Source organism: Natronogracilivirga saccharolytica (genome assembly GCF_017921895.1).
In the GTDB taxonomy this organism is placed as follows: Bacteria; Bacteroidota; Rhodothermia; order Balneolales; family Natronogracilivirgulaceae; genus Natronogracilivirga; species Natronogracilivirga saccharolytica.
The window spans coordinates 1-115,343 of record NZ_JAFIDN010000005.1; the positions used below are offsets into that span (position 1 = coordinate 1).

Consider the following 115,343-nt stretch of genomic DNA (forward strand, 5'->3'; position numbering starts at 1 on the left):
GCAGGCCCAGTGCCATGGCAAACCAGGGCTCATCGCGGTATTCGGCGATGGCGTCAAAAAATGGTTTTCCAAGACAGATCAGCCCGATCATGGCTTTGACGTTGTCCATGTCACTAACCAGTCCGCCTGAAAGCTTCCCTTAACTAGCTACGGTTAAAACTAAGGATTTATAAGAAAGATTTTCGTCTTTTTGCAGGGTTGGAAAGTCGCCTGGGCCCAGGCGACTTTCCAAAAACCTGACCGGCGGCCGGTACCCCAGTGAACTGTGAGGACGCACGTTATTATAGATCCACATCCAGGCCAGAGTCAGCATGCGCGCTTGATCCAGAGTCTCAAAAGCAAAATTATCCAACACCTCGGTGCGATAGGTCCGGTTGAACCGCTCAATATAGCCATTTTGCGAGGGTTTACCCGCTTGAATATACACCAGCTCAATACCATGGTTCTCACCCCACTGCTGAAGTACGTCAGACAAAAATTCCGGACCATTGTCCACACGAAGTCTTTCCGGCGTGCCCCGCCAGCCGATCAGCTTGTCCAGTTCGCGCTTTACGCGTTTGCCGTTAATGCTCGTGTCCAAAGTGATATTCAGAGACTCCCGGTTGTAATCATCTATGATGTTGAAGGTTCGAAAACGGCGACCGCACTCAAGACCATCGCTCATGAAGTCCATGCTCCAGGTCATGTTTAGCTCTAACGGCTGCACCAAGGGCTCTTTGATGCGCGCCGGGAGGCGTTTCTTGTACTTGCGACGCAGATTCAATCCCATCTCGGTGTAGATTCGGTATACCCGCTTATGATTCCAGCGATGATGATTTTCCCGTAAATGGTAGTGCATCATCCAGAAACCCCACTGGCTGTGAAGCTCGGCCAATTCTGCGAGTTTGTCTCGTATTTCAGCGTCTTCAGGCTTGCGTTTGGCCTTGTAGTAATAAACCGAGGTGCTCAGGGCAAACAAAATGCACGCTTGCCGCAGGCTCATTTTGTGTTCGGTACGGGCGTAATCGACCAGCTCCCGTTTTTCAGCTGGTCTCAGAGCTTTTTTTCGATGACATACATCCTTGAGCACATGGTTCTGATGAGCCAGCTCGGCATACATCTTCTTGTACTGACTGAGCTCGTTTTCCATGTCTTTGAGCTTTTTGAGCTGATTGGGCTGCATGCCGCCATATTTGCTCTTCCAGTTGTAGAAGGCCGCCTGGCTGATCCCATGCTCACGGCACAAATCCGAGACCTTGCGGCCTTTCTCGTTCTCAGAGAGCATGTTGAGTATCTGAGTTTCGCTGTGTTTTGACTTTTTCATAGTACCCCAATGTACGGTTTTTTTCTATTTATGTGTGTTTCGATTATTGGGGAAGCTTTCACGCCGTTGCGTCGTTTTGGGCAGACGCTGGCCAGATGATTGGCCAGCTTTTTCTCGTCAAGTGCCTGTCCGACAAAAGCAAGGCCGACATGGGAAGTGATGGGCGTGGAGGTAAGTTCAAAATGGAATTTGGACATGGCAATAGCGATTCTAGTCCGTGTTTTCACCCGTTAGGTGAAGATACGAATATCGCTAAACACATGGTATAATTGATTTTATGAATATTTTAAACCAACAACTCACAGATTAAGGTATTATATATCATGGATATCTTATTGAATTCATAAGCTTAGCGGTCTTTTATATTTATATATAATTGGAATCAGTAGTGTCCGGTTAAACTAATTTTATGTTCTTGTAAATTACTGCAGTACAATGGAATACATGCTGTTGAGATTTTTTTGGACTTGAACTCGTAGTTTGCTCGAGTCAATAAGGTCCAAAACAGATAAATACAACATAATTTATGTATTCCGGTAAAACAATCTTTGCTCAACTTATGGATGTTGTTCCCAAATACGAATTCCAGAAAATTGTGAAACGTCACAAAGGAAATAACCGTGTTCGTAAACTCACGTGTCGGGAACAATTCATCTGTATGTGTTTCGGTCAACTTACTTTCCGTGATAGTCTTCGCGACATAACGACGACATTGAATGCCCTTGATGGCAAGCGCTATCACATGGGTCTGAGCCATAAGGTCCCGCTGAGCACTCTTTCCGATGCCAATAGCAATCGGCCTTGGCAGATGTATCAGGATTTGGCGTTGGTACTCATAGAACATGCCCGCAAGCTGTACGGCAAAGATCAGCCTGGACTGGAAAAAGCCAAACAGGTTTTTGCCCTGGACTCCACAACCATCGATCTGTGTTTGTCGCTGTTTCCCTGGGCACAGTTCCACCATGGCAAAGGAGCTATTAAAATGCATGCACTCATGGACTTGCAGGGATCTATACCCGTATTCATTCACATTACTGACGGGCGGGTGCATGATGTGAATATCCTGGATGACATAGCGATTCAGCCCGGGGCTATCTACATCATGGATCGGGGATACATAGACTTCACCCGCCTGTTCAAAATTCACCGGCAAGGTGGGAAGTTCGTCATCCGGGCTAAGAAAAATCTGAAATTTTACCGTAAGAATTCCATTCCCGTTAAGATCCAACAAGGTCTGAAATGCGACCAATCTATTCGCCTGATCTCGCCCAAAACCAGAACAGAATATCCGGAGATCTTGCGCAGGGTACACGTGATCGACAAAGAGAACAATCAGGATATCGTCATACTTACCAACATAGAATCTGCTACTGCCGAACAGGTTGCCGCGTATTACAAACAACGCTGGCAGATCGAATTGTTCTTTAAATGGATCAAGCAGAACCTTCGAATTAAAGCCTTCTATGGGAACAGTATCAACGCCGTAAAGACCCAGATCTGGACGGCCGTTTGTACCTATATGATCCTGATAATTATCCATAAAAGGTTTGAATTAAGCGTTACATTGCACACAATGATGCAAGTGCTGAGTGTTTCATTATTGGAGTATATGACGTTTAAAGAGCTGTTTTTGAACCCCAAACTCACGGAAAGCATGGCATCAAATGCTAACCAATTGGGGCTCTTTGACTTTTAACCGGACACTACTGAATTGGAATATAAGTTATATATGATTCTACAATTGTGACATGTTGTATTTATGATTTACATCATTAAATGAATGCATATATTCAGGTGGTCTAAATAAATCGCTTCCGTTACATTTAATATTTTTAATGATTTTCTTTAAGAGTATGCTGAAGCACTTTTCTTAATATTGTACTAGATGTGTTCTCTGTATATGGAAAATAAACAATTTCAACTCCTCGCTTAGCAAACTTATTTTCCAGATTATTCCATTTGTCAGTACCTTTCCAGTCACTACCAACAAACATTTTATGAAATTTTATTTCTTCCCACGCTTTAAGCTTATCCATATTAACTTGAGCCACTACTTGGTCAACATGAGAAATGTTTTTTACAATCTCAAGTCTCTCTTCAAAGGGTATAACTGGTTTTTTCCCTTTGCGCTCTTTTGCAAGTCTATCCGTTGTAACTCCAACTACTAAATAATCACACTGAGATTTTGATTTTTTTAGGATGTTTAGATGACCAATATGAAAAAGATCAAAAACTCCAGTGGTATACCCTATTATCATAATGATTTTCTTTCAAGTTCTCGTTAATATCCTATATGTGAATCTTTCCTAGGGGCCTTTGAAAAACCCATGATTATTTTTGGTTTAAACTTCATTTAAAAATGGTTATTTCGTATCTTGTAAGTATAATAACACCAATAAGATAACCATATAACAAGATGCAAAAACACAGCCAACTCAACCTTGCAGATCAGTTTTTTCACCCCGGTAAACAGAAAACCCGGACCGCTGAATTTTTGGATCGCATGAATCAGGTGATTGACTGGCAACGGCGATCTCAAGTTTCTAACGCAACAAGTTCGGTGAAAGCTTCTTTTGGTGATTGAAAGTCGATTATCTTTCTCGGGCGTTCATTGAGTTCATTTTCTACATGCTCAAATACCCAGTCGGGTACGTTGTTGAAATCGGTACCTTTCGGGAAATACTGACGCAGAAGTCCGTTGGTGTTTTCGTTGGTACCACGTTGCCAGGGACTGTGAGGATCACAGAAATAGACATTGGCCCTGGATAAAGCAGAGAACGATTCATGGTGGGTCAACTCTCTTCCCTGATCATAAGTCATCGATTTTCTGAGTCTCTCAGGCAAATTAGAAAGCCTGTTTGCAAAGCTCATGCATATATAATCGCTGCTATGGAAATCCAAAGGTACAAGAAGTGTTAATCGTGTTTTGCGTTCTACCAGGGTTCCCAAAGCACTTTGATTGTTTTTACCCATCATCAGATCTCCTTCCCAATGACCGGGAATCTGACGACCTTCAATGTCCTGTGGACGGTCATGTATACTGACCATATTGGGAATTTTGTTTTGCCCGCCAGGCTCTGTATTGCGACGTCCTCTTTTGCTTTTTTGCTGCCTGAGGCATTTAAGCAATGATTTTTTGAGTTCACCTCTCGGCAGGATAAAGATGAAATGATAAATCGATTCGTGTGAGATCTGCATATCCGGGCGGTGTGCGTAATTGCGGTTGAGGTACCCGCTTATTTGCTGAGGACTCCATTTCAATTTCAGCTTTTTCCGGACAACTTTCCATAGTTCAGGGTTCTTGCGAAGTTTATGTTGTTCTTTTCTTCTTCCAAGAGCTCGCTTCTGGCTGCTTCGCTGAGCATTATAGGCTGAATAACCGGTTTTCTTGCACTGATTGTTTCGAATCTCACGTGTGATTACGCTGCGATGACGACAAAGTTTTTTTGCAATTTGTGCCGGCTTGTAGTCCAGAAGAAGCAACGATGCGATTCGTTCACGATCATAGTGGGTGAGTCGTTTGTGTGTTTCCATAGCGCAAGATCTCCATTTGTTGGAAATGTTGCGTTAGAAACTTGAGACCGCCCTGCGATTAAATTTCCAGCAGAATTCATTCAGATAGTTCTGAAGAAACGGTGAATGTACACTATGATGAATTCCCATTATCACACGCTTGGCATTACTGATGGCCGTATGGACCCAGGGGAAGAGTTTACTGGTCCGTTTCGGATCATTGGATATGGTAACATGATGCCGGTCTACGTGTTGATCCAGTTTATTGTAACTCTTGTGGCCGTCAGTGTGTACCGTGGCCGCTGCATCTATTTTGGCAAGTGCCAGCGAGGCAACTTGTGCGGCGTTGATATTCGGAACTACATACATGGCCAGTTTACCGCATTTGCGGCCCTCCTTGCGATTTTTTCTGCGAAACTGGTTCTCGGTAGGCTCCGATTCTACAGCCACCAGAACCCCGGCCTTGCCGGTAGATCCGCGGCCGGCTTTATTGGGCTTTTGATGCGGATCACCGATCTCAAAAAAAGCGTCATCCAATTCAATATATCCGGCAAGCTGGTATTTTGCGTCGCGTTTGCCCATGACACTGCGGATTTTTTGAAGCATATACCAGACCGGTTCGTAACGGTTATGACCCAGTTGTCGTTGAAGTTCCAAAGCCGAAAAGCTTTTTTTGGTGGCCGTAACCAGATGGATGGTCATCAACCACATGCGGTAAGGCAGTTTGGACTGTTCCATGATCGTTCCGCTGCGCAGGCGCTGTCGCGCACCACATTGCTTGCATTGAAACGATACAATGGTTCGCTGCCAATAATGGTCGTCATGTCCGCATTTGCGGCAAATGACACCCTGTTTTTCCCGAAGCTGTTTAACAGCCATCATAGCGCTGTGCTCGTCGGGGAATCGTTCATTAAATTCCATCAAATTCATGATATGTGCCGATTTAATGTGAGTAATTGCAATAAATACACATATAACGCACATACATTCTGATTGTTATGGGTTACGGACAGTCATTTTTTGGAAAGTTTGGACAGCATTTTACTTTGCTTGCGTCGTGTATTGAGCAGTTGGTCGGCCAGACCGAGTTGTTGTGAGTTTTTCATTTTACCGGCGTTATATTGCAATTACATTGAACACCAATAAGTTACGAATTTTACTGCTCTTAATCACGAACGAGGTTTTGCAAAGCCTTCATATACGGATCATTATTATGCAATCTCCCCTTTTGTGAGGGCTGTTTTAATTTGTAATAAAGTTTCCCACGCAAAAAACCAGATCATTGAGACATACACCATTATGCCAATAGTAATAGATCCTACCAGCTGTATGGAACTACTCAGTACCATATTGCTTATAAGCTGAAAAACTAATACTACAATGACCATAACACATGAAGATGCAGCAGGAGTAGAAACTGCACTTATATAACTGAAAATACTATCAGTTAGCTGTTTATTAGCATAGATCTGGAAAATTACAGACTTATAAATTACATAACCTGAATAAGCTAGTAGTACTGCCAACATGCCTTCAGATGCGAACAAAAGCAATGTCAGAAAATAAATAGTATTTGTTGCTGCATCCAAATAGAATACTTGGTCGGGCTTGTTAACTGCATAGAGCAAGGATGTTGACACTGCTGTGGTAAGAATTAATAAAGATACAGCCACAGAAAAAACCTGAAATATGATAATACTGTCATTCCATTGCTCACCAAATAAAACGGGCACAAAAAGGTGCGCTGTTACAGCTATGCCAGCAAAAACCGGAAAAGCTCCAAATGCAATATATCTGCTAATTCTTTGGTAAGCAAAGCTCAGCTTTGGGGGTTGATTCTTTAGTTTAGTTAAAACTGGAAAAAGAACTTTTCCAAAAGACTGAGTCATTAAACTTCTAAACTTCTCCAACATATTCTTTCCAAAGTGGTAAATTCCTAATATTTCCGATGTTAGAAAATATCCTATCAGCACTTCATCCAGTCGTTTAGTTGCAAAACTCATAAGTTGCTTTGCCGAAACAAAAACTCCAAAACGCAAAAAGGGTATTAATTTTGAAGCTTTAAAATAAAAAGATATAGCAGCAGCTTTTAAGTAAATCGCTACGCCTGTAATAGCCAAGGTTGTCAGTGTTGCAGTCAAAATTTGAGCATAAATTACACCCAATACACCCCAATCTAAAACGAGGAAAAATGTGGTGAATCCCAAGTTCAACAGTGCTCTGGCAATTTCAATCAAAGACAAAAATTTGAAAAGCATCATTTTTTCCAAATAAGCACGAAACAATAAAGATGGCCCAGTTACTAAGACAATGATACATACTACTCTGAGATACTCTTCAAGAATAGGTAATGAAAAAAAACTAGCTATCAAAGGGGAAAAAAAGTACAACAATGCAGCCATGAAAATGCTAAGTAGCATGTTGAAATAAAAAAGAGTGGAGCTTTCCTGTATTGTAACTTCATCCCTTTGGATAATTGCCTGACTAATCCCAAAGCTTTCCATTAGTCTAAATAAACCGACAATGATGAGGATAACAGCAATGTAACCAAACTCCTCTGGAGAAAGAAAGCGAGCCTTGACTGTGAGTAAGGCCGGCCCGGTGATACCGACCAATACTGATTTCAAAGACGTCCATTTTACACTATTTATTACCTGTTTTTGTAATTGGGACAAATTCTAGTCGTTTACTCTTTTAAATGATGGTAATTGGTAACTATACTTATTGACTATTATAGAACAATATTATAAATCAATTCCCTCTCGCCCTATCGTAAAGCAAAATCGCATTCAGTAGTAGCGACACCGCTGGTGCAACGACCTGCACATAATCGCGAAATATTGGCCGGCGGCGGACCTGAAGTGATACCATGTCGTCGCCCTGTAGCTTGAATCCGCGCATGTCGGCAGGCACCGGTTCGTTATACCGGTACCGGAAATTGGTCACTTCCTCTTCGCCTGTTTCGGGATTGACACGTGAAATGGCTACTTCCAGACGGACTTCGGACCAGTCCAGAGTAGTTTCACCTGTCCGAAGACTGATCGGCCCGCGGGCATAGGAGATCAGCTCATGCACCGTGGTACCTCGCGGAACAATGTAGCGTCCCGGCGCACTGACATCCCCCCACAGACTCAGGGTGTCGGCAATCTCGCCCGGTTCGGCGATGCGAACCACCCCTTCGCCCAGACGGAACATCTGACTGGTGGGAGTTTCACGATCTGCACGAATCTGGGATTCGGCGATGCCCGGAAGGACAAGGACAAAGATGACAACGGTGGCAAGGATCTTGTTCATAAATGTATCGGATTGGGTATTTCGCTTTATCACTGTTTTTCGTCTTCCACGTAGGCGTTGTAGCTGGTGTACGCGTATTTGTAATAGGTGCTGGTGTAGTAATAGCCCGATGCTTTTTTCGGATCAAAGGCCATCATGACCGTGCCGATAATGTTGGCACGGATGCTCTGCAGGTTTTCAATGGTCTGATCGAAGTCGGCCAGGCGGGTCTGGTTGAACCGGGCCACCAGAATAATTCCGTCAACCTTGCTCATCAGCGGCGCTGCATCGGTAATGATGCCGTACGGCGGGGCATCTACCAGCACGTAGTCGTACCGGCTTTTCAGCGTGTCAATAAGGCCGGCAAGCTTGGCGCTGCGCGCCAGTCCGGACGGATTCGGCGTCTTCTTCCCGGCCGGCAGCACGTCGACCCCGTCTACCAAAGTCGGCTTGACAATCGTCTCCAACGGCTGCTCGTCGAACAGGTACTCCACCACACCCGGGCTGCCTTCCACCCCGTACTCACGGTGGATGCGCGGGCGACGGAAGTCGCAGTCGATCAGCACCACACTTTTGCCAGACTCGGCCAGGGTCACCGCCATGTTGGCCATCACCGTGGTCTTGCCTTCGGACTTGTTGGCGCTGGAAACACAGACCACCCGGTAGGGGTTGTCGGGCTGCGAATAGATCAGGTTACTTTGCAAACGGCGGTAGGCCTCGCTGGTGGGCGAAATGGAGTCCAGCAGCGTCACCAGGTCGGTCGACACCGTGTGCTCGCCCACTTTGGTCAGCGGCTTGCCGTTGTAGTGTTTCTTGATGAGCGGACGGATATCCGGGATGACCGCCAGCAGCGGAAAACCACGGTCCTTGAGCTTGTCTATGCTGTTGATTTCGGTAATACTCATTTCGCGCAGGAAGGTGTAGCCCACACCGGCAATACCGCCGAGCATGAAACCGATGATTATCAATATGGGAGTGCGTGGACTGACCGGATAAAGAGGCAGAACCGAATAGTCCACCACGCGGCCGAAGCCCATCTGGGTCTGCTCCCATACGCCAAGTTCGGCGGACTGCTGGGCGACGGTCAGAAAGAGCTGTTCGCTCACCTTCATGTCGCGCTCCAGCCGGGCCATCTCCACCATATTGTCAGGTATGCGATCGAAAAACTGTTCCTCCTGGGTAATGCGCTCATCCAGCACCATGGCCTGGGCGTCGAGCTGGTTCTGCTCGATCTGCAGGGTCATCAGCTCCTGGCGCAGGTCGGTCAGGCGGCTGGTCAGCCCTCCGCCCTGGCTGTCCAGAAACCCGAGAAAACGCTCGTCCTGGTCGACCAGTTCGGTGGTGAGTGCGCGGATCTCGTCCTGCAGCTCGCGGGCCTGATCCCGGAGCCGGACGAACGAAGGCTCGCTTTCGGGCTCGTCACGCAGTCCCGGATTCTTCGAGACCATCAGCATTTTTTCGGTTTCCAGTTCTGCCAGCTGGAACTGCAGGCGGCTGAGCCGCTGCGAACGTCCGGCAGCGAACTGATCGGCCAGTCCGGGCCGGATTGCATCCAGCTCTGCCTCGTAGTTGTCAATAGCCGAATTCACCGCTACGCGCTCGATTTCCACCGACTTGCGCTCGCCTTCCAGTTCGGTGAGTGTATGCACCAGTCTTTCGGACTGTGCATCAAGTTTGACCACCCCTTCCCGGTTCATGAAATCGCGCAGCTGATTTTCGCTTTCCTTCAGCCGCTCTCTGAGCTGGCGCTCCTCCTGATCAAGAAATTCAATCGCCGAGCGCGCCTGGCGGCGGTTCTGACGTGTGGAAAAATCGTAGTACTGATCCAGTATACTGTTGACCACATGCTTTGACTCCTCGCGCGAGGGGCTTTCAAAGGTGATCTGCACCACATCGGTGTCGCGGTCTTTAAGACCGGCTTCCATGCGCTCACGCATACGGTTGATCACGGTAAGGCGATCGGCGATGGTGTCGTCATCGGGGTACTCCTCCCAGAGCACGGGCCAGACGGTGCCGTCGGACTGGTGCGGCTCCTCGAGCAGTATGTCGGCAATCTCGCCGAGGAAGCGGCGCGAGCGGATCACTTCCAGCTCGTTGTGGACGCGGCTGCCCTGGCCGATGCCGAAGCTGGTGGAGAGCATTTCTCCCAGATCACCTCCTGCCGAGCCGATCCGTCCGCGGTCCTCGGAGATCATCATGCTGCCCTCGCCCCGGAAAATGGGGATCTGCGAGGCGGCGTAGAAATAACCTGCGGCGGTACCGGCGATCAGGCAGACCGCGATGATCCATTTGTAGCGCAGCAGGGTGACGAAAAGCTTTTTAAGATCAATTTCGTCGTCATCGGGAACCTGGCTGTGGTTATTTCCGTTCATGTTGGTGCCGGAAAACTCACCGCGGTAGTGTCCGTTGGAAAACGGGTTGTAATTGGGGTCGTTGTTGCTGCTCATGATGTCTTTGGTCGTATGTAACGGGTGCCGGAGAAAATCTCCGTGTTACGGGGTGCGCGTTCCGTCGGTCAGACCGATGGTGTCCGAACGGGTGCTGCCCCGGCTTCAGATGATAAAACGGGAAAATAGGAAAATTTGCTGCCTGAAAGAACCGGCAATTGCGGGAACCCGGGGGTATCCGACATTCCGGATGCCGGTGTTATCGGCCGGTATCCGAAAGAGTTAACCGGATTTGTATATGTCAGCGGTGCGGCGTGACCGCGCATTGCGCCTGTGATCATCCCTGCCATAATACCAGCGCGTTCTCTTTGGTGAACCGGGCGGCGTATTTTTCATACTCGCCGGGTGTGAAAAGCAGGGTGCGGATTTTGCGCTCGATGGTCGTCTCGGCCTTCTCCACCAGCCGGCGCAGATAGTGCTCGTCCACGTCGCCCACGATGACCACATCGATGATGCCGGAATCGCGTCCGGATGCATAATCGCCGGTGATCAGCGCCTGCTCCACGTTGCCGAGGCGGGTCATCATGGATTCGATCTGATTGAATCCCAGCGATTTGCGGGTCAGGCTCTTCAGTTCCGGATAGAGCACGTGTTCGCGGTTGGCCTGGTAGTAGCGCTTGTTGCCGTTGTCGCTGGCGGTGATGAGTCCGGCCTCCTGGAGCCGCTTGAGCTCGATGCGGATCGCGTTGGTCGACTCGCCGAATTCATCGGCCAGTGAGCGCAGATACGCTGTGGTGCTGCTGTTCGAAAAAAACTTGAGCAGCAGCCGTACGCGGGTCCGTGATGTGATTAGAGCAGATAGCAAGATGGCAAGCGGAATAATACAGCTTTTGACAGCTCCGCCTTGTCAGTCCCACACAGGTCAGGAAGTTGCGTCCTCCTGATAATATGGACAAGGGCAGTTGATGTCGGAAATCCACGGCCGGCCTCCTTCGTGGCCCTCCTGCGGGATTTCGTATGGTCTAACGTGATGAATGCGCACCATCCGGAACCTTCGGATACATCAACAATAATTGCTCGTTTTCGGTAGCGTTTTGCTGTTCATCACGAAATTTAAGTGTCAATGATAGGGCAGTTTATTTCGATATGCAAGTCCGTAAGCGTATAAATATTAACTTTTCATAATATTTCACCATTGCTTCCAGGGCCCTGGCAGAGCGTTTCCGATGTACTAATGCATTGATTTTTCCGGAAAAGCGTTTCCATACGCGGCATGATAACGGGGGTGCATCCCTGAGGGAAAATGAGCATAATTTTTAAACGACACGGTTTGGCGGAGAGATTGCCTTCCCTGTTCTGCTGCGGGAACAGTGTGCCGCACGCGGCATTACGGGTGCGGAACATCATGCCGTTATATTAAAATTTCTTAATGCTTCCGGGAACACCCGTCATGCATCCTCACACAATCGTGTTCAGGTTGTCCTGAATGACACTCACGGACTATTATTATCGGTATCCATATCCCTCCGGGCAGCCACCGGCAACCTTTCGGGTTCCGGAGCCTGCTTTTTTGTATCATTCCGCTGACAAACCTTGCCTACAACCATAACCGTGCTGTCTTCCTGCAGGCGGACCGCGTACTTTATGAACAAGGCCTTTACAGCCACAATTGAAAAATGGAGTGATCCCAAAACCCGCCGGCGGATCCTGTACAGCCTCTTTATCGTTCTGGTGATCGGTGCGGCAATCCACTATCTGTCCGGCGAAACCTTGCCCGAACGCGACGGCCATTACGGATTCTGGTCGGTACTGCCGCCTCTGGTTGCCATCCTGCTTGCCTTCTGGACCCGCGAGGTGGTCACCGCACTGTTTACCGGGATCCTTTTGGGCGGATTCATTTCCGGCAAACCCAACATCGTCCGGGAGTTCCTGATCCCGTCCATCGGAACCGAAAGTTTTGCCCTCATCCTGCTGGTATACCTCTGGGCGCTGGGCGGTCTGATCGGCATCTGGACCTGCACCGGCGGCGCGGTTGCCTTTGCAAAAACTGCCAGCCGGCTGATGGTCCGGGGTCCCCGCTCGGCCAAATTTTTCACCTGGATCATGGGACTGATCTTTCATCAGGGCGGAACCATCAGCACCGTACTTACCGGAGCCACGGTGCGTCCGGTTGCCGACCGCCACAAGGTTTCCCACGAAGAGCTGTCCTACATGGTCGACAGCACCGCCTCGCCCGCCGCCACCATCATCCCGTTCAATGTATGGCCGATTTACGTCAGCGGGCTGGTTCTGGGCACGGTAACAATCTTTGAGACCAGTCAGGACGGCATTGCTTTCTTCTTCAGCAGTCTGCCGTTCAATTTCTACGCCATTTTCGCCCTGCTGATCACGTTGCTGTTTGCCGTTGAGAAACTTCCCTGGATTCCCGGGAAAAGCATGCGCGAGGCCATACAACGTTCGCGGTCCACCGGCAAACTCGACCGGCGCGATGCCGTGCCGATGGCCTCCGGCGAGCTCGTTGATTCGAAAGTGCCGGAAGGCTACCGCTCCGGGCTGATCGATTTCTTCGGTCCGATTGCCGTGCTGCTGGGCTTGGCTGTTCTGCCCTACATCTACACGTTCTTCATACTGGGCTCGGATGATCCGACGCTGCTGATCGCCGAGGCTTTTGTGCTGGCCGTGCTTGTGGGCATGGGCATCGCCATCATGAAAGGAATGACTTTGAAGGATGTGATCGGGGGCTTTATCGATGGCTGCAAGGGGGTTACCATCGGCGCCATCATCCTTGCGCTGGCCGTCACGCTCAAGGAGGTAGCCGAAGCCGTGGGAACCGCGGAATACGTAGTGGCCCTGACGCGTGAACTGATCCTGCCGGCGCTGCTGCCCGGCCTGCTGATGGCCATGTGCATGCTGATTGCATTTTCGACGGGAACCTCCTGGGGGACCTATGCGGTGGTCTTTCCCATTGCCATGCCGCTGGCCTGGGCGGTGGTTCCGGATGTGTTTTTCCTGCAGCTCTGTTTTGCCGCGGTGGTTGGCGGCAGCGTCTTCGGCGATCAGTGCTCGCCCATATCCGACACGACCATACTGAGTTCGCTGGCTACCGGCTGCGACCTGATGGACCATGTCCGAACCCAGTTTCCCCTGGCCCTTTCGGCCGGATTGCTGGCGGCCATTGCATACGCCGCGATGGTTCTGGTTTTTGTGTGAGAAATTATCCGGGATCCGTATCCCCCGGGAGCGTCATCGACCACACTCCGCTCCCCGGTGACCGCCACGATGTTGCCGGATTCCTCCTTCGCCGACGGATCGCAGGGTTTATCGGGATCATCGTTCAACCCGCCGAATGTCTCCGATGCGATGCCACTGTTACTGAAGAAAATTTTCCCTTTGGCCACGGCATCACGAACCGCATCGATCTGTTCCGGCAGTTCGTCTTTGATATTCACTTGATTTGAGGTCCCGTCCTTCTACGGCCCGATGCCGATGTAGAGATGCCGGTCGGCCAGTCGAGTGCCCAGTCGGTGGATATCCAGGCGCTTCGGAATTCATGTTTCGGACTGTCCGGTGTCCGGGCCTGCAACTGTGCACCGAGGGAAAATATATGTGTCAGAGTGATCAGTAACGCAAGCGGCAATGATGGAAAACAGATTCTCCGGAACAGCCGGTTATTTCTCCGCAAGATAACTTCTTAAGCACTTTATGAGCTCATCCATCCCGATCTACATCACCTGTAACCTGATTAGAATTTGTTAATAACAAGCCTGTCCATTAGGAGTATTACTTCTGTTTACATACATTTTATGTGTAAGTAATCGTGCGTTGCATCAGTCATCCGGATATCCAAGAATGGCAAAGATTTTTTTGGGGTTTTGCGAGGATAACCGGAAACGCCGGACCGAATAATCGTATCCGTCTTTCACGTTCAAGACAACACTAACGGATAAGCAATTATGGTACAACTGACTTCATCAAAAATCTGCCCCTCATGCGGCACCCGCATGGAACGCATCCGCCGGAAACCATGGCACCGGCTGCTCAGCTATATCGTGCCGGTGATTCATGTCTCCTGCTGCAACAAAAATTACCTTGTTGTGTCCAGGCGCGGCAATGATGCCCGGGAAAACAATCAGGATTCGTTTGTACATATGGCCGGGGATCGCCGGTAATTAAGAGCATCCCCATACAAACACAATACCTTTCCGCATAACCCATTGCTATAATATTATTTACGGCTACTGCGCCTGCGGACAATATCTTGCCGTAATTTATCCATTAGAATTTATTAATATTTGTACGAAAACACATTGCCTCCCAAAACTTTCCGTCTGATTTAATTATAATGTTCACTGAAGTACAAGCAGAGTGTTTTTTTATTGGGTAGTCATCCGGTTTTAAAGAACAGCTTCATCCGTTTTTAATCATGTAAGAGGGTAACATAAACAGATGGATCAAAAACCGGATACATCATCAAGGTATTATCAAATCATTCCATATTCATGTCAAAATTTACTTCATCACCAATATGTCCGCAATGCGGCACCCGTATGGAACGAATCCGCCGAAAAACATGGCACAGACTTCTGAGCTTCTTCGTTCCGGTCAAACATGTATGGTGCTGCAACAAAAGCTATCTGCTGGTCTGCAGTTCGGATAAAAATTCAGAGGACCATCAGAATACCGATTCCTTTATTCATATCAGGGAAAACGGCTGATATACTATTTCCGCGCCGGAGTCCTGTAACATTATTGATTGCTTTTCCCGGGTTGCCGCACTTGCATTTCCTGTATATTCTGCGGATACCGTTCCGGAGTTGAACCGTGCGGGATGGCAGCAGCCCATGGGATATAGCCGTGTCCTGTTAATCAAATATTCAGTAACTTTGCCGGCTGACGTTGAAAGAAATACGTCCGCTCCCCGTTACATTGCACATAATCCGGAGCGGTTCCGGGCGGTTTCGGTCAGTTTCGGACCAGCACCGGATTTTTTGACATTATTATAACATCACCCATACCGGCAATAACCCATGCGCATCGCTGTTCTATCTGACATTCACGGAAATCTTCCTGCTCTTCAGGCTTGTCTGAAGAAACTGGAGACCTTGCCGCACGACCGGGTCATCAGCCTCGGGGATCATGTGGGCTACGGCCCCTTTCCGGATGAGGTGATCACGATGCTGCGGGAAAGGGAGATCCCTTCTGTGCTCGGAAACCATGACGCCGGAGCCGCAGAGCGCATCCCGCTGGATATGTTCCGCGAACCCAACCGGTCGCTGCTCACACGGACGCGCGAAATCCTTTCTCCGGAAAACCGCAAGTACCTGGACGATGCACCGCTTGTTCTGGAGGGTGAGAACTGGATAGCCGCCCACGCCTCGCCGGTCCGGCCCGACCGCTGGGACTATCTTAATTCCGCTCCGGCCTGCCGGAACGTGCTTTCGCAAATCAGCCAGACCTTCTGCCTGGTCGGACACACCCACGTGTCCGGCATCGTGTCCGAACAGATTGGCGTGCTGCGCGTCAAACCGGGCCACCGGTTTGTCATCAACCCCGGGAGTATCGGTCAGCCCCGCGACAGCACCCGCGATGCTTCCTTCGGCATCCTCGATACCGATGCGTTTACCTGGGAGCCGGTGCGTGTGTCATGGAAAATGAACGAGACCCTGGCGGGCTATGCACGGATCGGGATTGACGAGCAGACAGGCCGGATGCTGCTGGGGGTGTGAGTTCGATTTTCAGCTGGAAAGTGACTCCGGGAGAGTATCTTTTCAGCAACTTTTAGCGGTACTTTTGCCGGACCATGCGGCTTTCTTTGAGCTTGCTCCCAATTACGAAGTGTTCCGAAGCTGATGCCAGGCAAAGCTGCAAACTCTTGTTGGTTCATCTTGAATTTTTTATGATCTGAGCCACGTCAGGATCCTCAATGACGGTCCTTCCGGAGGCAGGTAACGGCCCTGCGTTTGTGCGGCGTGGCAATTACATAAGTGTAAAGGCAATAATATTTTACACGACCGCACGAATCGGGTGTTATGGGTGTATTACAAGCATTTTTATGATTCGCCTGCTTTTTGTAAAACACTTTGAATGATACTTGGTGAAATTCTGAAGTTAGTATGTTCGATTTTTTCGATAATTGCTTTTACTGATGATATATGGCCATTATTTTTCGCAATAATAACCACTCCAAGACTCCCGGTGACCGATAGACCCATTTTCTTTGCGACTTTTCTACCTTTAGATTCGTCGATAATTAAAAGTGCATCGTGGAGTTCAGTGGCCAGTGTTATGGCAGAAGCCTCACCAGCGTCCAGAATATTTAATAGTCCTTTTTGAAGAAATGAATCTGTTGGACGAACCTCTATCCATTCGGGAATGGGATGGCCAAATTCTTCGGCAACGATATTGGTAATAAGAATTTTACCAAAAACCTGGCGTAACAGATCGAGACGGCTAATTTTGTTGAGTAAAATCAGGCAACTTGCGTCAGAGACTATATTTTTCGGCATTTTTTATGTCGTCATCAAGCTCTTCAGGAGAATAGTTGATCACAGCAACGCCATATTCAGCAAGTAATTCCATGAATGTTTCTTTGGAATAACCGGCAAGTAAGGCTGCTTGTCCCAGAGATAGTTTACCTCTTTCATAGAGTTTGGAAGCAAGCGCCATTTTGACTTCTTTGTCATCCAGGTCAAATGTATCCGGTATGTCGATGCTTAGCGTTTTCATAAAGGCAATTTACACATTTTCAAGAATAACGAAAATTCAGAGCTGATAGTTTTGAACAGGGAAGAGTATAGCTCGAAGAATCGTGTGAAACTTCATAATAATTCAGTGTAAAAGTTTTTTTTATAAGGTAAGGTCGAAATCCTAAAGCCCATAACTACGTATTAAATAGAATATAATATCCTGATTACATCGGCATGACCAGAGCCCGCATTGGGCACGCGGATGGACCCGGGAGCAGCTTGCCAGAGCCACAGGATCCAGTCAATCCCGCATAGCAAAACCGGAAGCAGTAGATCCGGCCTGACAGGCTGTCAAACGCACATAATAGAGAACGCCGGTAGTGTAAGTCCGGGCAGTTTACCTGCTCTTCGATAGTACCGGGCAACCGGGACTTTCTGTCCGCACTGTCGTCCGCATTCCGGACGGATGCGGGACTTCACACCAAACCACGATCTCATTATGACTACTTCTTACCAGTTTTGCACCCGTGTCCGCGCTGCCGGACACAGTGCCGCTGCCCTTCCGGCACTCCTGAAAACGGCATTTCTGATCGTTGCCTTCTTTGTCCTGCCACCGCTTGTATTTCCGCACGGTGCCATTGCCGCAGTTACGATTTCTGAAACCGGCACAGCGGGCTATGAGGTGGGCGTGCCGGCAATGGAAGCTGATGAACCGGCACCATCCTCCTCGCTTTCATACGTCTGCGACGGCGCCTTCCTGCTTCCCGGCGTTGTATGCGAGCTGACCCTTTCGGTCACCGATGCCGCCAATCTTCAGTATGCCGGCCTGGAACTGGACTATGATCCCGAACGGTTCGATTTTGAGCAGATTCTGCCCGGCGATTTGTTCGGTGCCGATGCTGTTGTCTTCGCCCGGCCTCTGCCGGACGGCTCGCTCGGCGCCTCGGTCAGCAGCACATCCGGCGAGCAGAGCGGCTCCGGAAGCCTGCTGCATCTGCAGTTCCGTATTCGCGACGGCGCAGATGCAGGAACGGCCGGTTTTGCTGTAAATGATATTGAATTTACTGACAGGGATGCCGTTCCGCTGGAGATTGCCGCTCCCGATCCAGTGGATATCGACATTCCGCCCTATCTGGCCGATGCCGGGCTGACAGCCCCCGGTCCGGTCACCATTGCACGCGGATCCGAACAGCTGTTCCGGTTCCGGCTTGCGGCATCCGGTATCACAGAAGAGGATATTTCTGCCAGCGACCGGCTGGAGGCGGAGTTTGGGATCATCGCCAGCGACGCCTCGCTTCCGGATGCACCTGCCCCGGAGGCATGGGATGCGGCCGAATGGCTGCCGCTCACCCTTACCGAATTTTCGGACGGACATTTCCGCTTTGAAACCCTCTTCCCGATCGATCAGCCTGTCGGAAGCTGGCTGGTACTGGGGCGTTTTCAGCTGGATGATCAGCCGGAGTTGTACGCCGCTTACGGCAGTGACGGCGGCGGCATCTGGGACGGAGATCAGTTTACGGCCCCGGAGGTCACGGTCACAACGCCCCGCGTCACCATTGCCGAATGGACCTTTGACGGCGAGCACTGGTCAGCTGACACCGGTCTCTATGCCAACCTGGATCCCGACTCGCCTGCAGTTGCAGCCCTGCACGGAGCACGATTTTCCGGCTGGACCGGCGGCAACACCGGCCGGGCTCCAAACTCCAACCAGTGGCATGTGGAGCAGAACAACGGCAGCGACAATAACGGGGGTACCGGTGACAACGGTGATAACGGCGGGACCGAAGACAACGGTGGCTCCGATGGCGGCAGCGATTCCGATGCCAACGGTGATTCCGGTGATAACGGTGGCGGATCCGACAACGGTACGGTATCCGGAGACCATCACCACAAATACTGGTCGGCCAGCCTCACCACGCAGGGACACGACCAGCTTGCCCTTCGGTTCTACATGAGCGGATCCGGTACAGGTCCGCGCGATTTCCGGCTTTATTTCCAGACGGATAACTCTGAAGGTGAATCCGGCAACGGCAGCGGGTCCGGCTCGCCCACCGAATGGACTCCTGTACCCGGCGGCGATATCCAGGTCGGCACTTCGTGGTCTGCATTTGACATTCCGCTTCCTGCAGACGCCTCTGATGCCGGCCGGCTTAACCTGCGCTGGGTGCGCATCGACAGCACATCCATCAACGGGGATGTCATAGGCACTTCCGGCACCAACCGGATCGATGATATCCGGATAACAGGCGTCCCCCTTGAGCAGGAAGAAATGACCGTCTGGCCGGGCAATACCCGTGGTGAAGGCACCGTCTCCGAAGCCGACGTAATTAACCTTGCTCTGTACTGGATGGCGACCGGTCCGGCCCGGGTTCCGCAAAGCATTGAATGGGCACCGCAGCCGGTGACCCGATGGCTGCCCGCCCCCGTGGGACATGCCGACACCAATGGCGACGGCCGTATCGATTACCGCGATCTTCTGGCCATCGGACGCAATTTCGGAGAAACAGCAGAAACGGGTGTCCAGCCAAAAGCCCTCACCGACGCGGCAGAACAGCAAAAAACCGGTGATAATACCGCGCTTGCCGCATTCCATCTTCCCGGACTTTCCAAAAATGAAACCGTGCGTCTGGTTCTTTCGGCGCAAGATTTCAGCGAGCTGCTCGGACTCAGTGCCCGGTTTTCCATATCCGGAATAGATGCCGCGGACTGGGAGCTGCTCGATGTCCGGCCGGGTGACTGGGCCGAAAGCTGGTCGGATGCCTCCCGCCTGATCACCTTTCACCATGGCCGCTCACCGGCATCATTGTCAGCCAACCGGCACAAGCTTGCTCACTCGCCTGATGCGGATATCTCTGCCGGAACAGATTTGCATTCGTCACAATCCGGACGGGTGTATCTGACTGATGAAAGCCAAAGCAGCGTATCAGGTATTCCGGCCGGCTGGTCTTCGGCCTGGGCGCACAAGGGAATGGGCCGTCCGTCGTCACCATCAGAATCCGGGCTTGCCGTAATTGAGTTGCGGGCATTGTCCGACTGGAATCAGGCACCGGTTCTTTCACTTGACCGCGCTTCCTTCACTACGGGTTCGGACGGCTTGCAGCAGCCCGCCCGCGGTGACTGGAAATTCCGGAAAGACGGCCGCGGGGTATTTACTGATCCGGATCCCGGAATACAGCTTCCGCAGGAAACCCGGCTGCATGCCAACTACCCGAATCCGTTCAATCCGGTCACTGCCGTTCCCTTTGACCTGCATCAGCCGGGACATGTGGCGATCACCGTTTATGACGCGCTCGGGCGCCGGGTGGATACCCTTATGGATGCCCGTATGGAGCCGGGTCGTCATGAAATTTCATGGGATGCCGGCAGGCTGGCCAGCGGCGTGTACCTGATCCGCATGGAGACCGGAACGTTGCAGCAAGTCCGGACCATGATGCTCGTTAAATAGCCTGCTGAGCATGATTTGCTATAAGTTCGGAGTACGGTGCTCGTGAAGTAGCCTCTTGTTACAGAGCCGCTGAAAGACCGGAGCCTGCCCCGTTCAGAAAGCGGTGGTGAAGCAGGCGATCTGTCACACAGTTGCGGAGAGTATGCCGGACCATTGCGTGTCCGGCTGCTCTCTTTAAAACCGGATATTCACTGTCAGGCCACCGCCATTGCTTTCAAAACTGATATCTCCCCGCAATTGCTGAACCAGTCCGTGAATGATCGTAGTGCCGAAAGAAACCGGATTATAAAGTTGATCCACATTATCAACTCCAACACCATCATCACTGATCTCGATCTCGTTTTTACCGTTAGCCCGCGAAAGCCGGACAAATATGGTTCCTTCCCCGTGGTTCCTGAAAGCGTGCCTGGCAGCGTTTGTGATCAGCTCATTAATCAGCAGAGTGCAGGGCACCGAGTGATTGAAATCCAGAATGATTTCCTCCAGATCCGTTTCGACCCTGATCCCCCTGGATTCCAGTCCGAACGAATTGGAAAGCAAGTCAACTATTCTGCTGATCAGCTTGGCGGCATTGATTTCCACAAAATCCGTCTGCTCATAGACGATTTCATGAACCAGCGCCATGGACCGGATGCGGTTTTCCGTGTCGCGAAAGATCGAACGGGCCTCTTCATTTGCAATATATTCAGACTGAAGCGAAAGCAGGCTCGAGATGATAGCCATATTGTTCTTTACCCGGTGATGGATTTCACTGAGGAGCACATCCTTTTCTCTGAGCGACCGCGCCAGTTTTTTCTGGGTTTCTTTCAGTTCGGTGATATTTCGTCCGATTCCGACAATTCCGATGATCTCTCCTTCCCGGTTGCGTATCGGTGATACTTTGGACTGGTATTTCACCATGCCGTCCGGGGCGGGTGTTTCCCATTCATAGACCACCACCTCGCCGGAGAGCGCCTTGCGATAGCATGTTTCGTACCACTGTCCCTCCTTTTCACCAACGATGTCAGCGGCTCTTTTGCCAATAAAATCTTCCGGCTCCATGTTTATCCGTTTCATCCAGGTGCCATAGACACCCGTATGCCGCAAATCGGTGTCCATCGTAAAGATTACGTCATCCGAAGATTCGATGAGCAGCCGGAATTTCTCTTCACTCTGCTGCAGCTTGCCGACGTATTCCTTGCCGCGATGATGATCATTAAGGACTTTACCAATGATGATGGTAATAAGCGGATAAATTACCACAAAACTGATCGCCACATTCTGAAACACATCGTCAGCGATGTTTTCTGGCAGAGCATGGACATAGAACGCCATCATAAGGTGCACCATCATGCTGTATACAAACAGTTGCGGCAGGGTTATCTGACCGTTATCGTTATTCTGTTTCACAACATGGAACACCCAGCCCAGAACAAAAGCGGTCAGTGTTGTCATCATACCCATGATCACGCCGTCACCCCCGAGCCAGATGCGGAACAGGATCGTCATGATTACGCTGATGGCACCGGTCAGTGGACCAAAAAATATGGTGGCAATTCCCACCACAATGGTGCGTCCGTCAAATATCACCCCCTCGACGAAGGTGAAGGGATACGACATGCCCACTACGGCAATGGCCCCGAAAAGCACTCCCTGAGCCACCCGCCCTTTCCAAGATGCAGCATCAAACCGGTCGTTGAGCAGGTTGGAGACCAGCAGCAGGACACCAAGAAGTGAAAGATTGTAGATGATCTCCGGAACAATCATATCCGTCAATGCCAAAAAATTTTGCAATTAATAACCGTCTGTACCGGCACGCTGCCATATTCATACCACTAATACAGGTGGGACAGCTCCGTTGACCATGCCGGTCAGATCATATACATCTGCAGGCCAGCCATACCCTCCGCCTCAGATCATGCACAGCCTCAGATCATGCACAGCCGCCGGTCATCGCATGCTGTGCATTTTCCCCTCAATTGTACGTTTTTTAGCATTGGAATCCAAAGTTTTGTAAACTTGATTAATTCGATTTTACATGTCAATCCTAACCAACCGGAGTCACCATAAGTGAAAAAAGAACGCCCCGCATTCATCAAGGACAAGGTATCTCCCGTTTTTTACCGGATGTTCTACTGGTATTCACTTACCCTCTTCCGGCGCCGTTTCCGCAGGGTCTGGATTGACGATTCTGTGCATCCGCCGGGTGGTACATCCGTGCTGTTTGTGGGCACGCACAACTCCTGGTGGGACGGGATGATTCCGCTGCTCATGAACGAGGCCTCTTTCGGACTGGATGCGCGTGCCATCATGGATGAGCAGCAGCTGCGCCGGTATCCGTTCTTTCGTTATCTCGGTGTCTACTCCATCAACCGTGACTATCCGCTCAGAGCCATGAAAAGCCTTGAATATACCGTACGGCTGCTCAACAACAGCACAGAAGAGCATCCTGTCGGTATCTGGGCCTATCCGGAAGGAAAACTGGTCAACCCGCACAAGGCCGTCACCCTGGAAAGCGGCCTGGCTTGGCTGTCACGTCATATTGACCCGGAAAAATGCGAAATCATACCGTTCACCTCGCATATGCATACGATGAGAGGTGACAAGCCTGAACTTTTTATCAAGCTCGGCAACCCCATTGGTCCCAAAATTTACCGCTCGGGTCATGTACTTGCGCATGTCACCTATACTCTGGAGGAGCTGCGCAAATCATGCCGTGAAACAAGCGGAAACTTCGACGAGGACGGGTATCCGCAGGGCGGGTTCCGTCTGCTGCTCGGACGTGAGCCGAAAGCGCCCGAAGCACCGCTGCCGGATCCGGATGAGATGACCGGAGACGGGCAGGATGCCATAAAATCGGATGAAAGCGACAGTTCCGGGCAAAAAGAGACCACAACCGGCAGTGAAAGTGATGCCGCTACCGGCGAGAGCGGAGATAAGCGGCCGGAGCCGAAAGGAATGGACGATCCGTCACCAGCCGGCAGCGCTGCTGACAAGGCCGAGCCTTCCGGACTTGATGACAGCACCAAAGGTAATCAGGGTTCGCGGTAATTCGCCAGGTCCGCAGTGATTCACCAGGTTCAGCGGTATTTCACAAGATCCGCGGTGATTCACCAGGTCCAGCGGTACAGCCGCGGCGATTTCTGCACCCAGTGGGGCTTGCTGTCCACATACCGCAGCCTCATGTGCACCAGCGGCCAGAAAATCCGGCGGTGGATACGGCCCGGACGGATATATTCTCCGATGCCTGTTCCGCTGACTTTTTCACCAATGGACGGATGTGTCAGGTGCGCTTCGGTGACATAACGGCAGTAAAACGGCCCGGAATCGGATACCTTTTTGTGCCGAATGACCACACCGAGCTCCTTGTCCTGAAACCGAAGCTCGCGTCCCGGTCGCAGCAGAAATCCGTTGAAGCGCCGCCGTCTGATGTTTTTCAGGTCGAGCGTGTACAGCAGCCGCCGGTTGTCGGAGCTGATCAGCCAGGCCCGGTAATCGGCGCCTGATTTTTTGTTCATCACATAGTAGACCAGCGTCGCCTCCTCAAAATGGACCCGCCCCCAGTACCAGTCGCGGAAGCTCTGGCGCATTGGCTCGGTACCCAGATTGTGATCGTGATAACCGATGCCGTCAAAAATCATTTCGCGTGAGACAATGCCGTTTTTCAGCAGGTTCATCCGGCACTGCATCTTCGCCCTGGGAAAGACCAGGTTCCAGAGATGCGTTTCACCATCGGGTCCGGTACCGTCCCGGGCAATCTGATCTGCATCAGCCGCATTTGAGTTGCTCCTATTCGGTGATGACCGTCGTCCGCCGGATTTCTTCGCCGTTCCGAACATCCTCTCATTCGGGACCATCCCGGTGAACGTAATGATTCCCTTGAGCTCATCCCCCGAAGGCAGCCGTTCGTTGATGCGCAGGTCATAACCGGAAAAATCTTCGCTTCCGTGCTTTTCACGGACATCGCGGCGAAGGGAATTGCCGCCGATGGTCACCTCCGGCTTATCTTCGGAAAAGGAGCACTGATCCGGCGGATATTCACTCAGGCTGTAAAAGATGGGCTCCCCCTTGTGGTAAACCGAAATGCTGATGGCGGGATGCTGCCCGGCCAGCGCACCGGCCGCCTCAGCTGCTTTATTTTCCGGTGCGTTCTCTGCTGTGTCGGCCAGGGTATTTCCTGCTGCACCGGCGTCCGTATTGCCGCCAGTCCCACTGTCCGGTCCATCCCCCTTCATTCCGGATCCGTCTCCGGATTTATGACGAAACCGGTCCGCCTCCCGGACATACCTCGTGGAAAACGGGCAGCCGTCATAGTAAATAATCACAATCTGGTACTCCCCGTCATCGGAAATGCCGTCAAAATACCACCACTCATAGCTGCCAGGGCGGGTTTTCGGATGCCGCGCATCCCGGTTGCTGTCGGATATCAGCTGCATCGCCGGAAAATAATTTCTTTGGGGTTTTGAGTCACTTTTCAAAACCCCAAAGATAATGAATCAGCAAGTGGCAACCTACGGGAATCGCACACCTTCGTAGGCACTCACGTTAACGGGCGAGACGGTAGCGCCATAGGTTTCATTGATCTCTTCGATCACCATGTTGGTCACCATCGCGGCACCGCGCGGAGTCAGATGTATGCCGTCGAGTGAAAACACGCCGCCCTCGACAAATTCGGTGGTCAGCAGGATGGCATCGTACACAACCCCTTCCTGCGCCGCGGCTTCCAGTTCCGGATTGACATCCACAAAAACGAGACCGAGCTGCGATGCCGCGCCTTCAAGAATGTCATTGAAGGTGTCGGTCGCCAGCCGGACATTGCCGGCCTGCTCCGCGGTCAGTGTATACTGATCGGGAATGGGCGTGCTGCTGCCCCAACCGGCGCCTTCCGGCAGCGGCTGAAGGGAATCCTGAGGAACCGAAAGCAAAATATGCTCACCCTGCTCGGCCATCCGGAAACCGGCCGGAGCGTCGCCGTCCTCAATCACAAATCCGTTGGCTCCTTCCTGGAAATCAGGGATAAGCTGCTCGGGAACACCCTCGGCCTCATATCCGGCCCGGAGCATCTGCGCCTGCTCGGCGGTCAGCGCCAGTCCGTCCCAGGGAACCGTATTGAAAAACGGAATGGTGGTCACATCCGGGATGCTCAGCACCGCACCCAGCGCCCCTTCACCGGCCAGTGTGCCGGCCAGCGCTTCGATGCTGCCCTCAAACACATTCACCGGGGTAATGTCGTTGTCGCTCACCTGCGCAGGATCGCCCATCTCCTCAAGGCCCTGACCGGTACCGCCTGCCGTGGCATAGCCCAGCACATCGTTGTTGCCGGCCCAGAGTGTGAAGAACGTCGGCTCAGCCATCAGTGCATCGCCGAGAACCGTCGCCATGGGATCACTTTTAAAGCGGGCAAAAAATGGGTTGTAATTGCCTTCACCGGCTTCCGTGTTGCCGTATCCCTCCGCAACCAGATGGAAACTGCGCGCCCCGGGGACACCGACGTTGTGAAACGGTCCGGTCTGCTGCCGGCTGAAAATATCCTGTCCGCTTTCTGCGGCCGGAGCCGGAGACAGCGTCGGAGAGCCGTCCGGGCCGGTCGTAACCTGCAACACGAGCCGTGCTTCACCTTCGGCATTGGATCCGACACCGGGATTGACCAGCGGCTGGAGGAACTCCCCTCCGCCCGCCTGCTGCATCTGTCCGGCCAGAATGTTGGGAAAGGAGTTGATCTGCCCTTCCCGGTGCAGCGCATTATCGGAATAACCGGCCGTCAGCGAGTTGCCCACGGCCACATAGCTGGAAAAATCGGCCTGACCCGAGTCTGCCGTACGTTCACTGATGCTCGGGTCGCACTGGCTGAGCACCAGCATCGCCATCAGAAAAGAGAAAAGATGTGTTAACCGCTTCATAATGGAATTCATTTGAAAGTTTAAAATGGTGGCTTGATCCGGTCGGTTGCTGAACCGGCCGTCGTCCGGCACATTGCCGGGCCGCATCCGGAAAAACACCGGTTCCGGGACCGGTCAGAATTTGTGATACAGGGATATGCCCGGCAGCCAGGCCCGTGTCTTGAACTCGCCTACCGGCACGGTGCCGAAGGTGCCCGCATCGATTGTATCCTCCAGGGACTGCTCCCGGGGACTGGATGTAATAAACAGAAGCGAGGCATTGACGCCCAGATCGGGAGTAAAGGCGTAGCCCACTCCTGCCGACATTCCGATCCGGTCGAGATCCGGTGTCTCGGGAGTTATGAAGCCCTCATCCACCGGGGACGGGTCAAAGTATCCGCCGAGACGCAGCTGCAGCGCTTCGGTCGCATCAAATTCGCCGCCCAGACGGAAGATCCAGCGGTCATTGAAATTCCGGGGCTCGGTAATGTTCTGCAGCGCAGGTGTATTTTCCTCGAAAGCAAAATCCAGGCTCTCATAGGCACTCCAGAACGTCAGGTTGGCATCGATACCCACGCGCAGACGCTCGGTCGGGGTCAGCCCCACGCCGATGTTAAGCACGGCCGGCAGCGGCAGGGAAGCATCAAACCGGTTGCCTTCCGGAAAATTGCCCTGCAGCGACTGCGGAATGGTAAAATCGGCATCTCCGCCTTCCACTTCCATTTCAATCTCCGAGCGGTAGGAAACACCAAGCGAAACCAGGTCGGTCACATCCGCATAAATACCGGCGTTGAAGCCGATCGCGGTTGTCGATCCGTCAAGCTCGACAATTCCGGTATGTCCGTCCATGTCGCTGATGGGCAGATCGCGCTGCAGATTCACCATCCCGATGGCATAAATGAATCCGGCACCGACACCGATGTTGTCGGTAATCGCATAGCTGAGCGTGGGCTGCAGGTAAATGGATGTCAGGGAAATCTCGCGCAGCAGCGTGCGGTACTTCCACCCCTCTTCCCACTTCAGAGCGTTTCCGTAGGGAGTGTACACGGCAAAACCCGCCTTCAGGTTGTCCACCGGCGTGTCATAGCTGGCATAGATGCTGAACGGCGTTCGCACCCTGGAGTCGGTGTTGGCCTGATAGGTGGACGGCGCCGGCGCCCGGTAGGCGGTGCTGATGAACGTGGCGTTGGAACCCGCCATGACGGCATTTCCGTCCAGTGCGGAGAGTCCGCCCGGATTCATGGCTATGGTTGCAATGTCGAGCGGCATGCCGGTACCGACATGTCCCATCCCGATCTGTCTCTGTCCCAGCAGGTTGAGCTGATATCCGCCTGCCATTGCTGCACTTGCTGCAAGACATACGGCCAGCAGGCCTGCCGTCAAAACGGTAACAATATTTTTCATGAGTACTATCCGATTAGTGGCTTTTCGGTTGTCAATAATTCCTGATGAAAGCACGCATAACACTCCCGGATGCGCTGCACGAGGCATCGGGCAACAGGAGTATCAGCGCCGGCATAAACCCCATTTGTTCGTCAGTCCGCCCCATGCGGACCGTCCGGCTGCTTCAACAGACTGACCTAATTTAAAATTTTGAATCGGATATGCCAATTTTTGTTTCATGATGCTTCCGGATGTTTCCGGACGATCTGCAGCCCGTCGCGCACCGGCAGCAGCACATTTTCGACCCGCGCATCAACCGAAATGAGCCGGTTCATCCGGTCGACGGCCTTACCCTTGCGGTCGTCCGCCTCGCCGGCCGCATCGGCCCAGGCCTTGCCGCCCCAGAATGCATTGTCGATGACCATGACCCCGCCGGGCCGCAGCACCGGCATCAGAACATCGTAATAGACCGGATAGCTTTCCTTGTCGGCATCGAGGAAAATGAGATCGGGTTTCGGTCCGGACTCCAGGATTTTCTGTTCGCGGATGGCATCCAGCGCCATGCCGGTCAGCAGCTCAATGCGCGGCCCGGACGGCTGCTCTTTGTGAAACCGGTCGAAAAACCGCCGGGCGATGGCGGAATACTTGTCGTTGCCCTCGCAGGTGATGATGCGTCCGCCCGATGTCATTCCCGATGCGATCTGAAGCGTACCGTAGCCGGTGAAGGTGCCGATTTCCAGGACAAACCGGGCGGCTGTGAGCCCGGCCATCATCCGTAGCAGCGCGCCGACAAGCGGACCGCTGAGCATATCGTCATACCGGAGTTCGGCGGCCGTCGCCCGGCGCACATCCCGCAGCAGTGGTGATTCGGGCGATGAGTTTTTCACGGCATAGCTTTCTGCCTGTTGCAGGAAGGTTCGGGAGTCGTCTGGCATGATGGAATTTTTGTTATTTATATTGGCTTTTGAATGTGCTGCTGCTCAGGTGCCCTGCCGGGCAACCGGTGCTGTCCGGAAACAAAATCACTCCGGCAACGACCGGCGAAGAATGATTTCACTCAACGGTACAGGTTCGTCGAATGCAGCCGAAAAGGGTAACACAAGAGGCTGCATAGCTTCCGACCGCAGTGCATCCACCCTGCTGCCGGCCCCGGCCGGAACCTCCGCCAGCGGCCGGATATGCTGGCGCAGCGAATGCCTGATCACATAAATACCCGTCCGGATGCGCCTTGCCTCGAGCCCTTCCGGTTCCAGCAGCTCATCAAGTATATCGCGGAGCGGCTTCTCCCGGAAAACCGCCCGCACCATCACCCCGTCGGTCAGCTCCGATTCATAAAGAAAATCCGTTCCGGTTTTTTCGGATATGAGGTACAGCGCACGCTCGAGCGGCTCATCGTGAAATTCGAATGAGTAGACGGGATCACCGGATTGCATCACCGGCAGCATGGTCATAACAGCAATGAGAAGTGCGCACATGGCACGGCAAGGTAATGAATGGTTAACTGACACCGGCTGGACCGGCTGACCGGCTCACCGGCTTCAATATCACACTGTCAATATAACCGAATCCCGTCATCCGACCAACTGTAGCGGCAGTCGGTAACATGGCAGATGGAGGTGACAATCGACTCAAGATCGTCGGGTGACGGCAGATAAAGCGTCAGACGGCGCTCCGACAGCGCTTCGTCTTCTATCTCGATTTCCGTATTGTAGCGCCGCTCCAGTTCGCCGGCCACTTCGCTCAGGGACAGTCCGGAGAAGTAGAAACCCTTGTCACGCCAGGCCAGCGCACGGCTGGTGTCTGCCGGCTCGGGCTTGTGCGGCGCATCCGCCTCGCTGTCCACCACGCTCGAGTGTCCGGGCTCGAGCTGCACCGCCTCTGCAGGCTGCATCAGTGAAGCCAGGCTGACCTCACCGTCGATGAGCGTCAGTTCGGTGCGCATTTGCGGACCGGAATCCCATGCGCGGACATTGAACCGGGTGCCTGTGACGGCGATACTGGCGTTGTGCGTGGTGACGGTAAAACTTTTTTCATCCGGCTGAACCTCGAAATAGGCCTCTCCGTGCAGATTCAGCTCACGATGGCCGTTCCATGGCCTGCGATACCAGCTGATCGAAGATCCGCTGTTGAGTTCCACCTGCACTCCCTCTTCCCACTGCCAGCTTGTAAAGCTGCCGCGAGGCGCCTCGACGGTAACCGGCACAAAAAGGTACCAGTAGAAGAATCCTGCCAGCAGCAGTGCCGCCACTGCTGCGACGGCGGAGTAAAGCGATACGAGCGTCCCCGTCGGCCTTTTCTTGTCCGGCCTGCCGGCCCGTCCGACAGCTCCGGTTTTCTTTAGAGAAGCATCGGAGCGAATTCGTTTCTGCAGCCGGCGCCACTCTCTCTCTGCATCGGGGTATTCGGACGCATTGCCGGGACGTGTTACACGTTCGGGTCTGTTCCGGCCGGACACCTCCCAGATGCGCGCAACATGCTCACGATCCGCATCACGGAACTTCTCAAAAATACTTGTATCCGGCTTCTTCCTGCTCATATTATCTTTTTTCTGCGATTTCTGCTGTTTTCTGCTGCCTGACAGCCCGTTTTCCGGCCATCCGGCAATCCGGCTCAATCTCTGTGTTGTATCATTTTCTATCTGAAATACGGCCGGACAGCCGCATGTGACTACCCGAACCAGCCATGTTAAGCCATTTTAATCTTTCTTTTCCCACTCCTTCAGCCGGTCGCGCAGAGTACCCAGGGCGCTGACAATGTGATTGTTTACGGTTCGCGGGGCACAATCCATCACTTTTGCGATTTCATGGTGGTCAAGTCCTTCGAACCGGCTGAGCTCGAACGCTTCACGCTGCCGCACCGGCAGCGATTCAATCCATTCGGTGATTTTTTTCATGAGTTCGCCGGATTCACTGCCGGCGTCATCCTCACCGGCCGGGATCAGCTCCTCAGCCGGAACATCGGCCGGACCCAGTTCATCGAGCCGCACCGACCGATGCATGCGAAGATAGTTGATGCCACGGTTGCGGGTCATCCGGTAGAGCAGCGCCTTGAGCGAGCGGTTTTCATCGACCCGGTCACGGATTTCCCACAAATGGGCGTAAACATCCTGAAGAATATCGGCCGCTGCATCCGGATCCCTGACAATGCTGTCCGCATAACGGATCAGCTGGTCATAGGAATCTGTAAAAATCTCACGAAACGCCGATTCATCAGAATTGCGCAGTCTTAGGGCCCATTCGTGATACTGCGTAGATGCGGTCATCCGTGCCCCTTTGATTCCTTTTGTTGATTACCGGATATGCTGTTGATTTCCGTAAATATTGCTTTCCGTCGTAACCTATGCAATAGCTCCAAATTTTCAAAGCACGGGTATGCGAATGGATGCTATTTCATGTATCTTTTGCGTTTCATTTTACTGACGGGTTCCGGATGCTGCTGAAGATGCATTGCAACCTGAAGAATACCCTTTTACGGAAATCGTCCATGCAGCAATCGTCGGCCCGCAACCAAAATCGCAATCACCCCATTATATGCCGCACAAGATCATTCTGGCCTCCGCCAGTCCGCGCCGCAGTACCCTGCTCCGGCAAATCGGAATCCGTTTCGAGGTCATTCCTGCCGAAACGGACGAGCATATCCGGCCGGGTTACCACCCCTCCGAAACCGTTGAGCAGCTGGCCCTGGAAAAGGCCGGGGATGTTGCGCGCCGGCATTCCGGCGCCCTGGTCATCGGTGCGGATACTGTCGTGGTGCTGGACAATGAGATTCTGGGCAAACCCGCAAATCCGGAAGAGGCGGCATCCATGCTGCGCACGCTGAGCGGACGAACCCATCAGGTCTACACCGGTGTGGCGCTTGTGCTTGCCGGGCAGGATGCAAACGATGGTTCACCCGCAGCATCCGCCCCGGAACATCCGCATTCGGTCACATTCCATGAGCGGACCGATGTCACCTTCGGCGGGCTCTCCGATGACGAGATCCGGGCCTACATCAGCACCGGCAGTCCGATGGACAAAGCCGGTTCCTACGGCATCCAGGATGACCTCGGTGCCCTGTTTGTCCGCAAAATCGACGGCGATTATTACAATGTGGTCGGATTTCCGCTCTACCGTTTTCACCGCGAGGTCAATAAGCTGGCACCCGGCATCGTTAATCCTTTCGAACGGCACCAACGGAAAAATCTGTTACGAAACACATGAATACTTCGCGGATACGCCTGATAACCGGCATGATGCTTGCCCTGCTTGTACTGTTGCCCCCGTTGCTGCCTGACGAAACCGCTGCGGCCCAGTCGCGAAATGACTTCAATCTGGGCAACCAGCTGCTCCGCGACGGTGAATTCGAAGAAGCATACGAAGTGTTCCGGAAACTGATGGAGGAGAATCCCCGCTCCTTTGCCGTTTACGACCGCGCGGTTTCGGCCCTGATCAACCTCAAGCGCTACGAAGACGCCATCGCGATTACCGAAGATCGGCTCGAAAATTTTGCCACGGATGTCAACACCATGGTCCGGCTGGGAGAAATTTATCACATCCGGGGCGATAAAGATGAAGCCCGCGACATCTGGTACAATGTGCTTGACCGGCACTCCGACAACAACAATGCCTTCCGCAGGATTGCCGAAACGATGAACGACCACCGCCAGTACCGCGAGGCAATCGAGGTGTACAAAAAAGCCAGGGAGCAGTTCAACGACCCCGGCATGTTCGGTTTCGACATCGCGGACAACTACTTGGCGGTCAATGAATTTGAAAGCGCCATCGAAGAATATCTCGACATCCTCGCCGACGATGAGCGTCAGAAGAACCGAATCCAGCGCCAGCTGCTCAACTATGATGAACAGCAGCTCTACGATACGGCCATCATGCTTGTTGAGGAGCGGCTTGACCAGCTTCAGGCCGGCAGCAGCCGCGACCTTGCCTACCGCGATTTTCTGGTCTGGCTGAACATGGAGCGCGGGTTTTACCGCCGTGCCCTGGCCGCGGCGCGCACGCTTGAGCGATACAGCGACAACGAGCGCCATGCCGTGTTCCGGGTTGGCCGGCAGCTTCGCAGTCATGACGAGTTTGAGCTGGCCGCAGATGCATTTTCCTACTATCAGGACCTTGAACGCCATCCGCTTAAAGCGCGCAGTCTCGAAGAACTGTCGCGGGCCTATCAGGACTGGGCTGCCCATCTGATAGACAACAATCTGGATTTCGGCGGCGGAGCCGATTCCCTGTACCGGAAAGCATTCCAGTCCGTCGAACGGCTCACCGAGCAGTTTCCGCAATATGACCGCCGGATGCAGACCCTGGTGATTCAGTCCGAGCTGGCCCTGGACCATCTCAAGGAGCCCGAACTCGCACGCTCCTACTTCGACAAGATGGAAAACGCGGTCAACGACACATCCGATGAGGCTCAAATGCACTACATCGAAGGCCGCCTGCTGCTCTATGAAGGTGATTTCCAGATGGCACGCGTCTCGCTGACCCGAAGCAACCGCATCTCGGGCAGCGGCGATACTGCCGAGAAAAGCCGCTACTATCTGGGCCTGGGCGACTTTTACAACGGCGAATTTTCCTATTCGCGGATGCAGCTTCGATCCCTGGAGCGCGAGAACCACTCCTACTTTGCCAACAATGCGCTGCAGCTGCGTTATCTGATCCAGAATGCGCACGATGAGGACGGAGAAAACCGAAGCCTGAAGCGCTATGCCAAAGCGCGTTACCTGTACGACACCGGGCGGTACAACGAATCAGCCGAACTGCTGGCTCCCATGCTGGAAGAGGCCGCCGAACATCCGTTGCAAAACGAGTCATCACTGCTTCTTGCCCGCTCGCTGCGCCAGATCCATCCCGAAATTGCCTTCCGGGTGATCGACCGGCACATGCGTCGTCCATCGGTTGCGCGGAATGCGGGTGAGCGGATGCTCTGGGAGCGCGCCCGGCTGGCCGAACTGGTGTTCGTGATGCAGCAGCGCGCAACTGGGGATGAATCGGGCTTCGAATGGCAGGCACCGGCCGGCTTGCTCGACACCTCCATGTTTTCCGGCGAACAGCTCAGCGGGGCGCTTTCCGGTGAAACATCCCTGCTCACCCTTGCCGGGGTTGTCGATTACTACGAAGAGCTGCTGATCAGATATCCGGACGGATATTACTCCGACCTCACCCGTGACCGGATCAGAAAACTGGAACGTCGTGAACATCGTGAACTTTAATAAGCAATACCCATGACTCCCAAAAAAATTACCGGAATGATTCCCTTTGTGTTGCTGCTGGCCATGGCACTGACCGCAGCGGTACCGGCGCTGTCGCCTCAGGCAGAATCGCGAGCGCAGTCCGGCTATGTGCTGATTCCCATGGATGACGGCCAGCGCAATCACCTCAAGGCATACGGGATCATGTTTCAGCACCTCGAAGACGGTCACACCGGCAAATGGCTGCTCAACTACCGCGGCGGGAGTTTCCTTACACCCCGGACCGAGGAAATTGTGCGCCGCAGCCGGGTTCGCGGGGTTTCGGTCGAAGAAATTTCATCAGCACGTGCAGAGCAGATCATTGAGGAAGTGGAACGTCCGAATGTGAACATGGCGGTCATGGAGCTTGAAAAAGCCCCGAAAATCGCGGTTTACACGCCCGATCATGCCCTGCCGTGGGACGATGCGGTGACCCTGGCGCTGACCTACGCCGAAGTTCCCTACGAGACCATTTACAACGAAGAAGTACTTGCCGGCGAACTGGATGAGTACGACTGGCTGCACCTGCATCACGAGGATTTCACCGGTCAGCACGGCAAATTCTGGGCCGCTTACCGCAACGAACCGTGGTACATCCGCCAGGTCCGCGATCTGGAAGAGATGGCAGCCGACCTGGGCTACGACAAGGTCCCGGACATGAAAAAGTCGGTGGTATGGACCATCCGTGAATACATCGAGCAGGGCGGATTTCTCTTTGCGATGTGCTCGGGAACCGATACCTTCGACATCGCCCTGGCAGCAATGGAGGTGGATATCGTACCGACCGAGCTGGACGGCGACCCTGCCGATCCGGATGCCAACGAGCGCCTCGATTTTTCGAACACACTTGCGTTCAAGGATTTCGAAGTCACCCTGGACCCCGCCGAATACCGCCACGGCAACATCGACATTCTGGATGTGCAGCAGCGCATGGCCGAGGTGGATGAAGAGATGGACTACTTTACGCTTTTCAATTTTTCAGCCAAGTGGGACCCCGTTCCTTCGATGCTCACGCAGAACCATGTCAGCAGCATCAGGGGTTTTTACGGGCAGACGACGGCTTTCCGCAAGGAGACCGTCAAAAACAACGTGGTGGTCATGGCTGAAACCCCGGGAAGGGATGAAGCCAAGTATATCCATGGAAACCTGGGCGAGGGCTTTTTCACCTTTTACGGCGGACACGATCCCGAAGACTACACCCATCGCGTCGGTGACCCGCCGACTGAACTGGACCTGTTCCCGAACAGCCCCGGTTACCGTCTGATTCTCAACAACATATTGTTCCCGGCAGCTCAGCAGAAAGAGATGCAGACCATGCGGCTGATGGAGCATTTCGACGGATTTGTGCAGCGCTGAGCTCGTGCAGCACTGAGACGATACCAGCCTCACTTTCGGGACTTGCCGCTAATTGCCGCTATTTTCCGCTGCCTTTTTTGCTTTTTGACTTGCCCTTGGCGGCATCCCAGATCCGGTCCATCTCTTCCAGGGAGGTATCCCTCATATTTTTACCCTCCCCGTTGATCACTTTCTCGATATGCTGAAACCGGTATTTGAACTTTCGGTTGGTCATCCGAAGCGCATCCTCGGCGTTGATACCCATCAGGCGTCCCACATTTACCATTGAAAAAAGCAGATCGCCGAATTCTTCGTTCCGCTCCTCTTCGCTGCCCTTTTCGGCCGCCTGACGGAACTCTTCAATCTCCTCCTGCAGCTTGGGCCAGGCGAGCTTCCAGCTTTTCCAGTCAAATCCGACCCCGGCGGCCTTATCCTGCATGCGGTAAGCCTTGATTAGCGCGGGAAGGGTGTCGGGAACGCCCTGCAGGACCGACTTTCGCTCGCCTTCCTTCATTTTGAGGTCTTCCCAGTTGCGCTTGACGGTTTCTGAGTCGGCGGCATCCGTATCCTCAAAAACATGCGGGTGACGGCGTATGAGCTTTTCCTGGATGGTCCAGATGACGTCTCCGATGTCGAAACGGCCGGATTCCCGGGCAATTTCGGTTTGAAAGACAACGTGGAGGAGCAGATCCCCGAGCTCTTTTCGCAGCTCATCGGGATCGTTATCATCTATGGCTTCAATTGCCTCATAGATTTCTTCGACCATCAGATCCTTGATCGACTCGTGGGTTTGCTTTCGGTCCCACGGACACTCCTTGCGGAGGATGGTCATTATTTCAACAAGATCGGAAAAATTTCGTGTCGGTTTTCGGTTTTCGGCCATGAAACGGATTAGTGGTATGTGTCCAGCTCCCACCGCTTGAAAGATCCGCCATAGAACTCCGAAAGATCGGACAGATAATCACACAGATCGGTAATGGTCTGGTGATCCGGTGTAAGGACCGCTTTGGCAAGCAGCACCCAGCTGGAACCTGTGGGCATTACATGTACATCCCAATGCTCTTTCTGCAATCGGGCTGCCAGGTAATATGCGGAACTTTCCCCATACAGTTCAATATAAAACACGATCATTTTTTCAGCTGACGGACCGCCATAGATAAAATGTGCTCCGTGCTGACGAACAGTGCCGGTCTCTTCCGGATGTTTTATTTTTGCTCTCATTTTCCCCATAAGATTATCTCCTTTTTTTGTGTTGCTTCAAATTAAAGATGTTAGGTTCTTCATTCAAAATTAATATTTTTTATTAAGCCCATTCACCCGGTGGTATCAGGGTGACCCGGCTGTAAATCATTGGCACAGCAATCAAAAGGTTTTACATTCACCGGCGTTTGCATTCCTGCGGAAGCGCCGGCAACTTTACATATTGAAGACCATAGTTATCCATAACCTTAAAAAATACAGTACTCACGGCAACATGTGAAAGTTTCAGCATTTATGTGTATCATCATGTCAGCACAGCCGGACAACGGCGGAACGCAATTATATTCAATCAGCGTTTGAAGTAGGACAAAACATAATTTCGTTCGTATCGCGTTCCAGTACATGCAGATAGTGTAAGGAAACGGGGGCGGACAGAGTCCAGGGGTTGCCGGCGATGAGCCGGACCAGGGGATTCATGAGATTCATTGTACGTTTCATCTGTTTAAAATTTCTGATTTATAATGTCAGATAGAATGACATGACCGTTTTTAATCATGCTCATGCGTGTTCGGATTTCAGCCGGTCATGATCATTTCATGTTGTCTGCCGGCCAGGCCGATCGGGAACATCATGAGATGGATGGTATTTTCCCCGAAGCAGGCTTATGAAACAAAAACCAATAATCATTAGTGAAACACGGAGTTATTATGACCAAGCAAGCTCATGCCAACATTGACACCGACAAGTATCCGCATATTAACCGGGGACTCGACGGAATCATCGCTTTTTCATCCACAAAAAGTGCCATTGACGGCGAAAAAGGCGAACTGAACTATGCCGGATACAACATCGATACCCTGGCAGAGAACGCCAGCTTCGAGGAGGTCGCATTTCTTCTCTGGAATGACCGCCTGCCCAAGGCTGACGAACTGGAAGAGCTGAACAAGCAGCTCAGAGCCGAAAGGGATCTTCCGGAGCCCGTGCTTGAATACATCCGCACTACCGACAAGAATGCCGAGCCGATGTCCGTGCTTCGCACAGCCACTTCCATGCTGGCCGATTTCGATGATGAAGCCACTGACAACAGTCCCGAAGCCAACATGCGCAAATCCATCCGCATGACCGCCAGAATGCCGGCTATCATCGCCGCGTTCTCAAGAGTGCGCGACGGCAAAGAGATTGTAGCTCCGTTGAAAGAAGGCAGCATTGCCTACGATTTTCTGTATATGCTCAACGGTGAACGTCCGGGAGAGAAAGCCGAAAAGGTGATGGATATCTGCCTGATTCTCCATGCCGAGCACGGCATGAATGCATCGACATTCGTCTGCCGGGCTATCTGTTCCACCGAATCCGAAATTTATTCCGGTGTAACCGGAGCATGCGGCTCCCTGAAAGGTCCCCTTCACGGCGGCGCCAACACCGCGGTTATGAACATGCTGCTCAATCTTGACAAAGACGCCGATGTGGAAGCGTTCATCAGGGAGCGGCTGGCCGAGCGAAAAAAAGTCATGGGATTCGGCCACCGGGTCTACCGCACGATCGATCCGCGGGCCAAACATCTTCAGAAAATGTCCAAACAGCTGGCCGAAGAGACCGACACCGTTTATCTCTATGAATGGTCGGACAAGATCCAGCAGGTTATGAAGGATGAGAAAAACATTGATCCCAACGTCGATTTCTTCTCGGCAACGGTTTACTACTCGATGGGCATCAAACCGGATCTGTTTACCTGTATCTTTGCCATGAGCCGCGTGACCGGCTGGACGGCCCACTTCATGGAGCAGGCTGAAAACAACCGGCTGATCCGTCCGCGGCAGCTGTATGTCGGCGAAAAGAACCAGCCCTGGACTCCCATAGAAAAAAGGTAAGACAACACACCTGCCGGACGTTATGTCAGGACGCAACCTGATCTAACGTCCATTACTTTTTTTTAAAACCCCTTTTATCCTCACAATGCCATCTAACGTTGAATCGGCGCAAAAGAAAGAACTGGCCGGACTCCTGAAAAAAGGCTCACGAACCGAGTACGGAAAACGCTTCGGATTCTCTGATATCGATGATTTTGAAGCATTTGCCGACAAGGTTCCCATGTCCACCTATGACGACATCGAGCCGTACATTGAACGGATGAAAAAAGGGGGAAAAAACCTGATCTGGCCCGGCCGCATACACAACTTTGCCGTCTCGGCCGGAACCACGGGCAAGGGCAAGCATATTCCGCTCAGCGAAGACCGCTTGCGCAGCGATCAGCGGTTCATGCGAAAGGTGATGTTTTCCTACATGAGTCAGCGTCCGAACATGCTGCCGTTTTTCATGGGCAGCCATGTCAGCCTTCCCGGCAATATCGAACGGCTCGACCCCGGCTCTAATGTCCGGCTCGGTGAAATCAGTGCCTATCTGGCCAAGCTCTCACCGGGATGGCTCTCCCTGTTCCAGGTGCGCTCGCCCCAGACGATGATCCGCGAGGAGTGGACTTCCAAATTTGACCGTACCCTGGAAAAAGCTGTCAGGTCGGATGTGCGCAAGATGGTCGCCATCCCCTCGTGGGCATTGCGGTTCTTTCAGCGCGCCCTTGAACTGACCGGGAAAAAGTACATCCGTGAAATATGGCCCAACTTCCGGCTGCTGATCTGCGGCGGCGAGGCTTTGAATACCTATCGGCCCCATTTCAACCAGCTTCTCGAAGGGCTGAATATGGACTACATCGAAAACTACGGTGCCTCCGAATCCTATTTTGCCTTCAGTGACGATCTCAATCGGTCGGATTTGCTGCTGACCGTGGACAACGGGGTGTTCTACGAATGGATTCCCAATCCGAAAGAGACCAAAGATAACCTCCTGCAGCAAAAAACGGTACCCACCTGGGAGGTCGAAAAAGGCGTGCCGTACGCCCTGGTGGTCAGCAGCAACTCCGGACTCTGGCGATATCTGATCAACGATGTGATTGAGTTTACCGATACCGGACAGCCGCGCATCCAGGTGGTCGGACGGGTATCCGAGATTTTTGACAAATTCGGCGAGGCCGTGGAGTCGCATGAGGCGCAGTCGGCCCTTGAAAAATCGGCAGAACAGACCGGCGCCACATTTTCGGTCTTTACGATGGGCGGGCTGATTGATCCCGAAATCGGCGCCCCTCGCCATTTCTGGTTTGTTCAGTGGGTCGACCAGCCGGATGATCCCGAAAAGTTTACCAAACTCCTCGATGAAAACCTCGGTGAGATCAACCGGCACTACTACAACCGCCGGACCAGCATGGGTATTCATCCGCCGGTGATCCTGGACCTGACCAAAAATGCCATGTACAAATGGCGGGAAAAGCATCAGGAGCTGCACGCACAGACCAAAATGCCCCGCATCATCAACGATGAGGACAAGATAAAGGATATGATCGCGCTGTGCCGCGCGACCGATCAGGACAAGGTCAGGCCCGATCAGACGTGATTACTTCTCGGACGTGACTACTTCTCAGGCGCAGCTATTTCACAGACGTAATTAATTAACAGATGCAGTTATTTCTCAGAGGTCATTATTTCACCACGAAATTGATGATCTTGCCGGGAACAAAAATCTCTTTGACAACCCTGCCCTTCGAAAGATGTTTGGCCACCCCGTTTTCGGCACGGGCCTTGTCCAGCACATAATCCTTCTCATTCGCCTTGTCGGATGGCACCTGAATCTGTCCGCGCACCTTGCCGTTCACCTGTACGGCATAGGTTTTGGAATCAGCCTTGAGATACTCTTCGTTGTACGACGGCCAGGGCTCGTAGGCCAGTGTTGCGGAGCCGGCGGACTGTCCTGATGCGGCCTGTTCTGCCGCGGCCTGCTTTCCGGCTGATACGGGGTCCAGCTGCTCCCAGAGCTCTTCCGCCAGGTGCGGGGCAAACGGCGAAAGCAAAAGCACAAACGTCCTGAGCACACTTGCCGGACGCGCCTCCCACTTCATGGCCTCGTTGGTGAAGATCATCAGCGCAGAGATTGCCGTATTAAAGCGATGCCCCTCAATGTCTTCGGTGACTTTTTTGATGGTTTCGTGCAGTCTCTTGAGCTGCTCGCGGGTCGGTTCGATGGCTTCGGAGCCGTCCTCATTGACGGTCCGCGCAACGGCGGGATGCAACCCGGCAGCTCCGCCGGACTCCCCGTCATCCATAACAAGCCGCCAGACCCGGTTCAGAAAGCGGTACACCCCTTCCACGCCCTGCATGCTCCAGGGTTTGACCTGTTCAAGCGGGCCCATGAACATCTCGTAAAGCCTGAGCGCATCGGCGCCGTACTGCTCAACCACATCATCCGGATTGATCACATTTCCGCGCGACTTGGACATTTTGTGCGCCCGGGCATCGACGGCCGTGTCGGTCCCCTTGATCACAAAACGGTCGCCGCGCTTCTCGACCTCCTTTTCGGACAGCTGAACCCGTTCAAGATCATCCACCGTACCGGCGCGGTCTGCAGGGATGTAGTCACCGTTCTTGTCCTTGTAGGCGACAAATTCCATTTCGCCGAGGATCATCCCCTGATTGACCAGCCGCTGAAACGGCTCTTTGGTCGATACCACCCCGATATCATACAGCACCTTGTGCCAGAAACGGGCATAAAGCAGGTGAAGGACGGCATGTTCGGCACCGCCCACGTACAGATCGACCGGCATCCAGTAATTTTCCTTATCCGGGTCGACCGGTCCTTTTTCATATTCCGGGCTGATGTATCGCAGATAGTACCAGCAGGATCCGGCCCATTGCGGCATGGTATTGGTCTCGCGTACAGCCGGCTGCCCGGTTTCGGGATCGGTCGTGTTGACCCACTCCCCGGCTTTGGCCAGCGGCGGCTCACCGCTGCTGGTCGGCTGAAAATCATCCATCTCCGGAAGCGTGATTGGCAGATGGTCCTCGGGGAGCGGCTTCGGCTCGCCATCCACATGGATAACCGGAAACGGCTCGCCCCAGTAGCGCTGGCGCGAAAACAGCCAGTCACGCAGCTTGTAGGTGACCGCATAGGAGCCGTATCCCTTCTCTTCGAGCCATTTTGTGATTTTTACTTTCGATTCGGCGACGGGCAGACCGTTCAGGGAGATCTCGTCGTTGGCCGAGTTGACCGAAATACCCTCTTCGGTATCGACATATGCTTCCTTTTCGATGTCGCCCCCCTTGACCACCTCAACGATGGGCAGCTCATATTTGCGGGCAAATTCCCAGTCGCGCTCGTCGTGCCCCGGCACGGCCATAATCGCGCCCGTCCCGTAGGTCATCATCACATAATCGGCAATCCACACCGGTATCTCCTCACCGTTGACCGGATTGACCGCATGGGCGCCGGTAAATACGCCGGTCTTGTCCTTGTTCAGATCGGTGCGGTCCAGGTCCGATTTGTTTGCCGCCGTCTTACGGTACTCAGCTACCGCCTTTTTTTGCTCTTCCGTGGTGATGCGGTCCACCAGCGGATGTTCGGGGGCAAGCACCATGTAGGTGGAACCGAAAAGCGTATCAGGCCGGGTGGTAAACACTTCGATCACATCATCACCGCCGTTTTGTCCGGCTCCGCTTCCGGATTTCACCGGAAAGGTCACATTGGCCCCCTCGGACTTGCCGATCCAGTTGCGCTGCATTTCCTTGATGGAATCCGGCCAGTCCAGTTCCTCGAGATCATCCAGCAGCCGGTCGGCATATTCGGTGATCTTCAGCATCCACTGGCGCATCGGCTTGCGCTCCACCGGGAACCCGCCGACCTCGCTCTTGCCGTCGATCACCTCCTCGTTGGCCAGAACCGTTCCCAGCGCCGGACACCAGTTCACCGGCACGCTGGCCTGATAGGCAAGCCCCTGCTCATACAGTTTCAGAAAAATCCACTGCGTCCAGCGGTAATAGGCCGGATCGGTGGTGTTCACCTCGCGGTCCCAGTCGTAGCTGAAGCCGAGCGACTGCAGCTGCCGCCGGAACCCGTCGATGTTGCGGTTGGTGGTTTCGCGCGGATGGGTCCCGGTTTTGATGGCGTACTGCTCCGCCGGCAGGCCGAATGCATCCCACCCGATGGGATGGAGCACGTTGAACCCGTTCATCCGCTTGTAGCGGGCCAGAATATCGGTAGCGGTGTACCCTTCGGGATGTCCGACATGCAGGCCTGAACTGCTGGGATACGGAAACATGTCCAGCACATAGTACTTGGGACGCTCGCGGTCTTCGTCATCGGTGCGGAAGGTCTTGTTCTTCAGCCAGTATTCCTGCCACTTCGGTTCAATTTTGTCGGGTCTGTATTCGCTCATGTCGGTTCTGCCTGCTGTATGCTTTGGAATTATTTTGAAATATGGTGTACGGAGATGGTCAGCTTGTGAAGATAAGGCTTTTTTTCCGGTTATTGAAGGGATTCCGGCTGCGGTAATCTCCCGGTGCCAGAGTATGTGCCCAGGCTTCTGCACATACTCTGGCACCGGGACCTGCTCAGGGTCCAGGGGATGTACTCTGGTTTCCTGATCTACTCTGACTCCGGGTTGTACTCTGGCGCCGGGACCTGCTCTTTCTCCGGAATTTACCGAGGCACGTTATGCTGGATACTCCGGAATGCCTGTGAATCACTCTGTAAGCCAGGAAAGCACATCGATGCCGTCCGGCTGCCAGTCTATCGGCGGCGCCTGCGCAACCGACAGCGGTTCCGGCCGGATTTCATCAACGCCACCGAGCGCAGCGGAAACGCCGGCATCATCCGGAAAATACACGCTCTGCAGCTGCGGACCGAACCGCCGGGCCATCCGGATAAGCTCATTGTCATCCCCCTTCACCCAGCAGATGATCCCCTCACGACCCGTCATCTCCGGATCATCCACAACAATCTGCGTCCCGATGTCATGCACTTTTTTTCCCACGCTCCTGAGATAGCTGCGCCACCAGCGTACCACCGGCAGCCGCTCCCCTGCGGGGGGATTGTTCCTGAGAAATACTTTTGCCGCTTTCGAGAGCGGCTCAGCTGCGTCTTTAAGTTCCATATCCGACACCACGACCGCCACGGACCGGCACCCGGCCCCCTCATAACGCAGCATCGCCTCAGCAAGGTCACTCCATACGGATGCCGAGCCGGTTTGTGCCTTTTGGATGCGGGCCATGGACAGCCGCGCAGTTCTGGGCAAAAAACGGGCATCCGGTCGGGCCAGATTCAGTTCACGGATTCGCTGACTGACCGTATCCACCGAAGCCTGAGAACCGGCAAACAGCACATCATCAGCCTCCGCCGCCGGGAGGTTCTCCATATTCACCGCCCAGCCGCCGAATTGGCCGGGCAGCCGCTCCCGGAGAAGCCGCAGCAATCCGTCGAGAAGCCAGGGATCGTTTCGTGACAGTTTGCCATGGTAAATCCCGCCCGAAAGCAGCACGGCAATGACATCCTGCAGGCCCACCATCGGAAGGTTTCCGGCATGCAGGCAAAGAACCTTTTTTGCAGTCCCGCGCGGCGCATTGCGGAACTTCCGGTCCTGCTGAAGCTGCTGACCCTGTTGCTCCTGCTGCTGTTGTTGCTCCTGCTGCTGTTGTTGCTCCTGCTGCTGTTCCAGCTGATCCTGTTGATCCTGCTGTTCCTGCTGTTCCAGCCGCTCCAGCCGCTCCAGCCACTGCGTCAAAGCCGGTTCCGTCACCGTCTGCCGGATCTGCTCCACCATATGCAGCACATCATGACGCGGAAACAGCCCGTCCGCGACCGTGCTGTCGACAGACCTCTCCAGCAAATCGCCGTCATTGGCCAGCCAGGCCCGGACGCCATCGGCTATTTGTGATGCGCGGTTATGATTATCTGTCATGTGCATTTTCCGGTCCTGTCACTCCATTAAAAAATTGCACCCGCGCAGCGCGGCATGATCCCACCGTCCGAGCACTTCAAAGGCACCGTCGCCATCCGCCACGCCGCGGTCCTGCGTCAGAAAAAAGGAGATGGAATGTACGTTGGCCAGATCCATCACCCCGATCAGCCCCTCTTCACCCGGAGGCTGCTCCTCCATGGGATTCCGGGGATTGCGGATGCTGATGCGAAGCCACGGCGGACACCGAAACCGTCCCTCGCCGGTGTCCCAGGCCTGACTGCACATTTCGGCCATGCCGTATTCGGAGTGGACCGATGATGCGGGCAGCCCGAACCCGTCCGCCAGCTGCCGGCGCAGCTCCTCTTTCGGCATCTCCCGGCGATGGGTCTTCATTCCGCCGGTCTCGACGACCACCGCATCGTGCGGAAGTGCGGCAGATCCCATGTCAATCAGATCCAGCAGCCCGAACGCCGCTCCGAACAGCATCACACGCCGGCCCCCTTTTTGTGCTTCGCGGATATCGTCACCGGTCAGCGGACGATTCAACGGCAAAAAACAGCTCTTTCCGCTTGCATCCGACCTCACAAAATGGTCGATCATGGCAATCAGCGAAGATTGGGGATTGTCGCTGTATCCGGGCAGACAGGCCAGGATCGTAAACTCTGCCGGATCATAAAACAACGAAAATCCGCGGTAACACGATTCCTGATAAAGTGTCAGGTCGGCAATCTGATGGGTGCTCTGACGCGCGCCGGACGTGCCGCTGCTGCGGAACGTGACCTGCGGTTCGGACACATATCCGGCCCGGACCACCGCATCGCGGAATACCTGGATGGGAATCAGCGGAATTTCTGACGGAGACATTGCTCCGGAATTCTCCGAATCCGGATTCGTCTGTTGCCTTGCACCAGCCCCGGATTTCGCATGCCAGGGATCCACCATTGCGGAATTGACAGCCCCCGGATTCGCCTGTTGCCCGGTTGCAGCTCCGGATTCGCTCAATTCCTCCACAAACTTCCGGTACTGCGGCTGGTGGGCGGCCTGATGCCGGAAAATAGCGTCCGCTTTTTCCCCGAACGGAATGTCCGTTTCGAACACATATCTGCGCCAGGATGCAAACGAGTGGTTCATCGTCACAAATCGGGGGTTACTGTTCCATTGGGATACGGACCAGGCTCTGTGAACTGAGCAGATAGACATGTCCGGCCAGCAGCTCGAAACTTCTCCAGTTTTGCCCGCGGCCTCGGGCCTCCGGAAGGCCGATCGATTTCATCACATCACCGGTTCCGTCCAGCCGGAAAACGTGTTCCGTCCCGAGCATCCAGAGCTCTCCGCGTCTGGACCGGATGGATGTCACCGGCTCGGGAGTATAGATGAATCCGAGATACGATCCGCCGGAACTGAAACGGTGCAGCAGTTCGCCGCGCCTGCCGGCCACCCATAGCTCTTCATCGATCACCGCCATTGAAACGGGCCTGATCCGTTCCTCTTCGCTGAACAGGTCGAAATCCAGATCATACTGCCCGTTGCTGTCAAACCGGTAGACCACATTGCGTTCATCATCATAAAAGTAGAACCTGCCGATGGGGTCGGCGCTGATCAGTACCGGGCGATAGCTGGAGCCGAGGCCGGCACGGCGAGGGAGTCCGACAGTGGACAGATACTGCAGACGGCGGTCAAAGACCTGGATCCGCCGGTTATCGCGGTCGGCGACATAAATTTTTAGTTCGTTGGTCGGGTCGATGGCGACCGGCGTATCGAACTGATAGTCACCGCTGCCCAGGCGTCCGATCGAATCGCGCCGAACCCCTTCGTGATTAAGCTTGAGTATGCGGTTTTTGCCGGTTTCCACGACAAACAGATTGCCCAGTGTGGATGCGCGGACACTTCTGGCATCTTCAAGCGCGTCAAGCAGCACGGCGGGCCTTTCAGCAGGCCGGGCATTTGTGAACCCCGAAATGAAGATGAGGGCTGAAAAAATGAAGAGAAAATTTAAAATAATCACTCAGTCACCTTTTGATATCACCCTTATCTTTGCCATGAATGCATTCGACGTTTCATCTCTTCATCTGATATAACTCGTCCTTCGCGAGCATCTTCAATCCCTCTCTCAATCATGTTTACAAATGCAAGTTCTCTGAGGATGTCATTATAAGAAGCATTCTCAGGCTGCGACTCAATGATTTTTTTCATTTTCATTTTTACTTCAGACATAAGCCGGCAAAGAGTTATGGGTGATTAAAAAATCAAAAAAAGTGATTGAATTGGATTTGATTATATACTTAAGACGACAATGCTGCAGATTTTCGTATTGATAAACTTTTTTATCGTGGTATACATTTTTTGGCATGGTACCCCAACCTACCGGTTAAGCCCCTTCTTCCCGATATCACGCCGGTAATACGCGCCGTCAAAGCTGATTTTTTCCACCTCCTTATAGCACCGGGATATGGCCCGCGTCAGATCCGGACCGGCGGCGACCACGCTCAGAACCCGTCCGCCGTTGGTCAGCAGCCGCCCGCCTTCCTCACGCGTACCGCTTTGGAATACCAGCGCATCTTCTGATACCTGCCCGATGCCGCTGATCTCCTTTCCTTTTTCGTAGGCGCCCGGATATCCGCCTGATGCCATCACCACACAGCAGTAGTGATCGCGGGACATCCTTACCTCCGTCTCTTCCAGCTCAAAATTGACCGTCGCCAGCATCACTTCCAGCAGATCCGACTCCATTGCCGGCAGAAGCGCCTGACACTCCGGATCGCCGAAACGACAGTTGTACTCGACCACTTTCGGCCCCTCTTCTGTGATCATCAGCCCGAGGTAAAGCACCCCTCGGTAGGCATGTCCCTCCAGCTGCATCGCCCCGAGGGTCGGATACAGAATGGTATCCTCCACCAGCTTCAGTACGTAATCATCGACAACCGGAGCCGGAGCATAGGCGCCCATCCCGCCGGTGTTCAGGCCGGTGTCCCCCTCGCCGATGCGCTTGTGATCCTGGGCGGACAGCAGCAGCCGGGCATTTCGGCCATCGGTAATTGCAAAAACCGAGGCCTCCTCGCCCACCATGAACTCCTCAATAATCAGCCTGTCCGCAGCTTTCCGCAGCGAGGCATCTTCCCGTATCAGCCGGATGTGCTCCGCGGCCTCTTCGGCATCCGAGGAGATGAACACACCCTTGCCGGCAGCGAGGCCGTCCGCCTTGATGACGGCAGGCCATCTGCCATTATCATACTTCAGCCAGGCTTCAGCGTCATCGAGCGCCGTTTCACCGGTGAATTCGATCGACTCGGCCGTCGGGATTTTGTACTTGTGCATCAGCCACTTGGCAAAGGTCTTGCTTCCCTCCAGCCGGGCGGCTCCTTTGGACGGACCGAACACTTTGCAGCCGCGCGCTTCCAGAAAATCGGTGATGCCGTCCACCAGCGGCTGCTCGGGCCCGACCACCGTCAGTCCGATCTGTTTCTCGCCGACGAGCGCTGCGACGGCTTCAAAGTAGGAAGCCGTGTCGCTGAAATCCCCGGGGGACAGCGGAATATTTTCGCCCAGAGCGGCTGTTCCGGGGTTACCCGGGGCGATGAAGAGGTTTTCAAGCAGCGGAGACCGGCTGAGGGACCATGCCAGGGCATGCTCCCTCCCTCCGGAACCGATGATCAGGACATTGTGCCGGGCCATAAATCAGTTTTTTAAGTGGATTACTTCTGCTCAGCCGCGATGGCCACCAGTTTGGCGAAGTCGGCAGGTTTGAGGCTGGCACCGCCGATCAGCCCGCCGTCGACATCCGGCTTCTGAAGCAGCTCACCGGCATTGGCAGGTTTCATGCTTCCGCCATAAAGGATAAGCACTGTGTCTGCTGCCTCTTTGCCGAACAATTTTGCAAGCTCATCGCGAATAAATGCATGCATCTCCTGAGCCTGTTCCGGAGAGGCCGTTTCGCCGGTTCCGATGGCCCAGACCGGCTCATAAGCAATAACCACTTTCTCCAGCTCCGATGCCGAAAGTCCTTCAAGCGATCCTGCGGTCTGGGTTTTGACCACGTCGAAATGACGGTTCTGCTTGCGCTCATCCAGCACTTCACCGACGCAGACGATGGGGGTAATACCAGCTAACAGCGCCTTTTTGACTTTCTTGTTGATGATCGCATCGTCTTCACCGAAGTATTCGCGGCGCTCGGAGTGGCCCAGAATCACATAATCGCACCCGACTTCGGTAAGCATGCTGGTGCTGATTTCCCCGGTGAACGCACCGTTGTCTTCAAAATGGACGTTTTGTGCTCCGATTTTTACGGCGCTGGCAGACTTGCGGGAATCGAAAGCCGTTGCGAGCGATACAAAAGGAGGACAAACGGCAGCTATCACACCGTCAATCTGCTTTTGGGATTCCGCATCCAGCTGCTCAAAAAAGTCAGCCGTGTCATTCGGACCCATATTCATCTTCCAGTTGCCGGCAATAAGGATTGATCTTGTACTCATAATATTTCTCCGTTGGTTAGTAATCTGTTGATTTGTATAAATAATTCGTTCACGCTGTGTCCGTGCAGTTTACGGACGATCCGGCCGTCACTGTCAAGCAGGAACCGCACCGGTTTGTCATAAATGTTCCACCGCTCTTCCAGGTCCGATGCGGCATACGCCCCGGCGCGGGCCACGGGCCAGTCCTGTCCGCGGTCATTGAAAAAAGCCCCGACGGTCACCGGGTTTTCCTCGACGGGAATGGTCAGAAACCGGATTCCCTCGTCCTGAAAAATCATGTAATATGTGCGGAGCTGATTGTAGCTTGCCTGATAGCCGCGGTCGGTCAGGCTGACCACCTCAATCATTGCCGGTGACCCGCGCAGCTCCTCCGGACCGATCGGCTGGGCCGGAAGCGCGCCAAAGTCGCCGAGCGGATCCGCACCGGGCAGGTCAAACGCATGAAACACATCCCCGCCCGTCAGCGACAGAAAATCCATCCGGAAATCGGGGATCGGATCGCCCGATGCCAGATGATCCACATCGTACCGGATCACATCAAGCCACCGTTCGGCATCGGGATCACCCTCAAAAGCCTGTTCATAATCACGCATGCGTGACCGCGCTTCTTCGGTCCGCGCACTGTCGTAAAGCACCTCAATCCGGTTCTGCGCAATCCGCCGGCGCGTCTGCTGCGATTCGGTGGCTGCTTCCAGAGAATCCAGCCACGCCAGCCCTGCATCCAGTCCGTAGCGCTGCATTTCCGTCACAAAACCGAACCGCGCCGCAAGCAGCCGGATCCACTCATCGTCGCCGTGCTCGCGCAGCCGGCGCATCAGCTTGTCCGGATTTGCCTCCTGAAGCATTTGCAGCGACTCCCTGGCCGCCACATTGGCTGCCACCGTGCCGGTGTTTTCTTCATAAACCTGCCAGAAAATGTCGCTCCAGTTCTCCAGCACATCGGGAATGGTGTCCTGCGGAATGCCTCCGGCCGCGGCAATCTGCACAATGCGGTTGTACTGCCGCTCAAGGCGGTTCAGCGTACGCATTGCATCATTTTCTGTGGATGCGATGTGCGCCTGCCCGGAAAAATGCGGCAACATCCCTTCGATGCGGACCGTGTCCTGCGGGCCGAGCACAACCGTGGTATCATCCAGACGGTTGTCACTGCGATGCACCTCCAGCAGATAAATGTCCGGCGTTGTGAAACGCGCCGTTCCTTCAAACCGGCCGTCCTGCTCCGTTGTCGAGCGGAACAGCGTATCGGGTCCGGCGGACGGATCCAGAACCATCAGCGTAATGCCGCCGTAATCGCCGGTCGGATCAAGGGCTTCATCGACCGTCACCCTGCCATGAATGCGGGCCTCATGCTGTTCTGGCTGATCCGCGGCCACCTCCGCCCCCTGCTCCGTGTCATCGGACCGCCCGCAGCTCCACACTGCCGCCGATGAAAGCAGTACAGCGGCGAGCAGCAGCATCCCGGCGCCCCGGCCCGAACAGGTTCGGCCGTCCACCGCACTGCCGTCCGTCACGCTTCCGCGGTCCGACCGGTTTTTGCTGTCCGGAGAATCACTCATAATCACTGATCTTTTTCTGAATCATTTCACGCACCATGCCCGGATTGGCCTTGCCCCGGGACTGTTTCATAACCTGGCCGATGAAAAATCCGATCAGCCCCTGTTTCCCGCCAAGGTACCGCTTGACCTCTTCCGGATTGTCCTGCAGCACCTGATCCACGATCGGATCCAGAAAGCCGGTATCGGATACCTGCAGCAGATTCTTCTCGCCGGCCAGCGTTTCGGCATCCTTGTCGGAGTCAAGCATCGCATCCAGCAATGTCTGCATCGCCGATGAGCTGATTTTATCGTCTTCACGCAGGCGGATCAGCCCGGCCAGCCGCTCCGGTCCGACCGGAAATTCGGCAATGGATATCCCCCGCTCGTTCATCACCCGGCGCAATTCGGTGATGATCAGGTTGGCCGCGGGCTTCGCAGGCACACCCTGCTCCAGCACCGCTTCGAAAAAATCGGCCAGCGGACGATCCTCGGTCAGTACCGCCGCATCAAAATCGGACAATTTGTACTCCGACATATAGCGCTTGCGCCGCGCTTCCGGCAGTTCGGGGATCTCCAGGCGGATCTCCTCGAGCATCTCCTCGCTCACCACCACCGGCGGGATGTCCGGCTCGGGGAAATAGCGGTAATCGTGCGCTTCCTCTTTTGTGCGCATCTGCCGGGTCTTCATGTCGTTCGGATCCCACAGCAGCGTCTGCTGTACGACCTCCCCGCCCGAGCGCACCACTTCTTTCTGCCGCTCAACCTCATACGCCAGCGCCCGTTCCACATTCCGGAACGAGTTGAGATTTTTGATCTCGGTCCGCGTCGAAAACTCTTTTTGTCCGGCCGGGCGGATGGAGACGTTGGCATCGCACCGCAGGCTGCCCTCCTCCATGTTGCCGTCGCAGACCCCCAGATAGCGCACCATCTGCCATATCTTGCGCATATACGCCCCTGCCTCTTCAGGCGACCGGATGTCCGGCTCGGATACAATCTCCAGCAGCGGGGTACCGGCACGGTTGAGGTCGATGAGCGTGTTGTGCGGATCCTGGTCGTGAATCGACTTCCCGGCATCTTCTTCCATGTGTATGCGGGTCAGCCCGATGCGCCGGGTGCTGCCGTCCTCGAGCTCCACATCCAGATGTCCGTCATAACAAATCGGCGTCTCGAACTGCGAGATCTGATACCCCTTGGGCATGTCGGGATAAAAATAGTTCTTGCGTGCGAAGATCGACTTCCGCGCGATGCTGCAGTTGGTCGCCAGCCCGAGCCGCACGGCATAGCGTATCAGATTTTCATTGGGGACCGGAAGCGTACCCGGATGGCCCAGGCACAGCGGCGTTACATTGGTGTTGGGAGCCGATCCGAACCGGTTCGATACCGCGGCGAAAGCTTTGGACTCGGAGAGCAGCTGGGCATGGACCTCAAGGCCGATCACCGTTTCAAATTGCGTATCTTCGCTCATAAATTGGAGTCAGAAAATTTTCGGTTAGCTGATCATTTCCGGACAAAACGGCGGCCGGAGTGCAACCGGGCACCCGTCATTCAATCCGCTCCGGGAACAGCGGAACAAAATACAAATTTTCTGACTACTTGGGCAGGCCAATTATCAGACGGTGCAATGCATTTGCGGTCTGACCGGATATGTGGACACCCGCGTAACGGCCGGCACCCGTTCATCCGCCTCGCGTTTTCGGTTCATTTGAGACTTATATATTCCCTGCGGATCTGCACATGGCTGCCGTCATAATTGTACACGTTTTCAAAACCCTCCTCAAGCAGAATGCGTGATGCGGTACGGCTCCGGTTTCCCGAATTGCAGTAGACGAGATAATCCGCATCGGGGTCCAGCTCCCGGATTTGTTCGCGGAAATTCGGTGCCTGCAAGTTGATCAGCTCGGCGCTTTCGACATAACCGTTCTGCCACTCCGGCGGAGTCCGCACATCCAGGATAATCACATTGCGGTCCGACTTTTCACTGAGAAACGCCTCCAGTCCGCCCGGATCAATATCGGAAAAACCAGCCTGCCGGGCATCCGATGTGCAGAACGGCAGCAAAAAAAGCAGACCGATCAGGGCTGCGTTGCGGAATACATTGCGGATAAGCATTTTTTGGGCGAAATCGGTGCGGTTGGAGTTGCTCATGAGAAAAGCCGGTATGTCATTTATAGTTAATAGACTGCATTATAACGTTGCCGGGTATGATAATCGTTTCAGGCGGAGTCCGGCACCTGCTGGGTGATGCAGTGAATCGAACCCTGCCCCCAGACCAGGTCATTGGCCCGGATGCCGGTGACACTGCGTCCGGGAAACAGCTTGCGGAACGTCTCCAGCACCCGGTCATCATAGCGCTCATCGTACATCGGCACCAGCACGCATCCGTTGGCAATGTAAAAATTGGCATAGCTCGCAGGCACATGAGAAGAGCCGTCCACCGTAGTGCCCTGGATCCGCGTCTCCGGAAGCGGCAGCTCTATGATCCCGAACGGCTTGCCCGCCACATCGGTCGCCTGCTCCAGAATCATGCGGTTTTCCCGAAGCACCTCATAGTTCGGATCTTCGGGATCCTCGCTCACCGAAGCCACAATCCGGCCGGGTGAAACAAAACGGGCCAGATCATCAATATGTCCGTCGGTGTCATCTCCCCTGAGTCCCGATTTCAGCCAGATAACTTTGCTTATGCCCAGATAATCACGCAGTTTCTGTTCGATGTCTTCCCTGGACAGATCCGGGTTGCGGTTGGGGTTCAGCAGCACGGACTCGGTCGTGAGCAGGCATCCCTCGCCGTTGACATCGACCGATCCGCCCTCCAGCACCATGCCCGGCGATGTCACCGGATACCCGAGCAGATCGGCCAGCTTTACCGGTATGGCATTGTCATCACCATAAGGCGGATACTTACCGCCCCAGGCATTGTACTCCCAGTCGAGCATGACCATTTTTTGCGGATTCGGTCCGGATGCGCTTGCCCCGGCTGGACTTCCACTGGATGCACTTTCCGCGAATGCACTCGCTGCGGTTGTACCCGTCGCCGCACTCCTTTCGGATGCAACCTCCCCGGCTGTAATCTCTTCGGCCGGCGGCGCGGAATCCGTATCCGCGAGGACCGTCATCGGGCCGTAGTCCCGTATCCACACATCATTTACCGGCAGGCGGACCATCCTCACGCGGCTCCAGTCCAATTTGCGGTTCTGGATCATGGATGCCGCGGCCTGATGCGCCTGCTCATTGGCCACAATAAGGACAACATCCTCATGGGACGTAAGCGCTTCAAGAATATCGGCATAGACATGCTCAGCGCGGTTGAGCTGCTCGCCGGGCCATGTTTCGCGGTTGTCGGGCCAGACCATGAGGGTCATCCGGTGCGGTGCCCACTCCGGCGGCATACGGAAAGTGCTATGGGTGTTGTTGGTCATGCAACGTAAACGGTTTTGATGTTGGTAAATTCGCGGATGCCGGGGTAGGACAGCTCGCGTCCGTACCCGCTGGTCTTGATCCCGCCGAACGGCAGCCGCGGATCGGATTTTACGAATTCATTGACAAAACAGCATCCGGCTTCGAGTTCTTCAGCAGCAATGCGCCGGCCCCGGGCTTCATCGCCGGTGAATACGGCCGCCCCCAGCCCGAACACCGAGTTGTTGGCCAGCGCTACCGCCTCGGATTCATCTTTGGCCGTTACAATGGCGGCAACAGGACCGAACAGTTCTTCATCAAATGCGGCCATTCCGGGCCGAACGCCGGTCAGAACCGTAGGCGGATACCATGCTCCGCTGCGGTCGGGAACTTCCCCGCCAAGCAGGCAGCCGGCGCCCTGCCGGACCGACCGGGTCACCTGCTCATGCAGCTCATCGCGTAAATCTTCACGGGCCATCGGGCCGAATGTCACACCATCAATCATCGGATCATCCATCACCGCCTCGCGCATGCCTTCCAGAAACCGTTCGGTGAACGCATCGGCCACCTCTTCGACTACAATGAAACGCTTGGCCGCTATACAGCTTTGTCCGCCGTTTATGAGCCGGCTGGTTACGCATGTCGATGCCGCCTGATCGAGATCGGCGTCCTCCAGAATCACATAGGGATCGCTTCCGCCAAGCTCAAGCACCGTTTTCTTGAGCATCTCGCCGGCCTTGGACGCCACGGCGCTTCCCGCGGGCGCGCTGCCGGTCAGTGTGGCCGCTTTCACCTTTTCGTGCTCCAGCAGCTTGCTCACCTGCGAGCCTTTGATGAGCAGCGTCCGGAAAGCATGTTCCGGAAACCCGGCATCGCGAAACACTTCTTCGATGGCCAGCGCCGATCCGGGTACGTTGCTGGCGTGCTTAAGCAGGCCCGTGTTGCCGGCCATCAGCGCCGGCGCCGCAAACCGGAACACCTGCCAGAAAGGAAAATTCCAGGGCATGACCGCAAGAACGACACCAATGGAATTGTATGTTATAAAGCTCCCGGATGCATCAGTTTCGATATGCTCTTCGGACAAGAATTCTTCCGCATTTTCTGCGTAATAATCGCACACCCAGGCACATTTTTCCACCTCCGCAACGGCGGATTTCAATGTCTTGCCCATCTCCCCGGTAATCATCCGCCCGTAACGGTCCGAACGCTCGCGCAGAAGCTCCGCCGCCCGCCGCATCAGCCTGCTTCGCTCATCGAAACCGACCGTCCGCCACTCCAGCCATGCCGCATGAGTGCGGTCGAGCACCTGCATCATCACCTCATCGGACATCACCTCATAACTTGCGGTTTTCTCACCGTTCACCGGGTTGATCACATCCATTTTCATAATCTTCCTCTCAGGTTTTCGTCATTTTCCCCGCTCCGTTTTCCGGCAGCAGCCTCACAACGCCTCAAGCATCCTCCGGAAATAATTGAGCTCGTCTTTATTGATGGTATGCCCGAGGCCTTCGTATATCTTTTTGGTCACATCCGCCCCCAGGCGTTCAAACACTTCGGCCGATTCGTGCACCCTGTCTTCGGGAATGTGCGGATCGAAGTCGCTGCATCCCAGAAACACCGGCGTCTCTTCCATTGAACCCTGGTATTTGGCATCGTCGACAGTCTCGCCGATGAGCCCGCCGCTCAGCGCCAGAACCCCGCCATAGCGGCCCGGATTCCGCCCCGCATACTCGAGTGACAGGCAGGCTCCCTGCGAAAAACCCGCAATCACCGTCTTTTCCCGGGGTATGCCGGCCGCGGACAGCCGCTCCAGAAGCTCCTCCACGATTTTAAGCGCCGATGTCAGTGACGGCTCGTTTTTCTCTTCGGGCTGGATGAAATGGTAGGGATACCAGGTATGATAATTGGCCTGCGGTGCCAGCCATGCCAGATCGCTGCGCACGGTATCCCGCAAGCTGCGTTCAAGGCTCAGAATACTTTCAGCCGAGGCCCCTCTTCCGTGCAGCAGGATGACTGCCGCGGCCGCATCTTCCGGCCGTCGTCCTTTCTCCAGCACCGGCTGGCCTTTATGGGGATGGTTGATATCTTCCAGTGTCATATATGTTCCGAAGTCTGTGTTCTGTTTGAAGTTTTGAAACATCGCCTGTCAGCTTATGATTCATCAATATATAATATCAGAATATAATATCAGACCATTAACCACACAGGCGCAAAAGGATTTTAATCACGCTTTTTCCGAATCGCAACGGTGCCGGTTTTGCCGCTATTCCGGTTAATGTTACTTTTGCTTATCATTAACACCATTCATCAGAGTGTCAATCATTAAAGCTCTATTTTCAATCTTATCGTTTCAACACTTGTCACATACCCTATCTGAAACTATGAATCCAACCCGTACGCCACGACCGCTTTCTGCCGGAATGACCGGCCGCTGTTTCTCCAGTCTCTTCACCGCCGGAACAGCCGCACTGCTCATCGTCCTGATGTCGCTGATATATCCGTCCGAGGCCCGCGCAGGCAATGACCACTGGACCCCGTCCGATATTGTGTCGCAGGAATCGGCCAGCCAGTTCACTTTTTCGCCGGACGGCAACAAGGTCGCATGGGTAAAATCCCGGAACTCATCGGAAAAGGACCGGAATGTGACCGACCTGTACCTGACCCGGCTCGACCGTGAGGGCGATAACGACGAACCGTACCTCACCATCCGTCTTACCCGTTCGGAGGAATCCGACCGCAATCCGGTATTCTCGAAGGACGGACGCAAACTCTATTTCACTTCCACCCGTGATGACGGCAACACGCTGTGGGCCCTGGACCTGCTCGGCGGCGAACCCTACGAGGTTCACGAATTTGACGAGGGCATCAGCAGCCTGCGCCAGCTGGACGACGGCACCATAACTTTCCTTTCCGAGGAGGGCGACCTGCTCATCGAACTGGAACGCAAGCAGGCCGAAGACAACACCCGCGTCATCGAAGACACCGTGACGTTCAAACCGCGCCGGCTGTTCTCCTTCGATCCCGGTTCCAAAGAGATCAACCGCCTGACCGACAATGAGCATCCCATATCCGCCTATGCTGTCTCCGGCGATGGCCGGTATGCGGTGACCGGACACCATCGCAGTCCGCATTACGGCGCCGATGCCCAGCCGCCTCCATCCTACTACCTGCGCAACCTGGAATCCGGCAAGCGGATCCGCATCCTCAAAGGCATGCAGACGCCCGGCAGTTTTGAGTTCACCGATGACGACGACGGCATCTATTTTACGGCGGTGCACTCATCCGATCCCCGGTGGAGCGGCGCCGGTGTTTCAAAACTCTACTACCTCGACCTCCCCGGTACCGCTGAGCTGGATCAGATCTTTTCAGAACACGGCTCCGACAGCGATGACGATTTTGAAAGCCTCCCCAAAGACTCGCCTGATGAGTATGAGTTCCTGCCGGCGGGCGAGACTCCGGACGGACCGCTGAGTGTCGTCCGGGTTCCCCTTGACTGGGACCGCGGACTGGGCTCGGGGTTCGAGGTCACAGGGAATGACGTGCTGGCCTCGCTGGCCAATGGTCCGACACGCAAACTGGCTCATTACGAGCGGCGCGGCAACGGCGACTGGCGCAAGCGCGAAGTGGATGCCGGCAAGCATGATGGCCGCGTTGCTGTGGCTGCACTTGCCGATGACGGTGAGCAGATGGTCTTCGTCCATTCCACCGCATCCACCATGCCGCAGTACCGGCTCGGCGAGCTGGACATCCGCCGCCGCAGCGCAAGATTATCGGAAGGCGAAGAACTGGCCAAACTCAACAGCGGACTGGCCGGCAAGCACCTGGCCGAATCCGAAATTTTCCGCTGGACCGGGGCCGAAGACAGGGAGGTCAACGGCATCCTCTACTATCCCGAAGATTACGATCCCGACCGCCAGTATCCGCTGATGGTGGCCATTCGCGGCGGTCCCGCTGCAGTCACACTCGACTGGTGGAACATGTCCTGGGCCTACTTCCCGCACATCCTGTCGCAAAAAGAGGCGTTTGTGCTGATGCCGAATTATCACGGCTCGTCCGGACACGGACTGGAGTTTGTTGAATCCATCAAGGGCCGTTACTATGAACTGGAGCTGACCGATATCGTCAATGGAATCGAAGCCCTGGATGAAGCCGGCAAGATCGACACCGATTCGCTTGGGACGATGGGATGGTCGAACGGATCCATTCTGAGCATTGCCCTGTCGATTGAGTATCCGGATATGTTCCGCGTCATCGGCGCCGGAGCCGGAAATGTGAACTGGGTATCCGACTACGGCACCTGCCAGTTCGGTGTGCGCTTCGACCAGAGCTACATCGGCGGGGCGCCATGGGACAGCACCGACGGCACCTTTTACAACCGCAGGTACATCGAAAAATCGCCCCTTTTCCGGATGGAGCAGGTGAAAGCGCCGACCATCATTTCGTTCGGCAGCGAAGACCGGGCCGTCCCGCGGGATCAGGGCTGGGAGCACTACCGCGCACTGCAGCAGATCGGCAAGGCACCCGTCCGGTTCCTCTGGTTCCCCGGCGAACCGCACAGCCTCGGGCAGCTGTCGCATCAGAAACGAAAGCTCGAAGAGGAGATCGACTGGTTTGACCGCTACCTTTTCGGCACCTACGAGGAGCCCAACCGCGCCTTCAAGGATGACAGCCCGCTTGCTGATATCATGAAACGCGACAGCCTGGAAAGCGATAACGGCTATTACGGCATCCGCAACAGCGGCAAGCTCATCCCCGAAGTGGTACCGGTCGGCGATGATACCATCTCGGTGGGACGCTTTGTCGTGACCAACAAGCAGTTCCGGTCTTTTGATTCTACACACACCTTCCACCCCCTGCACGGCAATTATCCGGCCAGCGGAATTTCGCTCGATCAGGCCAGGGATTATGCCGGCTGGCTGAGCGGACACACCGGGGATACCTACCGCCTTCCCGATGCCGGAGAAGCACAGGCCCTGCACCGGATCGCACGCCGCTCCGGAGCATCGCAAAACACCCTGAACCATCTGGCAGGTTACGACATCACCGTGGACGATGTGCGCCTGCTCCGGAACAAACTGGATAATCTGACGGCTGACCGGCTCATCCGTGAGGTCGGATCGTTTGATCCGGTTACCGCGGGCGATGCCGAGATCTACGACCTGGGCGGCAATGTGGCCGAGTGGTTCGATAATGGAGATGATGGAGATGATGCCGGCGGAAAACGGGGTGGTGATGGTGATAACGCCGGCGCTTCGCATCCCTACACCGTTTACGGATTCTCCGTGCTGGATTATGCGGACAGTCGCGACGATTCCCGTCCTGATCACAGACTGGAGGTTACCGGGTTCCGGGTGATCCGCGAGTAGTGTGTTTTAACTGCGTTGACATCGCCATTTTGTTTGTTTATTTTCAGTTACTTAGGAATAAATCAAACACAAACAAGGTCTCGCATCGGCCTCCTTTTAACTGTATCAAGATACTGCAACCGGAAGCCAGCGCCCGCTTTTTACGGTCTGAATGATCAGCATTCAGCTGATCTCCGGGTTTTTTGCGGGACCAAACTCGGGATTCAGCATGCATACCTTTCTACGGAAAAAAGACCATATCCATCCAGCCACATCAGCCCTGATAATTCTTGCCGCCGCAGGGCTTTTTTTCCTGTCTGCAGCAACAGCCGGAGCGCAGCAGCACATTCAGCCGGATGAACCGGCACCGGACTGTGACGCAACGGTTGCAGAAGGGGAGTCTATCCAGAACGCCATTGATGCCGCATCCATTTTTGACCGGATCTGCCTGGAGGACGGTGTATATCAGGAAAGACTGTTTCTTTCTGACAGCCTTACTCTTGCCTCTGCAGACGGTGCATCTCCTGTTCTTGACGGAAACTCTGATTATGATACCGGTCTGACTATTTCCGGCAATCATGTGACGGTGAGCGGACTGGAAATCCGGAACTTCACTGATGAAGGTATCTATGTCAGCAGAAATGAGGAAATCGTGATACGGGATAATGTCGTTGAAAACAACGGAAGCGGTATCCGTTTCAACCGCACCGACGGTGCCCTGATAACCAACAACGTGGTCAGCGAAAACGAGGAAGCCGGCATTTATCACAGTGACCTGCGCGCTACGGGCAGCAATTTCACGGCCACCCACAACACCGTCACAGACAACGGTCAGCACGGAATTGACTTCCGCCGGTCATCCGATGTGCGCGTCGACTCCAATTATGTCAGCGGCAACTCCCGGGGAATCCACCTTTCCGAGAACTCCGGTGTACAGGTCATCGGCAATGATGTCACCGGACGCGAAATCGGCACCGGTATCTGGTCACGGGAGCTGAACGACGTAACTATTTCGCAAAACACCGTCTCAGACCAGCAAAGCGGCATACTGGTATCTGCCGGCAGCGACAACATATTAATTGAAGATAACGACGTCACCGCCGATGATTATGACCTGACGGTATCCGCCTCAACCAATGCCACTGTGCAAAACAACAGCTTTACCACAGGCATGGTACTCAGCGGCAGGGTAAGTGATTTCGATCCGGATTATTTTCTGCAAGATATCTCCGGGAACACCATCAACGGTGCGCCCCTGGTCTATATCCGCGGGGATGAGAATACCGACATCGATCCGGATGCTGCTCAGATTATCGCCGTGAATGTGTCCGACCTTGAAATCTCCGGATACACTTTTGATCAGGTTGCTTCAGGAATCCAGCTTGCGCACGGACAAAACGTAACCGTCACCGACATCCATGTGACGGATCATACCACCTCCACCCGCGGCGGAATCACACTGACCGAAACCTTTGACTCCAAAGTGGACAGCAGTTCGGTCACCGGCGGCGGTGAGGGCATTCTCGTTGAAGGCGGTGCACGGAATGTGATCAGTAACAACGAGGCAACCGGCAATGCAACTATGGGAATCCTGATTGAGAATACAGGTACCGGCCATTTAGTGCAGGATAATGTTGCCACTCAGGCTGAAGAGGACGGCATTCATGTCCGCAGAAGCATGGACAGCGTCACGGTTGCCGGGAATCATACCCACAATAACCAGCGTGACGGCATCCATGTCCGCTGGAACACCGAAAATACGACCCTGGAAGACAATATTATCGAAAACAACACGCGAAACGGTGTTTATGACGATGCTTCAAACACCGTCCTCCGTCAAAACAGTATTACCGGAAACAGTACCGGTGTCACTTCTTCCGGGGACCTGGTTGACGCAAGAGAGAACTGGTGGGGTGCGTCTGACGGGCCGTCCGGTTTCGTCAGTGATCCCGAAACCGGCACTTCTTCTGACGGCAGCGGCGATCAGGTTCATGCAAACATCCGGTTTGACCCCTGGCTGGAAACGGATCCGCATGGTGACGATGATGATGACCCGGACGACCCGAACGGCGAAGAAGACTTTGTGATCAGCGAATGCCGCGAGCTCAGCGAACCGGGGGAATATGAGATCAGCGGTGATCTTGAACCGGCCGAAGAGCATGATGACTGCATCACGATAACGGCCGGGGATGTTGAGATTGACGGAAACGACGCCACAATTTCAAGTTCCGGCAGCGGTACGGCCGTGCTGGCTGCCGATGCCGACAACCTTGCCGTTAAGAATCTCACCATTCAAGAGTTCCGTTACGGCATCCAGTTTGAAAATGTCAGCGGCGTTCATATTGAAAATCTGACTGCCGAAACCATCGGCCAGGCCGGCGTCTGGCTCACCAACTCCACCGAAGGCCTGGTAACCGGCAGCAGCTTTATCGATAACCGGGATGGTGTGGTCGTCCGTGAAGGTGGCTCCGGAAACGTCATAGAAGACAATACCGCAGAGAATAACCGGCGCTACGGTTTCATATTCCGGGATACCGAAGAAAACCTCTTCCGGAACAACACAGCTGAAAATGTTGAAGACTATGCATTCCGTGTGATCAGCGACGGTCATAACAACGTTCTTGAAGAAAACACGGCCATCGGATCCGGTGATGACAGCGAAACCGGCTTTGATATCCGCGGTGACGGAAATGTGCTTGAGGACAATCATGCTGAAGGCAATGACCGGGAAGGGTTCCGCATTTCCGGCAGCGACAACCAGATCATTGGCAATACGGTGGCAGACAACAACCGTGACGGTATCCGGATCGTTGACGGTACCGGAAACCTCGTCGAAAACAACGAAATATCCGGTAGTGGCAATCACGGCCTGAGGCTATGGGCAGCAAATGACAACACGCTGAAGAACAATGTTGTCACCGGCGGGGACGACAACGCTTTCAGAGCCCACGATGATGCCGAAGGCAATGAAATTTACCGGCTGCATCTCGACAATGGTGCCATCCTGAGTACCCATCCGTTGAACTATTCGCTCGACCCGGTCCACGAAGCCCCGGAACCTTCAGATGAACTGCAGTCTCTCGGCGTTCATTTCGAGGCCATGCAGACCGGTGATGAATACAGCCTGGAGGTTTCCGTCCATTTTGATGATCTGGACATCGATTCCGGGGACCAGGAGCGGCTTTCTGTCCGTATTCGTGATGATGATCAGGACGCTTGGGTTTCAGCCGGCGAGGCGGACATTGACACAGAAAACGAAACCGTTACAATCACAACTGCCGAAGAGGGAGTATTCGGACTGTTTCTGGATGAAACAGGGACTCAGGCGGATCAGGACGAGCAGCCTGAACAGTTTGCACTTTCTCAGAACTACCCCAATCCTTTCAATCCCGAAACGCAGATTGCCTTTGAACTGCCGGAGCAGGCACATGTCACACTGGAGGTTTACAACTCACTCGGGGAGAAAGTCACCACACTGGTTAACGAAACCCGTGAAGCCGGCAGGTTTGAAGTCGAATTCGATGCATCACATCTTTCAAGCGGAACCTATATCTATCGTATCCGTGCCGGTGATTTCACCAAATCCCGAACCATGATGCTCGTCAAGTAACCATGATGCTCGTAAAGCAACCATGATGGTCATAAAGCAACCATGATGGTCATAAAGCAACCATGATGCTCGTCACGTAACTTGAAGGCCCGTTCATAGCGACCGATTAAATAGCAAAACGGATAATAAATACACGTTTGACTATATCTGTAGCATTGCGTATCGTAAATATTAAGATTTCTTAATCTTCTTAATCATCTACGACACTATTACACATCTCAAGGCTATTGGTATGGAATATCGTGATACGACTGCCCTTTTGCGCAAATTTGTACGGTTTTTCTGCATCCTGACCATCATTCTGCTCGCCGGCTCCCTGGTATCCCGGGCTCAGGTTTTCACCCACGACAGTGGTCCGCTTAACGATCCGGACAGCTGGTCGGGCGACCCCCAAAACTTCACCGATGACGGACAAACGTTCATCATTGAAGGTGAAGCCGCCACAGATGATGACTGGTTACTTTCCGGCGCCGGAACCCGCCTCATTATCGACACTGATGCTGATATCACCTTCCCGGCCGGCAATACCGTTACCTTCGACGGCATCACCATCGAATTCGGCGATCAGGCTGGCGGCACCCTGATTGCCAACAGCGATATTGTCGTGCAAAACGGCACAGAATGGGGGTATGAGCAACCCGAAGACGTCTGGTCCCTCATTTTCTGGCAGGATGGCAGCCAGTCCGTCACCGCCGGTGACCAGTCCGAATTCATGGCCTTTGATATTCAGGCGGATGCCACAGAGGGCACATTTGACCTCCTCGCACATGATGCCCCGACCGTCGTATTGCACGCACTGAACAACCTCGATCTGGATTTTACAGACAACGCCCTGTTCCGCGACAACGGAAATACAATCATGGCCGGCAGAAATATCTCACTTGACGGCGCTGCCGACTCCTACCAGCTCGCCGGAACGCTCACCCATCAGGTCTCCGGTGCAAGTGCCGATTATATTGCGGTCGCACCGCAGCTGAACAACCTTAATCTCATCGCACGGGGTGACGCCAATCCGCGTTTCCGGTCCGCGCAGAACCACGCCCGGGAAATATCCGTCAACGGTAATTTCACGGCTGATATCGAGAGCAGCTCTGACCTGGAATTCAACGATGTGGAACTGATCATCGGCGGCAACTTAACCCTGGACCATCACCGGCCCGAAGAATCGCCCGGGCAGGGCATTGCCGACTTCAGCGACGCAATTATTACAGTCGACAACGACCTGTACCTGAATGTATCCGGCCAGGAAGAAAGTCAGACGGCAGGCATCCTTGCCGGAAACGGGGCGTTTTCCGTCGGGGGAAGTGTTTTCCTGGACGCCTCCGGGTACGGATCGGCACACCTTGGCTCCTCCCTTTTCAATATTCAGGGCGATGTGGATGTCAGCCTGTCCGGCGCCGGCACCATCGATCTCGACGACACCGAAGTCTACATCGACCGCAATCTGGCATTCGGTCTCGAAAGCCGCGGCGACCTTCGGTTCGGAACATCCTATATCTTTGTTATGCAGGATGTTGACCTCACACACCATCGCCCGGAAAACTCCGGCGGAGCAGGCATGGTTGCAGGTGAGCAGGCCATCATTGACATCGTAGGCAATTTCAACATAACCCTTTCAGGCGATGAACCGGATGAAAGTCCGAACCTGGACCTTGACCGGGCTGAAATCGTCGCGGAATCGGATATGAACCTTCTTGCTCTGGAATACGGCGTGCTTGCACTGAGCGAAGCCGTTATCGAGATCCCGAACGGCAGCCTTTTTCTCGAAGGATACAATCAAAGCAGCCTGAATCTGGGCGATGGCATCATCATATCGGGAAAAAACCTGGATATCCTGCTTGACGAAACCTCCGGAACCGACTTTGCAAATTCAAGCCTGAATGCCCGCGGCAATGTCACCATCGACGCCGCAGACCAAAGCACTCTGGACAGCGAAGAGTTCGGGCTGACCCTTTCCGGCTCTTCCGATCAGACCCTTTCCGGACTCCACAGCGTGACCGTGCATACTTTCGGCATCGAAAAAGACGGCGGTTTCGTCAACCTGCAAAGCGATCTCACCGCTTCCTCCATGGTCACCATCGACCTGGAAAATGATGCTGTTTTCAGTGACGGGGGACATACCCTGGCAACCGGCTATGCCGCTGTATTCAGGGGATCAGGCAATGCTTTTGATTTTACGGGCGAACTGCTTCTGACTGAAACGCCGCTCACCAAAAATCCTGTCCTGCAGGGATTGCAAAACGGAAGCGGCGGCTCCGCAAATCCTGCGGCAGACAACGGCTCCGGTCAGATCTCCTTTATATACGAACAACTCACCGGCCGTGATGTCCGTTTTGACCTGTTTATTCAGGATGAGCTTCCCGAAGATCCTGCCGAGCCGTTTGAAAGTTTTACCCTGTCCGCAGAGAATGAGACGGAATCAACCGGCACCCTGTCCTTCGATAACGACCATCCTTACATCGTTTTTCTTCAGGACCAGCAGGCATCGGGCGGCAGTGTTGCCATCAGCGATCTGGAGTGGATGCTTCCGGGCGAAGATCCCGCCGGCCCCGTTGCCCGCGCCCGGCTGATCCATAATGCTGCCGATCCGGCCATTGATGTGCTGGATATATATATAAATGACGAGCTGTTTGCCGAAGAAGTCGCATTCCGGCAAGCCTCATCCCTTGTTACGCTCCCTGCCGACAGTTCGCTGCAGATCAGCGTCTTCGGACATGGTGCCGATCCGGATGAAGAGGATGCCCTGTTCACCATGGATGATGCCGTTTTCTCCGAGGGCGGATCCTATTCGATCATTTCCAGCGGCGTGAGCGGTGACGGATTTGCCGCCAATCCGGACGGAGAAGCTACCGGATTCAACCTGCATATCCTGGAAACCACGCCTTCTGCCGATGATGGGGAACTGGTGAACTTTGTTCTCTGGCACGGTGTCACCGATGCTCCGGCCGTGGACATCTGGATTCAGGACGGTCCGGCACTAATGGACGGCGCATCCTACACCGATCAAACCCAAATGTTTACGGCTATGGCCTCCGATTACCAGTTCAATGTCGGGCTTGATGGAGACAGTTCCGGCGATCCCCTGATCGAAATCACCGGAGATCTGTCTGCAGCAGCCGGATCCGGGGCCATTATTCTGGCTTCCGGATTTCTGGAGCCGCAGAACAATGAAGACGGCCCCGGCTTCGGCCTGCTCGTTGTGCTTTCTGATGGCAGCACTTTTCTGATGGATGCAAGCGAAACATACAGCGAACCGGATGCCGGACGCCCGGATTCTTTCGTGCTTGGCCAGAACTATCCGAATCCGTTCAACCCGGTCACCAGCATTGCATTTTCGCTGCCGGAATCATCCAGCGTCACCCTTGAGGTTTTTGATCTGCAGGGAAGGCGCGTTGCTACCCTGGTGGATGGCCGTCGCAGTGCCGGCGATCACACGGTCACATTCGATGCCGCTCATCTTTCAAGCGGAGTCTACCTGTACCGTCTGCAGGCCGGTGACTTTGTGCGCAGCCGTCAGATGATGCTGGTCAAGTAAGAATGTGACACACTTTTTTACAGTGTCAGGGTCTGCTCCATCAAAATCATGATGGTGGTCAAGTAAGAATGTGACACACCGCCCGGCAACGGTTACGGTGGTTGAAAATGGGTCCCTTTCTGCGTATTGTGAACGCATATGCAATGAAACCATGACTCACACATCCTATTTCTATGTACCGATTTCTACTCTGCTGCCTTCTTACAGTCATAATCTCATCCACGGCAGCTCTTGCTCAGAATACATCATACGTGTTCCAGGAAGGTCCGCTGAACGAAACCACCAGCTGGCAGGATGATGCCGGGGATTATCCGGAAAGCTTCACCGCAGATAATCAGGAATTCATCATATCCGGAGAAGCCGAAACCGACGGCGACTGGACTGTCGGCGGTGAGGAAACCGTCCTGGTTATCGATACCGATGCCGATATCACTTTCGCTCAGGATTACACCGTCACACTGGACGACATCACCGTATCGTTCACCGAAAATGGCGGCGGACTGCTGGTGGCAAAAGGCGACCTGGTCCTCACCGGAGATCTGACCTGGGAATATGACGATCCCGCCCGTGTCTGGAGCTTCGATTACCGTGAAAACGGCGATCAGACCATCAGTGCCGGATCCGGCGCACACTTCCTGGTCTACAACTTCCGTTCTGAAAAAGTGACCGGCGAATTCAACCTGGCCGCTTTGTCAGAAAATAACAACGGGAACCAGGATGACACCACCGTCCTGCAAACCCTCAATAACTTCCGGACCGAATACCGCAATGAGGCCATGTTCCGCGATCACGGCAACACATTTGTCGTGGGCGACGACATCCGCCTGCGCGGAGAATCCGCCCGCTATGAACTCACCGGCACCCTCGAACACCGCGTCTATGACGGCAACTCAGATTACGAATACGTCATACCCGATCTTAATCATCTCCATATCATAGCCCGTAACGACGGCAATCCCCGTTTCCGCGATGATGAAGTCTATACCCAGAGCGTCACGGTAAACGGCGACATGACCATCGACATGGAAAGCGAAGGCGATTTTGACTTTAATGATGTCCTGCTCTCCATCGGCGGTGACTTTACCATTACGCACCACCGCGGTCCCGTCGACGGGCGCTTCGGCGAAATCGACATGGATGATGCCGAAATTTCCGTTGCCGGCGACATGATCGTCAGCGTTTCCAAGGACGAACCCGACTTCGATGAGAACATTGATGCCGATGATGCCGTGATAACGGTAGGTGGAAATCTGTACATCAACGCCGTGGACAATGGCGAATTTGATTTTGATGCTTCTTCCTTCACGGTTCAGGGCAATTCCGAATGGATCATGAACAGCGGCGGAATCATCGATCTCGACGAGTCGGATGTGACCATCGAAGGCAATCTGGACATCGACGCCAACAGTGTGGAAGACCTGGAATTCGGCATTGCTGTGCTGACCGTCGGCAACAACATGGAACTCACCCATCACCGTCCGGAAGGCGCCAATGGCGAAGGCGAGGTGGATATGGACGAGTCAACCGTCACTGTGGGCAATGACCTGATCATCCGGTTGTCCAAAGCCACAGCCGACGGCGACGAAAACATCGACGTGGATGACTCTGAAATCACCGTTGGCGGCAATTTGTATGTCTTCGCCGAAGACAACGGTGAGTTTGATTTCGATGACGCCACCATTACCGTCGGAGGTGAATACGCCCGTTTCCAGGCATCGGGCAGCGGAATCCTGGACATGGACAACGGCACACTTTACGCCGCCGGGGATGTAGAGATTCTGGTGGATGCCACCTCCGAGCTGGACCTCGATGATGCCGTTTTCGAGCTGGAAGGTTCTCTGGAACTGACTGCAGATCAGGCTTCCATTCTTGAAATCGATGAATTTATCGCCCGTTTTGTCGGTGAAAACGATCAGTCCGTTTCCGGAATTGCCGGACTCCCCTACTACCAGCTGATCATCGAAAAGGATGACGGCGAAGCCACCCTTGAAGGCGATGTCACCGCTGAGGATCTGTTCCGGGCCTCCGTGACCGGGGATGCGGTTTTCCACGACGCAGGTTATACCATTGAAGCCGGAAACCTGGCCGCTTTCCAGGGTGCCGATGAGAACGTTTCGCTGGACGGAACTCTGCTCCTGTCCGCAAACAACGGCAGCAGCGGTGCTGAAAAAACTCCCGGAAGCACGCCCGCCGAAGAGCACACCGAAGGTATCATTACATTTGACTACGAACAACTGACAGCCGCCGATGTGGCCTTTGAGCTGTTTATTCTGCCTCAGATGAGTACGGATCCCGTCGGACCGGCCGGACAGTTCACCCTCTCGGAAGAAAACGAAACGGCATCGGCTGAGCTGAACTTCGATCTTGAATCGCCGGTATTTCTGTTCCGTCAGGTCCAGCAGCAGGAAAGCGGCCCTGTAGCTATTACCAATCTTGCATGGGTGCTCACTGATGACACCTCCGCACCCGTCACCGAAACTGAAATTCCCGATGACTTCAGGCTGGAACAGAACTACCCCAACCCGTTCAACCCGGACACGCGTATTGAATACGCCATTCCGGAAACAGCCGGCGTAACTCTTGAAGTCTTCTCCGTGGAGGGCCGCCGCATCGCCGTTCTGCAGGACGGAGTTCAGGATGCAGGTGTTCATACAGTCGAGTTTGACGCCACTTCACTTTCAAGCGGAACCTACATCTACCGCCTGCAGGCAGGTGATGTGACCCTGACCCGCACCATGATGCTTCTGAAATAGTAACACCCGCTGCTGATCCGGGACACTTGCTCCGGTCAGCCCGCAATTTCACAGACGTAAAACAACGAACGGTTATCCGGAGCCTTGAATGGACCGGATAACCGTTTTTTTGTTAAAGGCTTAAAGGCACAGAATGTCAATGACAGATTGCAATGTCAGTTGATCCTACAATGAGCGAAGCCAGGCGATTTCGTCCGCCCAGCGGGCCGGTTCGGTGGTCTCAAGTATCATGGGCACCTGTTCCAGCCTTTCATCGTTCATGATCTTCTCAAATACGGTGGTGCCCATCGTCCCTTCACCGAGCGGCGCATGGCGGTCCACCCGGCTTCCCAGCTCCGATTTGGCATCGTTGAGATGCAATCCGCACAGCTTGTCAAGTCCGATGATACGGTCGGCCTCCGACATGAAGTCCTCATACGCCTCCGGTGTGCGCAGATCGTACCCGGCTGCATGGGCGTGACAGGTATCAATGCAAAATCCCACACGCGAAGGATCGGCCACCTGACCGATGACCCCGGCGATATGCTCAAGACGATTGCCCAGATTGCTCCCCTGTCCTGCCGTATTTTCAAGTACAACCGTCACTCCCTCGGTCTGTTCCAGCATCAGATCGACCGTCCCGGCAATGCGCTCCAGACACTTCTCTTCGCTGATTTTCCTGAGGTGGCTTCCGGGATGGATGTTCAGCTGCGGGATCCCCAGCTGCTCGCACCGCTGCATTTCATCAAGCAGGGCGGCTCGGGATTTTTTAATCCCCTCCTTTTCCGGATGGCCCGGATTGATGAGGTAACTGTTGTGCGGAAGGATTTTCTTCCCTTCAAACCCCATCTCCTCACAACGCTCCCGGAATGATCGGATCACGGCCGGATCCAGCGGCTTTGCTTTCCACTGTCTCTGGTTTTTGGTAAACAGAGCAAAGGCATTGGCCCCGATTTCCCGGGCATTCAACGGCGCATTGTCAACACCGCCCGCCGCGCTCACATGCGCACCGATCCACTTTCTATCGTTACTTGAAGCCATATTAATCACAACTTTTATGTTATTTCCGTGTCATCATGTTACAGGGAATCTCGTCTCACGTTGATCAGCAAAGCAAAAATGAATCAATAAACTCAAAAAAAAGAAGAGGAACCCCCGGATGCCTTTCACAGCCGAAAATTCCTCATCCATATTTTCACAAGTGATTTTCTCCTATGCTCTGCTTCAGAAAATCACTCTTCCGCGGGCAGTTCCACACCCAGCTCCTCGAAATCAAGATGAAACCCCGGCATTTCCGGATCGTCCTCGAGAAGATAGGTCTCGAACCACTGAAGCATTCTCAGATTGTAGTCAAACCGGGATGTGGAGCGCGTATTGCCATGCCCCTCATCAGGATACCATACCAGCCGGACCGGAACTTCCGGTTTGCGGACCTTGATATGGCGATACAGTTCGAGCGACTGCCCCGGATGCACCCGGGTATCTTCTTCCCCGTGCATGATCAGCAGCGGTGTCTGGGAATTGTCTACATGATAGATCGGACTGCGCTCAAGATTGCCCTGCCAGTCATCCCAGATCCGCTTGCGCGAATGCACCAGATACAGTTCTTCCGGAATGTCGCTGGTTCCCCACTTGGATAAATTGTTGCTGATGCCCACGAACATCACGCCGGCTGCAAACCGGTGCGAATAGCGGGTCGACATCCACGCAGTGGCATATCCGCCATAGGAACCGCCGGTAACCCCGATGCGATCTTCATCGGCGATGCCCTGCTCTATCAGATAATCCACGCCGTCAACAATGTCATCAAACTCCGCACCGGCCAGGTCGGCCTGACTCGATGTGATAAACTCATGGCCGCGCCCCGTGCTGCCCCGGTAATTCGGATAGAACACGGCAAAACCCCGGTCGGCAGCTACCTGCCCCGGGAGCGAATATCCCGTCAGCCAGCCGTCACTGTAGTGTGCCTCCGGACCGCCGTGAACCATGACTATGGTCGGATACGGCCCGCCGTCTTCCTCGACCGGATAGATCAGGAGTCCTTCAATATTGCGTCCGTCGCGCGCATCGTGGCTGATAACCACCTGGCGTCCCATCGGAACATCCTCAAGCCAGTCGTTGGATACCGTCAGCCTTTCGGGACTGCCGCCGGGCTCCATTACAAACACTTCATTGGGATGTTCGGATGTCTCAGCTCGGAATACAACGGTGCCGTCATCTGCATAGCTGAACGCATTCAGGATCGGACCATCGGTGTCAACTTTCCGCTCAAAACCACTTCCGTCCGGGTTGATGGCGCCGAAGGACCTTTTTGTGCTTTCGCTGGCAATGAAGCGTATGCGGCCGTCATCGGACCAGGAAATCTGTTCAAGTTTTCCTTCGAATTCGTGATAGATATTTTCGGGTACTCCGCCTTCACTGGAGACCACCATGACGCGTCCGTCAATGGGATCGTGCAGATTGTGGCCGGCACGCAGGGCAAGCTGTTCGCCGTCGGGACTCCAGGTGATCTGTCCCAGCTTCCCTTCATTTTTAATTTCATTGATGACCGATCCGTCCGATGCATCAACCACCTTGACCTGCTGAAACATATAGAAATCATCGATGTGCGGTGTCGGTGTTTCCGATATGGCCAGTTTTTCCCCATCAGGACTCCATTCCATCAGATAGACCGAACCGTCCACCTCAATTCGCTGCGCTTCATCTTCATCAGCCGTCAGATCAACGATGTAAGCTTCACGGTTGGGAAGATACTCTTCATACACCGTGGGTTCGTAGGGCAGCGGGTTATCGGGAATGCCCAGGTCCTCCCGCGTCACAAGCGAAAACCGGTTGCCGCAGGGACTCCAGCTGTACGACATAACCCCTCTGTCATGATGATACAGGCGGGTGATCTGAGCGGTTTCCGGATCTAACTCATACAGCGAAACAGCATCATCCTCGGATCCGCGTGTAGTGAACGAAAATGTATTGTGTCCGGATCTTGCCTGAAGGTTTCCGGGACGGCTTGCAAGCTCCACCATCCGGGATTCACCGGTCTCGAGCTCGAGAAGATACAGTTCGAGATCGTTCGGCTCGTTTTTTTCTACAGGATCATGCTGTATAACTTTGGTATAGGCCACATAGCCGGCATCTTCCGATACAACGACTGTGCCGATCTGCTTGATTTCTGCAAGCTGCTGCGGGGTTATTCCCTCTGCGGCGGCCGGAACAGAGTAAAAAGCAAGAAAAGTGCCTATCGCCGTTGCGATCAGCGCCTTTCTGTGAAAATTCAGTAACAATGATTTGAAATTCATAGGCTGGAAATTTTGACTGTTCGTGAAATGGTACATGATGAATTGTGCTATAGATACGGAATTTGCCGGAATTTTTCAGCCGGGAAACAAAAAACCCCGCCTCCGGTCAGGGAGACAGGGTCTGTAATCGAGGTTTATATCGCATTTACCCGGGACCAAAGGTGCCCGGGCCCGGTTAGTTACGTTGTTTTTCCGGGGTCTATCAGTCTTTTTGAAATGCCTTTCGCAATGGCTTCGGAGCGGGAATGTACCTGCAGCTTGCGGTAAATATTGCGGATATGGTACCGCACTCCGTCAACGGACAAATAAATTTCCTTGCCGATGGCCGTGTAGGAAACACCGGTGGCCAGTTTATCCAGTATCTGATGCTCACGTTCGGTCAGTTCATTTTCACCGCCTGCCTGGTGGAATGTGCTGATGACTTTCCGGGCAATGTTCGGAGTAATCGGTGATCCGCCGTTCCAGGCGTCGCGTACTGCATCCACCAGTTCTTCCGGACTCACTTTCTTCATCAGGTAACCCATTGCCCCGGCTTTCAGGGCATCGAAAATGTGCTTGTCATCATCAAATACCGATGCCATAATGATGACGATATCCGGATACTGCTGCCTGATATGCCGGACACCCTCAATGCCACTCATACCGGGCAGACCGATATCCATGATCATCAGATGAATGCGCTGCAAATCGGCAGACTCAAGGGCTTCTTCACACGAGCCGTAACTTCCGACGACATTGAAATCCTCTTCCAGATCAAGAAAGGCCGTCCAGCCGTCCCGCATGTATGCATTGTCTTCCACAATGCCAATATTAATCAACGATGTTTGCTTGTCCATAATATTTTGTGCTCCGGATATCCGTGCATTTCCGGATCTCACGTTATGTCCCGCTTCCGGTATTTGTATTGTCTCCAAAATAAGTCCCCGGCTTTGTGATGATAACGGTTTCAGAATCTGCTGTCATTTTATTAAGCACAGTAGAAACTAAAACATACTTCAGCTTCATGCACCGCATAATCATGCGGTTTTCTTACAGCCGGATTCCAAGTTTCCAGCAGGTTCCGTCACCGGGCCGGGTATCCAGTTCAAGCTGCCCGCCTATCTGTCCGGCCCGGGCACGAATATTCCTCAGGCCGTTTCCGCTTTTCTTTTCGCTGCTGTCAAAGCCACTGCCGTTATCGGCAACCTCCAGGCGCAGCCGCCCTCCCGAATGTTTCATCGAAACCCGGACAAACCGGGCGCCGGAGTGCCGCACCGCGTTGGTTATCATCTCCTTGAAGATGAGCCACAGATTTTTGCGCACCTGCATGTCCATCCTGCCGGGAATGTCACCATCCACATCCAGCTCGTATTCAATGCCATGACTTTCGAAACAATCCGAGGCATACCTGCGGCACTTCAACGCAAAAGACTTCCAGTCATCATGCTCGGGATTAATGGCCCAGACAATATCGGTGATTTTTTCCTTGGCATCCCCGGCACTCTGGGATATCAGGGAAACAAACCGGCTTTTGTCACCACCGAGTTTTTCGTTTTCAATGGCCCTGGCAAAAAAGCTGATACTGCTGAGCGTGGCACTGATCTCATCATGAAGGTCACTGGCAATGCTGTTGCGCATCCGGTGGACACGGGTGACCTGATGCAGACGGATGCGGTAACCGGTGTAAATCACAAGACTGCCGGTAATTATGTAGATCAGGTAGGCCCACCATGTGCGGTACCAGGGAGCCAGCACCTCCAGGTAATAGGGAACGGACTCGCTGGTGACCCCGTACACATTCCGCGATTCAACCAGAAACCGGTAACGCCCTTCCGGTATGTTGGTGTAGTCTCTCTGCACTTCATCAGACCACGGGAGCCAGTCGTCATCGAACCCCTCCATTTTGGTGCGGTATTCGGTTCGCTCGGGCTGATGATAGCTCAGGGCCGAAAAGGTGAAACGTAAATCGTTGTCCTCATAATCCAGGACAAGAGGTTCATCCGGGTCGCCGCCGGTAACAACAGAGTCACCCCTGACAAGCACATCACCGATTTTTGTTTCAAATGACCGGTACTCATCAAATTTCCTTTCCGGGTCATGCCGGATCACCCCCTTTTCGGTTGCAAACCAGACATGTCCGCCGGCATCGGCATATATCGCATTGCTTTGCCGGTCATCAATCCGGCTGAGCAGGCCGGTTTCGACATCGTATGTACCGTCATCCTGCAAACGGGCAACCTGATACTGTTCACCGGCGCGAAACCAGACGTTGCCGCCGTTGTCCTCCGTCGCCCAGAAAACCTGCAGCCCCGGTTCTGTAAACCGCTCACCAAAACGGCTTGCCGGAAACAGCGAATCTGCGTCAGCATCATAACTCATAAGTCCCCTTCCTGTTGTCAGAAAGAATGTTTCCCCTCCGATTTCGGCTACCGACACACGGCTTTGCCTGTCCTCCTCATCCATAACGTAGGTCAGTTTGTGCCCCGTGATGTTACCGTTTTCCTTTTCAAATTCAAGGCGATAAAGCCCGTCCGCCTCGGTTCCCATCCAGACGAAATCATCAGAACACCTTGCTATGGACTTGATGCGGTGACCGGTGCCCTCAAAACGGTACAGCACCTCGTTTTGTCCACCGTCAAAAAGCATCACCTGAATTTCTTCACCAGTGCCGGCAATCAGCGTATCGCCGCGAAATTCACCTATGGCCCTGGGACGGAATTCCGACAGCACCTGCTCAAACCGGCCGTCTGCGTACCGGAAGACCCCTTCGGTGCATGTCATGTAGAGACCCGACCGGTGGTGGTGAAAGTTCCGGCAGAACGTCTTGCCCTCATGAAACTGCGCAACACCATCCGGTCCCATATGAAAGGCTCCGCTGGCCGAAGCGAGCAGCAGGGTATCGTTTCGCATGGAGACGTTAGTGATGGTTTCATTTATGCCGTTGCGATGGTCGTAGCGTCGAAACGGCAGACTTACATCCACCCGTGAAATTCCGTTGACCGTTGCCAGCCAGAGCGAACCGGAGTCATCCTCATATGATCCGTACACGGAATTGCTTGGTAATCCATTATCACTGTTCAGAATCCGAATGACCTCACCGTCCGCGGTCAGCTGGACGATGCCTCCGTTCCGTGTGGCGATCATCAATGTGCCGTCAGACAGGACTCTGGTGTTGTCGATACCGTTCTGTTCAAGGTACTCCGACGCCCCATGGTCAAACTCACGGAAATCACCGTCATCGTACTCATAGCAATTACGAAAGGAACAGAAAAACTCTTTTTCTTCTGTCTGCATATAACCCATCAGAGACCTGTCGGAAAAAAAACGGCCATCTTCCCACGGGATAAGAGTGTTTGCCCGGACTTTTTTTATCCCTTTTTCAGCCTCACGCGTATATATGTTTCCGTCCTTTTCGAAAAGCAGCGAAAAACGGGTGTCGGTTTCATGATAATGCACCTGATCCCCGTCATAAAAAAAGACGTAGCGGTTGGAGTGGAAAAAAACACCGGGTTCTGCCGCGACCACACCCCAGATATTTTCAATATTCAGAGTGTCAGCAACACCGGGGAGCAGTGAAACATATTCATATGAACGGGAGTGTGTTCGTGAGCTCCGGGAAATGTAGCCGAAATCGCCCGCCCCACCGACAAAAACGGTCCCATCTGAATCACTTGTTATGCTGAAGGTTCTGCGGCCGGGGACGGAGATGGAATGCCACCGCACACCGTCATACCTGAGTACCTCTCCGGTATTAGCCACAAACAACATACCCTCATCGTCTGTTGTAAAGCCCCAGTTTTGTACATGTCCGTCATATTCTTCTGCCGATATATTGGTGATGAACGGGTAACCGTGCCCCGAAACGGTCTGCCCGGCGCAAGCATCTGTTCCGGATAACCAGACTGCAGCAATGAACAGCCCGATGATCTTTACATGTTTCATACGATCCCGCAGTTCCAATACATTCCTGTGCATTCTGCCCACTCCTGTGCATCCCGCTGTGTCGTGCAGAGCATCAAGAGTGACACTTCAGCCGGACTCACTGCCCGGGCTTTTTTTATACCCTTTCGTTGCCAATCGGATTTAAATATAAAAAAAACCTGCTTACGGTTCGGGATCTTTCGGTTCGATAACAATTATGTCTTCTTTGTCATCGCCATCACCTGAGCTCCGCAACAGGGTACTTCCGGAATCATCGGCTCCATCGTGTTCGGATGTTTCCTGGTCATCTTCGTCCAGAAATCTCATTTTGTATGCAGTAACCGTTTTGTCGGGAAAATCCGGATGACTGTTTGTGACCTGCCAGCCAAACAACAAGGTTCCTGCCCCCGTCTGAACCGCGTAGTTGGAACGCTTGTCAGTGATAAGAACCAATACATCACCCGGGTCAAATTCCATCTTTTCGCCGCTGCGCAAATCATTTTTCTCCGCAACTGTCCGGCCGTGTGACAGAACAGCAATACCGATGTTCAATCCGGAGCGCGAATTGGTTTTGTTTATAATGGTCTTTTTGCGGTTGTTCATAAATTCTCTCCTCTTTTTTTGATTTCACGCACAAATGCACTGCCGATATACCCTGCATGATGGTACGCAATCGCTAACAAAAAAAACAGCCGGACTGAAGACAGCAACCGGACAGCAATCAGCAATCCGCCACATTATGGCGCATAAAGGGTCTTGCTTGTATCGGGCGGAAACAGCAGAATGGGGCAAAAAAAAAAATCCTTCCGCATCCCGGCTGTGCGGGACACGAAAGGATAAGCGCGCTCAAAAACGTACGCCTTCTCTTGTAAACTCGGAAAACCTTGTAAATCCTCTTCGCAGGTCAACATTTACGGAAACAATCTTCAGACTGTTCCCTCATCGCATTTCCAGAATACAAAATGCCGGCCTGCCTGTCACCGCATGATCATGCGGTTCTGCCTGAAATTTTCTCACATACCCGGAACCGCCTGCAATCCGCGACCGTCAGCAGGGTAATATCAGGATGCTTCAAAGAGAGAAGGATGCCGCAAAGAGGATAACCCGCACAGGCATGACACACCGTTGCCGGCGGCACAGAACTTGCTCATAGACTTTTGCCTGTCAATTCACTATCGTTAAGCTTTGTGTTACACGCCACTTGAATCCGTCATCCGGTACGGACACATCCGTATATTCCGATGTGCCGCCACGCCTTTACCGGCATCCGCGATGACCGCCGGATGCGGAAACGAACACATATCCGGCGGTGTTGAAATGACATCGGCGATAAACTTCAGATTACCAGGACATTTATTTATTAAAAAAGACCACGTGTTATGAGCAACGATATATTCGGAATTGTAAAAGAGCTGAAGACACCCACCGGAACGCATAAATACTACAGCCTCCCCGGACTGCAAAACCAGGGCTATGATGTGGACAAGCTCCCTTTCACCATTCGGATCCTGCTGGAAAATGCACTCCGGAATTATGATGATTTCGCCATTAAAAAAGATCACATTGAAACATTGCTGTCATGGAGCCCTGATGGCGTTCCGAAAGACATCCCCTACATGCCGGCCCGGGTTCTGATGCAGGACTTCACCGGCGTGCCTTCCGTGGTCGACATCGCCTCCATCCGATCGGAAGTGGCGCGAAAAAAAGGCAGCAAAGCTGCCTCCGGCATCAATCCGCAGGTCCCTGTCGATCTGATCATTGACCACTCGGTTCAGGTCGATTTTTTCGGCACCACCGATGCATACCGAAAGAATGTTGAATTGGAGTACGAGCGGAACCAGGAGCGGTACAGCCTGCTCAAATGGGCCCAGCAGGGATTTGCCGACTACAGCGTGCTTCCCCCCGGTCTCGGTATCTGCCATCAGGTAAACCTCGAATATCTGGCGCAGGGTGTTTATCTGCGAGACGGCTTTGCATTTCCGGATACGCTCGTCGGTACCGACTCCCATACACCCATGGTCAACGGCATCGGCGTGGTCGGATGGGGTGTCGGCGGTATCGAGGCCGAAGCCGTCATGCTCGGCCAGCCGATTTACATGCTGAACCCTGAAGTGGTTGGACTCAAGCTCACAGGATCCCTTCCCGAAGGTGCAACATCCACCGACCTGGTCCTTGCCGTAACACACTTTCTCCGCAGCCACGGAGTCGTTGGCAAATTCGTCGAGGTATTCGGCGACGGACTCGATACGCTGACCGTCCCCGACCGTGCCACCATCTCCAACATGTCCCCGGAGTTCGGCTGCACCGTGACCTTCTTCCCCATCGATGACCGTACCCTCGACTATATGCAGCTTACCGGACGCAACAGCCAGCACATCGAGACCGTCGAGGCTTATACCCGCAGCAATCTGATGTGGCGTGAAAACGAAAACCAGATCCGGTACACCGAGCAGCTTGAGCTGGATCTTGGCGATGTCGTGCCTGCCATCTCCGGACCCAAGCGGCCGCAGGATAAAATCAGTCTCACTGATGTCAAAGACTCCTTTGTCAAAATCATGAAAGATTCCTACCAGCGGGACTATATTCCATATGAGGATCGCGAGCGCTGGCTGGATGAAGGCGGAGAGTTCCGCTCAACCAGGCCAGGTGAATCTCCTGCAGAAATCCCTGAAGAAACCGATGTCGCCGTAGAGACAAAGGATGTCACCAGTGACGGCATGAAATCCGTCCAGGTGAAAACCGGTGACACCGAATTCATGCTCAGTGACGGTTCGGTGGTCATTGCCGCCATCACCAGCTGCACCAACACCTCCAATCCGTCGGTTATGCTCGGCGCCGGACTCGTAGCCAAAAAGGCGGTGGATATGGGGCTGGATGTCAAACCCTGGGTCAAGACCAGTCTTGCTCCGGGATCCAAAGTCGTTACCCGGTACTACGAAAAATCCGGACTGCTTCCCTACCTTGAGGCACTGGGATTCCATGTTGTCGGATACGGATGCACCACTTGTATCGGTAACAGCGGGGATCTTCCGCCGCACATCGCCAAAGCCGTTGAGGAGAATGACATGGTAGTCTCATCCGTGCTTTCAGGCAACCGCAACTTTGAAGCCCGCATCCACCCCAGCATAAAAATGAACTTTCTCGCCTCACCCATGCTGGTTGTGGCATACGCTCTTGCCGGCCGTGTTGATCTCGACATGATCAACGAACCGCTCGGATACGGACCGAACTTTGAACCTGTCTACATGAAAGATATCTGGCCGACCGAAGCGGAAATCCGTGAAATAATGGAGACGGTCATCACCCCGGAAGACTTCAAGGAAAACTATGCTACCCTTTTCGAAGGCGATGACGCGTGGAAAGCACTTGAGGCTCCCACCGGAAAGGTCTATGAATGGAGCGATCAGTCCACCTATATCAAAGAAGCTCCGTTCTTCCTGGATATACCCGGAGAACCTCAGCCGCTGGACGATATTGTTGATGCAAGAACACTGCTGGTCCTCGGCGATTCCATCACTACTGACCACATTTCACCAGCCGGAAAGATCGGAGAAGATACACCTGCCGGGAAATACCTGATCAGCAAAGGGGTCAAACCGCAGGATTTCAACTCTTACGGGTCAAGACGCGGGAACCATGAAGTGATGATACGAGGCACATTTGCCAATGTCAGGATCAAAAACCAGCTTGTGGACCGGGAAGGCGGATGGACCATCCACCATCCGTCCGGTGAAGAAATGCCGGTTTATGACGCCGCCCAAAAGTATGCTGAAGAACAAACCCCGCTGGTTGTACTTGGCGGCAAGGAGTACGGTAGCGGCTCATCACGTGACTGGGCTGCCAAGGGCACAAATCTGCTTGGCGTAAAAGCCGTCATTGCAGAAAGTTTCGAGCGGATTCATCGCAGCAACCTGGTAGGAATGGGAGTGCTGCCTCTGCGTTTTCAGCCTGGTGAATCTAAAGAGAGCCTCGGTCTTAAAGGCGATGAAGAGTTCACAATCACCGGTATCTCCGAAGGCCTGTCACCAAACAAGGAGCTGGATGTCACAGCCCGCAAAAAAGACGGCAACGAGATATCTTTCAAAGCTGTAGCACAGCTGAACTCGGAAGTCGAAATTGCCTATTACCAAAATGGCGGCATTCTGCAGTATGTACTCAGAAGATTCCTCAAGGAAGTCTGATGTACACAGGATCATATTGAGATGGGAAACGTCCTGCCGGGTTAACCCTGATATTTTTAACTCAGTAAAGAGTGATGGCCTGATCCCTCTTTTTTTAAAAAAGTGCCCCGCTGTAATAAGAAAATTCGTATTATTCCCCGATCAACTTTATTGATCCTCTGCTCAGCGGTGTTCTGTCACCTGGCAAAAACTACAAGCTTTCCGAAAATATGACGCTTGTATTGTTTTGTGACTTTTATAATGTTTACAGTTATTGTACACGGGGGTCCATCGGTTTTAACACTGGTTACTACAGCAGTTTGAATGCTTTTAGTCATTTTCAACAAATCGGCAGGTAAAGGAAAAACAAAAGGCGTCGTCGGCAAATTATGCGACGAACTCCATGATCTTGGAGTTTCCTATAAAAAAGTTGAAAAAGCTGATTTTACCAGAAAAACAGTGGACAACCTGTTTGAAAACGGGAATGTAACCAGGGTTATCATCTGCGGGGGTGACGGCACCGTCAACCGTACCATCAACACTCTGTATGACTATCTGCAGGACATCGAGATCGGAATTGTACCCTGTGGATACGGCAACCTGATCGCCAAATCACTTGATGAACCGGCATCACTGGACTCATTTCTCTCGGACAGTTACCACTCCGATCTTCCTGAAGTAAAGGTCGGAAAAGCAAACGGACGGATTTTTCTCAATGTCGTTTCCATAGGCTCAACTGCTGATACCGTTGCCACCGTAGAGTCCTTTCGCCGGACGCCCCCGGGATCTGTCATCTACAGGGCACTCGGCGGCATCTTCACCCACACCATTTTCTTCTTTCTTATTCAGTTCAAAATCCTGTTTTTATACGTATTCAGAGACTATCCCTCATCCATGGCCTGGATGCGAACCAACAGTGAATCCAGGGAAAATCCTTTTGCCCTGTTTACCGGAGTGAGGGAGACCATCGGCCAGTACAAATCACTTTATCTGCCCAGAACACATTTTATTCCCTGGAAAAAGGATCATAGTCCCGTCAATTCCAGAGAGTACACCATTGAGCACGATCATCCTTTTTTCTGGCAGACCGATGGCGAACCCCATGAAAAAACGCGTACCCTCAGGATCTCCTTTGGCTCAAAGAAACTGAAACTGGCCACTATTCAAATAGACTGCAAATAGCTCATGACCGAATTTATATTCATGACATTTGAGTCCATCTCGTGGCCTGCTGCTTTGTCAATAGGGTTCATCCTCCTTTTCCTGCACGGGGTTTTACTCACACCACCCAGTGAGCTCAGCCTGGCCGCCATCGGCCTGTATGCCAGCATACATGAATGGCTGTACTTCCCCTCCATTTTTTCAACAACCGTCGGCAACATCGCCGGATGCATCGTTCTGTTCAAACTGAGCCGCCACTACTCTGACTGGATAACCGATTTCCTCAGGACCACACGGTTCAAATACATTAAATATCTGAACGACAAGGCAAGGCTCGATTTTCACAGGTACGGACACCATTTTGTTTTCTATGGCCGGTTCATACCCAACGTCCGCTCTGTCGTATCAATCCCTGCAGGATTGTCCAACATGCCGGCCTCTACCTTTCTCGTCTATTCCGGACTTGGATGTCTGCTCTGGTCGCTGTTGTGGGTCTCGGTCGGATATTTTGCAGGCAAGCCGCTGCTGAGCATTATCGAAGCCCACCAGAATTTCGCGCTTGCCATGCTCATCCTCACGATTATTGCCGTAATCGTGCATCGCTATCACATCATCAAAACAAAGAAATACATGTTTTGAGCGGGAATGGATCCTGCAGCCACCTGCAGCTTTCTATGCAGCAACTTTCGCTTGCATTCTGCAGGGGCTTGCTTCATTCAGCTGTATATATTTTGCAGCAGTTTATTTCTTACAGCTGCTTGTCGACATGCTTCTGGAGCTGCGCTTTGGGTACCGCTCCTACGATCTGATCAACAACTTCTCCGTTTTTGAAAATCAGCAGTGAAGGTATGCTTCTGATTCCGTATTGCATCGATACCTGCGGATTACTGTCCACATCGACCTTGCCAACTTTGAGCTTTCCTTCGTAGTCACCGGCCAGCTCTTCAACTACCGGTCCTACCATGCGGCAGGGTCCGCACCATTCGGCCCAGAAATCCACCAGCACCGGCTGGTCTGATTGCAGTACTTCGCTATTGAAATTGCTGTCTGTTAATTCAACTGGTTTTGACATAATATTTGAGATTTTAATGAGTCGATTTTTCATTGGATATCCGATGGCAATATAACAATACCGTTCAGATTTCCATTCGCGTTGTTGTTATGCAATAATATATATAATTATATTTATAGATGCAAGAGCACTTCAGACGAAATGGCATGATGCTCACGGCTGCCATATGTGCCGCTGACCACCTCTGACCGGCAAGCTTGCCGTCTCTACCCCGCATCCGGACGCTTTTCCAGCCATACGTTATTTTCCCCGATAAGGCGCCGCGCCTCGCTCAGCAGGGTATCGTTTGGGTCAACAACAAATTTGCGGGCTTTCATACGGACCGGCTTCTCCGCGCCGGATTTCACAAACAGCTGAATATTGGTCTGCCCCCGGTTGGCCTCAAAAACTGACGCAAGCTCTTCAAGCGCACCTTCAGCTATGTCAGCGGTATCGAGACTCAGACATAAGCGGATGGAGCCCTGATACTTGTCTCTGAGGTTCTCTATCCGGTCAATATTCCGGGCAATGATTTTCGGCGTTCCGTCCCTGACAGACACATTGCCCTCAACCACAACCAGATTATCCACCTGAATGAGATTCATCGACTTGTCATAGCAATCGGAAAAAATCAGTATCTCGGTACTTCCTTTTTCATCCTCCATGGTCACAAATGCGATGGGACGGCCCTTTTTGTCACGCGTATGGCGGGCAGCGGTGATAATCCCTGCGCATGTCACCGGATCACGTTCCGTCAGGCCGCTCAGCCCCTCTTCTCCCAGATAGTGGGAGCAAAACAGCGACACATCGTCCCGGAACCGGTCCAGCGGATGTCCGCTCAAAAAGAATCCGATCAGCTCCCGCTCCTGCTTGAGTTTCTCCATGTTTGACCATGGCTCCACTTCTCTCAGCTTCGGCTCCGACTCACTTATCTGATGCACGTCATTACCACCGCCAAACAGGCTGGTCTGATTGCGGCTCTTTTCGTCCTGCATCCGCGCCCCGTAACTCAGCGCATCTTCCATGCTTGCCATGAGCTGCGCCCGGTTACCGTGCAGCTCATCAAATGCCCCGGCCGCAACCAGGCTTTCAAGCATCTTGCGGTTGCAGGTCCGCAGATCCACCCGCGAAGTAAAATCGAAAATGCTGGTGAACGGACCGTTTTCCCTTCGCTCTTCTACAAAATGGGCAACGGCTGATGACCCGACCCCTTTGATCGCACTCAGACCATACTGTACCCGTCCCTCCTTCGCAGTAAAAAAGGCCTCACCGGAATTGATGTTGGGACGGTCAACGGGCACTCCGAGATGATAGCACTCCTCAATGAACTGCGACACTTTCTTGATGTCGTTCATGTTGTGGGTCAGTACCGCTGCCATGTACGAGGCCGGATAATTCGCCTTGAAATAGGCCGTGTGATACGCAACAACCGAATATGCCGCCGAGTGTGACTTGTTGAATCCGTAGCCGGCAAAAAAGGCCATCTTTTCGAAAACCTCATCGGCCGTTTTGTCATCCACATCCCGCTCTTTTGCCCCGGCCTTGAACTTCACCTTCATCTCGGCCATCTGGTCGACCTTCTTCTTGCCCATCGCCCGGCGCAGAATATCGGCTTCGCCCAGGGTAAATCCGCCCATCACCTGGGCCACCTTCATGATCTGCTCCTGGTAGACCATGATTCCGAATGTCGGTTTCAGCACATCCTCGAGCATCGGATGCGGATAAACCACCTCTTTGCGGCCATGCTTGCAGTCGATATACTCGGGGATGAACTGCATTGGCCCCGGCCGGTAAAGCGCGTTCATGGCGATGAGATCATCGATGCTGGTCGGTTTGAGTTCCCTGAGATATTTGCGCATTCCGTCGGACTCAAACTGGAATGTTCCGACCGTATCGCCGCGCTGATAGAGCTCAAACGTCTTCTGATCATCCAGGGGGATGTCATCGAGGTGATACTCCTTGCCCCAACTCTCCTTGACCAGATGGATCGCCGTTTTGAGTATGGACAGGGTCTTGAGTCCGAGAAAATCCATCTTCAGCAGTCCGCACATTTCCGAACTCGGCCCGTCGTACTGCGTCACCACATCCTTTTCCCTGGAAAGCGCCACAGGAACGTAGTTGTAGACCGTACCGGGTGCGATGATGACCCCCGCGGCATGAATCCCCGTCTGGCGCGGACACCCCTCCAGTGTCTTGGCAAAACTCATCATCTTCTGGATCTGCATGTCGGGATGTTCAAACAGCTCGCGGATCTCCTCTGCTGTGTCCGGATTGGCTTCCGGATTGACCACCTTGTCAAACGTGTCAAGTCCGGGTCGTTCGGGAAACAATTTGGCTATGCGGTTGACCTCGCCCAGCGGCACCCCCAGCACCCGTCCCACATCGCGGATGGCGGTCTTGGCTTTCATGGTGCCGTATGTCACAATTTGGGCCACATTTTCACGGCCGTATTTTTCGACGACGTAATCGATCAGCGCCTGGCGCCCCGAATCGTCAAAATCAATGTCAATGTCCGGCGGATTCACCCGCTCGGGGTTCAAAAACCGCTCAAAGAGCAGATCATAACGAAGCGGGTCGATGTTGATGATGCCGATACAGTAGGCCACAATGCTCCCGGCCGCCGATCCCCGTCCCGGCCCGACATACACCCCGCGGTTGCGCGCTTCGGTGGTAAACCCCTCAACAATCAGGAAGTATCCGGCAAAACCCATGTCCCGGATAATCTTGAGCTCCTGCTCAATGCGTTCGGTTATCTCACTTGTCAGCTCCCCGTACCGTGCCCGGGCCCCTTCATAGGTAACATGGCGCAGATAGTCATCCATGTCAGCAAACTTTTCGGGCACATTGAAATGCGGCAGCAGCAGCTCGGATTCAAGCTTTATGTCGTCGACTTTGTCAACAATCTCGATGGTGTTCTCCACCGATTCGGGCACATCGCTGAAAAGCTCCTTCATTTCGTCCGGCGTCTTCAGATAAAACTGCGGATTGAGCCGGTTCTGATCGTCTGTGAAGCGGAACCGGTTCGGGTCGTTGATGTCGGCATTGGTCTGAAGCGCCAGCAGGATGTCATGGGCCTCGGAGTCCTGCTTGTCAACATAATGCGAATCGTTGGTAGCGACCATCTTCACCCCGTACTCCTTGCTCCACCGGATGAGCACCTCGTTGCAGACATCCTGGTCGCGCAGGCCGTGACGCTGCAGCTCGATGTAGTAATCCTCGCCGAACAGATCCAGATACCACTCAAACAGACGGCGCGCTTCTGCTTCTCCGCTCTTGAGGATGGTCTGATTGATCTCACTCTGAATACAGCAGGTGGTGGCAATCAACCCGTCGGAATGTTCAGCCAGAGTTTTCCGGTCGATCCTGGGCTTGTAGTAAAATCCGTCTATATAGCCCAGCGAACTGAGACGCGCCAGATTGAAGTAGCCTGTTTTGTTTTTTGCCAGCAGCACCTGATGATACTGCTCCCGTGTCTCACGGTCGGACATGGTCTTCGGCGTGATATAAAATTCACAGCCGATGATCGGTTTGACCCCCTGCTTGTTCGCTTCGTTTACAAAACTGGGTACGCCGAACATGTTGCCGTGATCAGTGATGGCAATGCCCGGCATGCCGTGGTCAGCCGCCTTGCCGATCATCTTGGGAATAGCAGCGGCACCATCGAGCAGACTGAACTGGGAGTGGCAATGAAGATGGGAAAACTGGCACATAATATCTCTGTCTTATCCGGTTTTAAACCGAAAACTATCAATAAAACAGAACATATTCGGCCTTGATTTTTTGGTTTTTTTTTGAATCACAAATCCCTGTGGCTGAGGACCTCTCCGGACGGAAAATGCTCCGACAACATTTGGCGAACAAGGCGGCCGGCCACATCCTCCGAACTCCCGATCCTGCCCTCTTTCCAGGCATCGACGAAGTCCCGCACCATCGGAAAATCTTCTTCGCTGGTATCCCTGATAATTTCCTGCATTCCGGTTTCGATCCGGCCCGGATTGAATGCCATCGCCTCGATGGGGTACCGAACCTTCTGTTGCTCCAGTCCCACCGTGCGGGTAAACATATCGACACCGGCTTTTGTACTGCAGTAGTGGCTCCATCCGTAATAGGGCTTCTGTGCTGCTCCCGATGATATCATCACTACCCGCTTGACCATGCTGTACTCCTGAAACTGTCCGATAAAGGCGTGCGTCAGCAGCAGCGGCGATACAAAATTGAGTTCGAGGTTCTTTCGGTACGTTCTCAGGTCATACTTCCCGGCCGGCCCCATCGGATCAAGCATTCCCGCATTATTCACCAGGGCCAGAAGACCCGTTTTCTCCGGGGATATTCCCGATGCGATCTCCTGCATCAATTCGTCAAAGCCGTCCATATCGGTCAGGTCGCGGACGTAGGTGTGGACCATGGCGCCGCGTGACTCCAGTTCCAGCACCAGTTCGGACATATCGCTGCGGGCAATCAGATACAGCACAGTCTCTCTTTCCGCAAGTGCGAGGGCCAGGTCACGTCCGAACCCTTTTGAGGCACCAGTAATCACAATATGTTTCTGCTTTTTCATGTGTTTATAATTTATGATTCTGACGTCACATGTAGTACCCATGTTGGCTGCAATCATGCTTCTTTGTGACGATAAGTAGCCATGGATATTTCATAGTCAATTCCTGCCAGATGACGGATGTTTTAATGAAAGTTCATTCAGTTCTCAATATGCTCGCGGATAAACCGGTCCCAGGTTTCGGAATAACCGGGCTCTGACTGTATGAACCCGTCGTTGTGGCCGCCCCGCATTTCCAGCCAGGTTTTCGGCTCTCCGGCCAGCTCATAGAGCTTTTTACCATGATGATATGGAATGACATCATCCTGCGGACTGTGAGCGATCATCACCGGCATCGCAATGTCATCCAGGTGATTGCGTACTGGATACCGGATGGTCATTAATGCCCGGGCAGGAATAATCGGATAAAGTTCACCGGCAAGATCAGGTGCCGAAGTAAACGTCGACTCCAGCACGACCGCACCTGCGCTGACATTGCTGCCCAGCCAGGAAGCAATCCCTCCGCCCAGGGAGCGTCCGAACAGGATGATTTCATCGGGCGGAACATTCTGAACTTCCGTAAGAAAACGCCAGGCGGCTTCGGCATCCTTGTAGGTTCCCTTTTCAGACGGACTGCCTTCACTTTTGCCGTATCCCCGGTAGTCAAAAATAAATACATTCAGACCCAGTTCGCGGAATACCGAGATACTTTCCAGCCGGCCCGAAATATTTCCGGCATTTCCATGAAAAAAAAGTACGGTGCCGCGGCCGTTGCTTACCGGAATGTACCAGCCGTGAAGCCGGTAATCGTCATCGGTGTGCAGGTAAACATCCTCGTACTCCCAGCCCCGGTCTGCCGGTGTCATCACAATGCTCCTGGTCGGGAAATAGACAAAAGCCGATTGGAATATGTACATCAGCAGCAGCAACAGCAGATATCCGCCGGCCACAATACCAATAATCCATAAAAATGTTGATCCTGTCACAATACTCCGCTTAGCAGACATAATTTCACATTGCCCATACTCGCTCGGATTTCTGATTCAAAAATAGACAAACATTACATATCTGCAAATGCCACGCACAAATTGGCAGCAGCCGTGTGATTCGTTTAACTGCCTCAATCTGCCTTGTATTCTCTGAGGCAATGGTGGATGGCACCGCCGGAGTGCAGCCGGCTTTGATAGAGCCGGAAGCAGTTTACATCAAAAGTCACCTCAAAACGCGAAGCCTCCCCCTGCAGAAAGTCCTCCAGCACCGGAGCAAGCGGAGGCTTTTCATCCGGACGTTTTTTTTCACTTTGACGAACTCTGCCAAGCGTGATGTGGGGATGGAATGCTCTGTTCTGATAAGGAATGCCTGTCCGGAACAACTCTTCCTGCATGGTGTCATACAAATCCCCCATGACGGGATGATAGCGAACTCCGGCCCACAATACGTATGGAGACGATGGATTCGGAAAACAGCCGGTCCCCGAAAGGGTGATCTCAAACGGCCGGAAGGCAACATGAGTCAGCGCGTGGAGAACCCGGCGGGTCAGTGTCTTGTCCGTCTCGCCGATGAACCTCAGTGTCAGATGTATCTGCGACTCCGGTGTCTGACGGATATCCGGATGCTCCGGTTGGATGGAGGCAAGCTTTTCCCGTACATCATCCGGAATAGCAATGGCCGTAAAGAGACGCATCATAAACCTCAGTCCCGTACTTCAAATGTTTCGTAGCTTACATCAGGATCAACGGGATAGCGATCCACATGATCCACTTTTGCAAGCGGCGGGCCCTTTCGGCAGGCCGCTTCAACCGATCCGACATCCGAGTGCTTGCCCTGAAGCATGACTTCAACCGAACCGTCTTCACGGTTGCGGATCCACCCGGTCACGGACCGCTCATTTGCATGTTGATTGACGTAGTTTCGAAAACCTACGCCCTGAACACGGCCGTAGATATGTAATAAATGGGTTACAATATGACTCATGTCCTGAAAATATTGTAGATTATTCTGTTTTCCTAACAATTCCCGCACCCGGTCAGTTCTTGATGACTGCAGAACGGCAGTGACGGAAATGGAACGGACGACTGGCAATGACAATACATAATAACGCCGTAATATCTTAATACCGGCAAATGCATTCCACCGGATTTTCAGAATAGTGTTACAGGCTTCACCATGTTACTGAATATTTTATACACTTTTGCCGGCATTTTTCTTCTGTACATCGGGGCGGAAGTCCTCGTAAGGGGAAGTGTCGCCCTGTCGTGGAAGTTCAGAGTCACCACCATGCTTACCGGTTTGATTGTGGTGGGATTCGGAACAAGCAGTCCCGAACTCTTCGTCAGTCTTCAGGCGACACTTCAGGGAAGCGGCGAGATTGCAGCCGGCAATATCATCGGGTCGAATATCAGCAACCTGGCGCTGGTCATGGGGCTGGCCGCACTTGTTTTCCCTTTGCACGCCAGCGCACAGCTGCTTATCAGGGAAGTTCCTGTGATGATAGCGGTCTCCGTACTGCTTACCCTGCTCCTGCTGGGCGGTGTCCTGGGCCGCATGGAAGGCATTATTCTTCTTTTCGCTTTGATGATCTACCTTTTTATTACCATCCGGAGCAACCTCAAACCCGCTTTTGCAGAAGAACCCAAAGCTTTTTTCACTAAAAACACTCCGCTTCTGATCGTTGTTACACTCGCCGGACTTGCCGTACTGATCACCGGCGCCAGTCTGATGGTTTCGGGTGCATCCGGCATTGCACGCGACCTGGATATCGGTGAAGGCATTATCGGCCTGACAGTGGTGGCCATCGGGACCAGCCTGCCCGAACTGGCCACCGCCATTGTCGCCGCTGTTCGCAAACAGAGCGACCTTATATTAGGCGCCCTGATCGGTTCGAATATTCTGAATATCCTTTTTGTGCTTGGTGTCACTGCCACGGTCAGGCCCATCGTGCTTGTTGATATCATGGACCTGGACCTGCTGCTGATGACCCTGCTGGCCATCCTGATGGTTCCGGTCATCCGGACCGGCTATGTGGTAAGCCGCCTGGAGGGCGGACTCCTTTTTGCCGGCTATATGGTTTACATTGTCTGGCTGTTTATGCGATAACTGGTCGGGTTAGCAATTACAGGAGTACACCGGCACACTTTCGGTTTACACCTTCACCGGTATCACTGTTACGACTTCTCTGGTGTACCTGCCTTTACTCCTTCACCAGCACCACGCCGGAACCCGGAGGCATTTCCAGAGTGAGCTTCCCGGATGCGGACTGATGCTGGCTGATGCCGGTCTCACCGGCAGATACCTCAAGCTTTTTTAAATACTTTTCCGGATGCTCCGCGGATACCGACACACTGACTGCATCTTCCCCAAATGACGGCCGGCCGGACCTGACTGCTCGGGCAGTCTTCCCGCCGGACAGTTCCATGTTGCGGACGATCACCACTGCCTCCTTTTCACCGCTGCGCCGCCGGAATGCAAAGACGCCGTTCTCATCATCCGCTGACAGTACGGAAAAATCCCCGTACCTGATTGCCTCACTGTCGTTCCGCAGGTGAATCAACCGGCGGTAAAATGCGTGCAGGTCCCGGTCAAATTCCACCGTGTCATACTCTTTCCTCGGGGATCCGTCCGGCAATACCGCCTCGGGTTCATATTTATAGTCGGGCCACAGCATGGGCTTGCGGCAGCAGGGATCGTTGGCGCCCCACATCCCTGCCTCATCACCATAGTAGATCATCGGCGCGCCCGGAAAGGTGAACTGCACCAGCGCCATAAGCCGCTGCACCGTCCGCTCCTGCGCATCCGGCTTGCGGGTATCGAACTTGCCGTTTTCGGCCCGTGACCGGTTGAAGTAGTCCCACCATCGCCTGCCGCCGCCCAGATCACGGTTTACAATGCGCGATGCGAGCCGGTCGGTGTCGTGCGATCCCAGCAAATTCTGCATCACCTCCGGAACCGGCCACGGAAAGCCGGTGAGCAGCTCCTCCAGTTTTCCGCCGAACTCTGTTGCAGTCACCGGACTCTGAGTCCAGACAAAAAACTCATTGCAGGCAAACTGGAAATTGTAATTCATCACCGCGTCAAATTCATCCCCTTTCACATAAGGAAAGGTTTTGTCGATGGTATCAATGACCTCGCCCACCAGATAGGCATCCGGATTGATCGAACGGACATGTTTGCGCCAGGCCTTCCAGAACGGGTGCTTGACACAGAAAGCGACATCCAGACGCCACCCGTCGATGCCGCTGAACGTATCCCCGTTCCCGTAGGGATCCATCCATCGCCGGGTAATCTCGAAAATGTACTCCCGCGGCCCCTCAACGATACCGCGCCGGTCTTCCCGGAGCTCGGGCAGCTCATTGAATCCTTCCCAGGTGCGCACATTGAAACCGGACCGGAAGGGATGTGCCGGCTCACCGCGCCTGCGCTCATCAGCACCCCAGTCCGCACCTTTGTCATCATCCGCCCAGGACTCCACCGCTATCCAGTCACGAAACGGCGAATCCTGCTGCCGGACAAGTACATCCTGATAAACCCAGCTGTTCAGTCCCATGTGATTGAACACACCATCCAGAACAATATACATCCCGCGGCGATGCACCTCTTCAATCAGCATCAGCAGCTGTTCGTCTGCGCTGGTCCACTCCCAGGTTGAGGGATCGTGCGGAGTTTCGCGCGCAATGATCGCCCGGTCGCCGTCCGGATCCGGACCGAAGTTGGGGTCCACATGGTGGTATGTCGCACCATCATATTTATGGGCCGACGGCGCCTCGAAAACGGGATTTAGATAAAGCGCTCCGATACCGAGATCCTGCAGATAATCCAGCTGATCAATAATGCCCTGCAGATCGCCGCCGTACCGGCGCCGCTGCAGATTCAGCCACAAATTCTTGCCGTTTTCCTGTTCGTAGGGCTGCAGGCGGTACCAGTCTGATCCCCAGGGATGACGCTCCAGCGGTGATTTGTGGTCGTGCGGCCAGGCATTTTTCTGGTCGATGGCGCGCGGGGTGTTGTTCGGGTCGCCGTTGCGGAAACGCTCGGGCATGATCTGGTACCATACGATGCCCCGGGCCCAGCCGGGCACATCGATTTCAAGCTTTCTTTTTGCCATACTATAGAAAAATCAACTGAATGTGTTCTGTTTACTGTCTGCCGCCGGGACTGAATAACTTCTCGGCATAGGCTTCATCATCGTTATTCATCAGCATAGACAACATCCTCATTACTCCTCAGCATTGACAACATCCTCATTACTCCACAGCATAGACAACATCCTCAATACGGAAGTTCCGGACGTGCGAAGTGTCAATGCCGGCTGCGGCCGAATCTACCCTGAATTCCTGAAAAATGACACCCCGAATGGGTTTTTCTTCCAGTCCTCTGGCCAGAACGACTTTTTCGGCATTTCCGGCCGCTGCAATAAATACAAATAGTATCAGACTGACTTTTCGCATATTTTGTTCACTTTGATGTTACAGGGGTGGAATAATTTACGATATTCACAACGAAGTCTCTCAGGAATTTGTCATGCTTGATCACCTTGCCTACAACTGGTTTCTGCTGTTTTACAGTGTTCTGGGCCTGCTCCTTCTCATACAGGGAGTCATCTGGGCGTTAAACCCCGCTCCGTTTTATGACTATCTCAGGCAGGCCGCACGCTTGGAAAAACGTCCGCCCATGCTGCTTAAATCGGCGCGGTATGTTGCCCTCTTCGCAACGGCGTCGCTGGTGTTCGGGTTCCTGCAGCTCTCGGTTATCGACATCGTTTTTTCGATGGGACTTGCCGGACTGGCACTTTCCGTGCTGAGTTATCTTGCCCGATGGGACTACATGCGCCCGATTATTGCGGAACATCCCGAAGCGGTAAAGCGTTTTTTACGTCTCACCGGATATTTTTCAATATCCACGGCACTGGTTCTGGCCCTGCTTGTTTACCGGCTGCTGGTTTTCTGATGACCGACGGACCCTCCGATGAACCTTCAAAAAAGCGGATTTCACGGTTTTTATCTGCCCGATGCGGGCATTGCTCTTGACGGACCGCTTCCGGACGGGGGTGATGCTGTGTTCATCTCCCACGCCCACGCCGATCATGCTCCCCGCAACCGCGGTGCCGAAGTGTACGCTTCCCCCGCCACCGCCGCCCTCATCCGCGCACGCGGCCACAAGGGACCGGTAAACGAGGTTCCTTTCGGCGAGACCGTATCTTTTCCCCGCGCCGATGTCACACTTTATCCGGCCGGACACATCCTCGGGTCCGCCATGATTTACATCGTCTCGGACTCCGGATCGATGCTCTACACCGGCGACTGCCGGACACCCCCGTCCCCGACTTCTGAAGGATTTGAGCTTCCGGATGCGCCCGTTGACCACCTGGTCATCGAAGCTACTTTCGGCCTGCCCATCTACAAATGGGCTCCTCATGAACAGCTGTTTGCTCAGATACGCGATTTTGCCCGCAATGCGCTGAATGACGGGGCAACTCCGGTGCTGCTTTGCTATAACCTGGGGAAAGCACAGGAGGTGATGCATGCCCTTGCAGGCGCCTGTCCCGAAATGGCGGTTCAGATACACGGAGCGGGAGCGCCGCTGTGCCGCGTATACGAATCGTTCGGGATCAATCTGGGCCGATGGGAGCCCTATGACAAATCATCGGTGCCCGGAAAGGCGCTGATCACACCCGCATCCACCGCCGACACTGCGATGGTTCAGAATATCCGCAACGCCCGCATCGCCTATGTCTCCGGATGGGCATCGCTCGAAGCGCGCGCCTCCCAGCTTCTGGCCGATGCGCTGATTCCGCTTTCCGATCACCTCGACTTTTTCGAACTCCTCGATACCTGCCGGAAATGCAATCCCGGACATGTTTATCTGACCCACAGTCCCAATCCGGATGTTGCCCTCCATTTCCTGGAACAGGAAGGGTTTTCGTGCAGCAGCCTTGATCTGGAGATGATCGATGACGGATAGCGGCCGGACATATCACGGGCACAAACCGGCTTCGGAGCCGTGCGGTAACGGTCCACGCTCCCGGGACAACAGCTTTGAGCGGTTTTGCCGGGTTCTCTTGGAAATCATGCGGACCCGTTCCGGCCGCAGGAAAATTGCGCTGTTTTCAGACTACCTCTCCTCCCTTGGCGATGAAGACGATATCGATCGTGCCGTTCGGTTTGTCGGTGAAGGTGCCTTTTCCACCATTTCGGGCAGACGGGCCTCCGTCGGACACCGCACCGTTGCCCTCACGGCTGCGTCATTTTGTGATGTTGATTACGACAAGGTGTTCCGCCCCTGCCGTACCGCCACCGGCAGCGCCTCGGAAACCATTGAAAAGCTTATGGCCAACCTGCCCGCAGCCATCGAAAAGCGGCAGCCGGCGGGCATCACCCTGGCCGAACTTGAGCAGATTTTCGGGTCACTCGCCGGAGCCGGCCGCCGGGAGGAAAAACAGCGGCTGCTGACCGATGCCTGGAAACGCATGTCACCTCCGGAAATCCGGTTCATGATCAGGATCATGAGTCAGGGGTCGCTGCGGATCGGCTTTGAGCTTCGAAGCATTTTGTCCGCCATCGCCCGGGCCTGCGGGACGGATGCCGATGAAGTCCGGCGGGTGCATATGCTTTCCGGGAGTATCGGACACGCAGCACTGCTTGCCTTCCGGAACGATCTTTCAAGTGCGTCTTTCCAAATGTATCAGCCGGTAGCTTTCATGCTGGCTTCTCCGCTGGAAAGCCGGTCACTGTCCAAACCCGAAGATTACGTTGCCGAAGAAAAATTCGACGGGATGCGCGCCCAGGCACACATCGGGCCGGATAAGGCAATGCTGTTTTCAAGGGACCTGAATGATATCTCCGGCACGTTTCCGGACGCCGCCGCGCAGCTGATCCGTTCACGGCTGAAGCTATCATCAGGCAGTATGGTCCTCGACGGGGAGTTGTGCGTTTTCAAAGACGGGCAGATTCAACCCTTCCGGCAGCTTCAAAAGCGAATGGGCGTAAAAAAGCCGGGTGCAAAACTGCTGGATGAGCATCCGGTGGTCTTCATCGCCTATGACCTGCTGTTTCTGGATAATGATCCGGTCCTGGAACTGCCCCTGCCGGAGCGCAGAACCCGTCTGGAAACACTGTGCGGCCGGACAGGCATTCCATTTTCGCGTCAGATACCGGTCTCATCCGGGCAGGACATTGAAAGGCTGTTCCGCAAGGCCATTGAAAACGGAAACGAAGGACTGATGCTCAAACACCGCAAAAGCCGCTACGAATACGGCCAGCGCAACAAGTCCTGGCTTAAAGTAAAGGAGCCCCGCGGGACGCTGGACACGGTGATCATGTATGCCCATGCCGGCAGCGGAAAACGCGGAGGCACCTACTCCGATTTTACCCTTGGAATTCGCGTGGCTGATGATGAGCGCTATGAAGAGGAGTTTATCCCCATAGGAAAAGCATACAGCGGTTACACCGATGCCGAGCTGAAAAAACTCAACAGCCGCATCCGCGAACTGGCCGTCGAGCGGTTCGGCCCCACACTCTCCCTGAAACCGGGAATCATTGTTGAAGTCGAGTTTGACGATATTCAGATAAACAAACGCACCAAGGCCGGATATACGCTGCGCCTGCCCCGTTTCAAAGCCATTCGCTGGGATCTTTCACCTGCTGACACTGACACCCTTGCCGATGTCGAACACCGCTATCAGAAACGGGCCGGAAAAACGGGAGACAAAACCTCCGGATCTCCTGCGGTCCACTGGCCGGATATCGAAAGCTCATGACCGCTGAAAAATCTCTGCTTGCCGGATACCAACAACCCGTGACCGCGTAAAAAGCCCGGCTGAGCGGATACCATCACCTAACCGCGAGGAGATAATGGCAGACGCTCAAACTTGTGTCACTCCCAGGCGGATGCGCCCTGCCGGGCGCACATAAAAAAACCGGCACTCCGGGAAGATCCGGAATGCCGGTTTGGAATATGAGTAAGCTGATTGTCCCGGATTAACTCCGGAACAGGCAGTTCTCAGGCGGGGCGGTTTAGAAGCCCATGCCTCCGCCCATGCCACCCATGCCGCCCATGTCGGGAGCGCCTCCGCCGGCACCTTTGTCATCATCATCGGAAGGCTTCTCCGTGACAACGGCTTCGGTGGTCAGCATCAGTCCGGCAACGGACGCGGCATTTTCAAGCGCCGTGCGGGCAACTTTGGTCGGATCAATCACACCTGCTTTGATCAGGTCTTCATAGACCTCGGTGCGGGCATTGTATCCGAATCCGTCTTTGCCTTCTTTCACCTTCTGAACGACGATGGAGCCTTCGGCACCGGCGTTGCTGGCGATGATCCGCATCGGTGATTCAAGTGCCCTGCGGACGATATCAAAACCGACCTCCTGATCCTGATTCTCGCCTTTCAGGTTCTCGAGAGCTCCCAGAACCCGGAGGAATGCAACACCGCCGCCTGCTACGATGCCTTCTTCAACAGCCGCGCGGGTAGCATGCAGTGCATCTTCCACACGTGCTTTTTTCTCTTTCATCTCAACTTCGGAAGCAGCACCGATGTACAGAACCGCAACTCCGCCGCTCAGCTTGGCCAGACGCTCCTGGAGCTTCTCGCGGTCGTAGTCGGATGTGGTGTCATCGATCTGAGCCTTGATCTGGTTGACACGCGCCTTGATGTCATCCTCTTTGCCTTTTCCGTCGACAATTGTTGTGTTGTCCTTGTCGATGGATACGCGGGCACTCTGTCCGAGGAAGTCAAGCGTGGCATTCTCAAGCTTGTATCCGCGCTCTTCGGAGATCACGGTTCCGCCTGTGAGAATGGCGATGTCTTCCAGCATGGCTTTGCGGCGATCGCCGAAACCGGGTGCCTTGACGGCAGCAATCTTCAGTGTACCGCGAAGCTTGTTTACAACCAGTGTGGCAAGTGCTTCGCCTTCAATATCTTCGGCAATGATGAGCAACGGCTTGCCGGTCTGGATCACCTTCTCCAGGATCGGAAGCAGATCCTTCATGTTGGAGATCTTCTTGTCGAAGATCAGGATGTACGGATCCTCGAAGTCGGTGGTCATTTTTTCGGAGTTGGTCACGAAATACGGTGAGAGGTAACCGCGGTCGAACTGCATACCCTCCACGGTATCCAGATGGGTTTCGGTTCCCTTGGCCTCTTCAACCGTGATCACGCCATCCTTGCCCACTTTTTCCATCGCATCGGCGATCAGATTGCCGATGAACTCGTCGTTGTTGGCAGAAATGGTTCCGACCTGGGCAATCTCGTTACGGTCGCTGATGTCGCTGCTGATCTTCTTGAGCTCGGCGACAATGGCTTCAACCGCCTTGTCGATGCCGCGCTTCAGATCCATCGGGTTGGCACCGGATGTAACGTTCTTGAGACCGGTCTGGATGATGGACTGGGCCAGAACCGTGGCCGTGGTTGTTCCGTCACCTGCGTTGTCACTGGTCTTGGAAGCAACTTCACGCACCATCTGGGCGCCCATGTTCTCCACTTTGTCTTCCAGTTCGATCTCCTTGGCAACGGTTACACCATCCTTGGTGACGGTCGGCGCACCGAATGACTTCTCAATAACCACATTGCGGCCACGGGGACCGAGCGTTACTTTTACGGCATTGGCCAGTTTGTCAACGCCTTTCTTCAGGCCGTCTCTTGCTTCTACATTATAATTTATGATCTTGGACATAATCTGAATTCCTTTTTAAATGTTTCTGGTTCAAAATTTCCGGTTTGGCACAAGCTCTGCAGATGTTTTCCGCGCAGCTTCATGCCGGGAAATCCATCAGGAAAGCACTCCGAGGATATCGCTCTCCCGCATGATCATCAGTTCCTCACCGTCAATCTCAATCTCGTTTCCGGCATACTTGCCGTACAATACCTTGTCTCCTTCCTTGACGGTCATTCCGATTTTGTTCCCGTTTTCATATTTGCCGGGACCTACAGCCACGACGGTGCCGCGCTGAGGTTTTTCCTTTGCAGAATCCGGAATGATGATTCCTGAACTGGTCTTCTCCTCTGCAGAATCGGGTCGAACCAGTACTCTGTCACTAAGAGGTTTGATGCTTGCCATAATGTTTCTCTGTTTAATTTTTCGGTTAATGGTTTAGCACTCGTCGCTCCGGAGTGCCAAGTTTAATTCGCAACAATTATAATAAAAGCCCGGGAATGGCGCAACAGCTAATTTTTACATTTTAGCACTCGGTACATAACGAGTGCAAGTACTATCGGCCAACAATCTGAAATGCACTATCGTTCGCCTTTTTCTTCCAGCCAGGCCGCCAGCGCCACGAATTCCCGCGGCTCCAGCTCTTCTGCCCTCCGGCCCGCATCAAATCCTTCGGGAAACATCCCGCCGGTGAGCTCTTTCAATGCATTGGAAAGCTTTTTCCGGCGTTGCTGAAACGCCGTGCGCACCACTCTCTTGAACATCGCTGCCGAAACAGGCAGATCGGCTACTGACCCCGGATAATCCTCATTGCCCGGCCGGTAGGATATGACCGTGCTTTCGACTTTTGGCGGAGGCCGGAATGCCCGCCGCGATACCGCCATAAGCCTGTCGGTCCTGCCGAAAACCTGCGCCTGGACACTCAGTATCCCGTAATCCCGGGTACGGGGACGTGCTATTATCCGGTCGGCCACCTCCTTCTGAATCATGAAAACCGACTGTGTCACCAGGCTGCCGCAATCCATGACATGAAATAGAATGGGACTGGTAAGATAGTACGGCAGATTTCCGATGACAAACAGACGTCCCCCGGTCTCTGCCGCAAGACCGGCAAGATCCGATTCCAGAAAACTGCGCTGATGTACCGTCACCCCCGGGTAATTTTCACGGACGATGTCTGCCGCCCGGCTGTCTACTTCAAATACATGCAGATCCGGAAATTTTTCCGAAAGAAACTGCGTGAGCGCACCGGTACCGGGCCCGATCTCAATCACACGGTCCTCCGGCAATGCTTCCAGGCCGTTCACGATAGCCCCGGAAATGTTCCTGTCGGCAAGAAAATGCTGACCAAGTGATTTTTTTGGTTTGAAAGACTTGTGCGTCATAAATTTGTAATAGGCCTGCTAATCACGTAATTTAGTAAGGATTTGTTCATTTTCGCGGACTTTTCGATGTGATCCGCCAAATTCCTATAAAATCACCGGTACATGGAAATAATGAATCCCTATCAGGTGGCGCATCAGTTTGGCCTGAAAACCCTGGAAAAACCCGAGGAGCAGACCGGATCCCGGGTCAGCATGAAGATAGGACTGCCCAGGGAACGATCCAACGATGAACGCCGCCTTTCCGTCACTCCCGGTGGTGTGTCCGATCTGGTATCGGCCGGACACGAGATTTTTGTAGAAGCCGGTGCCGGGGAAGATGCCGGTTTTCCCGACCATGAATTTTCGGAAGCCGGAGCCTCGGTGGCCTGGACCACCGAAGAACTGTACAAGAATTCCGAGATCATCCTCAAGGTCGCCCCGCCGGCCAAAAGCGAATATGAACTTCTGCAGCCCGACCAAACGGTCATTTCCGCCCTCCATCTGGGCGATACAACGGACAAGTATCTCAAAGAACTCATCCGCAAAAACGTCACCGCTATCGGTTTTGAATTTATCAAATCCCCGGACAACAGTTTTCCCATCGTGCGGATGATGCATGAAATTACCGGTTCGATGTCCGTTCAGATCGCTGCACACTACCTGGAAAACAACCAGCAGGGACAGGGCATCATACTTGGCGGCATCTCCGGCGTCCCGCCCTCAACGGTGGTTATACTCGGTGCAGGTATTATTTCGGAATACGCCGCCCGGACGGCCCTCGGATACGGAGCACAGGTGTTTGTGATGGATACGGATCTCGCCCGGCTGCGCCATCTCGAAAACTCCCTCGACCGCAGGGTCATCACTGCCATGGCTACCCATCAGTTCATTTCTTCGGCGCTGAAAGTAGCCGATGTGGTTATTGGCGCGGCCATGGTCGAAGGCCACCGTGCCCCGTGCTGGGTTACCCGGCAAATGGTCGAAAGTATGAAAGACGGCAGCGTCATTGTCGATGCCGTCATCGACCAGGGCGGTTGCATCGAGACAAGCAAAACCACCTCCCACTCCAACCCGGTTTTTGTCGACAGCGGCGTGGTACACTATTGCGTGCCTAACATCCCGTCAAATGCAGCACGCACATCAACAACAGCCCTCAACAATCTGCTGGTACCTTTTCTTCTGGATATCGGCGACGCCGGGGGCATCCGCGAAGCACTCTGGACCAACGTCAGCCTGCGCAACGGCACCTATGTCTACAAAAACCAGCTGACCAAAAAATCCCTGGCCCAGCTTTTCGATATGCCTTACCGCGACATTGAAATGCTGATTGCCAGCCGGATCTGAACCCATAAATACCTGCCATAAGCAATCCCGACCATCACAGACACTTTACCATGAACCAAAAAATTCATCATTACTATTTACAATCTTTAACACAGCATCAAACAATGAAAAAAATACCGCAAATTATCCTTGCAGCACTGCTGCTTATGACCACCGCCTGCTCTGTTCCGGAAGAAAACGGGGTTATTCCCGCCGAACTGACGGAAGACCACCTTATGGAACACGTGGAAGTCCTGGCTGCTGATGAGTTCGGCGGCCGCACCCCCGGCACCATTTATGAAGAAATGACCGTCTCCTATATCTCCGAACAGTTTGAGGAAATTGGCCTTGAGCCCGGAATTCCGGACGGATCTTTCTTCCAGGATGTCCCGCTTATGGGTCAGGACACCGACCTTGCCGAACTCTCCTTCAGCTCGGCGAATGAAACTGCAGACCTTGAGTACCAGGATGATTTCATGGCCTGGCCGGCACATGTTCAGGAATCGGTTTCCATCCGGAATGCCGAACTGGTCTACGTCGGATACGGCATCGAAGCCCCCGAAGAAGAGTGGGACGATTTCAAAGGACAGGATGTCGAAGGCAAGATACTCGTATTTAAAAATTACAATCCGGTCACCTATGAGGATCGCTTCGATGGAGGCAACCGCCTCTATTACGGCCGCTGGACCTACAAATATGAGCAGGCCATTGAAAAAGGCGCCCTCGGGGCCCTCATCATTCACACCGATGAAACCGCCGGATACGGCTGGGATGTGGTACGCAACAGCTGGAGCCTGGAGCGCTTTTTTGTCTATGACGAAACCGGCCACGATACCGAGTTTGAAGGATGGCTTACACACGATCAGAGTAAACAACTCTTCGAAATGGCCGGCCTGGAGCTCGATGACATGCTCGAAGCTGCAGAAAGCACGGAGTTTGAACCCGTCACGCTTGAAGGCGTCACACTTGATATTGACCTTTCAGCCTATTACAGGGAAATCGAAGGGCAGAATGTCGTTGCCAAACTTCCCGGCTCCGACCCTGAGCTGGCCGATGAAGCCGTCGTGTTTTCAGCACATCATGACCATCTGGGTTATGGCGATCCGGTGGATGGCGACTCCATTTTCAACGGTGCCTGGGACAACGCCAGCGGCGTCAGCAAAGTAATCAACCTCGCCCGTCTGTATTCACAGGAACCCGAAGATATCCGCCGGACACTCTACTTTGTGACGGTCACGGCAGAAGAGTCCGGACTGCTGGGTTCCGGCTATTTCGCCGAAAATCCGCCGATCCATGCCGGAAAAATCTCGGCCAACATCAATCTTGATGCCACCAATATCTTCGGAGAAACAAGGGACATTGTTGCCATCGGTTACGGACGCTCTGATATTGATGATATACTTCAGCAAGAGGCTGAATTGCTTGGCCGAACCGTCAAACCGGATCCGCGTCCCGAACAGGGGCTTTATTACCGGTCCGACCACTTCTCCTTCGCCCGCCAGGGTATCCCCTCACTGTTCCCAAACCCCGGAAGTGACTTTGTCGGCAAACCCGATGACTACAATGAACAGGTGGATGAATACCGTTCAAAAATCTACCATACGGTCCATGACCGGATCCACGACTGGTGGGATCTGTCCGGTGCGGTGGAGGATACAAAACTGATGTACCGGCTCGGGCTGAGAATTGCCAATGACGATGATATGCGTCAATGGGTTCCCGGTGACGAGTTTGAACAGGCCCGTCTGGATGCGCTCGAAGAAGCGGCCATGATCGAATATTGATAAAACAGCTGTACTTTCCGGGATTTTTTCCGGATTTTTTCTTTCACATAACATGTGTTTCGAGGTTTTACATGAACCAGGCTGAATTAAGTGAGAGAAATTTCCGGAGAATTTCCTGGATTAATATTGTTCTGACTCCTCCCCTGTTTATCCTGTTTGCCTGGCCGTATCTGTTTATGGGCCTGTGGTTTGAGTTCCCCGGGGTAATGCTCTATCCCGGCACATTCACTTTTTCATTTCCGTTCACACTGACCATCCTTCACGGCCACGTCACCATAGCCCTCGGCGCATTGCACCGCAACGAATACCATGAATGGCTGACGCGCCACTCATGGAGTTACGGCTTTCTGATCAGGCCTGTCTTTTTTTCAACCCGCTTTCGGTTAACGCTGTTAATATTCAGTTTGGCAATATTACTGGCAGGTGTCCTGCTTTATGCATAAATTCGTATCGTTGTACTTTTCAGAAACACCGGAGCAATAAAAACAACTGATAATAACTGAAGAAATTCTATTGCTCTGATTGTACAACCATCAATTCAAATCCTGTCCAAAATCTGATCTTTGCAATTATGAGTGAACAAAACAACATCAGCAGAAAAGCATTTCTCGGCAAAATTTCCATGCTCGGACTGGCCGGCGCCGGTGGCGGAGTATTCCTGAAAGGCTGCGGCAATGGAAATGGTGAGGAAGTTGCCGATGATCCCTGCGCCGATCTTTCCGGACTCAGCGAATCTGATATTGAACTTCGTGAAACGCTGGAATACGTGGCCGAAACACCAAACCCCGACGAGCGTTGTGACAATTGTGAATACTGGGTGGATGACCAGCACGGTCCGGAGTGCGGTGGATGCACCCTGTTTGCCGGACCGGTTCACCCCGGCGGATGGTGCAATTCCTGGGTTCCGATGTCCTGACCCGCCGTCATCAGTTGCCATCATAGGGAATGCCGTACCGGATCCAGTCCGGTGCCGGCTTCCCCTTCAGATAGTGATCCAGATACTCCTTCATCCGCAGGAAGTAGTCAAGCTTGTTGGCATACTCCTGAGGATGATGCGGCTCTCCCCGATACTGCAAAAAAATCACATCTTTCTGCAGCCTGCGCATGGCCAGGTATAGCTCTATTCCCTGTTCCCACGGTACGGCCTCATCTTCATCTCCGAACATGATAAGCATGGGTGTTTCCACCCGGTCGGCAAAGAATACCGGCGAATTTTCGATGTACCGCTCGCGCTTGTCCCACAGACTTCCGCCAATACGGCTTTGGGTCTGTTCATACTGAAACTGCCGCGCCAGCCCGGTTCCCCAGCGTATGCCACTGTACGCACTGGTCATGTTTGACACCGGAGCCCCGGCAATCACAGCAGAAAAGATATTCGTCTGGGTCACCATATGGGCTGCCTGATATCCGCTCCATGAATGCCCGTGAAGGCCGATCGCATCCGGATCAGCCACACCCATATCGATCAGCTTGTTTACACCCGGAACAATTGACCGCGTAGCCGAATACCCCGGAATGCCGATGTCATATCGTACGTCAGGCAAAAAAACGGCATACCCGTTGCTCACATAAAACGGAAAACCGGGCCGGTGATTTATCACCTGTTCGTTGAAATGGTGCAGCCGCTGGGAAAACTGTTCATAAAAATAGACCAGTACCGGCAGTTTCTCACCCTTCTGATGACCCTCCGGCGTAATCAGCACCCCGTCCAGCTTTTCACCATCCATATCGCGCCAGCTGACCAGCCGGGCTTCACCCCAGTCAAACTCCTCTGTCTGCGGATTCAGATCGGTCAGTTTGCGTGAGTCTCGTATCCGGTCATCGGCAATGTGCAGATCAGGAAACTCCCTGTAGCTTTCACGGGTGTACAATATGCGGTCACCGGATTCCGATGCATCCACGAACCGGTAGCGGTGCGGCCCCTCTGCATACCGCTCATACCCCTCCCTTCCGACGCGGATTCCGTAAAATCCGTAGGTTTTGTCCTTTTCGCCAAACCCGCGAACAAGCAGCCGCTCATCCCGGCCGAAATAATCCTTGTCCGGATCGGTCTCAACCACCCTGAACTGCCTTTCCGTTTCCCGTCCGCCACCGCCGGTGAGATTACGCGCCTCGCCTGACCGCGTATCGATCTGCCAGATATCATACTTGTCATATATCAGTACAGCCCGGTCGCCCTCAACCCATCCGGCCATACCGTAACCCGGAGCAGGAAACGGATAGTCATGATCTTCATTGGCGAAAGGGACATCCAGCGTCTCTGTCAGGTTGCGGATGATATTCCTGTCACCGTCATACAAGTGCCAGTTTTCCGCTTCATAAAACACCACATACCGCCCCTGCGGCGAAAGGGAAACGGTAGTCGCCCTGAGCCGGTCCACTATCTCATTCCTGCTGCCGTCCTGAAGATCTATCAGGTAATAATCGTTGTAGCGGCCGTCCCACGTGATTTTTCTTTTATACGGACGCGGATTGCGTCCAAGCACATAGCGCGGATTATCTGCAGGCGAAACGTATGGCACCTGCTCATCAGCCAGGTCAACAACCCTGCGGCTGTCTACATGCAGGACCGACAAATACGTATGGGTTCTGCGCTGCTCCCAGGTGTTCTTCTCATGGGTCTTGATCAGCGGATCATCTCCATGCCAGACGTCAACTTCCGCATCGGCCAGAATGGTATCCCGGTCGGCCACCGTGACGTTTTCTTCCTCCTCTTTATACAGCCCGAGGCGGTACTTCTTCAACGGCTTCCATCCGAAGAACAGCCGATCGCCATCATCGGACCATGTAAGCTCACCATGAAGCGGCAGCACGCGTTCATCATCATAATAATCTGATGCCACCGCAGTCCGGACCTCCCCGTTGTCTCCGTTCATAATGTGCAGGGATGCGGGAAGAGGATTGCCCAGAGAATCCTCGCGGCTGTGCAGAAAGGCCAGCTTCCGGCCCGGGTTGTGCCAGGAAAACCCGTCATAGACCGCATGCATGCGGCGGTGAATTCGCTCTGCTTCAAGCGTTTCGGCCAGCAAATCCACGCGATATAGTCCGTTCTCTTCTCCCGTACTGTCGGTTACGGCGTAAACCAGGTTGGTGCTCAGGCTGTCAACGGTAAAATCCCGCACCTGTCCGGCCCGGAACTGTTTGCGGTTATGATCATCACCCGAAGATCCATCCGCCAGTGAATAGACTGCAAGCTCGCCGCCCTGACCGGTACGCTCTCCATCCTGCCGGTCATCCTCCGGTTCATGCAACACGATCAGCCAGCTGCTGTCTTTGGTAAATCCGGCACGCGAAACCTCTCCGAACGAGAGTGTGTCGGATGCGTCGGTGCGGAGAGCAACCAGGCTGTCGGGATCGCCAGGCTCACGCATCCGGTCACGGTACGGTCTGTGGATATATGACATTATCCATCGTTCATCATTGCTGATAGCGGGCTTTGTGCCGCGGTTCAGGGTGATCCGTTCTGCTCCCGAATCATCCTTGAGCTGAACTTTTCCGTCACCCCGGTCAGGTGCCGCTTCAAAAACAATGAAAGAACCCTGTTTTGATATGGCGGGATCATGAAACTGCCGGAATGTCATGATGTCCTCGACTTCCATCGCCCTTCCCTGTCCTGCTGCCGTGCTCAATGCCGGCTGAATTCCGGATATCATGACCACGACCGCAAAAATTGCTGCGGGTATGCTTCCTTTTTTTTCTGTCACCATAGTGATGTTACCTGATTCGTTTCCTGAAAAGCTTTTTTCTTCCTTCTGTCGGCTTGCCGTCACCGTATGCTTTCCAGAATTTCTTTTCGGACTCGAGTGTGCCCATCAGTATTAACTTCTGGGTATTTTTAAGATTCAGTTCGGGATCGGGCTGCAGAATCACCCTGCCCTCTTTTTCCACGCCCACGATAGTGCACCCGGTTTTGTTCCGCACGTCCAGATCATTGATGCGTTTGCCGCACAGTTTTTTCGGCATATCGACCTTGAATATGTTCAGTCCCTCGGCCAGCATAACCACCTCCCCGCGCTGGAGATAGTTGAAAATGGCATTGGCACCCATAGTAGAATAGGACAGGGTGAAATCGGCACCGGCACGGCGGAGTGTGTGAAGATTGCGATCCAGAGTGGCACGTGAAATGATCTGAAGATCCGGCCGGAGCCTCCTGCAGTAAAGTGTCAGATAGATATTGGTATCATCCTTGTTCGGGGTGATGATTACGGTGTGCGCTTTTTCAATACCGGCATCCTTCAATACATTGAAATCGGCGGCATCACCCACGACCTGAACGTCCTGAAACTTGGTGAGATGCCCGCCGCGTTCCACAATTTTGAACGGTATCTGCCGCTCCTTGAGAGCACGTCCGACCACCTCGCCGACCCTTCCGCCGCCGAGCACGATGACCGGGGCATCGGTGGCATGATAAATCCCCATCAGCTCATCATAATTCCGGAGGTTGGAGACGGTCCCGACCACAACAAGAATGCTGTGCTCATAGATTCGGGTATCCGAGGTGGCATTGCGAAACGTTCCCCGTTCCCAGACTCCGACGATGTTGACGCCTGTCAGTTCCCGAAGCCTGGATTCGGCCAGTGTCTTGCCGACCAGCGGTGTCTGCATTGCCGGTGCTTCCGCCACTACCAGCTCCTGAAAACGGCCGATGATATGAACGCGCGCACTTCCGCCCACAACCCGCCGGACCAGTGACTGTCCCATCATTTCGGAAAGATTGAGAACCAGGTTGCTGCCGGCCAGCTTCAGGATATCCACTGCCTCATCGATGTTCGTAAACGATACCACCGGCACCGATTTGGTCAGCTCCCGGATGGTAAAAGCGACATTGGTGTTCACCCTTTCATTGTCATTGGCCACCACCATGGCAGCCTGCTCCACAGCCATCCGCCGCCATGTGTCGGGGTCATCCACACTTCCGTGAACTACATTGTAGCCGATATCACTGACTTCGAGCGCTTCATTAAGGTCGGATATGACGATCCAGTACTCATAGCCGAAAGGCTTGATTTTCTCAATCAGGGCAACAGCCACGCTGTTGTACTTCGTGATGATGATATGATCGCTTGTATCGGGCGGCAGTTTCCGGGGGGCGCGCGCCTGGGCCTGTGCCTCCAGCCACGGAGCATAAAAAAACTGGATGAAGGTGAACGGCAGCATGACAAGCAGAAATACAACTCCGGTAACCAGCACGACCGAAGAAAACACCCGGCCGATATCAGAATAGAAAACGATATCACCGAAACCCAGTGTTGACATGGTAACCAGGGTCCAGTAAAGACCGGACAGAAAACTGTGCTCCTGGCCTTCGTAGCGGCTCAGCAGCTGGAAAAGCACCGAAAACAGAAGGATCACCCCTATCAGAACGGATATAAAGAAAAGCAGCCGTTTGAAGTTGGTGCGCGTGGACCTTTTCTGGAACAAAAAGCTGAGTTCCTGTGGTAATATATTCATGTATACTTCGATCTTTTGCAAAAGCAGTGACTACAACGCAGTTCCTTGCGGAAAATCATAGTGAAATGTTCTCATAATAGTTACTTTTACATAGCCATGACATTCCGGAGGCATTGCCTGACTTCAAAGATAGGCAACAACACACTTAATTCTATAACCATTTCGAAGTTACAGCCGGCACTTCCGGACTGTAATTAACATCATTTACGCATCAATAGTATGACTGACAAGGTATCGTTTTCTCCGCTGAATTATCACAAACCTGATACACAAGAACTGATTGACCGGTCCGGGTCATTTCTGGAACTCATGAAAAAAAGACGAACCGTTCGCGAGTTTTCCAGTGAACCGGTTCCGGATGAAGTTATTTACAACTGCATCGAAGCCGCCGGCACAGCCCCTTCCGGTGCACATATGCAGCCGTGGCACTTCGTAGTTGTTAAAAATCCGGAAATAAAAAGACAGATCCGCCTTGCTGCCGAGAAAGAAGAGCGCACCAATTATGAAATGCGCTACTCCGAAGAGATGAAAAAGGATATCTCCAGGCTCGAAACCAATTTTGAAAAACCGTTTCTGGAACATGCGCCGGTGCTTATCACCGTTTTCAAAGAATCCTATCGCCTGGAAAATCAAGTACGCAAAAAAAACTATTATGTAAATGAGTCGGTCGGAATCGCCACCGGCATGCTCATTACAGCGCTGCACTACTCCGGACTCGTTGCACTTCCCCACACCCCCAGCCCGATGCGCTTCCTGAACCAGATTCTCAAACGGCCGGGTAATGAAGTGCCGACCGTTCTGTTTCCTGTCGGATACCCGGCTGAAAATACAAAGGTCCCGGATCTCAGACGAAGACCCCGCAATGAAATTATGACGGTGATCTGATTATGGCTGATGAGGAATGGCATTCTGACGACGCAGTGGAATACCCGATCAACGGGGTGCTGGACCTCCACGTGTTCCCCCCTTCCGAGGTACACGACCTGGTTCCCGAATACCTACGCGCATGTCGTGAAAAGGGCATACTGACCGTGCGAATCATCCATGGAAAAGGAACCGGCACCCTGCGAAGAATTGTGCATTCCGTGCTTGAGTCATTGCCCTGGGTAAACCGGTATCATCTTGGCGGACACGGCTGCGGAAGCTGGGGCGCAACTATCGCCTACCTGGACCCGCCTGATATAAACCCCTGAATCCGGGAGGTTCACCATTTCTCACGGACAGACCCAGCTGCCCTTCCATTCATCATCTTTCCAGTGAAAAAGCGCACGGTGTTCTCCTTCCGGATGCAGCTGCAGCCAGTCCAGCTTTGTCAGCTCGGCTGTTATCACACAAAAGTTTTCTTTTCCCGCTGCCACATCATCCTCATTGAGCGGCGAATTCAAAATATCTTCGGGCCAGGCCTGATGAGGTTTGACAATCGGTGTACCCGGAGCGTGTTTCACACAGTAAATTCTCCGCTCCCCGGGCACCAGTTTATTCCACTCATTTTCATAGAGCTCGGAACCGGGTTCGTGAAGTTCGCACCGTGATTCAAAATGGAGCTGCACCCGCCTGGAATCGTCGTAAAACAGCCAGCTCAGCCGCGGGTTCACACGCAGATCGGATACCTTCCTCGATCTGTTGTCCGTGTGGAAAAGCAGGGTACGGCCGGTCACAAACAAACTCCGCAATACGACCGTCCGCTGCAGCGGCTTGTCCCGCGAAATGGTACTGATAACGGGATAGCGGAACGGATGTCCTTTTTTTCCAACCGCTTCGGACAGATTTCTCCAGATTTGATCCAGTACTTCTTCAAGTGATGTGACTAGTTTCATAACAGGGTCCGGTCATTTTAGTATTAGAATGTCGGGAAAACGCCATCCTCTTTCTTTGGAGAATATACAAAAGAATTGCTATTCCGCTAAAAAACATGAACTGAGGCAGTGACTTGCAACACATTGTCCGCCAATTAATGGTTGCAGCTTGTCTGTGCAGGCCTTATACGCATTTCACGCAGACACAGTTGTAAACGTTGGTAAAAAATATCTTCAGCTCTGCTGGACAATTACACATAATTGACCTATAATTAATTGGTTATTAAAAACTCATTTCTCCAGCGGAGCGTCGTGCTCTGAAAAGATACGGTTCTGCCGGAAGGGTACACATAATCCAGTCATAAGCTCGGCAACACTGTTCCAAAAGCGAAAGCTTTCCATTTTCACCATATCGGAGAACTATGAAATGTCTGATGATCTGAAAAACATCAGCCGGATTGACCAGCCCTCAAAAAACACCTTTGGCTGGTTTGTCCGGATTCGGCGGGACGGGAAAAAGATCAGCCGCTTTTTTAGTGACGGAAAATTCAACGGGAAGGATGAGGCATTGCTGTCAGCCAAAGCGTTCCGTGACAAAAACCTGAAAGAGTGGGAGGGTTTTGCAAAAAACTTCGACCGTGCCATGCATCTCGGGAAAAAAAGCAATATCGGCTATCCCGGCATCAGCTACTGCGTCAAATCCAAGGTCAGAAACGGCGAAATGTATGAAGAACACGTATTTCAGGTCTCCTACTCTCCCGAAAAAGGGATCCATAAAAACAAATCATTTTATATCCCCAAAGCCAAATCAAAAAGAGAGTTCAAAAAAAACTATAAAGCCAAATTGAAACTGGCCATCAAGTTCCGGGATGAACAGATGATCCGGATTTATGGCGCCCGTTACGTGAACTACAAGAAAAAGCACAAGCTCGACCCGAAAAGGTAAGGCTTGTCCGAACATTACGAAGGCTGGCGGGTTATGCACCAGAAATGGCGCCTGCGGAAAATGTGTCCGCTTTCTGCGGAATTGCTCTTATTTTTGCGTATCCATAACCTGTTTGTCAGGACACGAAGTGTGATTTTCCGTACCTTTCCCCTTATTTTCATATCATGAGCGTGGCCTGACAAGATCGCACTGCGTAGCCGCATTCCTTTTTCTCATCCGAACACATCCTTGAATATACCATGATTGATCTTATTTCACTTCTGATGCTGCTGCTGGGACTGGCTGCAGGTTCGCTGCTGATGTTTTTTTATCTCCGGGGCGAATCTGCCAGACTGCGTGAGCGTATCGAAAGCCTTTCCCAGGAACAGAATCAGCTGCAAACAGAGACCATTACCCTGCGCGAACGAAACAACAACCTTCTGCAGCAGCTGGAATCCCTGGAAAAGGAGCGCTCCGGTCTGATGGAGCAAAACCGGGACCTGAATTCCAGCCTTACCGAAACCCGGACGACAAATCGCCACCTGGAGGAAAAACTCAGTTCATTTAAAAAAGAGATTGAAGAGATTCAGACCGGCTTCCGCGACCAGTTCAAGGTGCTGGCCGATGAGATCATGGAGGAGAAGAGTAAAAAGTTCAGCGAACAAAACAAGGTGAACATTGAGCAGCTTCTCAATCCGCTGGGAGAAAAAATTAAAACGTTTGAAAAGAGAGTGGAAGAAACCTACAAGGAGGATGTGCGCGACCGCATCTCGCTCAAAGAGCAGATCTCGCAGCTGAGTGAACTCAACAACAAGATGACCCGGGAAGCGGGAAACCTGACACGTGCCCTCAAAGGCGAATCCAAATCACAGGGATCCTGGGGGGAGATGATTCTGGAACGCATACTTGAAAAATCCGGTCTTCGCAAAGATCGTGAATATGTCGTCCAGCCCTCGTTCACCGATGACGGGCGGCGCAAGCAGCCGGATGTGATCATTCATCTTCCCGATGAAAAGCACCTGGTCATCGACTCAAAAGTCTCCCTGATTGCCTATGAAAAATATGTTTCGGCCGAAGAGCAGGAAGACCGCGCCATGCATATCAAAGACCACATCCGCTCTGTGCGAAAACATATCAAGGAGCTCAGCGAAAAAAACTATCAGAATATCTACGGCATCAACAGCCCCGATTTTGTGCTGATGTTCATGCCGGTTGAGCCGGCTTTCGGTCTGGCTATTGAACACGACAGCGAACTCTACAATGACGCCTTCGACAAGAATATTGTGCTGGTTTCCCCTACCACTCTGCTGGCTACACTCGCAACCATCTCCAACATCTGGAAACAGGAACATCAAAACCAGAATGCGGTTGAAATCGCCGATGCCGGAGGCAAGCTTTATGACAAATTTGTCGGCTTCGCCGAAGACCTGGTGGACCTTGGCAAACGGCTCGATCAGACCCGGAAAAGCTATGACGGAGCCATGAACAAACTTCAGGATGGCCGCGGAAATCTGATCCGCCAGGCGGAACGTATGCGTGACCTCGGTGCCAGATCAAGCAAAACACTTCCTGCTTCCGTCGGATCAAGGTACGAGCTTGACGATAACATTCCTTCTGATGACCGCTCGGAAACTGCCCGGGACCCTGAAAATCGTAATAAGACCGGCAATGAGACCGAAATGGAAGCAAAACCGGACAACAGCGCAGGCCGCTGAACGCATTGCGCCAATCTTGAAATATGGAATGGTTTTTATATCTTTCATGGTCTTGTCATTTTTTACAGGTCCTTCTTTCAATTAACTTTCCTTTTACCGCAATTAATTCTATGAATACCCATGGCGGCTTACCGTCACACAGAAGCATGATTATTGCCAGCATGGGTATTTCACTTCGTGACCTTCGGTTCATGAGACGTCAGAATCATAAATTTTAAACACATGAAGAAACTTATTACCGTTATTGCTCTTATCGCACTGATCAGTGCATGCAGGACTGCCGAACCGGTTATCGAACCTGAAAAGCCCCGGTTTTCTGAAGTTGATGCCCCCACTTTTTACCGCGAGGCTATGAGTTCAGACGGCATGGTTGTCACCGCACATCCTCTTGGAAGCAAAGCCGGCAGGGAAATGCTTGAAAAAGGCGGAAATGCCGTTGACGCAGCCGTCGCCGCGGCATTTGCCATCGCCGTGCTGGAACCCAATATGTCCGGACTCGGCGGCAGCGGTGCCATGACGTTCTGGAGCCACGAAAAGGGCCGGGCCGACTATCTGGATTTTTATGCCGCACTGGGAGAAGATCCCGATTATGCACTCGACATTGATCCCGACTCACTTCGTACCCGCGAACGCGGCGTAGCCATCCCCGGCATGGTGGACGGTCTGCTTCAGGCGCTTGAAAAATACGGCAATCTGGAGCGCCAGGCGGTTTTGGCACCAGCCATAGAACTTGCAGAGGAAGGTTTTACCGTGCACCACCTGCTGGCACATATTTTCGAAAACTACTCCGACAGATTCACTCATGACGAAGAAGCCAAAGCCGTGTTCTATCCTGACGGTGAGCCGCTGCGTGCCGGTGACCGGCTGGTCCAGCCGCAGCTGGCCGAAGTGCTGCGTAAAATTGCAACAGATGGCCGCGACGGTTTTTACAGCGGCGAGGTTGCCGAACGCACCATTGAAACCCTTTCCGAAGGAAACAGTGTGCTGACACTTGAAGACTTCGAAAATTACAGTGCGAATTGGCGCGGCGCACTTTGCGAGGAGTGGGACGGAAGGCGCATTCTGACATCTCCCCCGTCACTTGCCGGACACGAAGTCATACTGGCACTGAAACTGCTGGAGCGAAGCGGCATTCACCATATGGATCATCCGGTTGCTGATGGAGAGGCTCTCGGAGCCCTCGTGGATGCCATCCGCATTGCCATGGCAGACCGCACAAAGTGGCACGGGGATCCTTCTTACGTAGACCTTCCTGTTGCGGGCATGATCAGCGATGAATATGCGTCACTGCGCGCCGGCGCTATGGGCGGAGATGTTCCCGATACCATGCATGCCGGAAATCCCTGGACCGCAACGGAACGCTACACAGCCCCTTCAGCGTGTACCGGCGATGGCTATTTCCGGCTGCCGCTGAATATTGAAAAGCAGGATGAGGACTCGCTCAGGCAGCACATCCCCTCTGAGTACCTTGAGTATGCTGAGGAGGAGGACGACGACCAGCAGACCACACATATATCTGTAGTCGACAGCAAAGGCAATGCGGTATCCATGACAAATACACTCGGATTGTATTTTGGGTCAGGTGTGTTTTCTGACGGCATTTTCTACAACTCGGCAGCGACCAATTTCGGAGGCAGCTACGGCAGCATCCGCGGACCCAACCGTACCGCTCACTCCAGCACCGCTCCAACCATCGTGCTCAGTGGCAACAAGGTCGAACTTGTCGCCGGTTCTCCGGGATCCGGACGTATTCCACCAGCCGTAGTCTCGATGATCGTCCACACACTGATGTATGATCTGCATCCGGCAGATGCCATCCGCATGCCGAGAGTATTTCCCGTTCCCAACAACCGTCGCGTCCGCCTCGAGCGCGGATTTTCAGCAGAAGCACTCAAAACCCTGAATGAGCGCGGATATGTCATTGCACCGTCAAACTACCCCATGAACATGTACTTCGGCGGAGTCCAGATGATACGCGTCCTTGAGGATGGTACCATGATCGGCGTCTCCGACCCGCGGCGAGACGGCAGCCCGGCAGGACTCTGATGAATCAGACCTTATGAAACGCATCATCATCGATATTGACATCCAGAACATACTTGAGATCATAAAAAAGCGGAAAGGCAGGATATCCGCTTTTCTTGCCAGGTATTTGGTTCGGGAAGAGAATGTCCGGGAAGAAGTGGAGCGCAGAGTAGTCGATGAAGTTGAAAGAAACATCAAAAAAACGCTGAAAATCAAATTAAACCAGGAAGGGATCAAGGCCCGCCTGAACGTGCGGCAGGCCGATGAGAATACCGGCAAATAACTATTACCGGTAATCAGAAGACCTGCTTAGTATACTTGTAATCAGCAAAACAGCAACCGGATGCCGGCGTCCGGCATCCGGCACTCTGCACTTTTCACCCTGCGCACACTTCACACAGATATGCCGGCGCAGCCCGGTATTCGCTTAATCCTTCACATACCGGTCAAACCAGTCCAGAACGCGCTCCATGAAGTCAATACGATGCGCACGCTCGGTCAGGCCATGAGGCTGACGCGGATACATCACGAGCTGCGTAGTTATTTCATTGAGCTCCAGAAACTGATGAAGCTGAATGGACTGTTCGGGATGCACGCGGTCATCGGCTGATCCGTGAGCCACCAGAATCGGGGTGTCTGCACCTCTGATATGTGCAACCGGCGAGCGGTCCCAGTTGATGCCCTCGTTTTCAAACCACCAAAGATCCCAGTGTGTTATAGACATTTCGTGCGGAATGTCTGTGGTACCCATAAACGAAATCCAGTTGGACAGGCCGGCGAAGGTAATCGCTGCGGCAAAACGGTCTGAATAGCGCGTACCCGCCCATGCCGAAAAGTATCCGCCGTACGAAGTGCCGGAAATTCCCACTTTGCCGGGATCGATAGCACCTTCATAGGCCAGGTAGTCAATCCCCTTGATAACATCCTTGAACTCACGGCCCCCGAGATCACGATGATTCGCCATGGTAAACCATGAGCCCCTTCCGCCGCTTCCGCGGTAATTCGGCTTGAGTACCACATACCCGTTCGTAGCCAGCACCTGGGCCGGATACAGCGGACGGGTGTTCCATCCGTCGATGCTTGTACCTTCCGGTCCGCCATGAGGCAGGATTGCAAGCGGATAGGCGCCGTCTTCTTCAAAATCCTGCGGATACGTTACCACACCTTCGATATCAAGCCCGTCAGGTCCGTACCATGAAATCGTCTCCTGGCGGCCCAGTGT

General features: G+C 53.4%; 89 protein-coding genes (1 of these 89 running past the window's edge). 34 read left to right on the forward strand and 55 right to left on the reverse strand.

Annotation, left to right across the window (positions count from 1 at the left end; translation table 11 throughout):
* Nucleotides 1-139: 139 nt before the first annotated feature.
* Both NATSA_RS07605 and NATSA_RS07610 read right to left on the reverse strand, forming a co-directional pair.
* A complete protein-coding gene (locus NATSA_RS07605) occupies nt 140-1,303 on the reverse strand; it encodes an IS3 family transposase (protein ID WP_246481743.1) in 1,164 nt (387 codons plus the stop codon).
* Nucleotides 1,300-1,500 (reverse strand): hypothetical protein, encoded by a 201-nt coding sequence (locus NATSA_RS07610; RefSeq protein ID WP_210511423.1) that lies wholly within the window; start codon nt 1,498-1,500, stop codon nt 1,300-1,302. The genes NATSA_RS07605 and NATSA_RS07610 overlap by 4 nt, the downstream gene beginning before the upstream one ends.
* 329 nt (nt 1,501-1,829) lie before the next feature.
* On the opposite strand from NATSA_RS07610, the gene NATSA_RS07615 reads away from it, so the two are divergent.
* Nucleotides 1,830-2,999: an IS4 family transposase gene (locus NATSA_RS07615; protein ID WP_210511424.1), complete on the forward strand. Its 1,170-nt coding sequence runs from the start codon at nt 1,830-1,832 to the stop codon at nt 2,997-2,999.
* 136 nt (nt 3,000-3,135) lie between these two features.
* Here NATSA_RS07615 and NATSA_RS07620 read toward each other — a convergent pair whose 3' ends face one another.
* The 6 genes from NATSA_RS07620 to NATSA_RS07645 all read right to left on the reverse strand — a co-directional run bounded on the left by NATSA_RS07620 (nt 3,136) and on the right by NATSA_RS07645 (nt 10,536).
* Nucleotides 3,136-3,561, reverse strand: coding sequence for an FAD synthase family protein (locus NATSA_RS07620; protein ID WP_210511425.1), 426 nt, complete (start codon nt 3,559-3,561; stop codon nt 3,136-3,138).
* 277 nt (nt 3,562-3,838) lie between these two features.
* Complete coding sequence (locus NATSA_RS07625) at nt 3,839-4,837, reverse strand: IS30 family transposase (RefSeq protein ID WP_210511426.1); 999 nt, start codon at nt 4,835-4,837, stop codon at nt 3,839-3,841.
* A gap of 33 nt (nt 4,838-4,870) precedes the next feature.
* Nucleotides 4,871-5,800, reverse strand: coding sequence for an IS1595 family transposase (locus NATSA_RS07630; RefSeq protein ID WP_336244695.1), 930 nt, complete (start codon nt 5,798-5,800; stop codon nt 4,871-4,873).
* A gap of 227 nt (nt 5,801-6,027) precedes the next feature.
* Complete coding sequence (locus NATSA_RS07635; protein ID WP_210511427.1) at nt 6,028-7,443, reverse strand: oligosaccharide flippase family protein; 1,416 nt, start codon at nt 7,441-7,443, stop codon at nt 6,028-6,030.
* A gap of 124 nt (nt 7,444-7,567) precedes the next feature.
* The gene (locus tag NATSA_RS07640; protein ID WP_210511428.1) at nt 7,568-8,110 is read right to left on the reverse strand and encodes a hypothetical protein; all 543 of its coding nucleotides are present in this window, start codon (nt 8,108-8,110) and stop codon (nt 7,568-7,570) included.
* A 29-nt stretch (nt 8,111-8,139) separates the two neighbouring features.
* The gene (locus tag NATSA_RS07645; RefSeq protein WP_210511429.1) at nt 8,140-10,536 is read right to left on the reverse strand and encodes a GumC family protein; all 2,397 of its coding nucleotides are present in this window, start codon (nt 10,534-10,536) and stop codon (nt 8,140-8,142) included.
* Nucleotides 10,537-10,671: 135 nt separating this feature from the next.
* On the opposite strand from NATSA_RS07645, the gene NATSA_RS15580 reads away from it, so the two are divergent.
* Nucleotides 10,672-10,794: a hypothetical protein gene (locus NATSA_RS15580; protein ID WP_272491758.1), complete on the forward strand. Its 123-nt coding sequence runs from the start codon at nt 10,672-10,674 to the stop codon at nt 10,792-10,794.
* Nucleotides 10,795-10,813: 19 nt separating this feature from the next.
* On the opposite strand, the gene NATSA_RS07650 is transcribed toward NATSA_RS15580, so the two are convergent.
* Nucleotides 10,814-11,341, reverse strand: a complete 528-nt coding sequence (locus NATSA_RS07650; RefSeq protein ID WP_210511430.1) for a winged helix-turn-helix domain-containing protein — start codon at nt 11,339-11,341, stop codon at nt 10,814-10,816.
* Nucleotides 11,342-12,120: 779 nt separating this feature from the next.
* Here NATSA_RS07650 and NATSA_RS07655 point away from each other — a divergent pair.
* The 4 genes from NATSA_RS07655 to NATSA_RS07670 all read left to right on the forward strand — a co-directional run bounded on the left by NATSA_RS07655 (nt 12,121) and on the right by NATSA_RS07670 (nt 16,202).
* Complete coding sequence (locus NATSA_RS07655; RefSeq protein WP_210511431.1) at nt 12,121-13,686, forward strand: Na+/H+ antiporter NhaC family protein; 1,566 nt, start codon at nt 12,121-12,123, stop codon at nt 13,684-13,686.
* Nucleotides 13,683-13,934: a hypothetical protein gene (locus NATSA_RS07660; RefSeq protein WP_210511432.1), complete on the forward strand. Its 252-nt coding sequence runs from the start codon at nt 13,683-13,685 to the stop codon at nt 13,932-13,934. Before NATSA_RS07655 ends, NATSA_RS07660 begins: the two co-directional genes overlap by 4 nt.
* A gap of 495 nt (nt 13,935-14,429) precedes the next feature.
* Nucleotides 14,430-14,645, forward strand: coding sequence for a hypothetical protein (locus NATSA_RS07665; RefSeq protein WP_210511433.1), 216 nt, complete (start codon nt 14,430-14,432; stop codon nt 14,643-14,645).
* An 858-nt stretch (nt 14,646-15,503) separates the two neighbouring features.
* A complete protein-coding gene (locus NATSA_RS07670; protein WP_210511434.1) occupies nt 15,504-16,202 on the forward strand; it encodes a metallophosphoesterase family protein in 699 nt (232 codons plus the stop codon).
* A 324-nt stretch (nt 16,203-16,526) separates the two neighbouring features.
* Here NATSA_RS07670 and NATSA_RS07675 read toward each other — a convergent pair whose 3' ends face one another.
* Together NATSA_RS07675 and NATSA_RS07680 are read right to left on the reverse strand one after the other, a co-directional pair.
* Entirely contained in the window at nt 16,527-16,982 is a 456-nt protein-coding gene (locus NATSA_RS07675; protein WP_210511435.1) for a PIN domain-containing protein, read from the reverse strand.
* A complete protein-coding gene (locus tag NATSA_RS07680) occupies nt 16,960-17,202 on the reverse strand; it encodes a UPF0175 family protein (RefSeq protein WP_210511436.1) in 243 nt (80 codons plus the stop codon). The genes NATSA_RS07675 and NATSA_RS07680 overlap by 23 nt, the downstream gene beginning before the upstream one ends.
* Before the next feature lie 459 nt (nt 17,203-17,661).
* Between NATSA_RS07680 and NATSA_RS07685 the strand changes: the two genes are divergently transcribed.
* Nucleotides 17,662-20,607: a T9SS type A sorting domain-containing protein gene (locus tag NATSA_RS07685; protein WP_210511437.1), complete on the forward strand. Its 2,946-nt coding sequence runs from the start codon at nt 17,662-17,664 to the stop codon at nt 20,605-20,607.
* Between the two features lie 174 nt (nt 20,608-20,781).
* Here the strand turns inward: NATSA_RS07685 and NATSA_RS07690 are convergent, their stop codons facing one another.
* The gene (locus tag NATSA_RS07690; protein ID WP_210511438.1) at nt 20,782-22,380 is read right to left on the reverse strand and encodes a histidine kinase dimerization/phosphoacceptor domain -containing protein; all 1,599 of its coding nucleotides are present in this window, start codon (nt 22,378-22,380) and stop codon (nt 20,782-20,784) included.
* Between the two features lie 276 nt (nt 22,381-22,656).
* Between NATSA_RS07690 and NATSA_RS07695 the strand changes: the two genes are divergently transcribed.
* Nucleotides 22,657-23,637 carry a 1-acyl-sn-glycerol-3-phosphate acyltransferase gene (locus NATSA_RS07695; protein WP_210511439.1) on the forward strand — a complete coding sequence of 327 codons (981 nt, stop codon included), beginning with the start codon at nt 22,657-22,659 and terminating at the stop codon, nt 23,635-23,637.
* Nucleotides 23,638-23,696: 59 nt separating this feature from the next.
* Here the strand turns inward: NATSA_RS07695 and NATSA_RS07700 are convergent, their stop codons facing one another.
* From NATSA_RS07700 to NATSA_RS07730, 7 genes are all read right to left on the reverse strand, one after another.
* On the reverse strand, nt 23,697-25,022 hold the full coding sequence (locus tag NATSA_RS07700; protein ID WP_210511440.1) for a hypothetical protein: 1,326 nt from the start codon (nt 25,020-25,022) through the stop codon (nt 23,697-23,699).
* A 75-nt stretch (nt 25,023-25,097) separates the two neighbouring features.
* Entirely contained in the window at nt 25,098-26,486 is a 1,389-nt protein-coding gene (locus NATSA_RS07705; protein ID WP_210511441.1) for an SGNH/GDSL hydrolase family protein, read from the reverse strand.
* A gap of 114 nt (nt 26,487-26,600) precedes the next feature.
* Entirely contained in the window at nt 26,601-27,869 is a 1,269-nt protein-coding gene (locus NATSA_RS07710) for an OmpP1/FadL family transporter (protein ID WP_210511442.1), read from the reverse strand.
* A gap of 215 nt (nt 27,870-28,084) precedes the next feature.
* A complete protein-coding gene (locus NATSA_RS07715; protein WP_210511443.1) occupies nt 28,085-28,783 on the reverse strand; it encodes an O-methyltransferase in 699 nt (232 codons plus the stop codon).
* Between the two features lie 87 nt (nt 28,784-28,870).
* A complete protein-coding gene (locus tag NATSA_RS07720) occupies nt 28,871-29,323 on the reverse strand; it encodes an STN domain-containing protein (protein ID WP_210511444.1) in 453 nt (150 codons plus the stop codon).
* A gap of 77 nt (nt 29,324-29,400) precedes the next feature.
* Nucleotides 29,401-30,384 carry a FecR family protein gene (locus NATSA_RS07725; protein ID WP_210511445.1) on the reverse strand — a complete coding sequence of 328 codons (984 nt, stop codon included), beginning with the start codon at nt 30,382-30,384 and terminating at the stop codon, nt 29,401-29,403.
* A gap of 159 nt (nt 30,385-30,543) precedes the next feature.
* Complete coding sequence (locus tag NATSA_RS07730; RefSeq protein WP_210511446.1) at nt 30,544-31,110, reverse strand: RNA polymerase sigma factor; 567 nt, start codon at nt 31,108-31,110, stop codon at nt 30,544-30,546.
* A 268-nt stretch (nt 31,111-31,378) separates the two neighbouring features.
* Here NATSA_RS07730 and NATSA_RS07735 point away from each other — a divergent pair, with 268 nt between their 5' ends.
* The 3 genes from NATSA_RS07735 to NATSA_RS07745 are packed head-to-tail and all read left to right on the forward strand — an operon-like array spanning nt 31,379 to nt 35,421.
* The gene (locus tag NATSA_RS07735) at nt 31,379-32,047 is read left to right on the forward strand and encodes a Maf family protein (RefSeq protein ID WP_210511447.1); all 669 of its coding nucleotides are present in this window, start codon (nt 31,379-31,381) and stop codon (nt 32,045-32,047) included.
* Nucleotides 32,044-34,047: a tetratricopeptide repeat protein gene (locus NATSA_RS07740; protein WP_210511448.1), complete on the forward strand. Its 2,004-nt coding sequence runs from the start codon at nt 32,044-32,046 to the stop codon at nt 34,045-34,047. Before NATSA_RS07735 ends, NATSA_RS07740 begins: the two co-directional genes overlap by 4 nt.
* Before the next feature lie 12 nt (nt 34,048-34,059).
* Complete coding sequence (locus NATSA_RS07745) at nt 34,060-35,421, forward strand: asparagine synthetase B (RefSeq protein WP_210511449.1); 1,362 nt, start codon at nt 34,060-34,062, stop codon at nt 35,419-35,421.
* A gap of 58 nt (nt 35,422-35,479) precedes the next feature.
* Here NATSA_RS07745 and mazG read toward each other — a convergent pair whose 3' ends face one another.
* From mazG to NATSA_RS07760, 3 genes are all read right to left on the reverse strand, one after another.
* Nucleotides 35,480-36,283: a nucleoside triphosphate pyrophosphohydrolase gene (gene mazG, locus NATSA_RS07750; RefSeq protein WP_210511450.1), complete on the reverse strand. Its 804-nt coding sequence runs from the start codon at nt 36,281-36,283 to the stop codon at nt 35,480-35,482.
* An 8-nt stretch (nt 36,284-36,291) separates the two neighbouring features.
* Nucleotides 36,292-36,630, reverse strand: coding sequence for a ribonuclease E inhibitor RraB (locus NATSA_RS07755; RefSeq protein WP_210511451.1), 339 nt, complete (start codon nt 36,628-36,630; stop codon nt 36,292-36,294).
* A 315-nt stretch (nt 36,631-36,945) separates the two neighbouring features.
* Nucleotides 36,946-37,098, reverse strand: a complete 153-nt coding sequence (locus NATSA_RS07760) for a hypothetical protein (RefSeq protein WP_210511452.1) — start codon at nt 37,096-37,098, stop codon at nt 36,946-36,948.
* Between the two features lie 209 nt (nt 37,099-37,307).
* Here NATSA_RS07760 and NATSA_RS07765 point away from each other — a divergent pair, with 209 nt between their 5' ends.
* Together NATSA_RS07765 and NATSA_RS07770 are read left to right on the forward strand one after the other, a co-directional pair.
* Nucleotides 37,308-38,468 carry a citrate/2-methylcitrate synthase gene (locus tag NATSA_RS07765; protein WP_210511453.1) on the forward strand — a complete coding sequence of 387 codons (1,161 nt, stop codon included), beginning with the start codon at nt 37,308-37,310 and terminating at the stop codon, nt 38,466-38,468.
* Nucleotides 38,469-38,553: 85 nt separating this feature from the next.
* The gene (locus tag NATSA_RS07770; protein WP_210511454.1) at nt 38,554-40,041 is read left to right on the forward strand and encodes a GH3 family acyl-acid amido synthetase; all 1,488 of its coding nucleotides are present in this window, start codon (nt 38,554-38,556) and stop codon (nt 40,039-40,041) included.
* 85 nt (nt 40,042-40,126) lie between these two features.
* Here NATSA_RS07770 and leuS read toward each other — a convergent pair whose 3' ends face one another.
* From leuS to NATSA_RS07835, 13 genes are all read right to left on the reverse strand, one after another.
* The gene (leuS, locus tag NATSA_RS07775; protein WP_210511455.1) at nt 40,127-42,853 is read right to left on the reverse strand and encodes a leucine--tRNA ligase; all 2,727 of its coding nucleotides are present in this window, start codon (nt 42,851-42,853) and stop codon (nt 40,127-40,129) included.
* A 306-nt stretch (nt 42,854-43,159) separates the two neighbouring features.
* A complete protein-coding gene (locus tag NATSA_RS07780) occupies nt 43,160-44,374 on the reverse strand; it encodes an acyl-CoA reductase (protein ID WP_210511456.1) in 1,215 nt (404 codons plus the stop codon).
* A gap of 18 nt (nt 44,375-44,392) precedes the next feature.
* Nucleotides 44,393-45,505 (reverse strand): LuxE/PaaK family acyltransferase, encoded by a 1,113-nt coding sequence (locus tag NATSA_RS07785; protein WP_210511457.1) that lies wholly within the window; start codon nt 45,503-45,505, stop codon nt 44,393-44,395.
* Nucleotides 45,506-45,521: 16 nt separating this feature from the next.
* The gene (locus tag NATSA_RS07790; protein ID WP_210511458.1) at nt 45,522-46,379 is read right to left on the reverse strand and encodes an NHL repeat-containing protein; all 858 of its coding nucleotides are present in this window, start codon (nt 46,377-46,379) and stop codon (nt 45,522-45,524) included.
* Between the two features lie 23 nt (nt 46,380-46,402).
* A complete protein-coding gene (locus NATSA_RS07795) occupies nt 46,403-46,588 on the reverse strand; it encodes a hypothetical protein (protein WP_210511459.1) in 186 nt (61 codons plus the stop codon).
* 147 nt (nt 46,589-46,735) lie between these two features.
* Nucleotides 46,736-48,046, reverse strand: a complete 1,311-nt coding sequence (gene purD, locus NATSA_RS07800; protein WP_210511460.1) for a phosphoribosylamine--glycine ligase — start codon at nt 48,044-48,046, stop codon at nt 46,736-46,738.
* Nucleotides 48,047-48,066: 20 nt separating this feature from the next.
* A complete protein-coding gene (gene tpiA / locus NATSA_RS07805) occupies nt 48,067-48,843 on the reverse strand; it encodes a triose-phosphate isomerase (protein WP_210511461.1) in 777 nt (258 codons plus the stop codon).
* Nucleotides 48,840-50,399, reverse strand: coding sequence for a TlpA family protein disulfide reductase (locus NATSA_RS07810; protein ID WP_210511462.1), 1,560 nt, complete (start codon nt 50,397-50,399; stop codon nt 48,840-48,842). Before NATSA_RS07810 ends, tpiA begins: the two co-directional genes overlap by 4 nt.
* Nucleotides 50,392-51,843 (reverse strand): Asp-tRNA(Asn)/Glu-tRNA(Gln) amidotransferase subunit GatB, encoded by a 1,452-nt coding sequence (gene gatB / locus NATSA_RS07815; protein ID WP_210511463.1) that lies wholly within the window; start codon nt 51,841-51,843, stop codon nt 50,392-50,394. The genes NATSA_RS07810 and gatB overlap by 8 nt, the downstream gene beginning before the upstream one ends.
* Before the next feature lie 233 nt (nt 51,844-52,076).
* Nucleotides 52,077-52,523: a rhodanese-like domain-containing protein gene (locus NATSA_RS07820; RefSeq protein WP_210511464.1), complete on the reverse strand. Its 447-nt coding sequence runs from the start codon at nt 52,521-52,523 to the stop codon at nt 52,077-52,079.
* Between the two features lie 68 nt (nt 52,524-52,591).
* On the reverse strand, nt 52,592-53,794 hold the full coding sequence (locus NATSA_RS07825; RefSeq protein WP_210511465.1) for an agmatine deiminase family protein: 1,203 nt from the start codon (nt 53,792-53,794) through the stop codon (nt 52,592-52,594).
* Nucleotides 53,791-55,158 carry an NAD-dependent succinate-semialdehyde dehydrogenase gene (locus NATSA_RS07830; RefSeq protein ID WP_246481744.1) on the reverse strand — a complete coding sequence of 456 codons (1,368 nt, stop codon included), beginning with the start codon at nt 55,156-55,158 and terminating at the stop codon, nt 53,791-53,793. The genes NATSA_RS07825 and NATSA_RS07830 overlap by 4 nt, the downstream gene beginning before the upstream one ends.
* Before the next feature lie 54 nt (nt 55,159-55,212).
* On the reverse strand, nt 55,213-55,911 hold the full coding sequence (locus NATSA_RS07835; RefSeq protein ID WP_210511466.1) for an alpha/beta hydrolase: 699 nt from the start codon (nt 55,909-55,911) through the stop codon (nt 55,213-55,215).
* Between the two features lie 241 nt (nt 55,912-56,152).
* Here NATSA_RS07835 and NATSA_RS07840 point away from each other — a divergent pair, with 241 nt between their 5' ends.
* The 4 genes from NATSA_RS07840 (at nt 56,153) to NATSA_RS07855 (ending at nt 69,014) form a co-directional block, all read left to right on the forward strand.
* Nucleotides 56,153-59,137 carry a prolyl oligopeptidase family serine peptidase gene (locus tag NATSA_RS07840; RefSeq protein WP_210511467.1) on the forward strand — a complete coding sequence of 995 codons (2,985 nt, stop codon included), beginning with the start codon at nt 56,153-56,155 and terminating at the stop codon, nt 59,135-59,137.
* A gap of 208 nt (nt 59,138-59,345) precedes the next feature.
* The gene (locus NATSA_RS07845) at nt 59,346-62,726 is read left to right on the forward strand and encodes a right-handed parallel beta-helix repeat-containing protein (RefSeq protein ID WP_210511468.1); all 3,381 of its coding nucleotides are present in this window, start codon (nt 59,346-59,348) and stop codon (nt 62,724-62,726) included.
* Between the two features lie 232 nt (nt 62,727-62,958).
* Entirely contained in the window at nt 62,959-66,261 is a 3,303-nt protein-coding gene (locus NATSA_RS07850; protein WP_210511469.1) for a T9SS type A sorting domain-containing protein, read from the forward strand.
* A 173-nt stretch (nt 66,262-66,434) separates the two neighbouring features.
* A complete protein-coding gene (locus tag NATSA_RS07855; RefSeq protein ID WP_210511470.1) occupies nt 66,435-69,014 on the forward strand; it encodes a T9SS type A sorting domain-containing protein in 2,580 nt (859 codons plus the stop codon).
* 165 nt (nt 69,015-69,179) lie between these two features.
* Here the strand turns inward: NATSA_RS07855 and nfo are convergent, their stop codons facing one another.
* The 5 genes from nfo to NATSA_RS07880 form a co-directional block, all read right to left on the reverse strand.
* A complete protein-coding gene (gene nfo, locus NATSA_RS07860) occupies nt 69,180-70,034 on the reverse strand; it encodes a deoxyribonuclease IV (protein ID WP_210511471.1) in 855 nt (284 codons plus the stop codon).
* Nucleotides 70,035-70,225: 191 nt separating this feature from the next.
* On the reverse strand, nt 70,226-72,289 hold the full coding sequence (locus NATSA_RS07865; protein ID WP_210511472.1) for an alpha/beta hydrolase family protein: 2,064 nt from the start codon (nt 72,287-72,289) through the stop codon (nt 70,226-70,228).
* Between the two features lie 179 nt (nt 72,290-72,468).
* Entirely contained in the window at nt 72,469-73,125 is a 657-nt protein-coding gene (locus NATSA_RS07870) for a response regulator transcription factor (protein WP_210511473.1), read from the reverse strand.
* A 193-nt stretch (nt 73,126-73,318) separates the two neighbouring features.
* Complete coding sequence (locus NATSA_RS07875) at nt 73,319-76,210, reverse strand: sensor histidine kinase (protein ID WP_210511474.1); 2,892 nt, start codon at nt 76,208-76,210, stop codon at nt 73,319-73,321.
* A 162-nt stretch (nt 76,211-76,372) separates the two neighbouring features.
* Nucleotides 76,373-76,792 (reverse strand): hypothetical protein, encoded by a 420-nt coding sequence (locus NATSA_RS07880; RefSeq protein WP_210511475.1) that lies wholly within the window; start codon nt 76,790-76,792, stop codon nt 76,373-76,375.
* A 776-nt stretch (nt 76,793-77,568) separates the two neighbouring features.
* Between NATSA_RS07880 and acnA the strand changes: the two genes are divergently transcribed.
* From acnA to NATSA_RS07895, 3 genes are all read left to right on the forward strand, one after another.
* Nucleotides 77,569-80,370, forward strand: coding sequence for an aconitate hydratase (gene acnA, locus NATSA_RS07885; RefSeq protein WP_210511476.1), 2,802 nt, complete (start codon nt 77,569-77,571; stop codon nt 80,368-80,370).
* Between the two features lie 303 nt (nt 80,371-80,673).
* Nucleotides 80,674-81,531: a diacylglycerol/lipid kinase family protein gene (locus tag NATSA_RS07890; RefSeq protein WP_210511477.1), complete on the forward strand. Its 858-nt coding sequence runs from the start codon at nt 80,674-80,676 to the stop codon at nt 81,529-81,531.
* 3 nt (nt 81,532-81,534) lie between these two features.
* Complete coding sequence (locus NATSA_RS07895; protein WP_210511478.1) at nt 81,535-82,149, forward strand: DedA family protein; 615 nt, start codon at nt 81,535-81,537, stop codon at nt 82,147-82,149.
* A gap of 109 nt (nt 82,150-82,258) precedes the next feature.
* Here the strand turns inward: NATSA_RS07895 and trxA are convergent, their stop codons facing one another.
* The 6 genes from trxA to NATSA_RS07925 all read right to left on the reverse strand — a co-directional run bounded on the left by trxA (nt 82,259) and on the right by NATSA_RS07925 (nt 89,069).
* Nucleotides 82,259-82,582 carry a thioredoxin gene (trxA, locus tag NATSA_RS07900; protein WP_210511479.1) on the reverse strand — a complete coding sequence of 108 codons (324 nt, stop codon included), beginning with the start codon at nt 82,580-82,582 and terminating at the stop codon, nt 82,259-82,261.
* 206 nt (nt 82,583-82,788) lie between these two features.
* Nucleotides 82,789-86,271, reverse strand: a complete 3,483-nt coding sequence (gene dnaE, locus NATSA_RS07905) for a DNA polymerase III subunit alpha (RefSeq protein WP_210511480.1) — start codon at nt 86,269-86,271, stop codon at nt 82,789-82,791.
* Between the two features lie 86 nt (nt 86,272-86,357).
* Nucleotides 86,358-87,119, reverse strand: coding sequence for an SDR family NAD(P)-dependent oxidoreductase (locus tag NATSA_RS07910; RefSeq protein ID WP_210511481.1), 762 nt, complete (start codon nt 87,117-87,119; stop codon nt 86,358-86,360).
* Nucleotides 87,120-87,256: 137 nt separating this feature from the next.
* On the reverse strand, nt 87,257-88,081 hold the full coding sequence (locus tag NATSA_RS07915; RefSeq protein WP_210511482.1) for an alpha/beta hydrolase: 825 nt from the start codon (nt 88,079-88,081) through the stop codon (nt 87,257-87,259).
* Between the two features lie 134 nt (nt 88,082-88,215).
* Nucleotides 88,216-88,782 (reverse strand): RNA 2',3'-cyclic phosphodiesterase, encoded by a 567-nt coding sequence (thpR, locus tag NATSA_RS07920; protein WP_210511483.1) that lies wholly within the window; start codon nt 88,780-88,782, stop codon nt 88,216-88,218.
* Between the two features lie 5 nt (nt 88,783-88,787).
* Nucleotides 88,788-89,069: an acylphosphatase gene (locus tag NATSA_RS07925; protein WP_210511484.1), complete on the reverse strand. Its 282-nt coding sequence runs from the start codon at nt 89,067-89,069 to the stop codon at nt 88,788-88,790.
* Nucleotides 89,070-89,261: 192 nt separating this feature from the next.
* Here NATSA_RS07925 and NATSA_RS07930 point away from each other — a divergent pair, with 192 nt between their 5' ends.
* Nucleotides 89,262-90,191, forward strand: a complete 930-nt coding sequence (locus tag NATSA_RS07930) for a calcium/sodium antiporter (protein WP_210511485.1) — start codon at nt 89,262-89,264, stop codon at nt 90,189-90,191.
* A gap of 94 nt (nt 90,192-90,285) precedes the next feature.
* On the opposite strand, the gene NATSA_RS07935 is transcribed toward NATSA_RS07930, so the two are convergent.
* The gene (locus tag NATSA_RS07935) at nt 90,286-92,196 is read right to left on the reverse strand and encodes a glycoside hydrolase family 13 protein (RefSeq protein ID WP_210511486.1); all 1,911 of its coding nucleotides are present in this window, start codon (nt 92,194-92,196) and stop codon (nt 90,286-90,288) included.
* Nucleotides 92,197-92,335: 139 nt separating this feature from the next.
* The gene (locus tag NATSA_RS07940; RefSeq protein ID WP_210511487.1) at nt 92,336-92,539 is read right to left on the reverse strand and encodes a hypothetical protein; all 204 of its coding nucleotides are present in this window, start codon (nt 92,537-92,539) and stop codon (nt 92,336-92,338) included.
* Between the two features lie 73 nt (nt 92,540-92,612).
* Here NATSA_RS07940 and NATSA_RS07945 point away from each other — a divergent pair, with 73 nt between their 5' ends.
* From NATSA_RS07945 to NATSA_RS07955, 3 genes are read left to right on the forward strand one after another with little or no spacing between them, the layout of a single operon-like run.
* A complete protein-coding gene (locus NATSA_RS07945; protein WP_210511488.1) occupies nt 92,613-93,038 on the forward strand; it encodes a hypothetical protein in 426 nt (141 codons plus the stop codon).
* A gap of 18 nt (nt 93,039-93,056) precedes the next feature.
* Entirely contained in the window at nt 93,057-94,052 is a 996-nt protein-coding gene (locus NATSA_RS07950; RefSeq protein WP_210511489.1) for an MBL fold metallo-hydrolase, read from the forward strand.
* On the forward strand, nt 94,042-95,847 hold the full coding sequence (locus tag NATSA_RS07955; protein ID WP_272491759.1) for an ATP-dependent DNA ligase: 1,806 nt from the start codon (nt 94,042-94,044) through the stop codon (nt 95,845-95,847). Before NATSA_RS07950 ends, NATSA_RS07955 begins: the two co-directional genes overlap by 11 nt.
* A 256-nt stretch (nt 95,848-96,103) precedes the next feature.
* On the opposite strand, the gene groL is transcribed toward NATSA_RS07955, so the two are convergent.
* The 3 genes from groL to rsmA form a co-directional block, all read right to left on the reverse strand.
* A complete protein-coding gene (gene groL / locus NATSA_RS07960; protein ID WP_210511491.1) occupies nt 96,104-97,759 on the reverse strand; it encodes a chaperonin GroEL in 1,656 nt (551 codons plus the stop codon).
* A 96-nt stretch (nt 97,760-97,855) separates the two neighbouring features.
* Nucleotides 97,856-98,143 (reverse strand): co-chaperone GroES, encoded by a 288-nt coding sequence (gene groES, locus NATSA_RS07965; protein WP_210511492.1) that lies wholly within the window; start codon nt 98,141-98,143, stop codon nt 97,856-97,858.
* A 176-nt stretch (nt 98,144-98,319) separates the two neighbouring features.
* On the reverse strand, nt 98,320-99,123 hold the full coding sequence (rsmA, locus tag NATSA_RS07970; RefSeq protein WP_210511493.1) for a 16S rRNA (adenine(1518)-N(6)/adenine(1519)-N(6))-dimethyltransferase RsmA: 804 nt from the start codon (nt 99,121-99,123) through the stop codon (nt 98,320-98,322).
* Nucleotides 99,124-99,225: 102 nt separating this feature from the next.
* Here rsmA and NATSA_RS07975 point away from each other — a divergent pair, with 102 nt between their 5' ends.
* The 4 genes from NATSA_RS07975 to NATSA_RS07990 all read left to right on the forward strand — a co-directional run bounded on the left by NATSA_RS07975 (nt 99,226) and on the right by NATSA_RS07990 (nt 103,125).
* Complete coding sequence (locus tag NATSA_RS07975; protein ID WP_210511494.1) at nt 99,226-100,446, forward strand: alanine dehydrogenase; 1,221 nt, start codon at nt 99,226-99,228, stop codon at nt 100,444-100,446.
* Between the two features lie 104 nt (nt 100,447-100,550).
* Nucleotides 100,551-102,209 carry a M28 family peptidase gene (locus NATSA_RS07980; RefSeq protein ID WP_210511495.1) on the forward strand — a complete coding sequence of 553 codons (1,659 nt, stop codon included), beginning with the start codon at nt 100,551-100,553 and terminating at the stop codon, nt 102,207-102,209.
* Nucleotides 102,210-102,280: 71 nt separating this feature from the next.
* Nucleotides 102,281-102,652 (forward strand): hypothetical protein, encoded by a 372-nt coding sequence (locus tag NATSA_RS07985; RefSeq protein ID WP_210511496.1) that lies wholly within the window; start codon nt 102,281-102,283, stop codon nt 102,650-102,652.
* A gap of 128 nt (nt 102,653-102,780) precedes the next feature.
* Nucleotides 102,781-103,125: a high-potential iron-sulfur protein gene (locus NATSA_RS07990; RefSeq protein WP_210511497.1), complete on the forward strand. Its 345-nt coding sequence runs from the start codon at nt 102,781-102,783 to the stop codon at nt 103,123-103,125.
* Between the two features lie 10 nt (nt 103,126-103,135).
* On the opposite strand, the gene NATSA_RS07995 is transcribed toward NATSA_RS07990, so the two are convergent.
* Nucleotides 103,136-105,916: an alpha/beta hydrolase family protein gene (locus tag NATSA_RS07995; protein ID WP_210511498.1), complete on the reverse strand. Its 2,781-nt coding sequence runs from the start codon at nt 105,914-105,916 to the stop codon at nt 103,136-103,138.
* A 7-nt stretch (nt 105,917-105,923) separates the two neighbouring features.
* Nucleotides 105,924-107,660: a potassium channel family protein gene (locus NATSA_RS08000; RefSeq protein ID WP_210511499.1), complete on the reverse strand. Its 1,737-nt coding sequence runs from the start codon at nt 107,658-107,660 to the stop codon at nt 105,924-105,926.
* Nucleotides 107,661-107,879: 219 nt separating this feature from the next.
* On the opposite strand from NATSA_RS08000, the gene NATSA_RS08005 reads away from it, so the two are divergent.
* Nucleotides 107,880-108,545: a nitroreductase family protein gene (locus NATSA_RS08005; protein WP_210511500.1), complete on the forward strand. Its 666-nt coding sequence runs from the start codon at nt 107,880-107,882 to the stop codon at nt 108,543-108,545.
* A gap of 2 nt (nt 108,546-108,547) precedes the next feature.
* Nucleotides 108,548-108,853, forward strand: coding sequence for a Smr/MutS family protein (locus NATSA_RS08010; protein WP_210511501.1), 306 nt, complete (start codon nt 108,548-108,550; stop codon nt 108,851-108,853).
* A 21-nt stretch (nt 108,854-108,874) separates the two neighbouring features.
* Here the strand turns inward: NATSA_RS08010 and NATSA_RS08015 are convergent, their stop codons facing one another.
* The gene (locus NATSA_RS08015; protein WP_210511502.1) at nt 108,875-109,477 is read right to left on the reverse strand and encodes a pyridoxamine 5'-phosphate oxidase family protein; all 603 of its coding nucleotides are present in this window, start codon (nt 109,475-109,477) and stop codon (nt 108,875-108,877) included.
* A gap of 406 nt (nt 109,478-109,883) precedes the next feature.
* Here NATSA_RS08015 and NATSA_RS08020 point away from each other — a divergent pair, with 406 nt between their 5' ends.
* The 4 genes from NATSA_RS08020 (at nt 109,884) to NATSA_RS08035 (ending at nt 114,404) form a co-directional block, all read left to right on the forward strand.
* Nucleotides 109,884-110,402, forward strand: a complete 519-nt coding sequence (locus tag NATSA_RS08020; protein ID WP_210511503.1) for a hypothetical protein — start codon at nt 109,884-109,886, stop codon at nt 110,400-110,402.
* Between the two features lie 239 nt (nt 110,403-110,641).
* A complete protein-coding gene (locus tag NATSA_RS08025) occupies nt 110,642-112,096 on the forward strand; it encodes a DNA recombination protein RmuC (protein WP_210511504.1) in 1,455 nt (484 codons plus the stop codon).
* A gap of 222 nt (nt 112,097-112,318) precedes the next feature.
* Nucleotides 112,319-114,142, forward strand: a complete 1,824-nt coding sequence (locus NATSA_RS08030; protein WP_210511505.1) for a gamma-glutamyltransferase family protein — start codon at nt 112,319-112,321, stop codon at nt 114,140-114,142.
* Between the two features lie 13 nt (nt 114,143-114,155).
* Nucleotides 114,156-114,404: a hypothetical protein gene (locus tag NATSA_RS08035; RefSeq protein ID WP_210511506.1), complete on the forward strand. Its 249-nt coding sequence runs from the start codon at nt 114,156-114,158 to the stop codon at nt 114,402-114,404.
* A 144-nt stretch (nt 114,405-114,548) separates the two neighbouring features.
* Here the strand turns inward: NATSA_RS08035 and NATSA_RS08040 are convergent, their stop codons facing one another.
* On the reverse strand, nt 114,549-115,343 hold the 3' end of the coding sequence (locus tag NATSA_RS08040; RefSeq protein ID WP_210511507.1) for a S9 family peptidase. The gene runs 1,281 nt beyond the window's last position; 795 of the gene's 2,076 nt are visible here — the last part of the coding sequence; its start codon lies beyond the right edge, outside the window; it ends in the stop codon at nt 114,549-114,551.

Bases quoted from the DNA above. Each gene is read 5' to 3' on its own strand.
- NATSA_RS07605 (WP_246481743.1), bottom strand. From the start codon at position 1,303: ATGAAAAAGTCAAAACACAGCGAAACTCAGATACTCAACATGCTCTCT.
- NATSA_RS07610 (WP_210511423.1), bottom strand. From the start codon at position 1,500: ATGTCCAAATTCCATTTTGAACTTACCTCCACGCCCATCACTTCCCAT.
- NATSA_RS07615 (WP_210511424.1), top strand. From the start codon at position 1,830: ATGTATTCCGGTAAAACAATCTTTGCTCAACTTATGGATGTTGTTCCC.
- NATSA_RS07620 (WP_210511425.1), bottom strand. From the start codon at position 3,561: ATGATAATAGGGTATACCACTGGAGTTTTTGATCTTTTTCATATTGGT.
- NATSA_RS07625 (WP_210511426.1), bottom strand. From the start codon at position 4,837: ATGGAAACACACAAACGACTCACCCACTATGATCGTGAACGAATCGCA.
- NATSA_RS07630 (WP_336244695.1), bottom strand. From the start codon at position 5,800: ATGTGCGTTATATGTGTATTTATTGCAATTACTCACATTAAATCGGCA.
- NATSA_RS07640 (WP_210511428.1), bottom strand. From the start codon at position 8,110: ATGAACAAGATCCTTGCCACCGTTGTCATCTTTGTCCTTGTCCTTCCG.
- NATSA_RS07645 (WP_210511429.1), bottom strand. From the start codon at position 10,536: ATGAGCAGCAACAACGACCCCAATTACAACCCGTTTTCCAACGGACAC.
- NATSA_RS07655 (WP_210511431.1), top strand. From the start codon at position 12,121: ATGAACAAGGCCTTTACAGCCACAATTGAAAAATGGAGTGATCCCAAA.
- NATSA_RS07665 (WP_210511433.1), top strand. From the start codon at position 14,430: ATGGTACAACTGACTTCATCAAAAATCTGCCCCTCATGCGGCACCCGC.
- NATSA_RS07670 (WP_210511434.1), top strand. From the start codon at position 15,504: ATGCGCATCGCTGTTCTATCTGACATTCACGGAAATCTTCCTGCTCTT.
- NATSA_RS07675 (WP_210511435.1), bottom strand. From the start codon at position 16,982: ATGCCGAAAAATATAGTCTCTGACGCAAGTTGCCTGATTTTACTCAAC.
- NATSA_RS07680 (WP_210511436.1), bottom strand. From the start codon at position 17,202: ATGAAAACGCTAAGCATCGACATACCGGATACATTTGACCTGGATGAC.
- NATSA_RS07685 (WP_210511437.1), top strand. From the start codon at position 17,662: ATGACTACTTCTTACCAGTTTTGCACCCGTGTCCGCGCTGCCGGACAC.
- NATSA_RS07700 (WP_210511440.1), bottom strand. From the start codon at position 25,022: ATGCAGCTGATATCCGACAGCAACCGGGATGCGCGGCATCCGAAAACC.
- NATSA_RS07705 (WP_210511441.1), bottom strand. From the start codon at position 26,486: ATGAAGCGGTTAACACATCTTTTCTCTTTTCTGATGGCGATGCTGGTG.
- NATSA_RS07710 (WP_210511442.1), bottom strand. From the start codon at position 27,869: ATGAAAAATATTGTTACCGTTTTGACGGCAGGCCTGCTGGCCGTATGT.
- NATSA_RS07715 (WP_210511443.1), bottom strand. From the start codon at position 28,783: ATGCCAGACGACTCCCGAACCTTCCTGCAACAGGCAGAAAGCTATGCC.
- NATSA_RS07720 (WP_210511444.1), bottom strand. From the start codon at position 29,323: ATGTGCGCACTTCTCATTGCTGTTATGACCATGCTGCCGGTGATGCAA.
- NATSA_RS07725 (WP_210511445.1), bottom strand. From the start codon at position 30,384: ATGAGCAGGAAGAAGCCGGATACAAGTATTTTTGAGAAGTTCCGTGAT.
- NATSA_RS07730 (WP_210511446.1), bottom strand. From the start codon at position 31,110: ATGACCGCATCTACGCAGTATCACGAATGGGCCCTAAGACTGCGCAAT.
- NATSA_RS07735 (WP_210511447.1), top strand. From the start codon at position 31,379: ATGCCGCACAAGATCATTCTGGCCTCCGCCAGTCCGCGCCGCAGTACC.
- NATSA_RS07740 (WP_210511448.1), top strand. From the start codon at position 32,044: ATGAATACTTCGCGGATACGCCTGATAACCGGCATGATGCTTGCCCTG.
- NATSA_RS07745 (WP_210511449.1), top strand. From the start codon at position 34,060: ATGACTCCCAAAAAAATTACCGGAATGATTCCCTTTGTGTTGCTGCTG.
- mazG (WP_210511450.1), bottom strand. From the start codon at position 36,283: ATGGCCGAAAACCGAAAACCGACACGAAATTTTTCCGATCTTGTTGAA.
- NATSA_RS07755 (WP_210511451.1), bottom strand. From the start codon at position 36,630: ATGGGGAAAATGAGAGCAAAAATAAAACATCCGGAAGAGACCGGCACT.
- NATSA_RS07760 (WP_210511452.1), bottom strand. From the start codon at position 37,098: ATGAAACGTACAATGAATCTCATGAATCCCCTGGTCCGGCTCATCGCC.
- NATSA_RS07765 (WP_210511453.1), top strand. From the start codon at position 37,308: ATGACCAAGCAAGCTCATGCCAACATTGACACCGACAAGTATCCGCAT.
- NATSA_RS07770 (WP_210511454.1), top strand. From the start codon at position 38,554: ATGCCATCTAACGTTGAATCGGCGCAAAAGAAAGAACTGGCCGGACTC.
- leuS (WP_210511455.1), bottom strand. From the start codon at position 42,853: ATGAGCGAATACAGACCCGACAAAATTGAACCGAAGTGGCAGGAATAC.
- NATSA_RS07780 (WP_210511456.1), bottom strand. From the start codon at position 44,374: ATGACAGATAATCATAACCGCGCATCACAAATAGCCGATGGCGTCCGG.
- NATSA_RS07785 (WP_210511457.1), bottom strand. From the start codon at position 45,505: ATGAACCACTCGTTTGCATCCTGGCGCAGATATGTGTTCGAAACGGAC.
- NATSA_RS07795 (WP_210511459.1), bottom strand. From the start codon at position 46,588: ATGTCTGAAGTAAAAATGAAAATGAAAAAAATCATTGAGTCGCAGCCT.
- purD (WP_210511460.1), bottom strand. From the start codon at position 48,046: ATGGCCCGGCACAATGTCCTGATCATCGGTTCCGGAGGGAGGGAGCAT.
- tpiA (WP_210511461.1), bottom strand. From the start codon at position 48,843: ATGAGTACAAGATCAATCCTTATTGCCGGCAACTGGAAGATGAATATG.
- NATSA_RS07810 (WP_210511462.1), bottom strand. From the start codon at position 50,399: ATGAGTGATTCTCCGGACAGCAAAAACCGGTCGGACCGCGGAAGCGTG.
- gatB (WP_210511463.1), bottom strand. From the start codon at position 51,843: ATGAGCGAAGATACGCAATTTGAAACGGTGATCGGCCTTGAGGTCCAT.
- NATSA_RS07820 (WP_210511464.1), bottom strand. From the start codon at position 52,523: ATGAGCAACTCCAACCGCACCGATTTCGCCCAAAAAATGCTTATCCGC.
- NATSA_RS07825 (WP_210511465.1), bottom strand. From the start codon at position 53,794: ATGACCAACAACACCCATAGCACTTTCCGTATGCCGCCGGAGTGGGCA.
- NATSA_RS07830 (WP_246481744.1), bottom strand. From the start codon at position 55,158: ATGAAAATGGATGTGATCAACCCGGTGAACGGTGAGAAAACCGCAAGT.
- NATSA_RS07835 (WP_210511466.1), bottom strand. From the start codon at position 55,911: ATGTTTCAAAACTTCAAACAGAACACAGACTTCGGAACATATATGACA.
- NATSA_RS07840 (WP_210511467.1), top strand. From the start codon at position 56,153: ATGAATCCAACCCGTACGCCACGACCGCTTTCTGCCGGAATGACCGGC.
- NATSA_RS07845 (WP_210511468.1), top strand. From the start codon at position 59,346: ATGCATACCTTTCTACGGAAAAAAGACCATATCCATCCAGCCACATCA.
- NATSA_RS07850 (WP_210511469.1), top strand. From the start codon at position 62,959: ATGGAATATCGTGATACGACTGCCCTTTTGCGCAAATTTGTACGGTTT.
- NATSA_RS07855 (WP_210511470.1), top strand. From the start codon at position 66,435: ATGTACCGATTTCTACTCTGCTGCCTTCTTACAGTCATAATCTCATCC.
- nfo (WP_210511471.1), bottom strand. From the start codon at position 70,034: ATGGCTTCAAGTAACGATAGAAAGTGGATCGGTGCGCATGTGAGCGCG.
- NATSA_RS07865 (WP_210511472.1), bottom strand. From the start codon at position 72,289: ATGAATTTCAAATCATTGTTACTGAATTTTCACAGAAAGGCGCTGATC.
- NATSA_RS07870 (WP_210511473.1), bottom strand. From the start codon at position 73,125: ATGGACAAGCAAACATCGTTGATTAATATTGGCATTGTGGAAGACAAT.
- NATSA_RS07875 (WP_210511474.1), bottom strand. From the start codon at position 76,210: ATGAAACATGTAAAGATCATCGGGCTGTTCATTGCTGCAGTCTGGTTA.
- NATSA_RS07880 (WP_210511475.1), bottom strand. From the start codon at position 76,792: ATGAACAACCGCAAAAAGACCATTATAAACAAAACCAATTCGCGCTCC.
- acnA (WP_210511476.1), top strand. From the start codon at position 77,569: ATGAGCAACGATATATTCGGAATTGTAAAAGAGCTGAAGACACCCACC.
- NATSA_RS07890 (WP_210511477.1), top strand. From the start codon at position 80,674: ATGCTTTTAGTCATTTTCAACAAATCGGCAGGTAAAGGAAAAACAAAA.
- NATSA_RS07895 (WP_210511478.1), top strand. From the start codon at position 81,535: ATGACCGAATTTATATTCATGACATTTGAGTCCATCTCGTGGCCTGCT.
- trxA (WP_210511479.1), bottom strand. From the start codon at position 82,582: ATGTCAAAACCAGTTGAATTAACAGACAGCAATTTCAATAGCGAAGTA.
- dnaE (WP_210511480.1), bottom strand. From the start codon at position 86,271: ATGTGCCAGTTTTCCCATCTTCATTGCCACTCCCAGTTCAGTCTGCTC.
- NATSA_RS07910 (WP_210511481.1), bottom strand. From the start codon at position 87,119: ATGAAAAAGCAGAAACATATTGTGATTACTGGTGCCTCAAAAGGGTTC.
- thpR (WP_210511483.1), bottom strand. From the start codon at position 88,782: ATGATGCGTCTCTTTACGGCCATTGCTATTCCGGATGATGTACGGGAA.
- NATSA_RS07925 (WP_210511484.1), bottom strand. From the start codon at position 89,069: ATGAGTCATATTGTAACCCATTTATTACATATCTACGGCCGTGTTCAG.
- NATSA_RS07930 (WP_210511485.1), top strand. From the start codon at position 89,262: ATGTTACTGAATATTTTATACACTTTTGCCGGCATTTTTCTTCTGTAC.
- NATSA_RS07935 (WP_210511486.1), bottom strand. From the start codon at position 92,196: ATGGCAAAAAGAAAGCTTGAAATCGATGTGCCCGGCTGGGCCCGGGGC.
- NATSA_RS07940 (WP_210511487.1), bottom strand. From the start codon at position 92,539: ATGCGAAAAGTCAGTCTGATACTATTTGTATTTATTGCAGCGGCCGGA.
- NATSA_RS07945 (WP_210511488.1), top strand. From the start codon at position 92,613: ATGCTTGATCACCTTGCCTACAACTGGTTTCTGCTGTTTTACAGTGTT.
- NATSA_RS07950 (WP_210511489.1), top strand. From the start codon at position 93,057: ATGAACCTTCAAAAAAGCGGATTTCACGGTTTTTATCTGCCCGATGCG.
- NATSA_RS07955 (WP_272491759.1), top strand. From the start codon at position 94,042: ATGACGGATAGCGGCCGGACATATCACGGGCACAAACCGGCTTCGGAG.
- groL (WP_210511491.1), bottom strand. From the start codon at position 97,759: ATGTCCAAGATCATAAATTATAATGTAGAAGCAAGAGACGGCCTGAAG.
- groES (WP_210511492.1), bottom strand. From the start codon at position 98,143: ATGGCAAGCATCAAACCTCTTAGTGACAGAGTACTGGTTCGACCCGAT.
- rsmA (WP_210511493.1), bottom strand. From the start codon at position 99,123: ATGACGCACAAGTCTTTCAAACCAAAAAAATCACTTGGTCAGCATTTT.
- NATSA_RS07975 (WP_210511494.1), top strand. From the start codon at position 99,226: ATGGAAATAATGAATCCCTATCAGGTGGCGCATCAGTTTGGCCTGAAA.
- NATSA_RS07980 (WP_210511495.1), top strand. From the start codon at position 100,551: ATGAAAAAAATACCGCAAATTATCCTTGCAGCACTGCTGCTTATGACC.
- NATSA_RS07985 (WP_210511496.1), top strand. From the start codon at position 102,281: ATGAACCAGGCTGAATTAAGTGAGAGAAATTTCCGGAGAATTTCCTGG.
- NATSA_RS07990 (WP_210511497.1), top strand. From the start codon at position 102,781: ATGAGTGAACAAAACAACATCAGCAGAAAAGCATTTCTCGGCAAAATT.
- NATSA_RS07995 (WP_210511498.1), bottom strand. From the start codon at position 105,916: ATGGTGACAGAAAAAAAAGGAAGCATACCCGCAGCAATTTTTGCGGTC.
- NATSA_RS08000 (WP_210511499.1), bottom strand. From the start codon at position 107,660: ATGAATATATTACCACAGGAACTCAGCTTTTTGTTCCAGAAAAGGTCC.
- NATSA_RS08005 (WP_210511500.1), top strand. From the start codon at position 107,880: ATGACTGACAAGGTATCGTTTTCTCCGCTGAATTATCACAAACCTGAT.
- NATSA_RS08010 (WP_210511501.1), top strand. From the start codon at position 108,548: ATGGCTGATGAGGAATGGCATTCTGACGACGCAGTGGAATACCCGATC.
- NATSA_RS08015 (WP_210511502.1), bottom strand. From the start codon at position 109,477: ATGAAACTAGTCACATCACTTGAAGAAGTACTGGATCAAATCTGGAGA.
- NATSA_RS08020 (WP_210511503.1), top strand. From the start codon at position 109,884: ATGTCTGATGATCTGAAAAACATCAGCCGGATTGACCAGCCCTCAAAA.
- NATSA_RS08025 (WP_210511504.1), top strand. From the start codon at position 110,642: ATGATTGATCTTATTTCACTTCTGATGCTGCTGCTGGGACTGGCTGCA.
- NATSA_RS08030 (WP_210511505.1), top strand. From the start codon at position 112,319: ATGAAGAAACTTATTACCGTTATTGCTCTTATCGCACTGATCAGTGCA.
- NATSA_RS08035 (WP_210511506.1), top strand. From the start codon at position 114,156: ATGAAACGCATCATCATCGATATTGACATCCAGAACATACTTGAGATC.